107 protein-coding genes and 4 pseudogenes (1 of these 111 running past the window's edge) are annotated in these 111553 nt (G+C 71.3%); 54 read left to right on the top strand and 57 right to left on the bottom strand.

What is annotated here, in order from left to right; genetic code table 11:
* Together K7C20_RS04120 and K7C20_RS04115 are read right to left on the bottom strand one after the other, a co-directional pair.
* Positions 1-1251 carry the 5' portion of a S9 family peptidase gene (locus K7C20_RS04120; RefSeq protein WP_053209118.1) on the bottom strand. Its footprint begins 969 nt before the window's first position, so the window shows 1251 of its 2220 coding nt (coding positions 1-1251); the start codon lies at positions 1249-1251; its stop codon lies off the left edge, out of view.
* Between the two features lie 637 nt (positions 1252-1888).
* A complete protein-coding gene (locus tag K7C20_RS04115) occupies positions 1889-2227 on the bottom strand; it encodes a hypothetical protein (RefSeq protein ID WP_048829855.1) in 339 nt (112 codons plus the stop codon).
* 169 nt (positions 2228-2396) lie between these two features.
* Here K7C20_RS04115 and K7C20_RS04110 point away from each other — a divergent pair, with 169 nt between their 5' ends.
* Positions 2397-3380, top strand: a complete 984-nt coding sequence (locus tag K7C20_RS04110; RefSeq protein ID WP_053209106.1) for a HEAT repeat domain-containing protein — start codon at positions 2397-2399, stop codon at positions 3378-3380.
* A gap of 62 nt (positions 3381-3442) precedes the next feature.
* On the opposite strand, the gene K7C20_RS04105 is transcribed toward K7C20_RS04110, so the two are convergent.
* A complete protein-coding gene (locus K7C20_RS04105) occupies positions 3443-7381 on the bottom strand; it encodes a toxin glutamine deamidase domain-containing protein (RefSeq protein ID WP_150127203.1) in 3939 nt (1312 codons plus the stop codon).
* A gap of 13 nt (positions 7382-7394) precedes the next feature.
* Between K7C20_RS04105 and K7C20_RS04100 the strand changes: the two genes are divergently transcribed.
* Positions 7395-7583, top strand: a complete 189-nt coding sequence (locus K7C20_RS04100; protein WP_150127202.1) for a hypothetical protein — start codon at positions 7395-7397, stop codon at positions 7581-7583.
* Between the two features lie 1643 nt (positions 7584-9226).
* Positions 9227-9601: a hypothetical protein gene (locus K7C20_RS04095; RefSeq protein ID WP_150127201.1), complete on the top strand. Its 375-nt coding sequence runs from the start codon at positions 9227-9229 to the stop codon at positions 9599-9601.
* Here K7C20_RS04095 and K7C20_RS39670 read toward each other — a convergent pair.
* The 5 genes and pseudogenes from K7C20_RS39670 to K7C20_RS04075 all read right to left on the bottom strand — a co-directional run.
* Positions 9560-9856: pseudogene (locus tag K7C20_RS39670) on the bottom strand (WXG100-like domain-containing protein); the annotation flags it as partial. The gene K7C20_RS04095 and the pseudogene K7C20_RS39670 sit on opposite strands and share 42 nt — an antisense overlap.
* 254 nt (positions 9857-10110) lie before the next feature.
* Complete coding sequence (locus K7C20_RS04090) at positions 10111-10491, bottom strand: hypothetical protein (protein WP_030083409.1); 381 nt, start codon at positions 10489-10491, stop codon at positions 10111-10113.
* A 213-nt stretch (positions 10492-10704) separates the two neighbouring features.
* The gene (locus K7C20_RS04085; protein WP_030083406.1) at positions 10705-12252 is read right to left on the bottom strand and encodes an ABC transporter substrate-binding protein; all 1548 of its coding nucleotides are present in this window, start codon (positions 12250-12252) and stop codon (positions 10705-10707) included.
* Positions 12253-12287: 35 nt separating this feature from the next.
* Entirely contained in the window at positions 12288-14285 is a 1998-nt protein-coding gene (locus K7C20_RS04080; RefSeq protein ID WP_246655289.1) for a hypothetical protein, read from the bottom strand.
* A gap of 241 nt (positions 14286-14526) precedes the next feature.
* Positions 14527-15543 carry a DUF5954 family protein gene (locus K7C20_RS04075; protein ID WP_030083400.1) on the bottom strand — a complete coding sequence of 339 codons (1017 nt, stop codon included), beginning with the start codon at positions 15541-15543 and terminating at the stop codon, positions 14527-14529.
* A 228-nt stretch (positions 15544-15771) separates the two neighbouring features.
* Between K7C20_RS04075 and K7C20_RS04070 the strand changes: the two genes are divergently transcribed.
* The 3 genes from K7C20_RS04070 (at position 15772) to K7C20_RS04060 (ending at position 18311) form a co-directional block, all read left to right on the top strand.
* Positions 15772-16146: a DUF2267 domain-containing protein gene (locus tag K7C20_RS04070; protein WP_030083398.1), complete on the top strand. Its 375-nt coding sequence runs from the start codon at positions 15772-15774 to the stop codon at positions 16144-16146.
* 432 nt (positions 16147-16578) lie between these two features.
* Positions 16579-17061, top strand: a complete 483-nt coding sequence (locus tag K7C20_RS04065; RefSeq protein ID WP_030083396.1) for a hypothetical protein — start codon at positions 16579-16581, stop codon at positions 17059-17061.
* Positions 17062-17453: 392 nt separating this feature from the next.
* Positions 17454-18311: an IPT/TIG domain-containing protein gene (locus tag K7C20_RS04060; protein WP_222892562.1), complete on the top strand. Its 858-nt coding sequence runs from the start codon at positions 17454-17456 to the stop codon at positions 18309-18311.
* Between the two features lie 394 nt (positions 18312-18705).
* On the opposite strand, the gene K7C20_RS04055 is transcribed toward K7C20_RS04060, so the two are convergent.
* A complete protein-coding gene (locus K7C20_RS04055; RefSeq protein WP_030083392.1) occupies positions 18706-19689 on the bottom strand; it encodes an NAD-dependent epimerase/dehydratase family protein in 984 nt (327 codons plus the stop codon).
* Positions 19690-19941: 252 nt separating this feature from the next.
* Here K7C20_RS04055 and K7C20_RS04050 point away from each other — a divergent pair, with 252 nt between their 5' ends.
* On the top strand, positions 19942-20169 hold the full coding sequence (locus K7C20_RS04050; protein ID WP_245171080.1) for a VOC family protein: 228 nt from the start codon (positions 19942-19944) through the stop codon (positions 20167-20169).
* Between the two features lie 58 nt (positions 20170-20227).
* On the opposite strand, the pseudogene K7C20_RS39665 reads toward K7C20_RS04050, so the two are convergent.
* Positions 20228-20638: pseudogene (locus tag K7C20_RS39665) on the bottom strand (IS982 family transposase); the annotation flags it as partial.
* 472 nt (positions 20639-21110) lie between these two features.
* Here K7C20_RS39665 and K7C20_RS04035 point away from each other — a divergent pair.
* From K7C20_RS04035 to K7C20_RS04010, 6 genes are all read left to right on the top strand, one after another.
* Positions 21111-21935, top strand: coding sequence for a HipA family kinase (locus tag K7C20_RS04035; protein ID WP_030083388.1), 825 nt, complete (start codon positions 21111-21113; stop codon positions 21933-21935).
* Complete coding sequence (locus K7C20_RS04030; RefSeq protein WP_030083387.1) at positions 21932-22327, top strand: DUF3037 domain-containing protein; 396 nt, start codon at positions 21932-21934, stop codon at positions 22325-22327. Before K7C20_RS04035 ends, K7C20_RS04030 begins: the two co-directional genes overlap by 4 nt.
* 249 nt (positions 22328-22576) lie before the next feature.
* The gene (gene fabG / locus K7C20_RS04025; protein WP_030083386.1) at positions 22577-23338 is read left to right on the top strand and encodes a 3-oxoacyl-ACP reductase FabG; all 762 of its coding nucleotides are present in this window, start codon (positions 22577-22579) and stop codon (positions 23336-23338) included.
* A gap of 28 nt (positions 23339-23366) precedes the next feature.
* Entirely contained in the window at positions 23367-24137 is a 771-nt protein-coding gene (locus tag K7C20_RS04020) for an SDR family oxidoreductase (RefSeq protein ID WP_053209093.1), read from the top strand.
* A 401-nt stretch (positions 24138-24538) separates the two neighbouring features.
* The gene (locus tag K7C20_RS04015; RefSeq protein ID WP_030083385.1) at positions 24539-25207 is read left to right on the top strand and encodes a uracil-DNA glycosylase; all 669 of its coding nucleotides are present in this window, start codon (positions 24539-24541) and stop codon (positions 25205-25207) included.
* 138 nt (positions 25208-25345) lie between these two features.
* Positions 25346-25882, top strand: coding sequence for a hypothetical protein (locus K7C20_RS04010; RefSeq protein WP_030083383.1), 537 nt, complete (start codon positions 25346-25348; stop codon positions 25880-25882).
* Positions 25883-25900: 18 nt separating this feature from the next.
* Here the strand turns inward: K7C20_RS04010 and K7C20_RS04005 are convergent.
* Positions 25901-26146: pseudogene (locus K7C20_RS04005) on the bottom strand (TetR/AcrR family transcriptional regulator); the annotation flags it as partial.
* 246 nt (positions 26147-26392) lie between these two features.
* Here K7C20_RS04005 and K7C20_RS38050 point away from each other — a divergent pair.
* Both K7C20_RS38050 and K7C20_RS03995 read left to right on the top strand, forming a co-directional pair.
* Complete coding sequence (locus K7C20_RS38050) at positions 26393-26800, top strand: FAD-dependent monooxygenase (protein ID WP_280921992.1); 408 nt, start codon at positions 26393-26395, stop codon at positions 26798-26800.
* A 35-nt stretch (positions 26801-26835) separates the two neighbouring features.
* Complete coding sequence (locus tag K7C20_RS03995; protein WP_030083377.1) at positions 26836-27744, top strand: Gfo/Idh/MocA family protein; 909 nt, start codon at positions 26836-26838, stop codon at positions 27742-27744.
* On the opposite strand, the gene lnt is transcribed toward K7C20_RS03995, so the two are convergent.
* The 4 genes from lnt to K7C20_RS03975 form a co-directional block, all read right to left on the bottom strand.
* On the bottom strand, positions 27713-29323 hold the full coding sequence (gene lnt, locus K7C20_RS03990; RefSeq protein ID WP_053209092.1) for an apolipoprotein N-acyltransferase: 1611 nt from the start codon (positions 29321-29323) through the stop codon (positions 27713-27715). The genes K7C20_RS03995 and lnt overlap by 32 nt on opposite strands.
* 118 nt (positions 29324-29441) lie before the next feature.
* The gene (locus K7C20_RS03985) at positions 29442-29924 is read right to left on the bottom strand and encodes a nuclear transport factor 2 family protein (protein WP_053209091.1); all 483 of its coding nucleotides are present in this window, start codon (positions 29922-29924) and stop codon (positions 29442-29444) included.
* Between the two features lie 61 nt (positions 29925-29985).
* Positions 29986-31953, bottom strand: coding sequence for an ABC transporter ATP-binding protein (locus K7C20_RS03980; protein ID WP_053209090.1), 1968 nt, complete (start codon positions 31951-31953; stop codon positions 29986-29988).
* A 355-nt stretch (positions 31954-32308) separates the two neighbouring features.
* Positions 32309-33727, bottom strand: a complete 1419-nt coding sequence (locus K7C20_RS03975; RefSeq protein ID WP_245171078.1) for a GAF domain-containing protein — start codon at positions 33725-33727, stop codon at positions 32309-32311.
* Positions 33728-34019: 292 nt separating this feature from the next.
* Here K7C20_RS03975 and K7C20_RS03970 point away from each other — a divergent pair, with 292 nt between their 5' ends.
* Together K7C20_RS03970 and K7C20_RS03965 are read left to right on the top strand one after the other, a co-directional pair.
* Positions 34020-34160, top strand: a complete 141-nt coding sequence (locus K7C20_RS03970) for a hypothetical protein (RefSeq protein ID WP_160328707.1) — start codon at positions 34020-34022, stop codon at positions 34158-34160.
* A 242-nt stretch (positions 34161-34402) separates the two neighbouring features.
* Positions 34403-34837 carry an STAS domain-containing protein gene (locus K7C20_RS03965; protein WP_245171076.1) on the top strand — a complete coding sequence of 145 codons (435 nt, stop codon included), beginning with the start codon at positions 34403-34405 and terminating at the stop codon, positions 34835-34837.
* Between the two features lie 124 nt (positions 34838-34961).
* Here K7C20_RS03965 and K7C20_RS03960 read toward each other — a convergent pair whose 3' ends face one another.
* Both K7C20_RS03960 and K7C20_RS03955 read right to left on the bottom strand, forming a co-directional pair.
* On the bottom strand, positions 34962-35450 hold the full coding sequence (locus K7C20_RS03960; protein WP_030083363.1) for a glutathione peroxidase: 489 nt from the start codon (positions 35448-35450) through the stop codon (positions 34962-34964).
* A 479-nt stretch (positions 35451-35929) separates the two neighbouring features.
* Positions 35930-37564, bottom strand: a complete 1635-nt coding sequence (locus tag K7C20_RS03955) for an FAD-dependent oxidoreductase (RefSeq protein WP_053209087.1) — start codon at positions 37562-37564, stop codon at positions 35930-35932.
* 252 nt (positions 37565-37816) lie between these two features.
* Between K7C20_RS03955 and K7C20_RS03950 the strand changes: the two genes are divergently transcribed.
* The 7 genes from K7C20_RS03950 (at position 37817) to K7C20_RS03920 (ending at position 43128) form a co-directional block, all read left to right on the top strand.
* A complete protein-coding gene (locus tag K7C20_RS03950) occupies positions 37817-38935 on the top strand; it encodes a SchA/CurD-like domain-containing protein (protein ID WP_030083355.1) in 1119 nt (372 codons plus the stop codon).
* Between the two features lie 70 nt (positions 38936-39005).
* The gene (locus K7C20_RS03945) at positions 39006-39440 is read left to right on the top strand and encodes a cupin domain-containing protein (RefSeq protein ID WP_030083353.1); all 435 of its coding nucleotides are present in this window, start codon (positions 39006-39008) and stop codon (positions 39438-39440) included.
* Positions 39437-40705, top strand: a complete 1269-nt coding sequence (locus K7C20_RS03940; RefSeq protein WP_053209086.1) for a beta-ketoacyl-[acyl-carrier-protein] synthase family protein — start codon at positions 39437-39439, stop codon at positions 40703-40705. The genes K7C20_RS03945 and K7C20_RS03940 overlap by 4 nt, the downstream gene beginning before the upstream one ends.
* On the top strand, positions 40702-41952 hold the full coding sequence (locus K7C20_RS03935) for a ketosynthase chain-length factor (protein ID WP_030083348.1): 1251 nt from the start codon (positions 40702-40704) through the stop codon (positions 41950-41952). The genes K7C20_RS03940 and K7C20_RS03935 overlap by 4 nt, the downstream gene beginning before the upstream one ends.
* A 15-nt stretch (positions 41953-41967) precedes the next feature.
* Positions 41968-42264 (top strand): acyl carrier protein, encoded by a 297-nt coding sequence (locus K7C20_RS03930; protein WP_030083347.1) that lies wholly within the window; start codon positions 41968-41970, stop codon positions 42262-42264.
* Between the two features lies 1 nt (position 42265).
* Entirely contained in the window at positions 42266-42739 is a 474-nt protein-coding gene (locus tag K7C20_RS03925) for an SRPBCC family protein (protein ID WP_030083345.1), read from the top strand.
* Positions 42740-42795: 56 nt separating this feature from the next.
* The gene (locus K7C20_RS03920; protein WP_030083343.1) at positions 42796-43128 is read left to right on the top strand and encodes a TcmI family type II polyketide cyclase; all 333 of its coding nucleotides are present in this window, start codon (positions 42796-42798) and stop codon (positions 43126-43128) included.
* 113 nt (positions 43129-43241) lie between these two features.
* Here K7C20_RS03920 and K7C20_RS03915 read toward each other — a convergent pair whose 3' ends face one another.
* The 3 genes from K7C20_RS03915 to K7C20_RS03905 form a co-directional block, all read right to left on the bottom strand.
* Positions 43242-44270, bottom strand: coding sequence for a methyltransferase (locus K7C20_RS03915; protein ID WP_030083341.1), 1029 nt, complete (start codon positions 44268-44270; stop codon positions 43242-43244).
* A 7-nt stretch (positions 44271-44277) separates the two neighbouring features.
* Positions 44278-45384, bottom strand: coding sequence for a right-handed parallel beta-helix repeat-containing protein (locus K7C20_RS03910; protein ID WP_048829650.1), 1107 nt, complete (start codon positions 45382-45384; stop codon positions 44278-44280).
* Between the two features lie 568 nt (positions 45385-45952).
* Positions 45953-46327, bottom strand: a complete 375-nt coding sequence (locus K7C20_RS03905; protein WP_030083337.1) for a VOC family protein — start codon at positions 46325-46327, stop codon at positions 45953-45955.
* A 480-nt stretch (positions 46328-46807) separates the two neighbouring features.
* Here K7C20_RS03905 and K7C20_RS03900 point away from each other — a divergent pair, with 480 nt between their 5' ends.
* Positions 46808-47188, top strand: a complete 381-nt coding sequence (locus K7C20_RS03900; RefSeq protein ID WP_030083335.1) for an ArsR/SmtB family transcription factor — start codon at positions 46808-46810, stop codon at positions 47186-47188.
* A 77-nt stretch (positions 47189-47265) separates the two neighbouring features.
* Complete coding sequence (locus K7C20_RS03895; RefSeq protein ID WP_030083333.1) at positions 47266-47661, top strand: hypothetical protein; 396 nt, start codon at positions 47266-47268, stop codon at positions 47659-47661.
* On the opposite strand, the gene K7C20_RS03890 is transcribed toward K7C20_RS03895, so the two are convergent.
* Complete coding sequence (locus tag K7C20_RS03890) at positions 47630-48373, bottom strand: CDP-alcohol phosphatidyltransferase family protein (RefSeq protein WP_053209085.1); 744 nt, start codon at positions 48371-48373, stop codon at positions 47630-47632. The genes K7C20_RS03895 and K7C20_RS03890 overlap by 32 nt on opposite strands.
* 166 nt (positions 48374-48539) lie before the next feature.
* Here K7C20_RS03890 and K7C20_RS03885 point away from each other — a divergent pair, with 166 nt between their 5' ends.
* The 5 genes from K7C20_RS03885 (at position 48540) to K7C20_RS03865 (ending at position 52997) form a co-directional block, all read left to right on the top strand.
* Positions 48540-49523 (top strand): zinc-dependent alcohol dehydrogenase, encoded by a 984-nt coding sequence (locus K7C20_RS03885; RefSeq protein ID WP_053209084.1) that lies wholly within the window; start codon positions 48540-48542, stop codon positions 49521-49523.
* A 78-nt stretch (positions 49524-49601) separates the two neighbouring features.
* The gene (locus K7C20_RS03880; RefSeq protein WP_030083327.1) at positions 49602-50000 is read left to right on the top strand and encodes a 6-pyruvoyl trahydropterin synthase family protein; all 399 of its coding nucleotides are present in this window, start codon (positions 49602-49604) and stop codon (positions 49998-50000) included.
* Positions 49997-51118, top strand: coding sequence for a glycosyltransferase family 4 protein (locus tag K7C20_RS03875; RefSeq protein ID WP_078953115.1), 1122 nt, complete (start codon positions 49997-49999; stop codon positions 51116-51118). Before K7C20_RS03880 ends, K7C20_RS03875 begins: the two co-directional genes overlap by 4 nt.
* On the top strand, positions 51115-51993 hold the full coding sequence (locus tag K7C20_RS03870; RefSeq protein WP_053209082.1) for a class I SAM-dependent methyltransferase: 879 nt from the start codon (positions 51115-51117) through the stop codon (positions 51991-51993). Before K7C20_RS03875 ends, K7C20_RS03870 begins: the two co-directional genes overlap by 4 nt.
* On the top strand, positions 51990-52997 hold the full coding sequence (locus tag K7C20_RS03865; protein ID WP_053209081.1) for a lysylphosphatidylglycerol synthase transmembrane domain-containing protein: 1008 nt from the start codon (positions 51990-51992) through the stop codon (positions 52995-52997). Before K7C20_RS03870 ends, K7C20_RS03865 begins: the two co-directional genes overlap by 4 nt.
* Before the next feature lie 108 nt (positions 52998-53105).
* Here the strand turns inward: K7C20_RS03865 and K7C20_RS03860 are convergent.
* Positions 53106-53744, bottom strand: a pseudogene (locus K7C20_RS03860) (RibD family protein); the annotation flags it as partial.
* Complete coding sequence (locus tag K7C20_RS03855; RefSeq protein ID WP_030083321.1) at positions 53737-54492, bottom strand: creatininase family protein; 756 nt, start codon at positions 54490-54492, stop codon at positions 53737-53739. The gene K7C20_RS03855 and the pseudogene K7C20_RS03860, both read right to left, overlap by 8 nt.
* A gap of 115 nt (positions 54493-54607) precedes the next feature.
* Between K7C20_RS03855 and ribA the strand changes: the two genes are divergently transcribed.
* Positions 54608-55288 (top strand): GTP cyclohydrolase II, encoded by a 681-nt coding sequence (ribA, locus tag K7C20_RS03850; RefSeq protein WP_048829663.1) that lies wholly within the window; start codon positions 54608-54610, stop codon positions 55286-55288.
* Between the two features lie 106 nt (positions 55289-55394).
* On the opposite strand, the gene K7C20_RS03845 is transcribed toward ribA, so the two are convergent.
* On the bottom strand, positions 55395-56147 hold the full coding sequence (locus K7C20_RS03845) for a CbtA family protein (RefSeq protein ID WP_030083317.1): 753 nt from the start codon (positions 56145-56147) through the stop codon (positions 55395-55397).
* A gap of 15 nt (positions 56148-56162) precedes the next feature.
* Positions 56163-56381, bottom strand: a complete 219-nt coding sequence (locus tag K7C20_RS03840) for a CbtB domain-containing protein (protein WP_030083316.1) — start codon at positions 56379-56381, stop codon at positions 56163-56165.
* A 310-nt stretch (positions 56382-56691) separates the two neighbouring features.
* Here K7C20_RS03840 and K7C20_RS03835 point away from each other — a divergent pair, with 310 nt between their 5' ends.
* On the top strand, positions 56692-57264 hold the full coding sequence (locus K7C20_RS03835; RefSeq protein ID WP_030083314.1) for a histidine phosphatase family protein: 573 nt from the start codon (positions 56692-56694) through the stop codon (positions 57262-57264).
* Positions 57265-57399: 135 nt separating this feature from the next.
* Positions 57400-57840 (top strand): SPW repeat protein, encoded by a 441-nt coding sequence (locus K7C20_RS03830; protein ID WP_030083309.1) that lies wholly within the window; start codon positions 57400-57402, stop codon positions 57838-57840.
* Positions 57841-57961: 121 nt separating this feature from the next.
* Here K7C20_RS03830 and K7C20_RS38960 read toward each other — a convergent pair whose 3' ends face one another.
* Positions 57962-58093 carry a hypothetical protein gene (locus K7C20_RS38960; RefSeq protein ID WP_280921991.1) on the bottom strand — a complete coding sequence of 44 codons (132 nt, stop codon included), beginning with the start codon at positions 58091-58093 and terminating at the stop codon, positions 57962-57964.
* 338 nt (positions 58094-58431) lie between these two features.
* Here K7C20_RS38960 and K7C20_RS38955 point away from each other — a divergent pair, with 338 nt between their 5' ends.
* From K7C20_RS38955 to K7C20_RS03820, 3 genes are all read left to right on the top strand, one after another.
* Positions 58432-58563: a hypothetical protein gene (locus K7C20_RS38955; RefSeq protein ID WP_280921990.1), complete on the top strand. Its 132-nt coding sequence runs from the start codon at positions 58432-58434 to the stop codon at positions 58561-58563.
* 155 nt (positions 58564-58718) lie between these two features.
* Positions 58719-60545: an alkyl/aryl-sulfatase gene (locus tag K7C20_RS03825; protein ID WP_030083307.1), complete on the top strand. Its 1827-nt coding sequence runs from the start codon at positions 58719-58721 to the stop codon at positions 60543-60545.
* A gap of 95 nt (positions 60546-60640) precedes the next feature.
* Positions 60641-62671, top strand: a complete 2031-nt coding sequence (locus K7C20_RS03820) for an ATP-binding protein (RefSeq protein WP_053209080.1) — start codon at positions 60641-60643, stop codon at positions 62669-62671.
* An 18-nt stretch (positions 62672-62689) separates the two neighbouring features.
* Here the strand turns inward: K7C20_RS03820 and K7C20_RS03815 are convergent, their stop codons facing one another.
* The 5 genes from K7C20_RS03815 to K7C20_RS03795 are packed head-to-tail and all read right to left on the bottom strand — an operon-like array spanning position 62690 to position 66530.
* Complete coding sequence (locus K7C20_RS03815; protein ID WP_030083299.1) at positions 62690-63730, bottom strand: serine hydrolase domain-containing protein; 1041 nt, start codon at positions 63728-63730, stop codon at positions 62690-62692.
* Entirely contained in the window at positions 63727-64650 is a 924-nt protein-coding gene (locus K7C20_RS03810) for a DUF6895 family protein (protein ID WP_030083297.1), read from the bottom strand. Before K7C20_RS03810 ends, K7C20_RS03815 begins: the two co-directional genes overlap by 4 nt.
* Positions 64647-65630 carry a DUF6895 family protein gene (locus tag K7C20_RS03805; RefSeq protein ID WP_030083295.1) on the bottom strand — a complete coding sequence of 328 codons (984 nt, stop codon included), beginning with the start codon at positions 65628-65630 and terminating at the stop codon, positions 64647-64649. The genes K7C20_RS03810 and K7C20_RS03805 overlap by 4 nt, the downstream gene beginning before the upstream one ends.
* Positions 65627-66328 carry a hypothetical protein gene (locus tag K7C20_RS03800; RefSeq protein WP_245171074.1) on the bottom strand — a complete coding sequence of 234 codons (702 nt, stop codon included), beginning with the start codon at positions 66326-66328 and terminating at the stop codon, positions 65627-65629. The genes K7C20_RS03805 and K7C20_RS03800 overlap by 4 nt, the downstream gene beginning before the upstream one ends.
* 16 nt (positions 66329-66344) lie before the next feature.
* Positions 66345-66530 carry a hypothetical protein gene (locus K7C20_RS03795; protein ID WP_030083291.1) on the bottom strand — a complete coding sequence of 62 codons (186 nt, stop codon included), beginning with the start codon at positions 66528-66530 and terminating at the stop codon, positions 66345-66347.
* 426 nt (positions 66531-66956) lie between these two features.
* Here K7C20_RS03795 and K7C20_RS03790 point away from each other — a divergent pair, with 426 nt between their 5' ends.
* Both K7C20_RS03790 and K7C20_RS03785 read left to right on the top strand, forming a co-directional pair.
* Positions 66957-67547 carry a TetR/AcrR family transcriptional regulator gene (locus K7C20_RS03790; RefSeq protein WP_030083289.1) on the top strand — a complete coding sequence of 197 codons (591 nt, stop codon included), beginning with the start codon at positions 66957-66959 and terminating at the stop codon, positions 67545-67547.
* A gap of 72 nt (positions 67548-67619) precedes the next feature.
* On the top strand, positions 67620-68243 hold the full coding sequence (locus tag K7C20_RS03785; RefSeq protein ID WP_030083287.1) for a DUF6461 domain-containing protein: 624 nt from the start codon (positions 67620-67622) through the stop codon (positions 68241-68243).
* A 33-nt stretch (positions 68244-68276) separates the two neighbouring features.
* Here K7C20_RS03785 and K7C20_RS03780 read toward each other — a convergent pair whose 3' ends face one another.
* The 6 genes from K7C20_RS03780 to K7C20_RS03755 all read right to left on the bottom strand — a co-directional run bounded on the left by K7C20_RS03780 (position 68277) and on the right by K7C20_RS03755 (position 73594).
* Positions 68277-68930, bottom strand: a complete 654-nt coding sequence (locus K7C20_RS03780) for a hypothetical protein (protein WP_245171072.1) — start codon at positions 68928-68930, stop codon at positions 68277-68279.
* A gap of 207 nt (positions 68931-69137) precedes the next feature.
* Complete coding sequence (locus K7C20_RS03775) at positions 69138-70346, bottom strand: acyltransferase family protein (protein WP_078953110.1); 1209 nt, start codon at positions 70344-70346, stop codon at positions 69138-69140.
* Between the two features lie 25 nt (positions 70347-70371).
* Positions 70372-71055 (bottom strand): TetR/AcrR family transcriptional regulator, encoded by a 684-nt coding sequence (locus K7C20_RS03770; RefSeq protein ID WP_030083281.1) that lies wholly within the window; start codon positions 71053-71055, stop codon positions 70372-70374.
* A 229-nt stretch (positions 71056-71284) separates the two neighbouring features.
* A complete protein-coding gene (locus tag K7C20_RS03765) occupies positions 71285-72109 on the bottom strand; it encodes an APH(3'') family aminoglycoside O-phosphotransferase (RefSeq protein WP_030083279.1) in 825 nt (274 codons plus the stop codon).
* 92 nt (positions 72110-72201) lie between these two features.
* Positions 72202-72690 (bottom strand): YfbM family protein, encoded by a 489-nt coding sequence (locus K7C20_RS03760; protein ID WP_048829647.1) that lies wholly within the window; start codon positions 72688-72690, stop codon positions 72202-72204.
* A 199-nt stretch (positions 72691-72889) separates the two neighbouring features.
* Complete coding sequence (locus K7C20_RS03755) at positions 72890-73594, bottom strand: DUF2470 domain-containing protein (RefSeq protein ID WP_030083275.1); 705 nt, start codon at positions 73592-73594, stop codon at positions 72890-72892.
* A gap of 245 nt (positions 73595-73839) precedes the next feature.
* Here K7C20_RS03755 and K7C20_RS03750 point away from each other — a divergent pair, with 245 nt between their 5' ends.
* A complete protein-coding gene (locus K7C20_RS03750; RefSeq protein ID WP_030083273.1) occupies positions 73840-74727 on the top strand; it encodes a hypothetical protein in 888 nt (295 codons plus the stop codon).
* Here K7C20_RS03750 and K7C20_RS03745 read toward each other — a convergent pair.
* The 3 genes from K7C20_RS03745 to K7C20_RS03735 are packed head-to-tail and all read right to left on the bottom strand — an operon-like array spanning position 74707 to position 76110.
* Positions 74707-75564, bottom strand: a complete 858-nt coding sequence (locus tag K7C20_RS03745; protein WP_030083271.1) for a class I SAM-dependent methyltransferase — start codon at positions 75562-75564, stop codon at positions 74707-74709. The two genes, K7C20_RS03750 and K7C20_RS03745, sit on opposite strands and share 21 nt — an antisense overlap.
* Before the next feature lie 20 nt (positions 75565-75584).
* A complete protein-coding gene (locus tag K7C20_RS03740; RefSeq protein WP_030083269.1) occupies positions 75585-75929 on the bottom strand; it encodes a VOC family protein in 345 nt (114 codons plus the stop codon).
* Between the two features lies 1 nt (position 75930).
* A complete protein-coding gene (locus tag K7C20_RS03735; protein ID WP_030083267.1) occupies positions 75931-76110 on the bottom strand; it encodes a ribbon-helix-helix protein, CopG family in 180 nt (59 codons plus the stop codon).
* A 253-nt stretch (positions 76111-76363) separates the two neighbouring features.
* On the opposite strand from K7C20_RS03735, the gene K7C20_RS03730 reads away from it, so the two are divergent.
* Positions 76364-76771: a TOBE domain-containing protein gene (locus K7C20_RS03730; protein ID WP_030083265.1), complete on the top strand. Its 408-nt coding sequence runs from the start codon at positions 76364-76366 to the stop codon at positions 76769-76771.
* A 39-nt stretch (positions 76772-76810) separates the two neighbouring features.
* Here K7C20_RS03730 and K7C20_RS03725 read toward each other — a convergent pair whose 3' ends face one another.
* Positions 76811-78328, bottom strand: coding sequence for a PucR family transcriptional regulator (locus K7C20_RS03725; RefSeq protein WP_053209079.1), 1518 nt, complete (start codon positions 78326-78328; stop codon positions 76811-76813).
* Between the two features lie 506 nt (positions 78329-78834).
* On the opposite strand from K7C20_RS03725, the gene K7C20_RS03720 reads away from it, so the two are divergent.
* On the top strand, positions 78835-79389 hold the full coding sequence (locus K7C20_RS03720) for a molybdopterin-dependent oxidoreductase (RefSeq protein WP_078953108.1): 555 nt from the start codon (positions 78835-78837) through the stop codon (positions 79387-79389).
* Positions 79390-79551: 162 nt separating this feature from the next.
* On the opposite strand, the gene K7C20_RS03715 is transcribed toward K7C20_RS03720, so the two are convergent.
* Complete coding sequence (locus tag K7C20_RS03715) at positions 79552-79971, bottom strand: TOBE domain-containing protein (protein ID WP_030083259.1); 420 nt, start codon at positions 79969-79971, stop codon at positions 79552-79554.
* Positions 79972-80277: 306 nt separating this feature from the next.
* Between K7C20_RS03715 and K7C20_RS03710 the strand changes: the two genes are divergently transcribed.
* The 3 genes from K7C20_RS03710 (at position 80278) to K7C20_RS03700 (ending at position 83698) form a co-directional block, all read left to right on the top strand.
* Positions 80278-80673, top strand: coding sequence for a TOBE domain-containing protein (locus tag K7C20_RS03710; protein WP_053209103.1), 396 nt, complete (start codon positions 80278-80280; stop codon positions 80671-80673).
* Between the two features lie 148 nt (positions 80674-80821).
* The gene (gene modA / locus K7C20_RS03705; protein WP_053209078.1) at positions 80822-81625 is read left to right on the top strand and encodes a molybdate ABC transporter substrate-binding protein; all 804 of its coding nucleotides are present in this window, start codon (positions 80822-80824) and stop codon (positions 81623-81625) included.
* Positions 81626-81724: 99 nt separating this feature from the next.
* Complete coding sequence (locus tag K7C20_RS03700) at positions 81725-83698, top strand: ABC transporter permease (protein ID WP_053209077.1); 1974 nt, start codon at positions 81725-81727, stop codon at positions 83696-83698.
* Between the two features lie 40 nt (positions 83699-83738).
* On the opposite strand, the gene K7C20_RS03695 is transcribed toward K7C20_RS03700, so the two are convergent.
* The 8 genes from K7C20_RS03695 to K7C20_RS03660 form a co-directional block, all read right to left on the bottom strand.
* Positions 83739-84185 (bottom strand): nitroreductase family deazaflavin-dependent oxidoreductase, encoded by a 447-nt coding sequence (locus tag K7C20_RS03695; RefSeq protein WP_030083248.1) that lies wholly within the window; start codon positions 84183-84185, stop codon positions 83739-83741.
* A 289-nt stretch (positions 84186-84474) separates the two neighbouring features.
* A complete protein-coding gene (locus K7C20_RS03690; protein WP_053209102.1) occupies positions 84475-85929 on the bottom strand; it encodes a SulP family inorganic anion transporter in 1455 nt (484 codons plus the stop codon).
* Between the two features lie 17 nt (positions 85930-85946).
* The gene (locus K7C20_RS03685; protein ID WP_053209076.1) at positions 85947-86549 is read right to left on the bottom strand and encodes a carbonic anhydrase; all 603 of its coding nucleotides are present in this window, start codon (positions 86547-86549) and stop codon (positions 85947-85949) included.
* Positions 86550-86640: 91 nt separating this feature from the next.
* The gene (locus K7C20_RS03680; protein WP_150127200.1) at positions 86641-87090 is read right to left on the bottom strand and encodes a hypothetical protein; all 450 of its coding nucleotides are present in this window, start codon (positions 87088-87090) and stop codon (positions 86641-86643) included.
* A 121-nt stretch (positions 87091-87211) separates the two neighbouring features.
* Complete coding sequence (locus tag K7C20_RS03675; protein WP_053209075.1) at positions 87212-88519, bottom strand: MFS transporter; 1308 nt, start codon at positions 88517-88519, stop codon at positions 87212-87214.
* A 39-nt stretch (positions 88520-88558) separates the two neighbouring features.
* Positions 88559-89068: a glycine-rich domain-containing protein gene (locus K7C20_RS03670; protein WP_030083234.1), complete on the bottom strand. Its 510-nt coding sequence runs from the start codon at positions 89066-89068 to the stop codon at positions 88559-88561.
* Positions 89069-89143: 75 nt separating this feature from the next.
* Positions 89144-90382, bottom strand: coding sequence for a phenylacetate--CoA ligase family protein (locus K7C20_RS03665; RefSeq protein ID WP_030083232.1), 1239 nt, complete (start codon positions 90380-90382; stop codon positions 89144-89146).
* A 145-nt stretch (positions 90383-90527) separates the two neighbouring features.
* Positions 90528-90683: a hypothetical protein gene (locus K7C20_RS03660; RefSeq protein WP_167352505.1), complete on the bottom strand. Its 156-nt coding sequence runs from the start codon at positions 90681-90683 to the stop codon at positions 90528-90530.
* Between the two features lie 376 nt (positions 90684-91059).
* On the opposite strand from K7C20_RS03660, the gene K7C20_RS03655 reads away from it, so the two are divergent.
* Positions 91060-92772: a hydrogenase maturation protein gene (locus tag K7C20_RS03655; protein ID WP_053209074.1), complete on the top strand. Its 1713-nt coding sequence runs from the start codon at positions 91060-91062 to the stop codon at positions 92770-92772.
* A gap of 166 nt (positions 92773-92938) precedes the next feature.
* Here the strand turns inward: K7C20_RS03655 and K7C20_RS03650 are convergent, their stop codons facing one another.
* The gene (locus K7C20_RS03650; protein ID WP_409351299.1) at positions 92939-93478 is read right to left on the bottom strand and encodes a winged helix-turn-helix domain-containing protein; all 540 of its coding nucleotides are present in this window, start codon (positions 93476-93478) and stop codon (positions 92939-92941) included.
* A gap of 1038 nt (positions 93479-94516) precedes the next feature.
* Between K7C20_RS03650 and K7C20_RS03645 the strand changes: the two genes are divergently transcribed.
* The 3 genes from K7C20_RS03645 (at position 94517) to K7C20_RS03635 (ending at position 98178) form a co-directional block, all read left to right on the top strand.
* Positions 94517-95473: a hypothetical protein gene (locus K7C20_RS03645; protein ID WP_209443890.1), complete on the top strand. Its 957-nt coding sequence runs from the start codon at positions 94517-94519 to the stop codon at positions 95471-95473.
* A 211-nt stretch (positions 95474-95684) separates the two neighbouring features.
* A complete protein-coding gene (locus tag K7C20_RS03640; RefSeq protein ID WP_030083222.1) occupies positions 95685-97136 on the top strand; it encodes an amino acid permease in 1452 nt (483 codons plus the stop codon).
* A 154-nt stretch (positions 97137-97290) separates the two neighbouring features.
* Complete coding sequence (locus K7C20_RS03635) at positions 97291-98178, top strand: GNAT family N-acetyltransferase (RefSeq protein WP_030083220.1); 888 nt, start codon at positions 97291-97293, stop codon at positions 98176-98178.
* A gap of 72 nt (positions 98179-98250) precedes the next feature.
* On the opposite strand, the gene K7C20_RS03630 is transcribed toward K7C20_RS03635, so the two are convergent.
* The 3 genes from K7C20_RS03630 to K7C20_RS03620 form a co-directional block, all read right to left on the bottom strand.
* The gene (locus tag K7C20_RS03630; protein WP_030083218.1) at positions 98251-98757 is read right to left on the bottom strand and encodes a DinB family protein; all 507 of its coding nucleotides are present in this window, start codon (positions 98755-98757) and stop codon (positions 98251-98253) included.
* Between the two features lie 433 nt (positions 98758-99190).
* Positions 99191-99382 (bottom strand): hypothetical protein, encoded by a 192-nt coding sequence (locus K7C20_RS03625; protein WP_030083216.1) that lies wholly within the window; start codon positions 99380-99382, stop codon positions 99191-99193.
* A gap of 121 nt (positions 99383-99503) precedes the next feature.
* Positions 99504-101909, bottom strand: a complete 2406-nt coding sequence (locus K7C20_RS03620) for a SpoIIE family protein phosphatase (RefSeq protein WP_030083214.1) — start codon at positions 101907-101909, stop codon at positions 99504-99506.
* A gap of 151 nt (positions 101910-102060) precedes the next feature.
* On the opposite strand from K7C20_RS03620, the gene K7C20_RS03615 reads away from it, so the two are divergent.
* Positions 102061-102846, top strand: coding sequence for a VOC family protein (locus K7C20_RS03615; RefSeq protein ID WP_030083212.1), 786 nt, complete (start codon positions 102061-102063; stop codon positions 102844-102846).
* Between the two features lie 283 nt (positions 102847-103129).
* Here K7C20_RS03615 and K7C20_RS03610 read toward each other — a convergent pair whose 3' ends face one another.
* Complete coding sequence (locus K7C20_RS03610) at positions 103130-104764, bottom strand: S1 family peptidase (RefSeq protein WP_053209073.1); 1635 nt, start codon at positions 104762-104764, stop codon at positions 103130-103132.
* Between the two features lie 487 nt (positions 104765-105251).
* On the opposite strand from K7C20_RS03610, the gene tdh reads away from it, so the two are divergent.
* The 3 genes from tdh (at position 105252) to K7C20_RS03595 (ending at position 108483) form a co-directional block, all read left to right on the top strand.
* The gene (gene tdh, locus K7C20_RS03605; RefSeq protein WP_030083208.1) at positions 105252-106280 is read left to right on the top strand and encodes an L-threonine 3-dehydrogenase; all 1029 of its coding nucleotides are present in this window, start codon (positions 105252-105254) and stop codon (positions 106278-106280) included.
* A gap of 65 nt (positions 106281-106345) precedes the next feature.
* On the top strand, positions 106346-107539 hold the full coding sequence (locus K7C20_RS03600; RefSeq protein WP_030083206.1) for a glycine C-acetyltransferase: 1194 nt from the start codon (positions 106346-106348) through the stop codon (positions 107537-107539).
* Positions 107540-107574: 35 nt separating this feature from the next.
* Entirely contained in the window at positions 107575-108483 is a 909-nt protein-coding gene (locus tag K7C20_RS03595) for a LysR family transcriptional regulator (RefSeq protein WP_030083204.1), read from the top strand.
* A 10-nt stretch (positions 108484-108493) separates the two neighbouring features.
* Here K7C20_RS03595 and K7C20_RS03590 read toward each other — a convergent pair whose 3' ends face one another.
* Positions 108494-108940, bottom strand: a complete 447-nt coding sequence (locus K7C20_RS03590) for a PaaI family thioesterase (RefSeq protein ID WP_030083202.1) — start codon at positions 108938-108940, stop codon at positions 108494-108496.
* A gap of 174 nt (positions 108941-109114) precedes the next feature.
* Here K7C20_RS03590 and K7C20_RS03585 point away from each other — a divergent pair, with 174 nt between their 5' ends.
* On the top strand, positions 109115-110476 hold the full coding sequence (locus tag K7C20_RS03585) for a chloride channel protein (RefSeq protein ID WP_030083200.1): 1362 nt from the start codon (positions 109115-109117) through the stop codon (positions 110474-110476).
* Between the two features lie 8 nt (positions 110477-110484).
* Here the strand turns inward: K7C20_RS03585 and K7C20_RS03580 are convergent, their stop codons facing one another.
* On the bottom strand, positions 110485-111516 hold the full coding sequence (locus tag K7C20_RS03580; RefSeq protein WP_030083198.1) for a PHP domain-containing protein: 1032 nt from the start codon (positions 111514-111516) through the stop codon (positions 110485-110487).
* Positions 111517-111553 lie beyond the last annotated feature (37 nt).

Here is a 111553-nt window from a genome sequence, read left to right as displayed (position 1 = left end):
CGGCGTCACCCCCGCCAGGACGACCGTGCCGCCCCGCCCCACGCCGGTGTACCTGCCGGGGCCCCGGCTCAGCCGGCGGCCGGCGTGGCCGGGCTCATGGCACCACACGTGGGTCTCCAGCGGGTCCTCGCTCGCGGTGAACAGCACCCGCTCGCCCTCGACCCCGAGGACCGCGCACAGCTGAAGCCCCTCCGGGGTGACCCGTCGGCCGCCCACGGTCAGATACCGGGTGTCGCCGTCGTCCTCGGGGAGCACCAGGGCACCCGACGCCGTACGGGCCGGGGTGCCGTCGATGAGCTCCACCCATGCGGGATCGGCCCGCTCATGCAGCACCTCGGTGGCCCCGGTCGCCGGATCGACCGAGAGCGTACGGACTATGCGCTGGTCACGGCTCTGTACGGCGAGAAACGGGCCGTGCGCATCCCAGCCGGCGTCCACGAGGTACTCGTACGTCGTGCGGTCCCAGTCCACGTCGACCCGTTCCCCCTCCAAGGAGAGGAGTTGCAACGTGACCTCCGCGTTGGGGGTGCCGGCCGCCGGGTACGGGATCGCCTGCGGCGGCTTCGTCGGGTCGGCCGGATCGCTGACGTAGCGCCGCTCCACCGGGCCGGTGTCGACCCTGGCCACCAGGACGTGGCGGCTGTCCGGCGCCCACCAGTAGCCGCGCAGCCGGTGCATGGACTCGGCGGCCACATATTCGGCGAGTCCGTAGGAGACTTCCGGGCCCTCGGCGCGCGCCAGTTGACGGTCGGCGCCGGTCGGATCGACGACGTGGAAAGAGCGGCGGCTCACATAGGCGATGTGCCGGCCGTCGGGGGAGGGGCGGGGGTCGACCACCGGACCGGCCGCGGGGACGGAGAACGGCACGCCGCCGTCGGTACGTACCGCCCACAGGGCTCCGGACAGCGCGAAGGCCACCAGGCGGGCGGCGTCGTCCGTCGCGTAGGACACCACTCCCACGGACCGCTCACGGGCGCGCTCCCGGAGCAGCCGCTCCTCCTCGGGGACCGGCCCCGTGCCGGCTCCCACCAGCAGGGCCGGATCCGCCACCAGCCGTTCCGCGCCGTCCTCGTACTGCCACAGCCGCCCGACGGGGTCGGTGCCCGAGACCGTTCGGACGAAGAGCACCCGGCTGCCGTCGGGGGAGACGGTGAAATGCCTGGGTACGCCGAGGGAGAAGCGACGGCTGCGGGCGAATTGGCCCGGGAAAGCGGCGGAATTCTTGGGATCCGTGGAATCCGTGGAATCCATGGAGCTCAGGGTGTGCGCGGAAGGCACGGTGCTGCGGTGCAAGGTGCTGTCCTCCAAGGTGCTGTCGTCCAGGATGCTGAGGGGTCCGGTCGGCAGTGGTCCGGGGTGTACGGCGATCCCTGGGGAAACATAGGCATATCCGGGATTCACGGAAAAGGCCGTGCCACGGCGAGTTTTTTCGCAGCACTGAGCGCCGGTACCTGACCGGACGCAAGGGGAATTTCGGGATGCTGCCGTAGCTTCGGGGAATGCCGACCGAAGTCATGGCGACGCGCTGGTCACGCCTGTGCGTGCGGGCGGGTCGCCACCGGGGCCGTCGAGTCCGACGGCCCCGGTACATATATCACGTAGCCCCGAGGCCGGCTTCCAACTCGCGATTTTGGGGGCTTTCGAGGGTCCTTCGGGAGATTTGCGAGGATCGTGATGCGCCGGGGTGTACGTCACCGGCTTCCGCGCCCGGCCGCGCCCCTGTGTGGAAAGTGCCTCGTCGAACCCGTGACCGCGGTGGGTGTCGAGCACACACCCGGGCGGCCACTGTGGACGTCCCGAAAGCTCCTAGGGGCGTCCACTCTGTCTTTCGCGTGGGGCGGCAGGTCACCAAGTCTGTGGTGCCGCGAGGCAGGCACTGCCGAGCGGGCTATGCCTCCGGGGTGTCCGCGCGCCGGAGCTGCTTACGGTAGAGCGCGATGGCCTGGTCCGGCGGATAGTTGGGGACGGTCGAGATCGCGCCGCTCTCCTTCGCCACCACAAAACTGCTGCCACCGGGCGGCGCGGGCACCGGCCGGCCGTTCCGGTCGACGGGCTTGGCGTACGTCGCGTACACCAGATATCCCAGGTCGAATTCCTGGACATGCAGGGGCGCAGGGGTGCCGTCGAAGGAGTGGGGCCGGCCGAATTGCCGGCGAACCGCTTCCAGCGCCTCGTCGGGATTCGTGGGCACATTCTGCCGATCTGTCGGAGAGTTGTCCGAAGTCATGGGAACTCCTTCGTCTCACATCAAAGCGTCTGCCGGCAGACGGATGTGCTGAGTCATGGCGCTGCGTCCATCGATTCCATCGTGAGCAGCCGGCTCGGCGATTGTCCCTGACCGTACTCCACAAGCAGCCCCGGCGGAGTCAGGTGCCGGCTCGGTTAGGGTCATTTCCATGAGTGAGGACATCGCCGCACTGGTACGTCAACTGGCAGCCGTGGACCGGGACGAGCGCAGAACGGCGACGGACCGGCTGGTCGCGCTCGGAGCCCCGGTCGTGGAGCACCTTCTGCCGCTGCTCGGCGACGAGGAACGGCCCGGCCGATCGGCCGCGGAGGCGTGTCTGCAAGACCTCGGAGCCATGGCGATCGAGCCCTTGCGAAGGGTCCGTGGTGAGGGCCCCGGCGGCCTGCGGCCTGCCGCCCTGCGTGCGCTCGCGAGCCTCGGCGGCGGCGATGCCCTGGGCCCCGCCGACCGGGCAGCCGTCGAGCGGCTCGTACGGGTCAAACTGCTCGACGAAAGCCCCGGCGACCTTCCGGCGGAGACCTGGATAGCGGTGCCACGGGCGGAAGTGAAGGACATCGTGCGGGCGTTGGAGCTGCACGACGCACGCCCCGTCACGACGGCCCTGGGAGTATCCGCCGCCGTCCACCACGAGAATTCGCTCGACCACCTCTCCGATGACGGCACGTCCTCCACCGCATACCGCGTCTTCATCACCCCGGAATTCGACGGCTGGCGGCTTGTCTACGGCGCCGACTACCTCAACGACTACTGGGCACAGGCCGTGGAAAAACTCAGCACGCAGTGCCGGGAGGCGCACTTCTACGCCGTGGACGAGTACAACGGCGCGCGGGTGTGGTGGGTCGCGGAGAACGGGCAGGACAAGCGCGGCCACCGCACCTACGGCGATCCCGAATGGGTCGGCGAACCCATGGAGTTCGAGCGGGATCTGATGCAGGACGAGGACGACGAACTGTACGACCCCGAAGAGGCCGAGGAGTACGCCGAAGGTGTCCGTGACCCGGAGGAGGTGGCCTCCTGGATCTCCATCCAGCCGACGACCGTCGAGGTGCTCGACAAGGTGGGCCACGGCTGGCTCGCGGTGACCAGCCCGGACGTCGGGCACGGCCGGTTCCGGGGCGCACTGGATATCTGAGGGCCGGGGGTGCCGCCGCCCCGGCGCGGGCGGCGGCACCGGGGAGCGGCGGTCCGACCGGATCACATCAGGCTCGGCTGGATCTTCCGCCAGGTCGTGTCCAGGTGGTCGATATGCCGGTCCATTTCCCGGACCATGGCCTGCTTCTCCTCCGTGGTCGAGCCTTCCTTCCGCTTGCTGTACTCGCGCTCGATGAGCTTCTTGAGTTCCTTGCGCGCGTCCGCCTCGCCGAGCTTCTGGGCCGCCGCGATTTCCTTGGCGGCCCGGTCGGCGGATTTGTCCGTACGGGCGTTGATGCGGTCGGCGATGCTCTGCTGCACGTCGGCCGCGGCCATACTGTCGACCTTCTTCTTCTCCGCGGTCTTCACCGTGTCGAGCTTCTTCTTCGCCGCGACATCGGCCGGGTCGGTGCGATAGGTCGTGCTGTAGTAGACCTTTGCGTCGTCGAGTGCCTTTTCCCGCAGCACGGTTGAACACTTCGCGTGGCCCTGCCCCATTCCGCAGGGCTCACGCTCCGTGTAGACGGCCTGTGGCGTGTATTTCGTGTCGCCCTGATTGACCCGCTTCAGCCAGTCGGCAAGATGCTTCTCCGAATGCCTGCCCGACACATACTTCTCACCCACCGGCACCGAGGAGTCGGTGACGTAATGCGTCTCGCGCCCGGGCGGGGGGCCCTCGACCTCCAACACCGCGTAGTTGCGATCCGTGAGGTCCGGACTGTTGTTCGTCAGGCTGGGCGGAACGGTGCCGAGCTTCAGGCTGTTGAGGAGTTTGTCGCTGCTCTTCCGGTGCCCCCGAACACCGAGCGATTCCTCGGCGTTCTTGGCCGCACTGTCCTTGCTCTCCGGCTTGGGCGCATCCTCGCCCTTCTTGCGGTACGGCTTGTCGACGTTCTCCGGATTCTTGCCCACGCCGTGCTGCTCGTGAAATCCCACGCTGAGCCGGGCCAGGGACGAAACGACCGCGAGCCGCTCACCGCGCTCCAGGTCCTTGAATCCGGGCAGCCGCTGCTCCAGATCGCTCTGGGTGAAGGCGCGCGGCCCCTTTCCGGCATCGCCCGACGTGGGGGCGGCATCACCGGTCGAGGCACGCAGAACCTGCGCCAGGCTCCCGCCCTTCGCCCAACTGTCCAGATGGTCATGGACGTTGTCGAGCGGGACGCGGTGTACGTCCCGGTCCCGCCGGAGTTCGTTCTGTAGCTTGTCCGGCGGAATCCCGTACTCCTTGGACCCCTCCGCCTCCGCGTCGAGGGTGCGATCCCCCTTCTTTTCCTGCTCGGAGGTGTCGCTGTCACCGCGGTCGTGCGGGTCGGAGTAGGGCTCCTTCTCGTCGACGTCCATCGCGTCGTCGTCGGGCTTCGGCGACGTCGAATCGTCCAGCTTCAGCGCGGCGAGGCCCTCGTGGTCCGGCTCGGTCCGCTTCTTCTTGTGGCTGCTTCCGCTCCCTGAGGAGGGCCCGGTGCCCGAGCCGGACGGCTGGTTGTCCGTGGGCGGAGGACCGCCGGCCTTCCGTTTCCCGGCGGGGGCGTCGGGAGTCGGCGGCTTGGGACGGCCGTCGGGGGCCGGTGGGTTCGTACGGCTGTCGGCGGGCGATTGCTGGGGACGGCTGTCGGAGGGTGACTGCTGGGCACGGCCGTCGGGAGGCGATTGCTGGGGACGGCCGTCGGCACGTGTCTGGTCGGGCCGTCCGCCGGGCGTGCCGGGGGTAGTGTCCGGCCGCGCAGGGGCGGGCCGGTTCTGGTCGTGGCTCTGGGGGGCACCGTCGCGCTGCGGCGTGTCACCAGGGTCGCGCTGCGGGGCGTCACCAGGATTCCGGGAGGTGCCGTTCGCATCGGTGGGGGCGTCGTGGCCAACGGGCCGCGGCTGTCCACCGGGCGAACCGTCCGCAGGGGCGTCCGAGGAGAGCGAGGTGGACTGTTCGTGCCCGTCAGGACCGGCGTCCGGCTTGCTGTCCGCAGGCGCGTGGGGCCCGGCGTCACCGGCGTCGACGCTGATCCCGGGCGACGACTGGCCAGGGGCGTCGCCGTCGGCGGCCGGGTGAGTGGCGGGAGCGTTCGCGTCCGGCGTGTTGTGATCGCTCGTGCCGTGGTCGCTTGTGCTGTGGGCACCCTGGGGCGAGTCGGACTGGGGCGAGTCGGACTGGGACGGATCGGACTGGGTCGGATCGGACTGGGTCGGATCGGACTGGGTCGGCTCTGGCCGTGACGGATTGGACTCGGGCGAGTCGGACTGTGGTGAGTCGTTCGGTGTTGAGTTGGACTGTGCCGAGTCCGTCTGTGTCGAGTCGGTCTGTGCCGAGTCGGTCTGTGCCGTGTCCGGTTGTGGCGAGTCCGACTGCGGGGAGGGGGCGGACGGGGTGCTTTCTGTCTGCTCGGACGGGGAGCTGTTGGTCGGCGGGCCGTCGTGTGAGTCGTCCGAGGGGTGGGAATCGGCCGACGGGGCGCCGTCGGACTGATCGGATGGGGAGTGGGCGCCGCCGGAGTCGGAGCCGTCGGGCTGGTCGGATGTGGAGTGGGCGCCTTCGGACTGGGTCGAGGTGGAGGAGGCGTCATCCGACGGGTCGGCATCGGCTGCCGGGTCCTGAGCGGGATGGAGCGGATTCCGGTCGGCGTCCAGCGGGATGTAGAAGACGTCCGTGGCACCGTCGGTGTTGATGGGCTGCTCGCTCACCTCGCCGCTCTGGGTGTCCACCCACACGATGCGACCGTCGTGGTTGACGGCGTTGAACGCATGGCCTCCGCCCCCGTCCCAGTTGACCTGCACGATCGCGGAGGAGCCCGGACCGGCGTTCAGGAGGTCCTGGGCGATCGCGGCGTGACCGTCGGGGCTGGTGCCGGCGTAGGAGTGCGGCGCGCCGGTCCAGTCGATGATGTTCTCGTTGGCATCCGTCTCCGGGGACCAGCGGTCGGGGCTCCCGTCCGCATCGAGGTCCGGGGTGCGAGGCGCTGAGACCTGCGGGTTTCCGTACCAGGTCTCGAGGAACGAACGGCTGCAGTCGGCACAGTTGTTGGAACGGCCGGGCACATTCGTACCGCCGTCGTTCTGCAACTGGGCCCAGTCCCCGAACGGATCGGGAAAGCGCTGGGGAGTGCCGTCGTCGTTCCGCGGGCTGGCGGCCACGAGCGCCTGCTGATCCGCGGTGTCGGGCGGCAGCAGGCCACCGGGGGCCTCCTGGATACCGGCTCGGATGTCCTGGAGACTGGGCCGGTTGTCCTGCGCGTCGGGCGCGGCGTCCGACTCTGATGAGTCCGAGTCGGAGTCTGCATCCGTGTCCGTGTCCGTGTCCGGGTTCGAGTCCGAGTGTGAGTCCGGCTCCGGGCCCGAGTCCGTGTCGGAGTCCGAGTCCGGCGCCGGGCTGGAGTCGGCATCGGAGTCCACGTCTGTGTTGGGGCCCGAGTCCGTGTTGGGGCCCGAGTCCGCGGTGGGGTCCGAGTCCGCGGTGCGGTCCGCGTCGGGCGAGTCCTTGTCGCCGGAGTCGGCATCGTCGGCCTGGTGCTCGGAGTCGGGACCGGGCTTGTCGGCAACGGGTTTGTCGGTGTCGGGAGTGTCGGCGTCGGGCTTGTCGGGCTCCGGTGTCTTTGTGTCGTGGTCCGGCGCGGCCTGCGTGTCGTCGCCCCGCGGGTGCTGCGGATCGGGGGTGCGCGGGTCCGGAGCGCTCTGGCCGGGGCCGTGCTGCTCCGGGCCGTGCTGCTCCGGTCCCTTGTTCGGCGGTGGAGTCTGCGGCTGCTGCGGGGACGACTCGTTGCCGCGCGGCTGCTCGGTACGAGGGGGGTCGGCGCGCGGAGGAGTGGGCCGGGGACGCGACGACTGGGGGTCGGGAGAGCCGGGCCGCTGACGTGGGGGAGTGCTGCGCGGATCACCGTAGGGCGCGGTGCGGGGGTCCCGGGCGGGCGCGCTGCGGGGCGGGGTGCCGTGGCCGGCCGGTGAGGAGCGCGGGGGAGTGGAGGCGGGCGGAGCACCTGCTGAAGCGTGCGCGCCGGCAGGGGCACTCGGGCCGGGCACGGGGCCACCGCCCATGGCCACGCCGGGCGGCGCGGTGGAAGCGGTGGGAGCGGGCGAGGAGTTGGACGGATCGCCGCCGGTCTGCGATGTGGACGGCACACCGGTGGGAGGCGGCGCGAAGGTGGTCGCGCTGTCCGTGTGCGTGGTGACGTCGCTGTCGTCGCTCGGCTGGTGGGCGCTGTGCTGCTGGGGCGAGCCGTAGGAGGGGGCGGGGGAGGCGTTCGCGGCCGCATGAGGCATGGCGCCCGGAGGCACACCGACACGGCCGCCGTTCCCGTTGGCGCTGTTGCCGTTGTCGTGCTGCGACGGCGAGTGGGAGGAGTCCGATCCCGTCGGGGCATTACCCGGGCCGTTATCCGGGGTGGGCGTCGGGCCGTTATCCGGGGCGGGCGTCGGGGAGGGGACGTTCGCCTCCGGCCGGCTCACCGCATCCGGTGACGGCGAGGGGGACGGGGACGAGGAGGGCGACGACACATGCTGCGGCGACTGGCCGGCGTCGGGGCCCGAGTCACCGGCACCGGGGGTGTCGTGATGCACCGGACCGGAGGGCGGCCCGTCGGCGTGGGCGGTCGCGCCGTCAGCAGGAGCGGGCGTCGGTGAAGGCGCGTTGTCCGGCCGGTTGCCCGCGTCGGACGTGGGTGAACTGTCCGTATGTATGGGCTGGGAGGACGGCTGGGAGGGCGACCCGTGGTCCGATCGCGGTGCCGTGTCATCCGGTCGCGGTGCCGCCTCATCGGATCGCGGCGCCCCGCTATCCGGTCGTGGCCCCGCATCCGGGGAGGGTGAACCGTCGCCACGGGAGGACTCCGACGCAGCCGGGGCATTGTTCTGAGGAGAGCCGGTGTCGGGCGTACCGCCCGCATCGGGACGGGCACCCGAGTCCGGGGACGGGCCCGCGCCGGAGTCCGGCACCGAACCCGGCCCGGAATCGGCGGAACGAGCCCCATCCGGCCGGGCTCCAGTTTCGGGCGACGGTGACGCATCCGGCCGGGCTCCGGTTTCGGGCGACGGTGACGCGTCCGGCCGGGCTCCGGTTTCGGGCGACGGTGACGCGTCCGGCCGGGCCCCGGTTTCGGAGGACGGCGAGGCATCAGGCCGGGACGGCCCGGAGTCGGCGGAGGGGCCCGAGTCGGGGGACGCCGAGGACGACGCCACCGGCGGCGCGGACGAGTGCGAGGAGTCGGTGGGGGAGCCCGACGGCGTGTCGCCGCCGCCCTGCGCATCGCGGTATCCCGCGTCGAACGGAGTCAGCTGGCTCGGAGGCGCGGAGCCCGTATGCGAAAGCCCGGACTGGCCGCCGCCGTCCGAGGAGTGACCGCCGTCGGAAACCGGGTTGTTGTGGGCGCCGGCCGGAGAACCCGTGTCGCCAACGGGAGCCGAGTTCGTGGAAGTCCCGGCGCCTGTGCCGGGGCCGCTGCTGCCCGCACCACTGCCGCTGTGCGAAGCGCCACCACTGGACGAACCGTCAGTCCCAGAAGTCCCCGGGGACGACGAGTCACTCGACGGCGAGGACCCACCCGAGGACGAGGACCCACCCGAGGACGACGAACCACCCGAGCCGGTCCCAGCCCCAGCCCCAGGCCCAGCCCCAGCCCCAGCCCCAGCCCCAGCCCCAGCCCCAGCCCCAGGCCCAGCCCCTGAGCCGGCCCCGGACCCACCGGACCCACCGGACGCCCCGGTGCCGGACGCCGAATCCGCCCCCGAACTGCCCTTGCCGGAACCGTTACCGGTCTCCCCTTCACCACCGGAGCCCTTACCGGAATCACCAGCGGAATCACCAGCGGAATCGTGACCGGAATCCCCACCGGAGTGGTGCCCGGCCGCTGACTCCATCCCATTGCGGACATGGTGTCCGGCCTTGGCGCCCGCACCGTCACGCAGCGACTCGGCGAACGTCTGGCCGGAGTTCTTCAGCGCATTGACGCCTTCCTCGGCGCCCTTCTTCACCGTGCGGCCGGCGTCGAATCCGTTCTGTGCATCGAAGCTCATGTTCACGGACTGCGCGATGACATCCGAGATCATGGCCTGAAGCGCCGAGACCGCGGGTTCCTTCGCCGTCTCCAAGGCCGCGTCGAGGAGCTGCTTGGCAACTTCCTTGATGATCTTCCGCACGACCGCACGGGTCGCGGCGGTCGCGGCCACGGCCGCCACTTCGGACAATCCGAAGGTGAACGGTGCCGCTGCCTGAGCCGCGATGATTTCCGCGGCAAGGATCGCTAACTGGGTGATCACCGCGACTTTCATCCCGATGACGAGTCCGGCCGCGGCGTCCAGGGCGACGGCGATGGAGTTCGCGGCACTACGGGCGTCGGCGAAGTAGCCCGAGCCGCCCGCGAACTTCTCCCACGTGGTGTGGAAACCGTCGATGGAGTCGCCGGAGTTCTGCGACAGCACATTGCCCGCCGCCTGGACGCCCTGATGCTGGAGATCCTCCACCCCGGTTGCGAAATCCCGCCACTTCTGGGCGGATTCCATCAACTTGTCCTCGTCCGCCGTGGGCCAGTTGAACCCGAGCATTTCAAGGACCCACTCAAGTGCGTCCGGCAGCATCAACGACACGGGCTGCGTTCTCCAGGCTGGCTGTGGTGCGGGCAGGGACGGATCAAGGACGGGCAATTCGGAACGGCGACATCAAGCGCGAGAGAACTGAGCAGCCGGTACGAGGCCTTGGGTCTGTCGGCGGAGGGGGCGCGAACGGGCCTTCAGGGACGGACAGGCCCGGACAGAGCCTAGACGGCAGGCCGTGTGAACTGGGAGATCAGTCGGCTCTCCGCCTCTTCGTTCGCGACATGCTGTTTCATCATCGACTCATTGAAGTTCTCGTCGGCCTCGTGGTTCTTGGCCATGTTGTTCAGTCCGCCGCCGATTTCCTGCAACTTCGCGGCGAGGTGGCCCATCGACTCGTACATGCCGTCCCGCAGGCCTTCGTAGACGACGCCGAACTTCTCCCCCAGGTCGTCATCTCCCCAGGGCGGGGTGCCCTGGCCCTCCAGGGAGGTCAGCCCGTTCTGCAAGGTGTCGACAAGCCCCTGGTAGTCCTTGCCGATCCGGTCGAAGTCGGTGCCGCCCGTACGCAACGACCCGATGTCGGCCTTGAGCCCGTCTCCCATCGAGTTCCCTTCGCTTCGACGTCGCACCGCCACGTCGGTACTGGAAAGTTTAACCACCCGAGTTGACGCCTCCTCAAGAGGGCGCCCGTAGCGCTCGGTTACGGGCCGACGCGCGCGAGGGCGCCTGACAGGCTTCAGCAGCCCAGGTCAGACGCCTCCGCTCAACGCTGCGGTGCCGTGCTGCGCCCCTAGGGAGAGACACCCCCTAGGGGGTCAAGGCACCAGATAGGGCGGGCCGGGATCCTTGAGGGGATCGGGCAGCCGGATGACGGGCACCGGCTTGTTGTGCGGCCAGCCGTTGGAGGCGTCGTCGAAGCTGAGCTCTCCGCCGGCCGCGGGAACGGTGCTCGCGTCGTGCAGATTGGTGATCTCGTTGTACACGTCCTGGACGTCGGGCGCTTCCTTGCCGGTCTGGCCGGTGACATTGCGGGTGGCCCATATCGCGGTCAGCACGGCGTCGTGATGCATGATCGCGTACCCGTCGTCCAGCACCGAGTCGGGGTAGTTCAGATCCCGCAGGGCCTGATGGAAGGGCTTGAAGCCGGACGGGGCATGGACGCCACTCGTCCACTGGGCGGGGTTGGTCGCGGCGACGTCCAGGATGGAGATCTTGTTGCTCTTGAGCAGCCCCCGTACCTGCTTTCCCTGCGCGAAGGTGCCGGTCGCCCCGGTCATCACCGTGATCGGTGTGTCATGACCGCACTGACTGCGGGTGGAGAGGGCACGGACGAGATCGGCGAGATCGCGGTCGCGCCCCGCATAGAAGATCACTTCCGCCTTGGTCAGACAGATGTTGTTGACGGCGTTGTAGAAGAGCCTGGGAACGCCGGCCGGCTGGTGGCCGGTCGTGCCGACGAACGAGGCGCGCCGCCGGCCGATGTAGTCGCCGAACTCCTCGTCGAACGCCCTGCGCATGGTCTTGACGTAGTTGTCGTCCCTGCTGTCGAAGACGAGGTAGCCGTGGCGCCCCTTCAGCGAGGAGCCGTCCAGATAGCGGCGCAGCGCCTTGGCGTAGTCGACGTTGGACGGGGACACCTTGAACAGACGTGGCGCGTTGAGGTCGGTGGCGGTCAGGACCGCACCGATCGCGGGGATCTTCAGCCGGCTGAGCTCGGTGGCCGCTGCCTGGGTCTCCGGGATGCTGACGCCCATGCCGGTGACCGCGACCAGGGGGTGCGCGTCGTCGACCAGGCCGGCCAGTTGGTCCACCACCGGCTTCCAATGCGTCTCGTTACGGCCCTCGTTCGCCAGGACCAGCTGGATCAGCGGCGTCTTGCCCTGGATGCCGGTGGAGCTGGTCGTGGAGAGTGCGGGGCAGGCATTCGCCCGGCACTGCGCGATGAAGGCGCCCTCCAGGCTGGAGCGGATCTCCCCGATCGGCAGCGCGCTGGTGTCGCTCTCCGTCAGGGGCGACAGGACGGCGACCTTGACGTAGGGCAGGCGGCTCTTCCCGGACGCGGGCTTCTCCCACTGGGCGCGGACCCGCCTGTTCTCCTGCGCGATCCGGTCGGTGATCCCCTTGAGCCGGGGGTCGAAGGAGAACGCCTTCTCGTCCGTGATGCCGACGCACTCCCGCAGCGGCCCCGTACCGGCCCAGTGCAGACCCGGCTGGTCCGCCGCGCAGCTGTCGTCCTCCTCGACCGGCCAGAAGAACCAGAGCCCGCCGGCTATCAGGGCCAGCGCTACTACGAGGGTGGCGATTCCTCGCCACCCCTTCCACCAAGGGGGGAGGTCGTCGGCGGGTTGCGGGGGCAGATGCATGTGCCAGCTCCTAGGGGACGGGTGCTCCAGTGCGCTCACACGTACTTGGCGGCCTCGTGCATGAGCCCGATCCGACGGGGGACGGAGCGCATCGCCAGGTCCTGGAGCATCGCGTTGATCGTGCGGTTGAGCTCGGGATTCGCCCCGGGCAGGCGATTGCGTGGATCGGACGCCAGCCACAGCCCGACCACCAGCAGCGTCAGGGGGGTGTGCTCCGCGAACGAGCGGGGCGCGAGGTCGGCGGCCAGCTGCTCCAGCCGCAGCGTGGCGGACTGTTCCGGCACCACCGGTACACGAAGCGGCGCGGCGGTGATCGTGTAGAGCTCGTACAGCCAGATGTCCGTATCGGAGAGTTCGACCAGACGCCGGGCGAGATGCTCGATGACGTCGTCCGCCCGGTGGAGCGCAAGCGAGTGATACAGCACTTCCAGCGGGTGGCCGTGGTGGGCGTGCCAGGTCCGCAGCTTTCCGTGGACGGCGTCCCAGCGGTCCGGGAGGGCCGCCAGCTCCTGCAACAGCAGCAGGCGCAGCCACGGGTGCAGGACGGAGCTGCCGCGCAGCGGGTGCGGATGGACGCGTTCCAGGTATCCGGAGCCCCGGCCGCCGCGTGCCTCGGCATCCTGGGGGACCGGATCGGTCAGCCATAATCGGGTCGCGACCACCCGGGCCAGCGAATCGCGGGTGTGCAGCTGGAAGCGGTCGAGGAGCCCCGCGTCGCATGCGGCGTCGAACTCGCGGGCCGCACAGCACTCGACGAGCGCACGATGCTGGTCGTCGGTCAGATCACGGAGCAGATACTGCCGCGCCTCTTCCTCCAGCAGCGGCCCTTCGTCAGCGCCTTCCGCGGACGGCGCGGTGCTGGAGAGGACCGCGCGCAGCAACGTCTCCGGCTCCTCACGGCCCACGAGGCGCGCCGAGGCGGTCAGCAGCTGCCGGATGCTCCATGGATGCCCGCCGGTCAGCTGGTGCGCGAGCAGCGGCGCCTCCGGCAGCCGCCCGGCGATGTTCGTGCCGAGTTGGGCGGTCTCCCCGGCGGTCAGACCGCGCAACTGGACGCAGTACCAGCGCCAGGACCGGTTCGGCGGCGGGTCCGGGATGGCCCGTACCCAGTCGGCGTGGCCGGCCTCCTCGGGGGCGCGGACCCGTACGCCCGCCGGTCCGGTCGCGAACATCGCGGGCACCCGGCCGACGTTCGCCGCCGCGGCCACGGCCAGCAGCGGGTCCGGTTCCCCGCTGGAGTCCCGGAGTTCCATCAGCAGGTCCAGGAACTCCCGTCCGCCGGGAGCGTCGATGTTGTCCAGCAGCACCACGCAGTTGCGGTCGCGCTGGCGTCGCGCGTACTCGCCGCGCAGATCGGCCAGGAACGCCTCGCACAGCCGCCGGTCCACCGCGGCCCGGTCCGCCGGCTCCTCGCTCTTGCTGAGCTGGTTGAGTTCGACGAGGGCGTCCAGGGCGGCCAGCGGACCGGCATACCAGGCGAATCCGGTGTGCCGGGTCACCCGCAGCGGCATGCTGGGCGGCTGCCGGATGAGACTGGCCAGCAGACTGACGCCGGGGATCCGGACCAGGTTCAGGTCCTGCAACAGCCCGGCGACCGCGGCGACCCGGTCGCCCGCGGCGTTGGGTTCCTGGGGCCCGCGCAGCGCCTGGCGCAACTGCTTCTTGGCCCGCTCGGGATCCGTGGCGTCCAAGGACAGTTCGGGAGCCACCACGAACAGGCCCAGCGTCAGCCGTGGGAAGACCAGCGGCGTCTGCCGGGGAAAGCGGTGCGACAGCCCGTACGCCAGACGGCCGGCGACCTCATGGGGCCTACGGGGCGTGGCGGACCCGAAGTCGAAGTATGCGTGGGGCCGCCGCGACCCGAGGTAGCCGAGCCAGTTCAGCGTCGTGGTCTTGCCGCTGCCGCGCGGCCCGACGAGGACGATCGCGGGCAGTCCGCGCCCCGTATCGGCGGTCCTGCCGTCTTGTACGCGAGTGCGACACTCCTCGTACAGGGCCTCGATCCCCTGTATCCCCAACGGACGTTCCGCCACGTTGCTCGGCCCCCTGTGAAGACAGCGACTGTGATGACAGCAACTGTGATGTCAGCGACGACAGTCGTCGGCTGATTACAGAAGGTTGGCACGCGTACGCACAACGTGCCACCGGTTCACGCAAGGTGCCGGAGTGTCGCGTGTCGTATGGGGGTGCGGCGGTCCGCGGTTCCTGCGGAGCGGGCCGCCGGACGGACGGTTTCGGCCGGTTTCGCCGGGGCGCCGCCGGGCTCGCCGGTGTTCAGTTGCCGTGGTGGACGGTGCCGTCCTCGTCCATCGTGGGATGGATCTTTGTCGGGCCGTAGTCGTCCTGGTCCGAGGGGCGCGGTGGTTCCGGCCCGTCGGGCCCGGACCGGACCATGCGCTCGATACGGCAGATCCGGAACAGGGCGTCGCCGACGCGTGCTTCGTCGGCCTGGCCGGCTGCTTTGAACTGCTCGGCAGCCTGGGCGTACTGGGCTCGTTGGCGGTCGGTGAACTTGTGGAGCAGGGGCCAGAACTCGGTCATCCCGTCGAAGAGCAGCCGCCGGGCGTCGTGCGGTGTGGGCATCAGGGCGCCTTTCGGCAGCCATCCGCGGCCGTGGCGTTCGACCACTCCGAAGCCGACGGGGAGGAGGGTGACGTCGGGGTGGGAGGCGACGGCCCGCTCGGAGTCGAGCCGTACGTCGGCGGGGAACCGCGGGCCGGAATAGGCGAATCCTTTGAGCGCCAGTTTCATGGCACCGGCCATGAAGCCGTCGTCCCTGTCCGGGGTGAGGGCGAAGTCCAGGTCACGTGAGGGCACTTCGTGACGGCCTTCCCAGGACGGGTCGGTCGATGGTGGGTCGGTGGGACGTGGAGGTTCGAGGCCGCCGGGGCCGCTGCGGGCGAACTCGTCCCCGCGGACGACGCGGTAGCGCACGCCCAGGACGGTCAGTTCGTCGACGGGTTCGTGCTCGAGTACGGAGACGGCGCTGAGGAGTTCGCGTCGCCGGCGGGGATCGTCGGTGTCGTCCTTCGCCTTGAACCACAGCAGTGAGTTGAGGCTGTCCCGGGCTTCCTGGGGTGTGCCGCCGATGGCGGGTCTCAACAGCCGCCAGTCGGCGCCGGGTTCGGGGTGGCGCGCGGCGAGGCCGAAGACCGGGCCGCGGAGTGTGAGGTGGGGGTAGCGGTAGGAGGCATCGACGGCGTCGGCCTCGGCTACCCATTCGGTCGGATCGTCGCGACGTACCAGGCCTTCGTGGAGCCGGTCGATCTGTCGCTTCCAGTCATCACCCATGTGCACATTGTGATGTCTGGGTGGCGTGGTTCCGGGCCGAATGCCGCAAGTGATCAGACTTCCGGCGTCGGCCCGACGCGACCACGCCGAGATCCCGGGTTAGCGCTGACCGCTGACCGCTGACCGCGACCGCCTGCGGTGCGCCTCGCACGTGGGGTGTGTGCGTGGCAAGGTGGTGAGTGAGGTTGCCTCCCTCGCTCATCCCTCGATTCCGATGTGGAGGCTCGCATGGACGACAAGGAGTTCTTCCGGGCGGTGGCGAATCGAACGGGATTCTCGCGGCAGGAAGCGGCCGATCTGACCCGCGCCACTCTCGAGACCCTCGCCCTTCGTCTGAGCAGCGGCGAAGCCCGCGATCTGGCCCTCGAACTGCCCGAGCCCCTGCGCGCCTCGCTCGAGCAGCGGGGTCAGGGTGAGATGGAGGTCTTCGGGCCGGATGAGTCGATCCGCAGGGTGGGCGAACGCACCGGCCTGACCGAGCCGGAAGCCGCCCGTGGTGTCCGTGCGGTCCTCGGCACGCTGCACGAGGCCATCTCGCGGAAGGAGTTCGACCACGCCATGTCGCAGCTCGGCAAGGAGTACGCGCAGTTGGTCGACATCTGAGTGGCCCGTCCCCCTCAGGCCGCGTGAGCACCCCGCACGCGCGCGGCTTCGCTGCGCCCGCGCGAACCCGAGTACCTACCCGCCGGGATGGTGCTCTCATCCCCGTGAACGCCACGCACGGAAGCCCAGTCCGCCGAGTCGGCCGCGGAAGCCCGGAATGTGCCCCGGGCATGGGCCGTGCGATATCGCCCGACGTGCGGTGCACCGTGCGGCGCGCCTTGCAATGCGCCCTCTTCACTCCCCCGAGTCCACAACAAATGCGCTGTTCACCACCCATGTCACCAGCGCGCGCAGCGCCGATATCGTTCGTCGGTACGGGTGTTCATACCTTCTGTTGAAGGCCGCTACGTGCAGGCTTCGTGCAGCAGGAAATCAGCAAATCCTTCTCTGGGATCGGGCGCGCCGTGCGCCCACCGACGGAAGGACACGGCTATGCGACGCACCATCGTCGGCACATGCGCGGCTTTCGCGGCTTTGGGGATCGGACTGGCCGGTCCGGCCGTTGCCGCTCCCGTTCCGGTGACCGCGCTCAACTGCGACGGCGACACCTACAAGTGCACGGCAAACCTCCGCTTCGGCGACAACAACTGGAAGGCCGGCTGGGGTGCGAACATCTTCCACCAGGCTGCCCGGTCCGCCTATCGCGCTCCCGTGCCCGTAACGGGCCTCAGCTGCGACGGCGACACCGGCAAGTGCGTCGCCAACTTGCAGTTCGGCGACGGCTACTGGCGGGCGAGCTGGCCCGCGACCATTTTCCACCAGGCGCTCCGGTCCGCCGACGGCGCACGGCTTGCGGCTCCCGTGCCGGCGAACAGTCTGAACTGTGACGGCGACACCGGCAGGTGCTCCGTCAACCTCCAGTTCGGCGACGGGAACTGGAAGGCCGACTGGCCCGCGACCATCTATCACCAGTAAGCGCCGAGCCCCTCGGCCGAGGGGGCGAACGAGGAGCCGGGCCCGGGGACGAGAGCGGTATGCGTCCCCGGGCCCAGCTCATGAGGGCAGCCTTCCGCGGGGCCGGCGGTCCGCGGCCCGCACCCGGTGCTCGTGCCGACCGGCTCGCGAAAGGAGTGGCGTAACACCGGGCGCACGCCGGTCCGGAATGCAGGAGCGACGCTCATCTACGTATTGTCATTTTGATCGCCGAACGCGTCATTGCCGCCACGTACACGCCTTCTTCCGACCTCTCCGGAACCTTACCGTCGCATGCATCCACCATTCGACGGCAGCAACTTCCGCCCCGAATACCCCCGTTCACAACTGGGTTTGTGAAGGGAGACGGCGCGGCGGCTGCTCAGGGAGAAACCATGTCCGCAGTCATACAGCAGCAAGGAAATCCGCAGTCCCCGGGCTCTTGGCCCGGCGGGGACGGGGGCGGCGGAAACTGGCCCAGATATCCGAGGCTCTACGAGGCCATTCCGGATTCCGGGCCGACCACCGGAGGAAATACCGTCCTGCTCACCGGGGCGGGACTACAGGGCACCAGCCAGGTCACGTTCGGCGGCATTCCCGCCACCATCGTGGCCCAGGACCCGTCGGGCGGCTCGGTCACCGTCATCGCACCCCCGCACACCGCGGGTACCGTCCAGGTCATCGCCACCACACCGAGGGGCAACACCAACTCGGTGAGCTACACCTACCTGATCGCCCCGCCGAGCGGCCCGACGGTCACGGCCCTCGTGCCCAACAGCGGTTCCACCGCGGGCGGCACCGCGTTCGCGATCATCGGCACCAATCTCACCGGCGCGACGGTCACCTTCAACGGCGTACCGGCCACCGGGGTGTCCATCAACGCCATGGGCACGGTGCTCACCGGCACCACGCCGCCCGGCCCCGTCGGCAACGTCCCGGTCGTCGTCACCACACCGGCCGGGAGCACCACGGTCGCCGGCGGATTCACCTACACGTCGCCTCCGCCCGTGGTGACGTTGCTGTCGCCGTCGTCGGGCAGTACGGCGGGTGGTACGGCGTTTGTGATCACGGGGAGCAATCTGAGCGGGGCGGTGGTCACGTTCAACGGGGTTGCGGCGACGGGGGTTTCGGTCAACGCGTCGGGTACGGCGCTGGTCGGCTTCACCCCCGCCGGCGCGCTCGGCAACGTCCCGGTCGTGGTCTCCACGCTGTCCGGCAGCACGACGGTCGTCGGCGGATACACCTACGTGTGAGCGGCCACGCCTCCAACGGCACGCTCGGAGCAGCGGCGGTCCCGGGGAGCCCGCTTCCGCCGTAGCCCGACGAGCGCGCCACCACCCCTGCCCCGGCATGGATCGCCCCTCCCCCCGGGGTGACCACGGCCTCCTTACCGCGTCGCTGCCGGCACCGTCATGTCCCGCGCCATGACGTGACCGGGCCGGGGGGAGACGAGACGGGGCAGGGGCGGGGGAGTACCTGGTGGGCAGGCCAGGCCGGCCTGCCCACCCGGCTGGTGGTTCGGTTCGTGAGGAGCCCGACGGGGGACCGGCCCCCCAGAAGCTCCCCACAGGGGCGCTGGAGTGCGGCCTCTGCCCGGAGCCACTCGTTGTCCCCGTCGCTGCGGCGAAGACTTGCCCCAGCGCACCGCTACCCCAGCACCGCCGCTTCCTTCTCCGGGGCGAGGCCGGGCGCCGGCCGGTCCGGACGCAGGGGCGCCGTGCCGCCCAGGGACCGCAGCCAGGCCCAGGTGTCGGCGACCGTTTCGCCGACCGGGCGGCAGCGCAGCCCGGTGGCCAGGGCCCTGGACACATCGGCGCCGTAGAGCGCGTCCTGGAGCTCGCCGGCTGTCAGCCAGACCGGCAGCTCGGTCCAGGGCTCGATACCGGCGGCGAGGATGTCCTCCGGAGCGGTCCAACGCAGCTCCGCGTCCGCGCCGGTGACCTGCACACAGCTCTCCAGCAACTCGCCCATCGTGGCGTGCCCCGCCTCGCTGAGCAGGTTGTACGCCCCGCCGATCCCGGACTCCAGGGCGTCGAGGGTCCACTCGGCGAGATCACGGGCGTCGATGTACTGCAGCGCCAACTCCCGTGGCCCAGGCGCGAGGACCGGGCCGCCGCGGGCGATCCGGCCCAGCCACCACGGCAGCCGCCCGATGTTCTCGTACGGTCCGAGGATCAGCCCTGCGCGGACCAGCAGCGCCCGGTCCCCGAACGCCTCGGTCGCCGCCAGTTCACCGCCCCGCTTGGCCGCCGCGTAGTCGTCGGATGACGTGTCGTCGGCGGATCCGGCGACCAGCGGCCCGTCCTCGTCGAGCCCGTACGGGGCCGGATACGCGTACACCGAGCGGCTGGAGACGTAGGCATAGCGCCCGGCCCGCCCGGCCAGCAGCCGCGCCGTGTCCCGCACCGCCGAGGGGGCTCCGCTCCAGGTGTCGACGACCGCGTCCCATTCGCCCTTCTCCAGGGCGGCGAGCCCGGTCGCGGCCCCGCGGTCGCCGTGCAGGGCCACCGTGCCCGCCGGCGGCGCGTGTTTGCCGCGGTGGAAGACCGTCACCTGCCAACCCCGCGCCAGCGCCGCCTCGGCGACCGCCCGCCCGACGAACTCCGTACCGCCCAGCATCAGTAGCTTCATGACGGTGACTGTGCCGCACGGCCGTGTCCGGGACCATGGGCGCACGCTCTCGGCGGAATCTCCGTGAGCGAAACAAGCGGAGGACGGGTTACCGGATCATTCCGGCAGGGCCACTCGTCCCGACGGTCGTCCGGGCGGGCGCCGACGTGCGAGTCCGGACGTGGTGCCCTTCTGGCATGCCCTGCTCGGGTACCAGGACCGCGCGAACAGTGGTGAAGACCTGATCGACCCGCATCGCCGCGGGGCACCGTTTTGCTTCCAGCGCATGGACGCACCGAGCCCGCAACGCAACGGGTCCACGTCGATGTCCGGGTGCCGTACGACCAGGCCGAGGCGCGGACGGCGGCGGCCCTCGCGGCCGGCGGCCGCCTGGTGAATGATGCCGACGCGCCGTCGCACTGGGTGCTGGCCGACGCCGAGGGGAACGAGGCGTGTGTCGGCGTGGCCGGCTGGACTGGGCCGGACACCGGCCGCCCGTGAAAGCCCTGCTCGACGAGATCCTGTCGCTGGTTGCACACGAGGCGCGGTGCCATGGCGGTCAGTGATCGAATGCGGTCAGCGCCCGTAGGACAGGGGTGTTGGCCTTGCGGTTGTCCCAGATCGCCTCGGCCATCGCGAGGTTGCGCTGGGCGACCCGGACGGCGACGCCTTCGAAGGTGCGTCCGCCGTGCTGTTCAAGGTCCAACTGCCCCTTCGACGTGTCGTTGACCGACTCGAACAGCTGCCGTATTGGCTACAGCAGCGACTCGTCCTTACGGTGTTTCTCCCGTTTGAGGGGCGGCCGTAGCAGTTCAGCACCTCGTGTCGCGAGGTCGTTCTCGAACTCCTTGGAGGCGCAGCCCTTGTCCACGATGACCAGCGGCCCCGGCCGGTCGGTGGCCAGATACGGCTCGCAGCCCAGCATCGAGGCCGGCGCTTCCCGCTCGTCGATCTTCGGGTTCGCGAGAGCCCGCCGGTGTCGCCCTCTCGGCCCGCCATCACGGCGCATCCACGGCGGGACGGGGCCGGGATAGGGCGGGCATGCGGCGGCGATGGGCGCCTGGCCCACGCTGGTTCCAGCAACACCCGGACGGATCGCGAAACGGGTTACGAGACGAACCCCGGCGGCGTGGTCCGTCACGTCGAGGGCGAGGCCGAAGCGGGCGGTGCCGAGCCGCCCCTCCAGCTCCTTGCGGTCGTACAGCTCGGTGAGGTGACCGGCTCGCCGTCCGGTCACGCTCGGCTCCTATGCTCACTTCATGCCGGAGGCCGGGAGCAAGGGCCGCACTGTCTTTGACGGAATACTCGGGAGGCAGGGTGATCTGCAGGCCGGTCGAAACTCTCCGGATTCTCTCCAAGTCTGAGTGTGGCTGACTCTGTGCGTTTGCATGTCGTGGTGGAGGTGTGGATTGTAAGGTCGGGCAGTCCTATAGCCTGGGAAAATGCTGACCGAAGTCACAGCGACCCGCTATGTCACGCCCCTTCGTGAGGGCGGCTCGCTTCCGGGGATCGTCGAGGGGGACGACCTCGGTACCTACATCATGAAGTTCACCGGTGCGGGGCAGGGGCGGAAGACGCTCGTTGCCGAGGTCATCTGCGGAGAGCTGGGGCGGCGGCTCGGCTTGCGGGTGCCGGATCTGGTGCGGATGCAGCTCGATCCCGTCATCGGGCTGGGCGAGCCGGACCAGGAGGTCCAGGAGCTGCTGAAGGCCAGCGGTGGGCTCAATCTGGGGATGGACTACCTTCCCGGATCGCTGGGCTTCGATCCGCTCGCCTTCGAGGTGAGTGCCCGCGAGGCCGGCCGTGTGGTGTGGTTCGATGCGCTGATCAACAACGTCGACCGGTCCTGGCGCAATCCCAATCTGCTGGTCTGGCACGGCGAGCTGTGGCTGATCGACCATGGCGCGGCGATGATCTGGCACCACAACTGGCCGAGCGCGGAGAAGGCTTCGGTCCGGCCGTACAACGCTTCCGACCATGTGCTGGCCACTTTCGCGCCGGACATCGCGGCGGCGGCCGAGGAGTTCGCGCCGCTGATCACCGAGGAGCTGCTGACCGGGATCGCGGCCGATGTCCCGGACGAATGGCTGGCCGACGAGCCCGGCTTCGACTCCCCGGACGCGCTGCGCCGGGCGTATGTGAGCACGCTGCTGGCGCGCGCCCGGACGATCAGCGACCGGATCACCCTGGGGGAGCCCAGCAAGGACAAGCCCTCGCAGGCACCGGAATGGCTGGCCGGAAGGCTGACACGGAGGGCAGTGAAGTGACCGGTCTGCACAACGGACGCGATGTTTTCGAGTACGCGCTGCTGAAGGTCGTGCCCCGGGTCGAGCGCGGCGAGATGATCAATGCCGGTGTCGTCGTGTACTGCCACGCCCGGCGCTTCGTCGAGGCCAGGACCTATCTGGACGAGGCCCGGCTGCTGGCTTTGGACCCCACGACCGACGTGGCCGGGGTGCGGGCCGCGCTCGGTGCCGTCGAGGGTGTCTGCCAGGGCGGTGAGCGGGCCGGACAGGCGGCCGGGGACGATGCCGGGCGCCGTTTCCGCTGGCTGATGGCGCCGCGCAGCACCATCGTCCAGCCGGGACCGGTGCACACCGGCCTGACCGCCGACCCCGCCGCCGAGGTGGAGCGGCTGTTGGAGTTGTTGGTGCGCTGAGACCGTGGGGGAGTGCTGTTCGGAGCGCCCGGTTCCGCCTTGTGGCGGTCCGGGCGCTCTGTCGTGTGGCGCGATCGCACCAGGTGGCGGTATGCGCCGCAGGTGAGGTGGGCAACGACGCAGTGGTGGAGCGTTGACAGCGCGTTGCCGGGCTTCTAGCGTCAGCCCTGCTCAGGGTACTAAGCGGTTGCTCACCTACGGGATCGGTGCGGACCGCTTGTCGAGGTTTCGAGGGTGAGGAGAACCCGCATGTCCACCACCGAGCAGCGCGTCGCCATTGTGACGGGCGCGGCCCGCGGTATCGGCGCGGCCACCGCCGTCCGCCTGGCCGCCGAGGGCCGCGCCGTCGCCGTACTCGACCTCGACGAGGCGGCCTGCAAGGACACCGTCGAGAAGATCACCAAGGCCGGCGGCAAGGCCATCGCGGTCGGCTGCGACGTCTCGGACGCCGAGCAGGTGGAGGCGGCGGTCACCCGGGTCGCCTCCGAGCTCGGTGCGCCGACCGTCCTCGTCAACAACGCCGGTGTGCTCCGCGACAACCTGCTGTTCAAGATGAGCGAGACCGACTGGGACACGGTCATGAACGTGCATCTGCGCGGTGCGTTCCTGATGTCCCGCGCCTGCCAGAAGCACATGGTCGACGCCAAGTTCGGCCGGATCGTGAACCTCTCGTCCAGCTCGGCGCTCGGCAACCGCGGCCAGGTCAACTACTCGGCGGCCAAGGCCGGTCTCCAGGGGTTCACCAAGACCCTCGCCATCGAGCTCGGCAAGTTCGGCGTCACCGCCAACGCGGTCGCCCCCGGCTTCATCGTCACCGACATGACCGCCTCCACCGCCGAGCGCGTCGGCATGGGCTTCGAGGAGTTCCAGGCCGCGGCCGCCACCCAGATCCCCGTCCAGCGCGTCGGCCGGCCCGAGGACATCGCCAACGCGATCGCCTTCTTCACCGGCGATGCGGCCGGCTTCGTCTCCGGCCAGGTCATGTACGTCGCCGGCGGCCCGCTCAACTGACCGCCCACCGACTTCAGGAGTACGGGACATGACCGAGCAGAACAGCGGGCTCCCGGAGCCCTCCGGCAAGGTGGCGCTGGTCACCGGAGCCAGCCGAGGCATCGGCTACGGCATCGCCGAGGCCCTGGTGGCCCGCGGTGACCGGGTCGTCATCACCGGCCGCAACGAGGACGCCCTCAAGGAGGCCGCCGAGAAGCTGGGCGCCGACCGGGTCATCGGGGTCGCCGGCAAGGCGCACGACGAGGCCCACCAGGCCGTCGCCGTCGAGCGCGCGATGGAGGCCTTCGGCCGGGTCGACTACCTCGTCAACAATGCCGGTACGAACCCGGTGTTCGGCCCCATCGCCGACCTCGACCTGGGTGTCGCGCGCAAGGTGTTCGAGACCAATGTCGTCTCTGCGCTCGGTTTCGCGCAGCGCACCTGGCACGCATGGCAGAAGGACAACGGCGGCGCCATCGTCAACATCACCTCGATCGCCGGCCTCGCGCCCTCGCCCTTCATCGGGGCGTACGGGATGAGCAAGGCCGCGATGGTGAATCTGACGCTGCAGCTCGCCCACGAGTTCGCGCCCGGCGTGCGGGTCAACAACATCGCGCCCGCGGTGGTCAAGACCAAGTTCGCGGCCGCGCTCTACGAGAACCGCGAGGAGGAGGCGGCGGCCGGCTACCCGCTGGCGCGGCTCGGCGTCCCGGAGGACATCGGCGGGGCCGCGGCCTTCCTGCTGTCCGACGCCTCGGGCTGGATCACCGGCCAGACGCTGGTCGTCGACGGCGGCCTGTTCCTCAACGCCGGGGTCTGACGGCCGGGCGGGGCCCTGACGAGGCCTTGCCCCGGTGTGCGCTCCGAGAGACAGAGTCCGTGGTGCCGGTCCTGATCAGGGCCGGCACCACGCGCGTCAGCGCACTGACGAGGAGCTTCCCGGCCACGTGGCGGGGCACCCCGGCCCGACGCCGGGCGGCTGTGGGACGCTGGGGCAGGTGCCTGCCTGCTCCCGTACGGAGGGGCTGTTGCCGGAGTGGCGCGGCCTCCCGGGCTCGGATCCCGTCCTGTGCGTCCGGCTCGCCACATACCTTCTGACGCGGGCAGGGTGCCGGTTCCGGCCGGGGGCAGCGGCCCGCGGACCGCGTTGTCAGTGGTCGCCGGTAGGTTCTGTGAGTGAGAACGCAACGCACACCGGAGGTTGTTGACGTGGTGACCGACATGCTGCCCGAGTCCTGGCGCGGGGTCCTCGGCGAGGAGTTGGAGAAGCCCTATATCAAGGAGCTCACCGACTTCGTCGAGGAGGAGCGGGCCAATGGCCCGGTCTATCCTCCCCGCGAGCAGGTCTTCGCGGCGCTGGACGCGACGCCTTACGACCAGGTGAAGGTGCTCATCCTGGGCCAGGACCCGTACCACGGTGCGGGCCAGGGCCACGGCCTGTGCTTCTCCGTGCAGCCGGGCGTCAAGACACCGCCGTCGCTGCGGAACATCTACAAGGAGATGAAGGAGGAGCTGGGCCACCCGATTCCGGACAACGGCTATCTGATGCCCTGGGCCCAGCAAGGTGTGCTGCTGCTGAATGCCGTTCTCACGGTCCGCGAGGCCGAGGCCAATTCGCACAAGGGCAAGGGATGGGAGAAGGTCACCGACGCGGTGATCCGCGCCGTGGCCGCCCGGCCCGACCCGGCGGTCTTCGTGCTGTGGGGGAATTACGCCAAGAAGAAGCTGCCGCTGATCGACGAGGAGCGGCATGCCGTGGTGCAGGGCGCGCACCCCTCCCCGCTGTCGGCGAAGAAGTTCTTCGGCTCCCGCCCGTTCACCCAGATCAACGAGGCGGTCGCCGCACAGGGCCATGCCCCGATCGACTGGCGCATCCCTGACCTGGGCTGAGCCGCCGGGCCCGGTCGGCCGGGGGCGGGCGGCCCCCACCACCCGGTGCGTCGCGCACACCGCGCGCAGGTCCCGTCCGGCGGTTAGCGTCGAGGGAGCGGCAGTGGCCGTGGTGAGCGAATAACGGAGTGCGCGGTGGTGGAGAAGCGGCGGGAGGCGACGCCCGAGGACGGGGTGCTGACCCGGATCGGCCAGGCGATCATGTTGCATCGCGCCGGCGACCGGGAAGAAGCCCGCAACCGTCTCTCGGAGCTGTGGCATGAGATCGGGCCCCAGGGAGACGCCTTCCACCGCTGCACCCTCGCCCACTACATGGCCGACACCCAGGACGATCCCAGGGATGAACTGGACTGGGACCTCAGGGCCCTGGAGGCGGCCGAGGGCTTTGTCACCGAACGGCCCGGGAATGCCGCCGCCCAGGGAGAGCCGAAAGTCGCCGACGGCCCCGGCCCCCGCCACCCCCTCGTCGCGCTCCGGGCGTTCTTCCCCTCACTGCACCTCAATATCGCGGCCGACTACGCCGCACTGGACCGGCCGGCCGATGCGCGCGCCCAGCTGCGCCGCGCCCGGGTCTCGGTCAACGCCCTCGCCGACGGTGAATACCGCCAGGGGCTCCGGGACGCCATCGACCGGCTTCAGCTGCGCCTCGACGGCCTCGCGGGCCATACCCCGTAGGCCGGTGCGGGGCCGGCGTCATCGCCGCAGCATCCCGTCGAGCAGCTCCGTGCACGACGTGCGCAGCGCGTCACGGGTGGGGACGGCCGCATGGAACTGTCCCGCGGTGCAGGAGAACAGCACCCCGTCGCACCACGCGACCACACTGAGCGTGTGCCGTTCGGGATCGGCGGAGCCGGCCGCCGCCAGCATCGCCACCACCGGTCCCCGGAAGGCCCGGCCCGCCCCGTCGTAGACCGCCCGCAGCTCGGGCCTGCGAGTGGCGCGGGGCGGGGGCCGGCGCCGGGGCGTCGCCGCTGCCCGGCAACCAGCGGCGGCACAGCGCAGCGGAGCGGGCATCGCCCTCGCCCCCAACGCCCAGCGCGCCCTGGACACCCTCGACGCCGGCGATGCCGTGCGCGCCATGGCCGCCTGGCAGACCACCGGCGAGAACGGGCCGAGCTGCTGCGCCGCTTCGGCACCTGGCACCACCCCATCCCCGACCTCCTCGCCGCCGCCGATCCGGCCGCCGTGCTCCGCAATGTCGTCTACACCGCGGCCGCCCGGCCGCCCGCCTTCCACCGTGGCCGGGTCGCCCTGCTCGGCGACGCCGTCCACCCGATGACCCCGAACCTCGGACAGGGCGGCTGCCAGGCCATCGAGGACGCCGTCGTGCTGGCGCACCTCGCCGCACCGGATGCCGGCCTGGCCGCGGCGCTCGCCGCGTACACCCGGCAGCGGCTGCCGCGCACCATGGAGGTCGTACGCCGTGCCGGGCGGATCGGCCGGGTCACCAGCTGGCGCTCCCGGCCGGCCTGCGTGCTGCGCGCCGCGCTGATGGCCACCACCGCCCGCCTCGCGCGGGATCTGGTGCTGCGGCCCCTGGACGGGATCGCCGACTGGCGGCCGCCGGCCGGCACGTATGCTTCCGGCACGTGAGGCACCAGGGCCGCGGCACAACCCAAGGAGCACGAGTGAAGGTCGGCTGCATCGGACTCGGCGATATCGCCCAGAAGGCGTACCTCCCTGTACTGGGCACCCAGCCGGGACTCGAACTGCACCTGCACACCCGCACCCCGGCCACCCTCGAACGCGTCGGCGCCGGCCACCGGCTGCCCGCGGACCAGCTCCACGCGGACCTGGACTCGCTGCTCGCCACCGGCCTGGACGCGGCCTTCGTGCACGCCGCCACCGCCGCCCACCCCGAGATCGTGACCCGGCTGATCGAGGCCGGCGTCCCGACCTATGTCGACAAGCCGATCTCCTACGAACTCGCCGCATCCCAGCGCATCGTCGCGCTCGCCGAGGAGCGGGGCGTGGGCCTCACCGTCGGCTTCAACCGCCGCTTCGCGCCCGCCTATGCCCAGTGCCGTGACCACGCCCGCGATCTGATCGTGATGCAGAAGAACCGCATCGGGCTGCCCGAGGACCCGCGCACACTGGTGCTGGACGACTTCATCCATGTCGTGGACACCCTGCGGTTCCTCGCTCCCGGCGAGATCGACCACATCGATGTGCGCGCCCGGATCCGTGACGGGCTGATGCAGCACGTGGTGTTGCAGCTCTCCGGCGACGGCTTCACCTCCCTCGGCATCATGAACCGCCTCAGCGGCTCCGCGGAGGAGGTCCTCGACGTCTCCGGGCAGGACACCAAGCGCCAGGTCGTCAATCTCGCCGAGGTCATCGACCACAAGGGGCAGCCGAGCATCCGGCGGCGCGGCGACTGGGTCCCGGTCGCCCGGCAGCGCGGTATCGAGCAGATCGTGCTGGCGTTCCTGGACGACGTACGGGCCGGCCGTCAGCCGTCCGCCCAGGACGCGCTGCGCACCCACGAACTGTGCGAACGCGTGGTCACCGACGCGCTCGGGCAGGCCGCCTGCTGAGCGCCCGCAGTCCCGCGTACGCGGCGGCGAGCACCAGCGCACCCATCGCCCCGTACACCGCCCAGTCACCGAACCGGGTGTACGGGCTGGTGCCCTCGGCCAGCGGCAGGTCGTAGACCGCCGCCGCGCTGCGGTCGGTACCGAGCCGCTCGCCGATCTGCTCGCCCCGTGGCCCGTAGACCGCACTGATGCCGGTGAGCGTGGCGTGCACCACCGGCCGCCAGTTCTCCGCCGCGCGCAGCGCACCCAGCGACGCATGCTGCGCGGGCGCCCAGCTCTCCTGGAACGTCGAGGTCGAGGACTGGGCGACCAGCACCCGCGCACCGTCGCGGACCAGATGGCGGCTCATGTCGGGGAACGCGGTCTCGAAGCACACCAGCGGCCCGACGCGCAGTCCGCCCGCGGTGGCGACCGGCATCACCACCTGGCCGGTGCCGCGCAGCCGGTCGCTGGTGGCCGCCTTGCCCACCCGGGTCGCCCAGCCCAGCACGGACCGGAACGGTATGTATTCGCCGAAGGGCACCAGCCGCATCTTGGCGTAGCGGTCCCCGGTCGGTCCGTCCGGACCGATCAGCACCGCGCTCTTGGAGATGCCCGGCCGTTCGGCGTGCGCGGAGTCGGCGTTGATCAGCAACTCGGCGCCGGTCCGCCGGGAGAGGGCGGTGAGGCGGGCGGCGAGCGCCGGGTGGTCGGCCGGATCCTTGTAGAGGCTGCTCTCGCCCCAGACGATCAGGCGCACCTCACGGCCCGCCAGCGACCGGGTGAGGGTCTCGCTCCGGGCCAGCCGCGCCGAGGGGGTGCCGGTCAGGCCCGGCTGCACGACCGCGATCCGCACCGTGCCCGCGGGGCGGGGGACCGGTGCCCAGAACCAGGCCACGGTGCCCGCCAGCGCGCACACCAGCAGCCCGGCGACGGCGGGCAGCCGGGCCGCCGGGCGGGCGATCAGCTCGGCCAGGGCGGTGTTCACCGCCACGATCAGCAGGCTCACCAGCCACACGCCGCCGATCGACGCCAGCCGCAGCGCGGGCGGCACCTGCCACTGGCTGGCGCCGAGCAGCCCCCATGGGCCGCCCAAGTATTCCCAGGAGCGGACCAGTTCGACCATCAGCCAGCCCGACGGCACCAGTACCAGCGCGGCGGCGCACCGCCCGCCCGTCACCCGCCGTCGCCCGTCGCCGGAAGCTCCCGCGGGCCCTGCCGGGGGAGACCCCTCGCGCGTCGGCCGTCGTGAGGCGGGCGCACCGCCCAGCAGCGCACGTACCAGCACGCCCCAGGGCGCCCACAGCGCCCCGAGCAGCAGGGCGAGCACGAGGATGAAGACGTGCAGGTTCGGCAGCAGCCACTGGTGGACGGCCAGTATGAAGCCGGTGCCGCCCAGCCAGCCGTCCAGCGCCGCCCGCCGGTACGTCGGCGCCGACCGCACCAGCAGCAGCCAGGGCACCAGGGCGGCATACGCCAGCCACCACCAGGACGGCGCGGGAAAGGTGAGGGCCGGTACCGCGCCGGCGAGCGCGGCGGCCGCGCCCCGGGCCCAGGGGGAGGCGAGCCACCGTGCCTGTCGGCCGATCGCGCTGTCCATGCGGCCTCCCTGGTGCCGTTTCCGGCCGGTCGGACGGCCAGTGTGCGCGGACGGGCCGATCGAGGAAAGGGGTGTCGCCGCAACGGCCGAGCCGGGCGGCGACGGGCGGCGGGGGCGGTCAGTCACCGCCGGACCGCACCTGACGCCACTTCTCGTGGACGACGACCCCGGTCAGCCGCCAGCCGTCGGCGGTGCGCCGGGCGGTGAACTCGTAGCGGCCGGCGCAGGTGTAGTTGGGGGAGGTGGGGCCGTCCTCGGTATCCATGGCGGGGCCGGCCAGCCGCATCGGGTTGAGGTAGTCGGCCTGGACCGTGGCCGTGTCACCGGGCGCACCGTCCCGGCGGGCGAGGGTGATCCGGCGGTTGACGATCAGATGCTGCCGTATGGCGAACTGCCGCAGCATGTCGGCGAGCCAGGCCGCGATCTCCTCGGTGCCGCCCTCGATGCCGCCCGCCGATCGGTAGTCGGCGCGGCCGTCCGGGGTGAACAGGGCCAGATAGCCGGGCCAGTCACCGTCGTCCACGGCGATGGCGTACCCGGTGATCAGATCGTCGAGGGCGAGGCGGTCCATGACCGTGGAGTGTTCCGCGCGCTGCGTCATCGCATCAGTTTTCGGCATCCGGAAGGCCCCCGCCAAGAGGCAGGGGCCTTCCGGCGCGGCGTCAGGTCACCAGCGCCGACTCCGGCACGGCATCCGGGCCGGGATCCGTGCGCCGGACTTCCTCTGTGGGATCCCCGACGGCCTCCCCGGCGGCCTCCCGCCGGTCCTCCGAGTCGGTGAACTGTGTCCGGTACAGCTCCGCGTAGCGTCCGTCGGCGGCCAGCAGGGTCTCGTGCGTCCCGCGCTCGACGATCCGTCCGCCCTCGACGACCAGGATCAGGTCCGCGGCCCGTACGGTCGACAGCCGGTGGGCGATGACCAGGGCGGTACGGCCGTCCAGTGCCTCGGTGAGCGCCTCCTGCACCGCCGCCTCGGAGGTGTTGTCCAGATGGGCGGTGGCCTCGTCCAGGATCACCACCCGGGGGTGGGCGAGCAGCAGCCGGGCGATCGTCAGCCGCTGTCGTTCGCCGCCCGAGAGGCGGTAGCCCCGCTCGCCGACGACGGTGTCCAGACCGTCGGGGAGCGCGGCGATCAGCTCCTCCAGGCGCGCCCGGCGCAGCGCGTCCCACAGCTGCTCCTCGGTCGCCTCCGGCTTGGCCAGCAGCAGGTTCTCGCGGATCGAGTCATGGAAGAGATGCCCGTCCTGGGTGACCATGCCGAGGACGTCGCGCAGCGAGGCGGCGGTCAGGTCGCGGACATCCACCCCGGACAGCCGGACCGCACCGGCGTCGGTGTCGTACAGCCGCGGCAGCAGCTGGGCCACGGTCGACTTGCCGGCGCCCGACGAGCCGACCAGGGCGACCATCTGGCCGGGTTCGGCGCGGAAGGAGATGCCGTGCAGGACCTCTTCACCGCCCCGGGTGTCGAGGGTGGCGACCTCCTCCAGGGAGGCCAGCGAGACCTTGTCGGCGGACGGGTAGCCGAAGCGGACGGCGTCGAACTCCACGGACACCGGACCCTCCGGGACCTCGCGGGCGTCGGGCTTCTCGGAGATCAGCGGCTTGAGGTCGAGCACCTCGAAGACCCGCTCGAAGCTGACCAGCGCGCTCATCACCTCGATGTGTGCGCCGGACAGCGCGGTCAGCGGGGCGTAGAGCCGGGTGAGCAGCAGGGCCAGCGAGACGATCGCGCCGGGCTCCAGCTGTCCGCGCAGCGCGAGGAACCCGCCCAGGCCGTAGACGACGGCCAGTGCCAGGGCGGAGACCAGGGTGAGGGCGGTGACGAAGTACGTCTGGACCATGGCCGAACGGACCCCGATGTCGCGCACCCGGCGGGCCCGGGTGGCGAATTCGGCGGACTCACGGACCGGGCGGCCCATCAGCTTGACGAGGGTGGCGCCGGGCGCGGAGAAGCGCTCGGTCATCTGCGTGCCCATCGTCGCGTTGTGGTCGGCGCCTTCCCGGCGCAGATCGGCCAGCCGCCGGCCGACCCGGCGGGCGGGCAGCACGAACACCGGCAGCAGCACCAGCGCGATCACGGTGATCTGCCACGACAGGCTGAGCATCACCGCGAGGGTGAGCAGCAGCGTCACGATGTTGCTGACGACCCCGGACAGCGTGTCGCTGAATGCCCGCTGGGCGCCGATCACATCGTTGTTCAGACGGCTGACCAGCGCGCCGGTGCGGGTGCGGGTGAAGAAGGCGACCGGCATCCGCTGGACGTGGTCGTACACGGTCGTCCGCAGGTCCAGGATCAGCCCCTCACCGATGCTCGCCGACAGCCAGCGGGTCACCAGCCCCAGACCCGCCTCCGCGACCGCGATCACGGCGATCAGGCCGGACAGCTTGATGACAAGGGACGACGAGCCACCGCCCACGATCGCGTCCACCACCCGGCCCGCGAGCAGCGGGGTGGCCACCGCGAGCATCGCGGTCACGGTGCTGAGCACGAGGAACCACACCAGATGGCGGCGGTGCGGGCGGGCGAATGAGGTGATGCGGCGCAGGGTGCCGCGGGAGAAGCGTCGCCGGCCCTGTTGAGCGGTCATCGTGCTGTGCAGCGAATGCCAGGCGGTGACTTCCATATCCATGGTGGCCTCCAGTGTGCCGGTTCATCACGGATCGCCGTGCTGACCGGCGACATACAAGGAATCTAGGACCTCAACCAATGTTGAGGTCAAGCAATTCCGGCGCGATCACCCTCCGGGGCGTGCGGGGCACGTCCCGGCCCGGGGACGCCCGCCGCGTACGCGGTCGTATGCGGCGCCGCCGGCCCACCACTGTGGCGCGACGCCGGCGGCCGCGAGCGTCGTCGAGGGCGGACGCAGCGAGGGCGCCGGCGCGGCTGGGAAGCCAACGCGGCCTGCGGGGGCGGATGTTGGACGAGCGGCCAGGGGCGGACGCGGGTCCGGGGGTCGCGCCGTATCACCGCGGCCGCCCGGCGGATCAGGCCCCGGACCCGCCCTGGAGCGGACGCTCCCAGGTCACGGGCCGGTGGGCGCCGGCCGGGCAGGTCACCGTCAGCCGTATCCCCGGTCGGCCGTCGGGGAGCGCGGCGGTGGTGTCCACGGCGATCTCCACACGGGTCGGCTGCGGCCGTGCCGACGCCGAGGCGGTCACCGCCGCCAGCGCGTCGCCGAGCACGGCCACCAGCTCCCGGCCGCTCTGGTCGTCGACCCGCGCGTCGACGGGGCCGGTGAACTGCACCGAGGGGCGGGCGCCGAGCGCCGCGGTGGCCGCGCCGGCCTCCCGCAGCACGCGGGTGCGCAGGCCGGGCGGCGCCCCGGGCGGTCCCTGCTGAAGCGCGATGATCGCCGTCCTGATCTCCTGGATCGTGGCATCCAGCTCATCGACCGCCTGGGCGACCTCCTCCTGCACCTCGGGCACCAGTGCCTTGCGCCGGGCGGTCTCCAGCAGCATCCCCGTGGCGAACAGCCGCTGGATGACCAGGTCGTGCAGATCGCGGGCGATGCGGTCGCGGTCCTCGAAGACGGCCAGCCGCTCGCGGTCACGGTGCCGGTCGGCCAGGACGAGCGCCACCGCGGCCTGGGCGGCGAACTGGTTCGCCAGGGTCCGTTCGGTGTGGCCGAAGCGGCGGTCGCCGGACGTCCGGCACAGCGCGAGGGCGCCCAGCACCCGTCCGTTGCTGCGCAGCGGCAACAGCATGGCCGGGCCGTAGTGGCGCGATATGGGGGAGATCGAGCGGGGGTCGTCGGCGAAGTTGTCGGAGAAGACCGCGAGCCCGGCATGTATCTGGTGGACGACCGGGCTCCGGGGCGGGATCCTGCCGCGGTACGCCTCGGTCCGTACGTCCTCGGACAGCACGGTCGAGATCGCCACGACCTCCATACCGCCCGCGGCGTGCGGCAGCAGGACCGCCCCGGTCGCCGCCTCGGCCAGCTCACGGCCCTTGTCCGCGACGACGGTGAGGGCGTTCGTGGTCGTCGAGCCGGTCTCGGGTCCGGCCAGCAGCGCCGTGGTGACGGATGCCGCGCCATCGATCCAGCGTGTGCGCTGCCGGGCGGCGGAGTGCATCCGGGCGTTGCTCAGGGCGATACCGGCCTCGGTGGCCAGCACCCGCACCAGGTGCAGATCCGCGTCGCCGAACTCCTCGCCGTAGCCCTTCCCCGCGACGGACAGCGTGCCGAACAGCTCGCCCTTCACCTGGACCGGCACCTCCAGGGAGCCTCCGGCGGGCGGCTCGCCCTCGGGGGAGAGGCCGTGGGTGATCGGACCACCGAGCCCGTCGGCGTCCTCGTGGTGCAGGCTGAGGGCGGCGTGGCGCGCGCCGGTGAGGGCGGCGGCGGTCTCGGCGAGACGGCCCAGCGCGCGGTGCAGGTCGTGGTCGGAGCCGACCGCCACCATCGCCTCCAAGAGCTGCGGAAGCCGGGAGATCGGCCCGCCGGCCAGCTCGCGCAGGCTCTGCGTGGTGCGTGCGGGGAGCTCTCCCGCAGGATCCGACGGCTTCAGGGCACACCTCTCACATTCGGGCGGTTCGAACAGTCTAATTCGCCCGAAAGAGTGTTATTAGGGTGCCCTCGGGCCGGTGGTCCGAGGGAGGTGCCCGGGAGGCGGTCAGCGGGCCGATCACCTGGTCAGCGGGGCCGATCACCTCGGTGCCGGGCCCGGACGGAACCCGTCGGGGCCGGGCGGCCGGGTGGCGGTCTCCGTGGTCGTGGCGCGCCGCAGCGGCCCTTTCGCCGACGGCGGCAGCGAGGCCGCCGTCACCCGGGCACTCATCCGCGAGGCCAGGCCCTTGGTCACCTATCTCGGCCACGCCCGCAAGGGGCGACTTTGAGACAACCTCAAGCTCTGGCGTGCGCCGGAACTTTGAGGGCGCGGAGCGCGGGTAAGCCGTAGACGACTACGGGCACAGCAGCAGAAACGCAGGGACACAGACGCCACACCTCCGCACCACCGACGACCCGGAAACGGGCCGACCCGCCCGGATTGCGCCGGGCGCCCCCCACACCTACCGAACGTCTCCGCCGCAGACGCGTGGCCATATCCCGCGCCTCGGCACGAAAGTGGGCCGGGCCGATGGATGAAGGTCAGTACTACCCGAGACTCGTGGGGCCCAGCCACGCCGCGGGCGGCACGACCGTGCTGGAACTCCGCGGTGAGCTGGACATTCTCGCCGTGTCGGTGCTGTCCGACCGGCTCGACGAGATCACCGGTACCCAGGGCGTCGACCTCGTGGTCGACGTACGCGCGGTCACGTTCATCGACTGCGCCGGACTGTCCCTGCTCAGCCGCGCCCGCTACCGGACGCGGCAGCGGGGCGGCCGGCTGCGGCTGACCGGTGTCTCCGGCGGTGGGAGCGTCGCGCGGCTGCTGCGGATGACGGGGCTGACCGGCAGCTTCGACGTCGTCTCCGACGAGGCCGGCGCCGAGGACGAGGCCGGGCCCGCCGGATCAGCCGGGCCCACCGGATCAGCCGGGCTCACGGACGCCGCCGGCACCGCCGTTGCCTGACCGGCGCTCCTCCGCGGCCCGACCGCGCGCCCCGCCCGACCGCGCGCCCGGCCCGACCGCGTGCCCCGTACGCCGCCCGGCGGGCAGCCCCCGCCCACCGCCCGGCGAGCGGCGCGCCCACGGATCAGGCCGGCAGGGCCGCCTCGATAGCGCTGACCAGCTCCTCGGCCTCCGGCTCGGTGCGCGGCCGGAAGCGGCCGGCGACCTGGCCCTGGGCGTCGATCAGGAACTTCTCGAAATTCCACTGGATGTCACCGGCCGCCCCTTCGGCGTCCTCGGTGCCGGTCAGCGCCGCGTACAGCGGATGCCGGTCCTCGCCGTTGACATCGGTCTTCTCGAACAGCGGGAAGCTCACGCCGTACGTCGCCGAGCAGAAGGTGGCGATCTCCTCGGCGGTGCCGGGCTCCTGGCCCGCGAACTGGTTGCTGGGAAAGCCCAGCACACTGAAGCCACGGTCCCCGTAGCGCTGCTGAAGGCGCTCCAGACCCGAATACTGCGGGGTCAGACCGCACTTGGACGCCACATTCACCACCAGCAGGGCCTTGCCCCGGTAGTCGGCGAGTGAAGCGGGCTCACCGGTCAGGGTGCGCAGGGGGATGTCGTACAGGCTCACGGTCATGCTCCTCGTCACGGGTCCGCGGATACGGACGGCCATCATCCGTCCCGACAGCGGCGCCCGTCCTGATCTTCCCCGGATCGTCGACCGGCCAGGACACGACCGGCCGGATCTCCCCCGAGCGCCACTCCTTGAGCAGCTGGTCGAAGATCGGCGTCTCCCCCTCGGCCGGACGGCGCGCCTGCGGGGCGGGGGGAGGCAGCGCAGGGGGCTGGTGGGGCAGGGAGATGCGCTGAAAGGGGTGCGACGCGGGCTTCTTGGCATCCATGCCCGGACTCAACCGGAAATCGGTCCCCGAGTTGCGGGACGCGGCCGGGACGGTCCCCAGATGCCCCTGCGGTGGTGACGGGCAGAAGATACGTTCGCGCGCCGGAGGGGCCGGCGGATGTCCCACCGGCCCCTCCGTCATCAGCAGCCCCGTGTGTCACCGCACCCGGCCCGCCTCCGTTCGAACGGAACGGAGCGGGCCGGGCGGGTCAGCTCCGGCACAGCAGCGCTTCGAGGACCTCCAGGAGCGCCGCCTCGGGGTCGGCCACCCGTCCCTCGGCCCGCCACGCCACGAAACCGTCGGGGCGCACCAGCACCGCGCCCTCGGACGTCGTCCCGTGCTTCTCGGCCCAGTCGACGCCGTCCTCAGGAGCCAGATCGTCGTCCGGCCCGGTGCCGATCAGATAGCAGTCCAGCCCGAGGGAGAACCGCTCGACGGCACCCTTGGCCGCGGTGCGCCACATCTCGCCCTCGGAGCCGGTCAGCAGGACGAAGGACTTCTCGTACAGATCGAGGGTCGAGCGCCGCTCGCCGCCGGCCCGCAGCCACATGTGCGGGGCGCGGGTGCCCGGCTCGCCCGTCAGCCGCATCTGGTCGGGCACCACCGGGAGTTCGGGGTCGGCGCCGACGACCGCGCCCTGCGGATAGCAGTACCCCAGGGCCACGGTGAGCACCCCGCGCTGCCGGCCACCGCCCGCGCCGGGCGCCGGCGCATACCCCGGGTGGCTGTGCTCGGCGGAGCGCGCCGAGGCGCGGGCGCTGGTTTCCCGCGCCACCGGCTGCCGCTCCGCCTCGTACGTCTCCAGCAGCTCGGGACCCGCCGAGCCGTTCAGCACGGCGGCGAGCTTCCAGGCGAGGTTGTGTGCGTCCTGGATACCGGTGTTGGAACCGAACGCCCCGGTGGGGGACATCTCGTGGGCCGAGTCGCCGGCGAGGAAGACCCGGCCGGACGCGTACCGTTCGGCGACCCGCTCCGCGGCGTGCCACGGCGCCTTGCCGGTGATCTCAACCGCCATGTCCGGTACGCCCGTTGCCCGGCGGATGTGGTCGATGCACCGCTCGTCGGTGAAGTCCTCCAGGGTCTCGCCCCGGTCGGGGTGCCAGGGGGCGTGGAAGACCCAGTCCGCCTGGTTGTCCACCGGCAGCAGGGCGCCGTCGGCCTCGGGGTTGGTCAGGTAGCAGGCGATGAAGCGGCGGTCGCCCACGACCTCAGCGAGCTGAGGCGCGCGGAAGGTGATGCTCACGTTGTGGAACAGGTCGCCGGGCCCGGTCTGCCCGAAGCCCAGCCGCTCCCGGACCGGGCTGCGGGGGCCGTCGGCCGCGATGAGGTAGTCCGCGTGCACGATGGTGAGCTCGCCGGTCTCCCGGTTCCTGAGGGTCGCCCGCACCCCCTGCGAGTCCTGCTCGAAAGAGCTCAGCTCGGTGGAGAAGCGCAGGTCACCACCCTGTTCGCGGGCACAGCGCACCAGTACCGGTTCGAGGTCGTTCTGGCTGCACAGACACCAGGCGGACGGGCTGATACGGGCCAGCCCGCCGCCCGGGTCGATCTCCTTGAACAGCCACTCCTGGTCGTCGCCGGTGAGCGAAGGTGTCTGGAGGATCCCGTGGTTGTCGGCCAGGGTCGAGGCGGCCTCGCGGATCGGCTGCTCCGCCCCGGCCACCCGGAACAGCTCCATCGTGCGGACGTTGTTCCCCCGGCCGCGCGGGTGGCGGGAGGTGTCCGAATGCTTCTCGACCAGTAGATGTCTGACACCGAGGCGCCCCAGGAACAGCGACGCGGACAGGCCGACCAGGGACCCGCCCACGACGAGTACCGGCACCCGGTCTTCGGCGGTGGGATTCATTGCGTGCTCCAGCTCCAGGGACGCTTACGGCAGATGGAGCACGAATGCCCGGCTCAGGGCCTGTTCGATCACGGTTCACCTGCATGGCTCACAGATCTCGCGCCACCCGTGGGTCCCGGCCACGATCGAATCCGGGACGCCCCCCGCGACACCGGGCAGGCCGCCCCCACCATCCGGCTCAGTCACCCGGTTCGTACCGGAACTGACGACGCACCACTGGGGCCGTCGGGCCCCGAAGGAGATGCGTAGACGATGACCACGCTGTCGGAACGAATATCCCAGTCAGCCTTCGACGGCTCACGCCTTCGGGTCGTGCTGCTCCTGGATCTCCACGAAGGAGCCCAGCAGCGCTTCCTGGAAGCCTACGAGCACCTGCGCAACCAGGTCGCGTCCGTTCCCGGGCACATCACCGACCAGCTGTGCCAGTCCATCGAGAACCCCTCCCAGTGGCTCATCACCAGTGAATGGGAGAGCGCACCGCCGTTCCTCGCCTGGGTCAACAGCGAGGAACACGTGAAGATGGTCCAGCCGCTGCACAGCTGCGTCCGGGACACCCGGTCGCTGCGCTTCAGCGTCCTGCGCGAGACCTCGAACATCGCCAGCCTCGCGCCCGAGCCCCCGAAGGGCCGCCTCCAGGCCAACCCCCGCGTCGGCGACGGTGTGGTCCGGCATGCGCTCACCTTCACCGTGAAGCCGGGCAGCGAATCGATGGTCGCGGAGATCCTCGCCGGGTACACCTCCCCGGAGGCCCGGGTCGACGACACCACGCGGCTCCGCCGCACCTCCCTGTTCATGCACGGCAACCGCGTCGTGCGCGCGGTCGAGGTGCAGGGCGACCTGGTCGCCGCGCTGCGGCACATCTCCCAGCAGCCCGAGGTCCGGGCCGTCGAGGAGGCCATCAACCCGTACCTGGAGCAGGACCGCGACCTCAGCGATCCGAACTCCGCCCGGGTGTTCTTCACCCGTGCCGCACTGCCCGCGGTGCACCACGTCGCGGCGGGCGGAGCACAGCCCGACGGCATCCGGCGGCATGCGCTGTTCTACCCCGCCAGGGAAGGGTGCGGCATGACGCTGGCCCAGATGCTCGCCCGCCAGGACGAGCTGGCCGCGGACGACCCGGCGTGCCCCATCGCCGGCAGCACCGTCTTCCAGCGCGACGACGTGGTCGTCCGCCTCATCGATCTCCGGATCCCGATCGAGAGCGATCCCGTGCTGGCGCTCGGCGTGCGCGGCCCCCGCAAGACGGCCGTGCTGCGGCGACTGCTCGACACCGAAGTGGCCGGCGGCCTGTCCAACGACCGTGAGCTCGCGCATTTCCTCGAGCGCGCCGACATGGCCCTCATCACCGACCGCCGGGCACCGGGCGCCTGACTGCGCCCGGCCGCAGCAGGTCCCTCCCCTCATTCAACCCGCCGGCACCACGCCCTTGGAGGAAGCAGCCATGACCACGCACCGCCCACGCATCGTGGACCTCAGCGAGACCCAGCCCAACCGCCGGCGCGGAGGTGATCTGCGCGCCATGCTGACGCCCAGCGCGGTGGGTGCCACGAGCGGCTTCATGGGCATGGCACTCGTGCAGCCCGGCGAGCGCATCGGCGAGCACTACCACCCCTACTCCGAGGAGTTCGTGTACGTCGTCCAAGGCGCGCTCGAAGTGGACCTCGACGGGGAACCGCACCCGCTGCGCCCGGACCAGGGACTGCTGATCCCCCCGTACATGCGGCACCGCTTCCGCAATGTCGGGGACGTGGAGGCCCGTATGGTCTTCCACCTCGGTCCGCTGGCCCCGCGTCCGGAGCTCGGTCATGTCGACACCGAGGGCACGGAGGAGAGCACACCGGCCGCACCACCGGAACGTACGGAGCCGGTGTCATGACCCGCCGTGTGGCGGTCACCGGCGTCGGGATCGTCGCTCCGGGCGGAGTGGGTGTGCCCGCCTTCTGGGACCTGCTGTCCGCGGGCCGCACGGCGACGCGTGGCATCACCCTCTTCGACCCGGAGGGGTTCCGCTCGCGCATCGCTGCCGAGTGCGACTTCGATCCCGCGGCCCACGGCCTGAGCGAGGAGCAGGTGGCCCGCTCGGACCGGTACATCCAGTTCGCGATGGTCGCCGCGGACGAGGCGCTGCGCAACGCCGGTCTGGACACGGAGGCCGAGGACCCCTGGCGTATCGGGGTGTCCCTGGGCACCGCGGTCGGCGGCACCACACGCCTGGAACACGACTATGTCGCCGTCAGCAACCGCGGTGCACGGTGGGATGTCGACCACCGGCCGGCCGGCCGCCATCTGGAGCGGGCGTTCTCCCCGAGTTCGCTCGCCTCCGCGGTGGCGGAACAGATCGGCGCCCACGGGCCGGTGCAGACCGTCTCCACGGGCTGCACCTCCGGCCTCGACGCCATCGGCTACGCCTTCCACTCCATCGAGGAGGGGCGGGTCGATGTGTGCATCGCCGGCGCGTCCGACTCGCCGATCTCCCCGATCACCGTGGCGTGTTTCGACGCGATCAAGGCGACGTCCGCGAACAACGACGATCCCGCTCACGCCTCCCGGCCGTTCGACGCCCACCGCGACGGATTCGTGATGGGCGAGGGCGGCGCCGTACTCGTCCTGGAGGAGCTGGAACATGCTCGCTCCCGTGGCGCGACCATTCACTGTGAGATCCGTGGCTACGCCACCTTCGGCAACGCGTACCACATGACCGGTCTCACCCAGGAAGGCCTGGAGATGGCCGAGGCGATCAACAGCGCCCTCGGTCACGCCAGGATCGACGCCACCCAGGTGGACTACGTCAACGCGCACGGCTCGGGCACTCAGCAGAACGACCGGCACGAGACGGCCGCGGTCAAGCGGTCGCTGGGTGCGCATGCCCGCAAGGTGCCGATGAGTTCCATCAAATCCATGGTGGGCCATTCGCTCGGGGCGATCGGCGCGATCGAGATCGTGGCCTGTGTGCTGGCACTCACCCACCAGGTGGTGCCGCCCACGGCGAACTACGAAACTCCGGACCCGGAGTGCGATCTCGACTATGTGCCCAAGACGGCGCGGGAGTTGCCGCTGCGTTCGGTGCTCTCGGTCGGCAGCGGCTTCGGTGGATTCCAGTCAGCGGTGGTACTGACCCGACAGGGTGGGAGGGCATCATGAGCTCCCCGAAGGAACGTCATTCCGTCGTCACCGGCATCGGTGTCATCGCCCCCAACGGGGTGAGCACCGAAACCTTCTGGAAGGCGACGGTGGAGGGCATCAGCGTCCTCGACCGCGTCACCCGTGAGGGGTGCGAGCATCTTCCGCTCAAGGTCGCCGGCGAGGTCCGGGGTTTCGATCCGGCGGATCTGATCGAGGAGCGCTACCTCGTCCAGACCGACCGGTTCACCCACTTCGCCATGGCGGCGGCCAACCTCGCGATGGACGATGCCCGCCTCGGCCGTGCCGACTACAACGACTCGCCGTTCGCGGTGGGGGTCGTCACGGCTGCCGGATCGGGCGGCGGCGAGTTCGGCCAGCGGGAGCTGCAACGGCTCTGGGGCCAGGGCTCCCGCCATGTCGGCCCGTACCAGTCCATCGCCTGGTTCTACGCGGCGAGCACCGGACAGATCTCCATCCGCGGCGGCTTCAAGGGGCCGTGCGGAGTCGTGGCCAGCGACGAGGCGGGCGGTCTGGACGCCCTGGCGCATGCCGGCCGCACGATTCGGCGCGGCACCGATGCCGTCGTCGTGGGCGCCGCCGAGGCGCCCCTGGCCCCCTACTCGGTCGTCTGCCAGCTCGGCTACGACGATCTGAGCACGCTCGACGATCCGGCCCGCGCCTACCGCCCGTTCACCAGCGGTGCGTGCGGATTCGTGCCCGCCGAGGGCGGCGCGATGCTGATCGTCGAGGAAGAGACGGCGGCCGTGAACCGCGGGGCGAGTGTCCGGGCCTTGCTGGCCGGGCACGCCGCGACCTTCACCGGGGCCTCCCTGTGGGAGGAGTCCCGGGACGGGCTCGCGCATGCCATCCGGGGCGCACTGGAGGACGCGCGGTGCGCCCCGGAGGAGATCGATGTGGTGTTCGCGGATGCGCTCGGCGTCCCCGCGGCCGACCGGGCCGAGGCGCTGGCGATCGCGGACGCCCTGGGCCGGCACGCCTCGCAGGTCCCGGTGACCGCACCCAAGACCGGCACCGGGCGGGCGTACTGCGGCGCCCCCGTCCTGGACACCGCTGCCGCGGTGCTCGCGATGGAGCAGGGCGTCGTGCCGCCCACCCCCAACGTCGTCGACGTCTGCCACGACCTTGACGTGGTGACCGGCCGGGCCCGCCCTGCCGAGTTGCGGACGGCGCTGGTGCTGAGCCGGGGACTCATGGGCTCGAACGCAGCAATGGTGCTGCGGAAGGGCTCCGGGTCCCCCTCGTGAGAAGGAGAACCGCACATGAACGCTCAACTGACGCTCAATGAGCTGGCTGCGCTGATGAAGTCCGCCGCCGGCCTCACCGTCGACCCGAAGGAGCTGGCGAACCGGCCCGACGCGACCTTCACCGAGTTCGGCCTGGACTCGCTCGGCCTCCTCGGCATCGTCGGCGAGCTGGAGAACCGGCAGGGCCGGACGATGCCGACGGACGCGGAGCGCTGCAAGACGCCGCGCGACTTCCTCGACCTCGTCAACACCGCGCAAACAGCACAAACCGTCAAAGCCGCCAAAGACAACGTATCTACGACAGGAGCATGACATGCCTGGCCATACCGAGAACGACATCACCATCGCGGCGCCCCTCGACCTCGTCTGGGACCTCACCAACGACATCGAGAACTGGCCGCAGCTGTTCAGCGAGTACGCCTCGGTCGAGGTGCTGTCCAGGGAGGGCGACAAGACCACCTTCCGGCTGACGATGCACCCGGACGACAACGGCACCGTCTGGAGCTGGGTCTCCGAGCGCGTCGTCGACCGGCAGAACCGCACCGTCCGCGCCCGCCGCGTCGAGACCGGCCCGTTCGCGCACATGGATATCCACTGGAAGTACGCCGAGATCCCGGGCGGCACCTCCATGCACTGGACCCAGGACTTCGCGATGAAGCCCGACGCCCCGGTCGACGACAAGGGCATGACCGAGCTCATCAACCGCAACTCCCGGATCCAGATGGAGCTCATCCGGGACCGGATCGAGCAGCGTGACCGCGAGCTGCGGTCCACCGCAGTCAGCTGACGGCCCGCAAGGCCGTGTTCGGACCGCCACCCGGCGGTGACGAAGGGATCTCCCCGATGCATCACGCTCTGATCGTCGCTCGTATGGCGCCCGGTTCGGCTCCGGACATCGCCGAGGTGTTCAAGGCCTCGGACCGTACGGAACTGCCGCATCTGGTCGGCGTCTCGCGACGGACCCTCTTCCAGTTCGGTGACGTGTATCTGCACCTCATCGAATCCGACCGGCCGCCAGGACCGGAGATCGCCAAGGTGACGGAGCACCCCGAGTTCCGCGCCGTCAGCGACAAGCTGTCCGCCTTCGTCAGCGCGTACGACCCGGAGACCTGGCGAAGCCCCAAGGACGCGATGGCCCAGCAGTTCTACAGCTGGCAGCGCGACGGCAGCGGCTGACGCGTACGCGGCGCCGGGGCGATCCCCCGGCTCCCGCGCGGGCCCGGACAAGGGCAAGGTCGCCCGGTGAGGATGCTGTTCCTCACCGGGCGACCTGCCGTGCCGGGCCTTGCTCATTCGGGGACGGTGCACTCGAACGCATGCAGATACGGATTCACGACCAGGATCTCGCCGACCTTCAGGCCGGCCTCCGCCATGCGGCTGACCAGGCTCGCCTTGGTGTGCTTGGCGCCGCCGACGTTGAGGAGCAGCAGCAGGTCCATGGCGGTGGTGAACTTCATCGAGGGGCTGTCGTCGACCAGGTTCTCGATGATCACGACGCGGGCGCCGGGACGTGCGGCCTTGACGACGTTGTGGAGCGTCCTGCGAGTGCTCTCGTCGTCCCACTCCAGGATGTTCTTGATGATGTAGACATCGGCCCGGACCGGGATGTCCTCGCGGCAGTCGCCGGGCACGATCCGTACCCGCGGGGCGAGCGGGCCGCCGTCCGCCAGCCGGGGGTCCGGGTGCGCGACGACCGTGGGCAGGTCGAGGAGGGTGCCTTCGAGGGCGGGGTGCTTCTCCAGCAGGCTGGCGAGCACATGCCCCTGGCCGCCGCCGATGTCCGCCACCGACGACGCCCCGGTCAGATCGAGCAGCTGGGCGATGTCCTGCGCCGACTGCTTGCTGGAGGTGGTCATCGCCCGGTTGAAGACCTCGGCCGAGTCGCTTGCGTCCTCGTGCAGGTACTGGAAGAACCCCTTGCCGTACAGGTCGTCGAAGACGCTGCGGCCGGAGCGCACCGCGTCGTCGAGCTTCGGCCAGGCCTCCCAGGTCCACGGCTCCGTGCACCACAGGGAGATGTAGCGCAGGCTGTTGGGGGAGTCCTCCCGCAGCAGCCGGGACATGTCCGTGTGGACGTACTTCCCGTCGTCGGTCTCCGCGAAGATCCCGTAGCAGGACAGGGCGCGCAGCAGCCGCTCCAGCGGCCGCGGCTCGGTCTTCACCGCGGTGGCCAGTTCCTCCGCGGTGGTGGGCCGGTCGCCGAGCGCGTCGGCGACGCCGAGTTGCGCCGCCGCCCGTACGGCCGCCGCACAGGCGGCTCCGAAGACAAGCTCCCGGAGCCGCATGGCCGGCTGGGGGGTGGGACTTACGGTGGTCATTCCGCCTCTATTCTCCCGTTGAAGAGGGGTGCGCCCGGTGCTCCCCGTGTCGTCGGCACAGACCGGCCGGCTCCGAGGTCCGGCACACGTTGCGGACGAACCGGTTTCCCTTGCCCTTGGGGTCCCGGTCGGCCAGGTCCACCGGCTTGTTGTGCAGCACGAGGTTCTCGCTGATCAGATTGCGTTCGTTGGTCGTCTTCACGAAGCTGCGGAACAACACGATGCCGCCGGAGAGCGGGGACTTGCCGACGTGGCCCCGGATGTCGTTGCGCGTCACCAGGGTGCGCTCGGCGCCGGTGAGGATGATGCCGGAGCCCTGGATGAACGGCAGTCGGCTGTTGCCGGGGCAGTGCTTGTTGTTCTTGAGAATGGTGTTGTTCCGGACCGTCAGAGCTCCGGCTCGCGGGCGGGATTCGTCGCCGACGACGAACACTCCGCCGCAGTTACCGGTGATGCTGTTGTGGGCGACGATCAGGTTTCTGACCCGCCGGACCGTGACGCCGATCCGGTTACGCGAGAGACGGTTGTCGGTGATCGTGGACCCCCGGGTGTCGGTGGCCCCGCCCTCCTCCTTGACCGTGTTCGCCAGGAAGATGCCCGCGTCACCGTTGTCGATGGCGGCGTTGTCCCGGATCACGGTGCGGGTGGACTTCTCCTCGGCGATGCCCCACACGCCGTTCTTCCGCACGGCGACGTCGTGCACGGACAGCCGGTCGGTGCGGGAAGCCCAGATGCCGCTCTTCTTGAAGCCCTGGACGGTCAGCGAGCGGATGCTGACGTTCCGCAGCGGTCTGCCTCCCGTGCCGACGACGCAGATCCCGTTGCCGCTCTGCCCGCAGGCGTTCGCGGCCCGCTTGCCGGCCGGACTGATCACCGTCTTCCGGCCCGCACCGACGAGCCGCAGCCGCGACTTGCGGATCAGTACGCTCTCCCGGTAGTGACCGGGTCGGAGGAAGACGGTGTCGCCCGGCTTCGCTCTGTCCACCGCCCGTTGGATCGACTCACCGGGGTGGACGACGTGTCGTTGCGTTGTGTCGCACGGCGATGCCGCGCCGAGTCCGCCGATCATCATCGCGGCGACACAGCCCATGTATTTCATCTGTCGTAGCGCCATGAGGCGAAGCTATGGGCGATCACCGGCACTCGCCACATGTGGTGACCCGACGATGACGGTGTGTGCAGCGGCCAGCTTTCGACACGCCGTCAAGTCCGCTGCCCCACCCGTCACCGGACTGCCGATCAGGGCCGGTCAGCGGGCTTTTCGGACGCCTCGTCGGCGGTTCCGGACGCACCGGTGCACGGCCGGCAACCGGTGGGCCCGGAATCAGCTGACCGGGTATCGGGCGGGGTGCCGTCCGGCGTGTCGGACCCGGCACCGGGCCGGCCGTCCGACGGGTCGTCAGCCGGCCCGTCCGGCTCCACCTCGGTCAGGAAAGCCGCGAGGCTGGTCGGCAGAAACCACGGTCGGGCGCGGGAAACGGTCACGGAAGACCAACGCGCCAAGCCCGGCCGACGACACCCGCTCGGGGCTGCGGAGGCGTTTGATCACCCCAACGGCCGCGGGGAGGGCGCCGCTGAACGGGTGCGGGGAGGGGCCGGGGCCCAACAGCACGAGGCCCGGCCGGCAGCCGGGCGTGCTCCCCCCTTCCGCGCTCGGCCCCGCAGAGGCGGTGCCGGAAAGGTCAGCCCGCCCGCTCGGCCGCGCTGCGCTCCACACAGAACTCGTTGCCCTCGATATCGGCCAGCGTCACCCACCCGGCCCCGTCGGCCCGCCGGTGGTCGGCCACCAGGGTCGCGCCGAGCGCCAGCAGCCGCTCGACCTCGTCGTCCCGGCCGCGGTCCTGGGGCTGAAGATCCAGATGCACCCGGTTCTTCCCGGCCTTGGCATCGGGCACCGTGACGAACAGCAGCGCGCCGCCCGCGGCCGTGACCGTGGCCTCCGGATCGCCCGGCAGGTCGTCCTCGGCCAGCGTTCCGTCCAGTACCTCCGCCCAGAAGCTCGCCAGACGGTAGGCGTCGGAGCAGTCGATCGTGAGGTGGCGTACCAGTGAAGTCATAGGCGTCACTATGCGGTTGGAGGGCGGGGGGCTGTCCAGCGGATTCATGCGCCACGGGCGGAGAGGCCGCCGCTTCGCCCCGTTCGCGGCTTCGGCGTCCGCATCCGGTGCGGGCCGCCCGGCGGCCGCCGCGGCCGCGGAACCCGGCCGAAGGTACGGTAACTGCCCCCGGGCGCCGGAGAGTTCACGGAGATACGGCAGCACGGTCCGGGGGCGGGCGGGCAGGACCGGCAGGTCGGCGGCAGCGGGGGAGGGGGCACGCCGGGAGATCCGTGCCGCACGGGCCCCGGTTTGTCCGGCACACCCATTCAAGTCGCCCGCCCCGGTCGTCTACAGTTGCAGAATTCCGCAATTCAACAGATGACGCGATGGCCGGTCGGCCTGAACGCGGAGGACATGCGTGGGCGGTTTCGCCGAATCGGTACGGATACGGGTGCGCGCGGCGCGGTCCGCGCCCGGTCCCGGGAGCGGGGCGCGCAGATGAACGGTGCCTGGGTTCCGCTCTGTCAGGCCAAGGCCGACTTCTTCCGGATGCTGGGGCATCCGGTCCGCATCCGGGTGCTGGAGCTTCTCCAGAGCGGGCCGATGCCGGTGCGGAGTCTGCTCTCCGCCCTCGAGGTGGAGCCGTCCGCGCTCTCCCAGCAGCTGGCGGTCCTGCGCCGCTCGGGCCTGGTGACGGCCACCCGCAGTGGCTCCACCGTCGTCTACGAGCTGGCCGGAGGCGAGGTCGCGGAGCTGCTGAGCGCCGCCCGCCGGGTCCTCACCGAGGTGCTCGCCGGGCAGCATGCGCTCCTCACCGAACTGCGGCAGGCCGAGACCGGAGCACTGCCGGCGGCCGGCGGGGTGGGGGCCGTCTCATGACCCGCTCGCTCCGCCGCGCGCACGGTCACCGCACGGGAGTGGTCCGCTCGTTCACCACCGGACAAGGGTGATCGCGGATGGCCGGCGCACCGAGGCGTAAGGGGCCGCCGCCGTGGCGGGCGGTCCGCTCCCGCACCTGCATACCCACGCCCTCCGGGCCGGGGACCGTACGGCCCTGCCGGGGGCGTCCCCCCGGGCGAGGACCGCTCCGCACGGCGCGCGGGCACGGCCGCGCCTGCCCGGAGAGCGTCGCCCGCCGCCGCACCTCGCCGCGCTGCGGCGTCCGCCGGGCCCGTACGGCCGCGGTGCGTCCCGGGGCCCAGCTGGCGCGGCTGCCCGGTGCGGTGCTGCTCGCCCACCGGGCGCCACGACGCAGCCTGTGGCGGCAGGTGTTGCTCTCCATCGTCGTGACCAATCTGCTGCTGGTCTTCCTGGCGCTGGTCATCTATCTGGGCCGGCACGCCGGGACGTGACGGCGAGGGCGGCAGGGGCCTGTTCGGGCACCCCCGTCACAGGCGCTCCGTCCGCCCCCTTCCCGGCCCGCCACAACCACGTGACGTCCCGCCCGAAGGACCACACGAGGAGTCCCAGCGCCACGGCCACGGCGGCGACCGCCGACGCCCGCGGCAGGATCCCGGCACCGGCCACGACCAGCACGACGCCCTGAAGCGCTGCCACGGTCTTCCGGGCCATGCTGTGCGGCAGGTCGCCGCGCAGCCACGGCAGCACCCACGACGCCGCGACAAAGGCGTAGCGCATGAGGCCGATGCTCAGCACCCAGGCGCCCAGCGGGATGGCGACATGGACACAGAGCACCAGGATCAGGAAGGCGTCGACCTCCATGTCGAAGCGCGCCCCCAGCGGGGTCGCCGTTCCGGTGCGCCGGGCCACCTGTCCGTCGACCGCGTCCAGGACCAGCGCCACGGCGGCGAAGGCGATCAGCACCGTGACCGGTACCGACCGGCCGAAGGAGTCCGCGACCAGCGCGGTCACCCCGCCGACCAGGATCGTGCGGGCCAGTGTGACGCGGTTGGCCGGTCCGAACGAGGTGGTCCACGTCCGGCGCAGCGCGACGGTGAGCACGGCCCAGGTGGCGACGGCGAAGACACACCCCGTGAGCCACCCGATGGTGCCCAGACCGGACACTCGGCACAGGACCTCCAGTACCAGCAGTTGCACCCCCATACCGGCCGTAATGTCCGGTCCGAACGGCCTTGTGTCGTAGCGCTCTTGTACGGCCACCCTGCCTCCCGGGATGTGTAGCGGACTCGAAGGGCGCCGCGTAGGGTGACGGCGTCCTCATGATCCCCAGCATTGATGAACCATCGCCGTAGCGTCCAGGAGGATCCCGATGCCGCGCGTCGCTTGTGCCTTTTGGATAAGCGCTCCAGGTCAGGGCGAGATCCGGACGGTAGCCCTGCCGGACCCCGCCGATGACGAGGTTCTGGTGCGCACGGTCTGCTCCGGAGTGAGCCGTGGAACGGAGACCCTGGTCTTCCGTGGCGGCGTCCCCGAGAGCCAGCACACCGTGATGCGGGCGCCGTTCCAGGAAGGCGCCTTCCCCGCACCGGTCAAGTACGGCTACCTCAATGTAGGCGTCGTCGAGGAAGGCCCGCCCGACCTGCTGGGCCGCTCGGTCTTCAGCCTGTATCCCCATCAGACGCACTTCGTCGTCCCGGCGAGCGCCGTCACCCCGGTACCGGACACCGTCCCCGCCGAGCGTGCCGTCCTGGCGGGCACCGTCGAGACCGCGGTGAACGCCCTGTGGGACGCCGCGCCGCTGGTCGGCGACCGGATCGCGGTGGTCGGGGCGGGCATGGTCGGCGCCGGCGTGGCCGCGGTCCTCGCCCGCTTCCCGGGGGTCCGGGTGCAGTTGGTGGACGCCGATCCCGTGCGCGCCGCCACCGCCACGGCACTGGGTGTGGACTTCGCGCTGCCCGCGGACGCGCTGGGCGACTGCGACCTGGTCGTGCACGCCAGCGCCACCGAGGAGGGGCTGGCGCGCTCGCTCGAACTGCTCGCCCCGGAAGGCACCGTCATCGAGCTGAGCTGGTACGGAGACCGGCAGGTCAGCCTGCCGCTGGGGGAGGCCTTCCACTCCCGCCGGCTGGTCGTCCGCAGCAGTCAGGTGGGCACGGTGTCCCCGGCCCGGCCCCGCCGCACCTACGCCGACCGGCTCGCGGTCGCCCTCGACCTGCTCGCCGACCCCGCCTTCGATGCGCTGATCACCGGCGAATCCGCTTTCGAGGACCTGCCGACGGTGCTGCCCCGGCTCGTTTCCGGCGACCTCCCGGCGCTGTGCCACCGCATCCGGTACGGGCCGGCCGGCGGCTGACAACCCCCGGGGACCCGCCCGGAATTCACCCCCACGACCACACCTCGCTGAGACCGACATCACACCGGAGGAACGGCCTTGTTCAGCATCACCGTCCGCGATCACCTCATGGTCGCCCACAGCTTCCGTGGCGCGGTCTTCGGACCCGCGCAGCGCCTGCACGGCGCGACCTTCATCGTGGACGCCACCTTCCGCCGTGCGGAGCTCGACGCCGACAACATCGTCGTCGACATCGGCCTGGCCACCCAGGAACTCGGCGCCGTGGTCGGAGAGCTGAACTACCGCAACCTCGACGACGAGCCCGCCTTCGCCGGCATCAACACCTCGACGGAGGCCCTGGCCAAGGTCATCGCCGACCGGCTCGCCGAACGCATCGAGGCGGGCAACTTTGGGGCGGGCGCCCGCGAGCTGGCCGGGATATCGGTCACCCTGCATGAATCGCATATCGCCTGGGCGACGTACGAGCGCACCCTGTGACCCGTACCGGCGCCACCGCGGCGGCGGAGCGTGTGGTGCACTTCGTCCTCCCCGGTGACGTCGACGACCCGGCGGTACCCAGCGGCGGCAACACCTACGACCGCCGGGTGTGCCGCGACCTCCCGGCGGCGGGCTGGCAGGTGCGCCCGTACGCGGCGCCCGGAAGCTGGCCGCAGCCGGACGCCGCGGCCCGCACGGGGCTGGCGCGGCACCTGGCGGCGCTGCCCGACGACGCCGTGGTCCTGCTCGACGGCCTGGTCGCCTGCGGCGTCCCCGAAGTCCTCGTCCCGGAGGCGGCACGGCTGCGGCTCGCCGTACTGGTCCATCTGCCGCTGGCCGACGAGACCGGGCTCGACCCCGACGTGGCGGCGGAGCTGGACGCCCGCGAACGCCGCACCCTGCACGCCGTGGGGAGCGTCGTGGCGACCAGCGACTGGGCCGCCCGTCGGCTGGTCGCCCATCACGGGCTGGCGCCGGAGCGGGTCCATGTCGCCAGGCCGGGAGCCGACGCCGCGCCCCTCGCACCGGGCACCGACGGCGCCACCGGGCTGCTGTGCGTCGCCGCGGTCACCCCGCGCAAGGGACAGCACCTCCTGGTGGAGGCCCTCGCGACCGTCACCGAGCTGCCGTGGAGCTGCGTATGCGTCGGCGGGCTCGACCGTGATCCCGGTTACACCGCCCAACTGCAAAGCCGCGTCGCCGAGTCCGGCCTCGACGACCGGATCGCCTTCACCGGGCCGCAGGCGGGCGCCGACCTGGAAGCGCGGTACGCCGCGGCCGACTTGTTGGTGCTGACCTCATACGCCGAGACCTATGGCATGGTCATCACCGAAGCGCTGGCACGCGGGATTCCGGTGCTGGCGACGGCGGTGGACGGGGTTCCGGAAGCGGTCGGGCAGGCGCCCGACGGCAGTGTGCCCGGACTCCTCGTACCGTCCGGACGGCCACCGGCCCTTGCCGAGGCGCTGCGTGGCTGGCTGGGTGATCCGCAGTTGCGTGACCGGTTGAAGAATTCGGCACGCGGACGGCGTGCCATGCTGGAGGGGTGGGAGATGACGTCGCACAGTCTGGCCGGAGCGCTGGAACGGCTTCGGGACGAGATCCGGAGCATGCGGTGAACGTAACCGGAAGGCCCCGATTCGCCCCGCGCTGGCTGGAGTTGCGGGAGCGCGCCGATGCCGCGGCCCGCGCACCCGAGCTGCTGCATCCGCTGCTGGAATGGGTGGCCGCGCAGCCGCCGCCCGCCGGCCCGCCCGGGAGCCCGCGCGAGCTGGTGATCCGTGACCTCGGGTGCGGCACCGGCTCGATGGGACGCTGGCTCGCCGTCCGGCTGCCCGGCCCCCAGCACTGGGTCCTTTACGACCACGATCCCGTGCTGCTCGACCACGCCGGTGCGCGGATGCCCGTAACGGCCGCCGACGGTACGCCCGTTGACGCCACGACCGAGCGCGGCGATCTGGCCACCCTCACCGCCGACGACCTCGCGGGCACCTCGCTGGTGACCGCCTCCGCGCTGCTCGATCTGCTCACCCGCGAGGAGGTGGAGGCACTCGCCGACGCCTGTGTGGGCGCGGGCTGCCCGGCGCTGCTGGCGCTCTCGGTCGCCGGACGGGTCGAGTTGACCCCCTCCGATCCGCTCGACGCCGAGATCGCCGACGCCTTCAACGACCATCAGCGCCGCACGGACCAGGGCCGCGGTCTGCTCGGCCCGGACGCGATCGCGGCGGCGGTTGCGGCTTTCGAGCGGCGCGGTGCGACCGTCCTGGTGCGGCCCAGCGCATGGCGGCTGGGCAGTGCGGAGTCCGCGCTGACCGCCGAATGGCTGCGCGGCTGGGTCGGCGCCGCGCACGCCCAGCGGCCGGAGCTGGCACCGGAGGCGGTGGCCTATCTGCGGCGGCGGCTGGAGGAGTGCGCGGCGGGGGAGCTGACCGTCGCGGTGCACCACACCGACCTGCTGGCGCTGCCCGGACCCTCGTCCAGGAGCGCGGGATGAACAGGTCCCGCTGGGCGGCGTGGCTCAGGCTGCTCGCGGGACTGGGCATTCTGGTGGCGCTGGTGTGGCATCTGGGATCCGACGCCTTCCTGGACGGACTGCGCCGGATCGACGCCGCCACACTGCTCGCCGCACTCGCCATCGGCCTGCTGACCACGGTGTTCAGCGCCTGGCGGTGGTGTCTGGTGGCCCGCGGCCTCGGTCTGCGGCTGCCCCTGGGCGGGGCCGTCGCGGACTACTACCGGGCGCTGTTCTTGAACGCGGCGCTGCCCGGCGGCGTCCTGGGCGATGTGCACCGCGCCGTACGCCACGGCCGTGACTCCGGTGACCTCGGCCGGGGCGTACGCGCGGTCGTCCTGGAGCGCACCGCCGGCCAGTTCGTCCTGCTCGTCGCCGGGGCGGTGGTGCTGCTGGCCCGGCCCTCGCCCGTCCTGGCGCCGGTCGCCGGCTTCCTCACCTCGCCCGGTGTCGCACTGGCCGCGGCAACGGTAGGCGTGCTGCTGGTGGCGATCGCCGGCCGGCTGCGCCGTCACCGGGGCGCCTCGCGCGCCGAACGCGCCGTGCGCACGGTACTCACCGAGGCACGCCAGGGCCTGCTCGCCCGCGGAGTCTGGCCCGGCGTCGCGCTCTCCTCCGTGGCGGTCCTGGCGGGCTACCTCGGGATGTTCGTGCTGGCTGCCCGGGTCGCGGGAGCCACCGCGCCGACCGCCGAACTCGTACCGCTGGTGGTGCTGGCGCTGCTCGCGATGGCCCTGCCGCTGAACGTCGGCGGCTGGGGCCCGCGGGAGGGCGTCGCCGCCTGGGCCTTCGGCGCCGCCGGGCTAGGCGCGGCGCAGGGCCTCACCACTGCCGTGATCTACGGGGTGCTCGCCTTCGTCGCCGGCCTCCCGGGCGCCGCCGTGCTGCTCGTCCGCCGGTCCGCCGGATGGCGCACCGAACGCCCGCAGTTCGAGTTCGAAGAGCGTGTCCTCGCCGAGCAGGGCGCGCCGCAACGGCGGGCGTAGCGCCTCCCGCATCACCCGCGTGCCGGGAAACCGCAGGCCGGGGATGCCGTCGCCGAGCAGGACCGGTGCGACGGTGACATACAGCCGGTGCAGCGCCCGCTCCTGGAGGAACCGCGACACGGTGACCCCGCCCCCTTCGATCAGCACCCGCCCCAGACCCCGCCGCGCCAGCGCCGCCAGCAGGCGCCGGGGGGCGAACGCGTCCGCGTCCGGCAGCACCATGACGTCCACGCCGCCGCCGGCGTCCCCGGCCACGGCGCCGGCGTCCGGTCCCACCACCCACAGCGTCGGCGCGGCACCATCGGTGAAGACCCCGCTGTGCAGCGGCACCCGGCCCCGCGGATCGAGCACCACCCGCACCGGATTGTCCCCCGGACAGGCGCGTACGGTCAGCCGCGGATCGTCCGCGACGGCGGTACCGGCCCCGACGAGCACCGCATCGGCCAGCGCGCGCAGCCGGTGCAGATGGCAGCGGTCCTCCGCCCCGGTGACATAGTCGGCATCGCCGGTACGGGTCGCGATGAAGCCGTCCAGGCTCTGCCCGAGCTGCGCGAACGCGACCCGCGGGCCGGCCAGGCACAGCGGCAGATAGCGTTCGGCGAGCTCCACCGCCTCGGGCGTGGCGGGCCCTTGCCGGCGCAGTCCGCCGTCCCCGTCCGCCACCAGCCCGGCGGCCTGCGCCTCGTCCGCCGTACGGATGGTCCGCAGCCGGTCCCAGGCGGCCGCCGCGTCGAGTACCTCAGTCATGGGCTTCCGTTCCTGCGCCCAACAGCGCCGCATATTCGTCGAATGCGTCGACCAGGCCGGCCAGCAATTCCTTGCCCTTCCCGGCGGACGCCAGGGAGGGGCGCCCGATGACCCCGGATTCGGTATAGGCCGACATGCCCAGTGTCAGGAGCTGCTTCCGGTCATCGGCGACGCAATCCGCTGATTCATAGCCTTCCTTGACCAATTCGGGATGGGCATACAGCAGAATGGACGTCTCGGCCTCTCCCGCATGCATATCGGTGTGCCCGGACGTCTGCACCCCGGCCCCGGTGCGCGCCGCGTCCCAGTCGGCCGATCCGGGGAAGAGCGCCATCCGCACGCCGCTCCCTGCGGATTCCTGAACGACATTGCGCAGTACGTAATTTCCGCCGTGCCCGTTGACGAGAATCAGGGTGCCGATACCGGACCTGTGGAGCGAATCGGCGATGTCCGTGACGACCGCATGCAGGGTGCGGGCCGAAATGCTGACGGTCCCCGGCCATGCGGCATGTTCGTGCGAACAGGACACCGTCAGCGGTGGCAGCAGCTGGACGGGCCGGCCGGCGGCCACCTCCCGGGCGATGGTGCAGGCGATGACGGTATCGGTGGTCAACGGCAGGTAAGCACCGTGTTGTTCGAAGCTGCCGATGGGCAGCACGGCCATCGTCGGCCGTCGTGCGCGTACGTCCTCCGTGGTGTCCGCCGGCAAGAGGCCGGGTGCCGAAGTCGGGCGTCCCGAAGCGGTCATCGTGTGCTGCGGCCTTTCGTCGCTGACTCACCGAGTCATGGTTGTCGCAGCATACTTGTTGTGTTCTGAGTGACTACCGACGATCCATTCACCACGCGGGTACGATCGCGCCATGATGGACCCCGACGACGATGCACACACCGACCTCCGTGTCGCAATCGATGATGCCCTCGGCCAGAAACCGGGCGTGGAACAGGTGGTGACGGTCAGGCTCCCCACGACATACGGTGAATTTCTCGCCGTCGGCTATCTGGACCGCCGCAGCGGGATCGAGCAAGTGGCGCTGGTCCACGGCGATGTCGTGGGAGAGCCGGTGCTGACCCGCGTGCATTCGGAATGCCTCACGGGTGATGTCTTCGCATCCACCCACTGCGAATGCGGCGATCAATTGTCCGCCGCGCTGCGCGCCATCGTGGCGGAAGGCCGCGGCATTCTCGTCTATCTCCAGGGCCACGAGGGCCGGGGGATCGGGCTGTTGGCCAAGCTCCGGGCGATGAAGCTACAGGAGGGCGGACTGGACACGGTAGAGGCGAACATCGCGCTCGGACTGCCCGTCGACGCCCGCGACTACGGCGTCGCGGCGGAGATGCTGCAGGACCTCGGCGTCCGGTCCGTGCGGCTGCTGTCGAACAATCCGCGGAAACGCGAGGCGCTGCTGCGGTACGGCATCGCCGTCACCGAACAGGTCCCGCTGCTGATGACGCCCCGTGCGGAGAACATTCGCTATCTCCGCGCCAAACGGGAGCGCCTCGACCACGATCTGCCGCATCTGGACGGCATACCCGGACTGTCCTGACGCGGCGGGGACGAAGAGGGCGGCTACCCATGCCGCGAGGGAGGGCCCGCGACGCAGAGGTCGCGGGAGCCCTCCCTCGGTGGGGTGGCGGCCGATGCAGGCCGGATCAGGAGGTGGCGGGTGCCGCCTCGGCGGTGGTGGCCTCGGACCGCGTCGTGATGACGCGCTCCGCGAGGTGACCGAAGACCAGCCCGAAGGCGGTCCACAGCACCAGTTGGATGGCGATCGTCGTCACCCGGAACTGCCAGAGCAGCGTGCCGGGGAACCCGTGCGGCACATTGTCGTAGGACGGCAGGAAGGCGTACGCGATCCCGACGGCGACCACGAACGCGGCGCCGCCCGCGACCGTGGCGTACCAATTGCCCAGCTTCGGTGCCAGGCGCCGGCCGAGGATCGTCGCCCCGACGGCCAGCAGGATGCCGAGCAGCATCATCAGGAAGTACAGGGCGGTGCGTTGGCCGATGGTGTCGGGATCACCGACGGCCGGCGGGTTCGCCGGGTACTTCAGGAACGGTACGAGGTAGACCAGCAGCGCGGCGCCGGCCAGCAGGGCGGCGGTGGTCCGGGCGCCGAAGCGCCCGATCCGGCCCAGCATGAAGCAGAAGACCAGGGCGGCGATCCCGCCCAGTGCCACGCCGTAGACCAGTACGCCGGTCGCCAGCCCCGCGGTGGACTGCATACCGCGGCTGACGACCTCCACTTCGTGCTCGTGGCCGTGGCTGTGTGCTTCCTCGAACGCGATGGCGGCGTCCACCCGCGGTTCGCCCAGCAGAAAGGCGACGACGAGGGCCACGACACCTGCGGCCAGACCGGCGAGCATCCCGCGCACCAGAAGGGTTCTGATGGTGACGGAGTTCATGGGTGCGAAATCCGATCAGTGGCAGGGGAAGCCGAGGAGGTGGCGCCCGTCGTGGACCCACTCGTGGACCTCCGTGCCGGAGAGCAGCGAGGTGGCGCCCTGCTCCGCGCCGATGAAGTACAGCAGGACGAGCATCAGGACGCCGACGAACAGCGCCCACGGGGCGATGGCCTTGAGGGGGAGCGGGGCCGGGGTGACGGCGCCGGTGGCGGGGGGTGCGATGGTCTGAGCCATGGCGGAACCTCCTGTGCGGGGAACTCGCGTCCCTGATCGGTGGAGTGCGTAACGACATGCCGGGTCTGGCTCGCCCGGTTCCGGCCCTGCTGGGCTGGTAAAAATCCGGACATACAGTGGCGCGACCGCGCCGGTATCCCACCGGCTTCCGTCATGTCGTCGTCAATATCATCGGGAAGGTACCGCGATCCGGCCATCAGGCCAAGGCTGCGCGGGGGGCGGAGAGGCGCAGTACAGGGCGCGCCGGCCGGACAACTCCCGTGCGCCGGACAGGTGTTACGGGGGTCGGTGAAGAGCGAGAGAAGAGGGCATGACAACTCGGGTGATGTTGGTCTCACCGGCCGCGGGCGACGCCCAGCGCGAGGTGCGCTTCGACGACGACGGCGCGCTGAGCGAGGCCGGACTGCGCCGCGTCCGGGCCGCCGCCGGAGCACTGCCGGCCGCCGACCGGATCTTCGTCTCGCCCTCCGCCCGGTGCCGGCGGACCGCCGAGGAGCTCGGGCTCACAGCCCGCTCGACGCAGGAGCTGGCGGGCTGCGCCATGGGCGGCTGGCGCGGCCGGACCCTGGCCGAGGTCGCCGATGCCGAGCCGGTCGCGGTGTCCACGTGGCTCTCGGACCCGGATTTCGTGGGACACGGCGGGGAGTCGCTGCGGCAGCTCTGCGACCGGGTCGCGGGCTGGCTGACGCGGATGGCCCTGGACGCGGGCCGGGTGCTGGCCGTCGTCGAGCCGGACGTCGTCCGCGCGGCGGCGGTGTGCGCCCTCGCGGTCCCCGTGGACGTGTTCTGGCGGCTGGATGTGCCGCCGCTGACCGTGACCGAGCTGAGCGGCCGCGGCGGACGCTGGAATGTGGGCCTGGGGCGGGCGCCGGACCGCAGGTGACGGCGGTGCGGCGACTGCGCGGCCAAACTCCCTTGCCCCTTCATCTATCCATAAAGGCGACATAAGCGCAGAATAAAGGTGCGCGGCTCGATGCCACGCGGAACGGCCAGTTTGCGAACGAAGGAGGCGAGTCGCATGGCCGACGTCTCACACCACAGGGGCGATCTCGCAGGTCACCCCGATGCATCGGAGATGCAAGCTCGGTACGAGCGGGTACTCGGCGGGCGTGACGTGGTACTCGTCGACGGACCGGTTTTCCTGGTCGGCCTGTACTGCGCCGTGTCGCCGTGGGTCCTCCACTTCGCCGCCGCACAGCCGGCGCTCGTCATGCACAACCTCATCCTCGGTATCGCGATCGCCCTGCTGGCGGTCGGGTTCACCGTGACCCCTGACCGGATGTACGGGCTGAGCGGCGCGATGTGCGCGATCGGCGTATGGATGATCATCTCGCCGTGGATCGTCGGCAGCGGCCCGGACGCCGGCGTCATCTGGAACAACATCATCATCGGCGCCCTGACGTTCCTGCTGGGTGCGATGTGTGTCGCCGCGGCGTCGAAGAGCCGCCGCACCACCTGACGCGCGCTCGCCACAAGGGCGTGTGGAAGCCGCCGGCCGCTTGCCTTCCGTGAGAGGCGAGCCGGTCGGCGGCTGTGCGTGGCCCGGCCGTGGTCAGGCTGCCGGGCCGGGCCTGCGGCTGCTAGCGATGCCGGTCGCGGTCGCCGGCGAGCAGATGGCCCAGCAGTCCCGCCAGTACCAGCCCGCTCGCGAGCAGCAGCCCGTGCGAGAGCGCGATGCCGGCGGTCAGGCTGCCGGCCGCGGCGGCCGGCACGAGCCAGGCGAAGCCGCGGTGGTGCGGGCGGGGCCGGACCGGGTGGCCGGCTGCCGGGGTGCGGGGGTGGGTGCCGGGGTCCGCGTCGTGCCGGAACAGTTCGGTGAGTTCGCCGAAAGGGCGGTCGTCGTACGGAGACAGCGTCGTCCCTCCTCCGGGTCGTGCGGCGGCCGTGCCGTAGCGGCAAGGGGAAGGCGGGCGGGGGGCGGGGCATTGCTCCGGTGAGCGCGCGTAGTCAGGTCACCTGACTAGCCGCGGCGGGGGCGGCAACGTCATCGGCATTGTTGTGCCCTGCCGGGCCTTGCCCGTAACGCCGTTGACGAGAGAGGTGCCGCATCATGCTGCGCGACGACCAGCCCTCGTGCGACGACCGGCCCTCGTGTGACGACCAGTCCTCGCACGAGGGCCGGGGCGCGCTGGTCCGGCTCGCCCGCAACCGCTTCAGCGTCATCGAGGCCGAGCCGGTATGAGGCGGACGGCGGGATACGCGGGCGCCCGACGGGGCCGGCCCTGTGTATCCCGCCCGGAGCGGGGCCCGCACGCATGCGATAACCGGGCACATTCGGTTAAATCGGTTGCATGGGTCCGCCGACTGTGGCCCGCCGCCCCGGAGAGGGAGCGCCCCGTGACCGCTGCACCCGTGGATGATCACCAGGACTTCGCCGACGCCGACCGTGGTTTCATCGCCGCGCTCGACCCGCCGCAGGTCACCGGGGACGACGGCCGGGTGATCTGGGACGCCGAGGCCTACGGATTCCTGGCCGGAAACTGCCCCGACACCGCGAACGAGAGCCTGTGGCGGCAGGGCAGGCTGGTGAGCCGGCAGGGCCTGTACGAGGTCACCGACGGTATCTACCAGGCCCGCGGCCTGGACCTGTCCAACATGACGCTGGTCGAAGGCGACCACGGCGTCATCGTCATCGACCCGCTCGTCTGCACGGAGACCGCCGCCGCGGCCCTGGAGCTCTACCGCAAGTACCGCGGCGACCGGCCGGTCACCGGTCTGGTCTATACCCATTCGCACGGAGCGCACTTCGGCGGCGGACGGGGCGTGCTGCCGCACGACCACCACCCCGTTCCGGTGCTGGCGCCGGCCGGCTTCCTCCGGCACGCCGTCCGGGAGAACGTCTACGCCGGCCCCGCCATGACCCGGCGCTCCGTCTACATGTACGGAACCCAGCTCCCCAAGGGACCGGAGGGCCAGATCGGCTGCGGCCTGGGCACCACCCGCTCCACCGGCACCATGACCCTCATCCCGCCGACCGTGGACATCACCCGCACCGGCCAGGAGGAGATCGTCGACGGCGTACGCATCGTCTTCCAGCTCACTCCGGGCACCGAGGCACCCGCCGAGATGAACTTCTGCTTCCCGGCGCACGAGGCCCTCTGCCTGGCCGAGAACGCCACCCACACCCTGCACACCGTCCTGCCGCTGCACGGCGGCGACGTCCGCGACGCCCGGACCTGGTCCCACTACCTGGGCGAGGCGCTCGCCCTCTTCGGCGACGAGGCGGAGGTCGCCTTCGCCTCCCACCACTGGCCGACCTGGGGCAAGGACCGCATCAAGACCCTGCTGGCCCACCAGCGCGACCTCTACGCCTACCTGCACGACCAGACCCTGCGGCTGCTCAACGAGGGGCTCACCGGCACCGAGATCGCCGAGGAGCTGCGGCTGCCGCCGGACCTGGAGCAGGACACCTCCCTCCACGGCTACTACGGCTCGCTCAGCCACAACGTCAAGGCGATCTACCAGCGCTACATGGGCTGGTTCGACGGCAACCCCGCCCATCTGTGGGAGCACCCGCCGGCCGAGCAGGCCAGACGCTATGTGGAGACCATCGGCGGCGTCGAGGCCACGGTGGACGCGGGCAAACGGTACGCCGCCGACGGCGATCTGCGGTTCGCCGCCACCCTGCTCAACCACGCCGTCTTCGCCGAGCCGAAGAACCTCCGCGCCCGGCGTGAACTGGCCCTGGTCTACGAACGGTTGGGCCACGGCAGCGAGAACGGCACCTGGCGCAACTTCTACCTCACCGGCGCCATGGAACTGCGCGGCACCCTCGCCGAGGCATGGGCGGCCACCGCCGACCCCGAAATCGCCGGCGCCCTCACCGTCGACCAGCTCATCGACTCGCTCGCCATCCGCATCGACGGCCCGCGCGCCTGGCCCACCGCGCTCACCCTCGACCTCTACCTTCCGGACGAGGACCGGACCTGGCATCTGACGCTCTCCCACGGAGCTCTCACCCATCTCAGCTCACCCGGCGCTCCCACCCCGTCCGGCGAACACGTCCCCGACCTCACTCTCACCCTCACCAAGCCCCAGTTGCTCGATCTGCTGGCCGGCCGCGTGCCGGGCGACGCCGCACAGCACGGCGAGACCGGTGCGCTGAACCAGCTCCTCGGCCTCGTCCGGACGCCGAACCCCACCTTCCCCGTCGTCACGCCCTGACGGACACCGCCCGCCCGGCCCGCGGACGTCAACCTCGTGCCCCGGCCCGCTTGGCCGGACTCCTGCTGACGCCACGGCTGGGGCAAACTGGGCCGGTGGCGAGCAACATTCCCGAGGAGTCGACCAGTTTCGTGGGCCGACGAGCCGAACTGCGCCGGATCGACGAGGAGTTGACCGAGCACCGGCTGATCACCCTGACCGGCCCCGGTGGGGTGGGCAAGACCCGGATCGCGATGCGGGCCGCGCGCGCGGCGGCGGCGCGGTTTCCCGACGGGGTCTGCTGGACCGACCTGTGGCCCCTCCAGGGCACGGGGCGGCTGGTGGCCAGCGTCTGCGACGCCGTCGGGCTGGCCGACCACACGGCGCGGACGCCGGTGGCGGTGCTGTGCGAATGGCTCGCCGACAAACAGCTGCTGCTGGTGCTGGACTCGTGCGAGCATCTCGTCGACGCCTGCCGCGACCTCCTCGGGGATCTGCTGACCGCCGCCCCCGCCGTGACCGTACTGGTCACCAGCAGACAGCCGCTGGACATCGTCGGCGAGTGGACCACCGAGATCGGCCCGCTGTCCTGTACCGGCGACAACGACGCACTCACCCTGTTCACCGAACGGGCCGGAACCGCCGCCCCCGGCGTGCAGTTCGCCATCCCTCCGCATGCGGAGGCCGCCGCCGTCATCTGCCGACGCCTCGAAGGCATCCCGCTGGCCCTGGAACTCGCCGGGGCCCAGCTCGCGAACAGCTCCGTCGAGCAGATCGCCGAGCGGCTCACCTCCCGTTTCGACACCCTCGACGGCGACCGGCCGGTGCGGCTGCCGCGGCACCGGACGCTGCGCTGCGCCATCGGCTGGAGCCATGAGCTGTGCGCACCGCTGGAACGGCTGTTGTGGGCCCGGCTGTCCGTCTTCCGCGGCACCTTCGACGAGGAGTCCGCGAGCGCCGTGTGCGCCGGGGGACCGCTCACCGAACAGGGGGTCCGCAGCACGCTGGCCGCACTGGCCGCCAAGTCGGTGCTCACCCGCGAGGGCACGCGCTTCCGGATGCTCGACACGCTGCGCGAGTACGGCCGGATGTGGCTGACCGAGCTGGACGAGACGACGGAGCTCGCCGACCGGCACGCCGCGCACTTCGCCGCCTTCGGCCGCCGCGCCGAACTGGGCTGGCTGGGCCCCGAACAGGTCGGCTGGTACGGCAGGGTCGCCGAGGCCCACGTCGACCTGTGCACCGCACTGGACCACCTCCTGGTCACCGACCCGGAGCGCGCCCAGGAACTCAGCGGCTCCATCGGCTTCTTCTGGAGCTGTTGCGGTCATCTGCACGAGGCCCGTGACTACGTCGCCCGCGCCCTCGCCGCCCACCAGGGCCCCGGCCCGGCACGCACCCGGGCGCTGTGGGCGCTCGGTGTCGCCGTACTCCTCCAGGGCGATCTGCCGCTGGCCGACGCCCTGGGGCTGGAGTGCTCCCGGGCGGCGCGGGCGTCCGACGACGCGGAGGCGGTGCTCCAGGCCGGCTACCTCATCGGCCTCACCCACCTGATGGCCGGCCGCCCGATGTCCGCGCACACCGTCGCGGACCAGGTCCTCGGCCCGGCGCCCCGCACCCCCTTCGACTCTCCCGGACGGCTGCGCTGCCATCTCGTACGGCTCTTCGCGCTCACCGGCCTGGGCAGGCTCACCGAGGCCCGCGCCGAGGCGACCGCGCTGCGCCGCGGCTGTGTGCAGCGCGGCGAATACTGGAGCCGCTCCTATATCGACTACCAGCTCTCCCTGATCTCGCTGTTCCAGGGCCGGCCGGAGGAGTCCGCGGACCACGCACGGGCGATGCTCGCGGCCAAAGAGGGCATCGGCGACAAGTTCGGGATCGCCCTCGGCCTGGACCTGTTCGCGGCCGCGGTGGCGGCCCAGGGCGACGGCGCGGCGGCCGCCCGTCTCTACGGAAGCGGCCAGGCCATCTGGCGCACCGTCGGCCATCCGCAGCGCGGCACCCCGGAACTGCGCGCGGTTCGCGAGGAGTGCGAGCAGCGGGCCCGCGCGGCGATCGGCGACGAGGCGTACGCCGACCTCTTCCGCCGGGCCAGCGAGGAACGCCCCGGCACCTCCCTCGCCCGGATCCTGGCGGGCGAGCTCTGACCGGCGGCGATCCCCGGTTCAGACCACGGAATCGCCGGCCAGTTTGTACAGCAGCTCGTAAGCGGTGGTGATCATGTGGCAGCTGCGGCCGCGGCGGGTGGCCAGCGCGACCAGCCCGGTGTGCGACGCCGGGTGGTAGCCGAGGAACGCCTGCTGGCCGAAGGTCGCCCCGACATGGAAGTACAACGGTCCCTGCGGAGCGGGATGCTGATACCACGTCAGGGTATGGGTGTTGCGTTTGCGCCAGCCGCGTCGCAGCAGCGGCACCTGGACGTCGCGCAGCGGCCGCGCCAGTGGCGTGTCGTCGGGGGAGAGGTGCGCCTCGAGGTAGGTGAGCAGATCGCCGGGGGTGGAATGGACCGACCCGGCGGCGACGAAGGCGCCCATGTCGGCGCTGCCCACCGGCGTCACCCCGTTCGTCCGGTGGCCGATGGCGTCGGTGCCGGTGGTGCCGGGGCCCAGCGTCGTGTCGGACAGCCCGAGGGGTCGCAGCACCCGGTCGGTGAGCAGGGCGGGGTAAGGGGCGCCCGTGGCGCGGGACATGGCCGGGCCCAGCAGGGCCAGACCGAGGTTGGAGTACCGCCAGCGGGTGCCCGGCCGGTGCCGCGGCCGGGTGCGGGCGAAGGCGTGCAGCAGCCGCTCGGTGTCGTAACGGGCATAGCCGTTGGCGTAAGGATGCAGCAGCGCGCCGGCGACCAGGTCGGCGGGGATCCGCGGCAGCCCCGAGGTGTGGGTGGCCAGGTGCCACAGGGTGATCCGGCGCGAATTCGGGTGCGGCAGCGGCAGCTCCGGCAGATGGGCGGCCAGCGGATCGTCCAGGGACAGCACGCCGTCCCGGGCCAGGTCGGCGAGCAGCAGCACGGTGAAGGTCTTGGACAGCGACCCCAGCTCGTAGCGCAGCGCATGGCGGGGCGTGGGCGGTGCCAGCGCCGAGCCGCCGGTCATCACGGTACGCCGGCCGTTCCGGGTGACCCCCACCACGACGTCCGGGGCATCGATCAGGGCGACCGCGTCCGCGAGGCGGTCACCGAGCGCCGGTCCGGGGCGGTCGGGGCTCATCCGACGGCGGACAGGGCCCGGGAGGTGGCCATCGCGGAGGCGAACGCGGCGACCAGGGTGGGGTGGTGGACCAGATCGAAGACCCGCGCGGCGTCGCCCTGCGGCATCCGGCGCTGGATGGGCATCGCGCCGGTGGGCGACTGTGCGGCCGCGTACCGCTCCCACAGGCCCGCGTCCAGTGTGGGCCGCGGCAGACAGGCGTCGACGACGAGGAGTTCGCCGAGCAGATCCCAGTGTTCGAGGTCCGCCCAGTCGTCCATCCAGGCGGGCAGATACCGCGTGAGGTAGTCGGCGATGGCCGGCGGGATGCGCTCGGGGGCCTCGCCCCAGTTGGTGAGGTGGAAGACGGTGTGGGTCAGGTCATAGGCGATGTGCAGCTGCACCGTCCACGGTTCGGCCAGCTGCCCCAGCCAGGTGCGGTCCACCGCCCGGTCGAAGTCGCTGCTGGGCGGCAGGCCCAGCTTGCGTTCCGCATTGAGCACACCGAGCCGCCGGTTGGGCATCATCTCCAGTGCCGTCCACGTCGTGGTGCGCCGGCACACCTCCAGCGCGGCCTCCAGCCCCGGGTGGCGGTGGCCCAGTTCGTGGAAGGTCGCATAGACCTCCAGGGGCACGGGGGAGAGCGGCTCGTCGTGCTGGAGCCGGGCCAGCACATTGCCGCCGTCCAGCAGCTCCCGCCAGGCGAAGTCCAGCAGCTTCCCGGCCCGCTCCTTCTGCCGGGATCCGGCGACCCCCTCCCGGAACAGCACCTGCATATTGAGCGCCAGCTCCCCGATGGGCTTGAGCCGTTCGACGACCGCGCCGTTGGTGGCGAAGTCGTCGGGGGTCAGCCGGAAGTGCTCGCGGTGGTCGTCGAGCCAGGTCAGGGCCCGGTCGCCGACACGGTGCAGCAAGGCGGGGGATGCGGCCGTCACGGTCACGGGGCTGTCTCGCTTTCGCAGGGGGTCCGCCCGCCCGCCATCGCCGCATCCCCGGCCGGGGGACCGGTCTCGGCCTCGTCGGAGGCGATACGGGCGAGGGTGGCGGCGAACGCGGTCACCAGGGTGGAGTGGTAGCAGGCCGTGAACGCCTCGGCCGGGTCGTCCGTGGTGGGCGCGGGGCCCAGCTCGGGCACACTGCCGTCGGCCGCTTGCAGGTCGGCCAGCCGCTGCCAGGCCACCGGGTCGTACGGGGCCGCGGGCAGGCAGGCCGTCACGGCCAGAAACTCGCCCACCAGGTCCCACAGCTGTTCCTCCATCCAGTTCTCCAGCCAGGAGGGGAGCCACAGCCGCAGATAGCCGGCGAGTTCGGGGGCCAGCCGCTGCCGGTTGCGTCCCCAGTCGGTGAGGTGGAAGACGTCATGGGTCACGCCGTACGCCGCCTTGCGGTCCAGCGCCCAGGGCTCCGGCAGCCGGCCGAGGCCGGTCAGTGCCAGCACGGCGCCGAAGTCGGCGTGCCGGCGCAGTCCGATCCGTCGCTCCGCGTTGAGCACGCTGAGCGTACGGGTGTGGTCCTCGCGCGCCACCCGCCAGCCACGCAGCCGCGTCGTGGTGTGCACCAGATCGTCGACGTCTGCATGGCGCAGCCCGGCCTGGGCGAAGACTCCGTAGAGCTCCACCGGATAGGTGGCGAACGGCTCACCGCGGATCAGCTCGGCGAACAGCTCACCGTCGCGGGTCTCGTTCCAGGCGAACGCGAAGAGGCCGCGGGCCGTCTGCCGGATGTCGTCCCGCGGGTGCAGTACTCCGATCAGCTGGGTCAGTTCGGCCAGCTCACCGAGTGGTTTGAGGGTCAGATTGGGATCGGCGTCCGTGGTCACGTTCGGGGGCAGGCAGAAGAAGGGGCGCGCCTTGTCCAGCCACCCCAGGCTGTCGCGGACCATCCGGTCCAACAGCCTGGGGTCGCCCCGGCCGCCGGTCACCAACCCCGTCCGTAGAAGCGCTGGGCGGCCACGACATGCAGCGCCACCCGGGGGTCACCGCAGCCCATTTGGCGGACGAACGCCAGACCGCTGTCGAGCCCCAGAGTCTGCGGAGCGTCGGGCAGCCGGGCCAGCCACCGGCCCAGGCCGGCTGCCTGCAACCAGTCCCGGCGGCGTACCGCCCGGACGAAACCGCGGGCCAGATCATCGGCGCGTGTGGTCAGCTGCTCGGTGAGACCGGGTGCCAGCCCGGGCAGGGCGAGCGCGGCAAGCTGTGACACGCGATGAGAAAGTTTCGGCCAGGGGTCGGCCTCGACCCATCCGGCCGCGGCCTCGGGTGGTGGCGGCCATTGCTGTGCGCTTCCGGGCAGAAACGCATGCGAGGCCTCGACCAGGCCCCGGTAGCTCCACACCGATACCTCCGAGGCATCTGCTCCCGGCGCATAGGCCGTGAGCGCCTGCCGGACCACCGCCTCGTCGTCCGCGCCGACGGGCGCCCCGAGGTGGTCCATTGCGTAGGGGGCGAGCGCATCGGCGCCGAGCACCCGGAGGGCGGCCGGGGCCAGTGCATCGCTCTGCCGCAGAATGCTCGACAACGCAAAAGGGTCGCCCTCGCCCCGCAGGGCGAGGGCGACCCCGGTTGCGGCATCGGCAATCACAGCGCTGAGCGGGACTGCTCCCTGCGTCTGTTCAGCCAACGCTTTCCCCTCAGCCTTAGCGGACGTCAGTCTTGGGCCGGGGGGTGGGCGGCGAGATCAGGAGCAGCGCAGCAAACAGCAGCGCCCCTCCGCACTCGCGGGTATCGCGGAAAACACCGTCGGCCTCGGCGGGTTCAAGCAGTCCCTCGACCTCGGCGGCCAGGGCGGCCGTCTCGACCGGCGCTGTGCGATCCGTAACCATGCGATCAACTCCTTCGACGAATGGGATCCCAGATTCACATCGGCATATTTCCGACGCAAGGGGACAAAAGCGTTAAAAAGCAATCTTTCGGGTGTCGGTAAGTGCCGCCCCGCCAGCCCCCCATCCCTCAACTTCCTTGCCGTGCACGGCTGATGGAAATTCCTCCGACGCGTCAGGCGGGCGTACGGGGCGGTTGCGCCAAGGGTGGCGAAGCCGCACTGATGGGGGATGGGGCTGCTCTGTTCGGATGCATCCGCCCGGACGCGCACGCGTACCGCCCGTGCCTCCGCGCGGCATCAGGCGCCATCGATCGTGTTTGGCCGCCGGGCCCCTGCTCTGGCATCATGAAGAAACGGAACATCACTCCGCTTGCGGTACGGAACACTGCTCCGTGTGGGCAATCGCGAGAGTGAAGGGAGTGGCGCGGTGAACGGCAGCGGCGAGGACGCGGAGCAGGTGCCCCGGCCCAAGCGGACGGACGCCCGGCGCAACAAGGAGACTCTGCTCGACGCGGCCGCCGCGGTTTTCGTCATGTCGGGCGTGGAAGCGCCGGTACGCGACATCGCGGCCAAGGCCGGCGTCGGGATGGGCACGATCTACCGCCATTTCCCGACGCGAGCGGATCTCATCATCGCCGTCTACCGGCATCAGGTCGAGGCATGTGCCGAGGCCGGTCCGGCCCTGCTGGCGACCAGCGCGACGCCGTACGCCGCACTGGAGCAATGGATCAATCTCTTCGTCGACTTCCTGGTCACCAAGCACGGCCTCGCTTCCGTGCTCCAGTCCGACAACGCCGGCTTCGAGACGCTGCACTCCTACTTCCTCGACCGCCTCGTGCCCGTGTGCACCCGGCTGCTCGACGCCGCAGCCGCCTCCGGCGAGATCCGGTCCGACCTGGAGGCCTACGCGCTCATGCGTGGCGTCGGGAACCTCTGCATCGGCGCGGACAACGACCCCCGCTACGACGCACGTCCTCTTGTCGGGCTCCTTGTCGCAGGACTGCGCAGGACGCACTGATCCGCCCGGTCCGGGCCGGAGGCTGTGCCGAGGCCCTGAGGAATTGTCAGTGGGCGCTGGCACGATCCGCGTATGAACTCGAACGCGACTGCCGCTGACTATGCCTGGCTCGACGAGGACCTCCCCGGTCTCACCGAGGCGTACTGCCTCACCTTGGTGCGAGGGCTCGCGCCCGAGGAGGTGCTGCGCCGGATCGGGGCGCGGGAGGAGCTGCGGATCACCGGAGTCGAGGAGTTGGCAGAGCCCGCATACGACGCGTGGGACGAATATGACGGGGAGCGGATGTTCGTCGGCGTCACGTCGGTCGGCGACTGGGCCCTGATGGTGGAGTACAACGGGTATCTCGGGGTCACGGACGAGGTGTCCGTGCCGCTCTCGCGCGGTACCCGGCTCGTGTCGCACTTCCGCAATGTCAACGCGCTGGACCATTTTGACTGGATCGAGGACGGCGATATACGCGTCACCTTCGAGCCGCTGTTCGCGAACCAGCGGCACGGCAGTGCCCCGGACAGCCTCGTGGCGGAGATGCGCGGTGTCGGCTTCGACCTCGGCGACAGCGAGGACGGGGGCTGCGAGCTGCCCACCGAGGCCGCGTTCGCGCTGGCGGAGCGCCTGACGGGCGTGCGGCTCACCACCGAGGTCCTGGCCCCCGCCACCTTCCTGTGCGGAATGGCCGCGCTGCCGCCGCGCGGCTGAGGTGACCGGGCCCGTCGCCAACCGAGGCCACCGTCACGCCTGCTCGCCCTGGCGAGGAGGATGCCGGTCGGCCACGGCCGCCTCTTTCCTCACCCTTGCTCGGTCGATGAACCATGCGCCCAGCCCCGCCAGTACGGCCGCCCCGGCCCCGTACACCGGCAGCCACAGAGTCGTAGTGGCTGACAGGCATTCGGCAACAGCCTTATGGCTCTGGACCGCCTGCGCCTGGGCCAGGGCGGCGCTGTCGCGACCTGCCAGGCCCGCGAGCATGGCCTGTACCTGGAGACTCTCGTACCTGCCCACGTCAGGACACGCACCACGAGTGCCCGGCATCGGAAACAGCCACGCCCAGCGCTGGAGCATGGGGGCCAGCACGATCGCCACGCACAGGCCGACGACCAGCGAATACGCAGTCAGATTCCTTATGTACACAGATCCGAGGCCGGGCCTCCAGGCCGGCAGCCGGTAGAAGGAGAAGATCACCGCAAGGAGCGTCACCCCGATGTATGTGGCGAACCACTGCCAGGAACCCTGCGCGAGTGTGGCCGTCAGCACGGCGGCGAGCGCGATGCCGATGACACCGGACTGGCCGGTAGTGTCACGTCCCTCGCCCAGGGATGCCGATGGCCGGGTTGCTTGAAGGCCGGGGTGGTCGCCCATGGTCTCTCCCGCTGCTTCGGAGGCCATCAGCATCCGGGCACATCGCGCCCCGGCATGGCGCCATGCCGGACCGGCGTGGAAGCCCCGCCCGGTTGGCGGGGCTTCCACGCCCGACGCTCCCGTAGGGCCCCGAGCCGCATGCCTCGTGCCCTCAGATGGCCGGCGCGTGGCCGACGGCTGCCGGCCGCCCCCGGTTCGAGGCCGGGGCACGGAGCCCGCTCTCGGCGGCCGGCGTTACAGCACCCGGTCGGCGCGGGGCAGGGAGCGGACGGCGTACGCGACGGCCCAGCACAGCGGGAGGGCCAGGGCGGCGACGAGGGCGAACTTGGCGGCCGCCGGGACGTGCAGCCAGCGGAAGGCGTAGCCGAGCCCGACGAGCACGGCGGCGTGGGTGAGGTAGACGGCGAAGGCGTGGCGGGAGAGGAACCCGGCGGCGGGCCCCTGCCGGTTGAGACGTTCGCGGAACAGGACGGTCAGACCGATGACGAGGCCGACGGCGAACGTCGACTCCCATGCGGCGGCGACCAGCGACTGCCAGGTGCCGTGTCCGCCGAGCGTGCTCTCCTTGGCGGTGAGGACGACGGGAAGGTACGCAAGCGTCGCGGCGGTGGCGACGGCGAAGCCCACGCGGCCCGCGGCGCGGGAGAGGGCCTGCGGCCAGCCGCGGCGGTGGGCGAGCACGCCGAGAACGAAGAAACTCGCGTACTGCGGCAGGAAGCTGGGGGTGGGCAGGCCCAGGACGGGGACGTAGGTGCCGTCGGGTACGACGCAGCGCCACAGGTACGCCGCGAGGGCAAGGGCGAGGGTGAAGGCGACGATGGCGAGGGGCCGCGGGGCCCGTGCCGTCTCGCGGCCGGCCGGTGCGGTGAGGCCGGGCAGGCGGCGTGCGCCGAGGCGGCGGACGAGGAGGTAGAGGACGGCGAACACGAGGAGGACCTCGACGAACCACATCGGGCCCGCGTCCCAGCTACCCACGTAGTAAGCCCAGTAGGGAAGGGATTCGCCGCGTTCGGCGAGAGTGGCCCGCATGTCTGCGTACCCGCCGAAGCCCGTGAGAGGACGTATCAGCAGGAGGAAGGCGAGCAGCGGAATGCCGAGCCGCTTGAGGCGGTCGCGGAAGAACGGGCGTGCGCCCTTGCGGTCGTAGGAGGCCGGTGTGAAGTACCCGGCGATCATGAAGAAGAAGCCCATGAAGAACGCCTGGTTGAACATGACGAAGGCGTCCAGGAGCAGGCCGGAGCCGTCCTTGGCGGGCTCCGTGTAGTACCAGGCGGGGATGTTGCCGTAGGTGACGGCGGTGTGGTGCAGCACCACGAGCGCCGTCAGCGCGATACGCAGATTGTCGATGTAGAGCAGCCGGGCGCGTCCCGGTTTCTCGGGCGCCGGCTCGGGCGTCGGCTCGGGCGCGGCCTTCACCGCCGTGCGTTCCAGGTCGTCCGTCATGAATCTTCTCCCCGTTCGGTGCATGTCAGTGGTGGTCCGTACGTTCCGTGCGATCCGCGCGCGTGGCGTGCTCGAAGATGCCGGCGAGTTCGCGGGCGTAAGCGGCCAGGTCGTCCCCGGGATGAGCGCTCCAGTACGCGAACATGTTGTCGACCCCGGCCTGGAGGCTGACGGCCATGACGCGGACGTCGAACGCGCGGAACTCACCGCTCCGCTGGCCCTCCAGGAACACCTTCTCCAACGCGACATAGAGCGGCTCACTCGACGCGACGCCGTAGCGCGGTGCCCCGTCAGCGGTGCGGAAGTGGCTGAAGATCTCGCCGAGCGCGGTGAGCTGGGTCCGGTGGCCGAGCATGTACTCGGCCACCGACTCGATATAGACGCGCAGCCACGCGGTCGCCCCGGCCCCCTCGTCCAGCCGGGCCCCGACAAAGGCGCCGATCTCCTCATAGACCTGCTCGACGACCCGCTCGATCAACTCGCCCTTGCCTGCGAAGTGGTACGAGATCACGCCCTTGCTGATCCCCGCCCGCTCGGCGATCTGCGCCAGCGAAGCCTTCGCGAACCCCTTTGCCGCGATGGTGTCGACGGCGGCGTCGATGATCTGGGCGCGACGCGCCTTCTCGATGAACGAGCGCTCCGGCTCCTGCGACGCCCGCTCGCCCCTCCCGGCGCCGGACTGGCCGCTCGGCTCATTTTTTGACCGCATGGCCAAAAGATTAGCCATGCGGTCAACTGCTGTCCAGTTTGGTCACCTTGAGCAGCTCGCCACTCACCTGGCCAGCGCCTTCTTGCCGCCGCGGCCCGCGCGACAGCTCCGCCGTGCGGATGTGGGCCGTCGACGGCACCTGGGAACGGGTGGTCACCGCGCTGAGGGCTCAACCCGACGAGGGGCCGTAGCTGTCGTCGTGCGCCCGCCAGGGATTACGGGACAGCCCTTAGCCCCAGGTGAGCGGGTCGAGATGGAGGTAGAAGCGCAGGCGGTCGTGGTCGAGGGCGATGCCGTACCTCTCGGCGAACGCCACGTCCGCGGCCCGCGCCCGCTCCTCGTCCGGCCATGTCTCCCGCGCGTTGGCGAGCAGCAGTGCCAGGTCGGCGTGACGGTCGGCCAGCCCGAGGCGGCCCAGGTCGATGAAGCCCGACACGTTCAGGGTCTGCGGGTCGAGGACGATGTTGGGCAGGCACAGGTCCCCGTGGCAGACGACCGTGTCGGCGGCTTCCTGGTCCCGCCGCCGCGCGACCTGCGGGGTGAGGCGGGCCAGCAGTTCCGTGGCCGGTGTGTGCTGCTGCTCGACGGGGAGGAACTCCGGGTTCACCGCCGCGCGGGTCACGACGTCGCGCGCCACGGCGACCATGGCGTCCAGGTCCCGGCGGAACGGGCACTGCCACACGGGGACTTCGTGTAGCTCGCGGACCGCGTCCGCGATGCGTCCCCAGGAATCTCGCAGGTCCGCGACGGACACCTGGTCAGCGGGTACGCCGGGGACGGCACTGGTCACCAGGCAGGCGCCTGCGTCACCGGAGTGCCAGTCGAGCACCCGGGGCCCCGCTACGCCGCGCTCGCTCAGCCAGGCGACCCGGTCGCGCTCGTCCTTCAGCCCGGCCGAGTCCGTAGCGGGTACGCACTTGGCGTACCGGGCGGCGTCCGCACTGCGAAAGACGGCGGCTCCCGACTCGCCGGCGGTGACGGACAGCCAGCCGCCGCCGTCACCCGCCCCGAGCTGCACCGGCGACACGGTCCGCGGCCCGGGATGATCGCTCATGGCGGCCACTTCAGCGAGCCGGCCCCGCACCCCGGCTCGGGTCCACAGGACCACCGCCCCTCACGCGGTCAGAGCATTTCCGACCCGAACAATCAGAAGCTGAAGCTCATCAGCGCCGGCGACTCCAAGCGGGCCGTGGCGTCGAAGAAGCTCACCAGCGCCTCGTAGTTCCCCTTCAGATACTCGGGCCCGTCTTCGTCCTCGGGCTCCCAGATGTGGGGGTACACCTCTTCCTCGGTCATCCGAACCGGGTCGTAATGGGTGGTCAACCGCTCCCACGGCAGCGCCCCCAGCCTCTTCGCCAGGGCCTGGACGTCCTCGACACTCCAGCCGAACAGCGTGCCCTCGTCGTCGATCGGGTGGCCGTCCATCAGGAACTCAAGGGGCTCACCGGCCTTGCCGAGCAGGAACTCCAGGCCGGCCCAAGCCTTGTCGAGGTAGACGTCGGGATTGTCCGGCCGGAGCTCGTCGACCTCCCAGAGGAACTCCCTGGCCCACTCGGGGTCCTTCTCGGCCTTGTCCAGTTCCTCTGGTGTCACGCGCGTGAACGAGATGACCATGCCCATGAAGGCAGCCCCCATCAGTCAATTCGATTCGATTCGAGTCGAGACGAGTCGGTTTCGATCCATCGTTTCTACGCACGAGTGTTCCATGCGCCACTGACAGTGCGAGCGTAGGCGGGGAGCCGGGGCGTCGAAGGTCGCGCTGTCGCGAGCCCCCGTTCCGGGACGTCACTGCGCTTCGGCGGCGGGTCGCGAAGGGCGCGTCTCGGAGCGCGGATCAGGACAGCAGGTGCCCTGTGTGGGAGAGGCGGCGTGCCGTGGTCAGAAGGGCGTGGATCTGGGGGCCGGCCTGGTCGATGTCGGTCACGGGTGTCTTGAACGGCAGCCGGACGTCGTGGTGGGTGTGCGGGTATTCGAGGCGCAGGGTCACGCCGTAGCGGTCCATCGCCACCGGGAGCGCGCGCAGCATGCCGCTGTCCGGATGGGGGCGGACGAGGCGCAGTAGCAGCGGAACGACTGCGCTGTGGTCGTCGACGAGGTGCGTCAGCATGCCCGCTTCACTGGTCGCGATCGGGTCGAGTTCGGTTGCCTCCAGGGCGTGGAGGGTGACGTAGGTGCGTCCCTGGGCGTCTTCGAGGACCGCCTGGCCGAACTCCATGCAGGTGCTCTTCGCGGCCTCCGCGTCGTACGGGGCCGCCAGCACTCCGGTCACCTTGACGCGGGCGCGTACCCGGTCGCGGACGGGAGTGGGGGCGATGTCGGTGAGCTCCAGCCGGACCGGAACGCGCGTCGCCGTCTGGGCACCGGTGTCCTCGAACGGCGCGTGCAGGTGGAAGTGGCCCATCGCCCCCGCGCCGTCGAGACGGCGCACTTCGGTGTGGATCCCGTCGCTCACCACGGTCATCGAATGGGCGGCGGCCAGGATCGACCGGACGCGTTCGGCGGCAGTCGGTGCGGTGGCGCGGGCGCTGAAAGGACGCATCCAGTTCTCCAGGCACGAGTAGGGGAGAGGCGAAGCAGGACTACTTAGGTAAGCCTAACCTAATCATCGAGGAGGGGGGTGGGGGGCTGCGCCACCTGGTCAGGGCTGTGGGCCGGTGTGCGGGGTGCAGACGCCCCTGGCCTGTCACCCGTCGCGGGTGCGCCGGTTTCCCCGTACTCGCTTCCGTCAGCCTGCGAGCGGGAGAAACTGGCACCACAGTTGATCGACCGCGTCGAGGGAGCATCATGGAGCTGCCGTCGGTTCCCGCCAGTGTCACCGCAGTGATCATTTCCGGGAAGCTGCCGCCGGAATGCGCCGCATTCTTCACCCCTGGTGGAGCGTTGACCGACGAGGCGGACTGGTCCCATGTCGCGTCAGCCGTCGACGCATACCTGGCGTCCGGCGACGTGGACGGGAACCTGCGAGGTGTCCTGGCGCTCGCCGGGGCGTACGGCCGCCTGGACTCCCTGGAAGACTGCCCGGAACCGGACGACATGGACGAGGGCAACGACCGGGTCGTCGGGCTACTACAGGAAGCCGAAGCCCACGGCGTCGACGAGGACGAGACCTCTGAGCTGTGGTGGTATTCCGAACGCATGCGGAGCCGCGCAGCCGAGTTCAGGGACTACCTCGCGGAAATGGACGCCTACGTCGAGAAGCACGGGGCGACGCCGTGGGGGCGGCTGGAGGCGAAGCTGGGGCAGGCGCACGACCTCTACTCCGCCGGCGATCGTGCCGAGGCACTCGCGGCTTTCCGTGAGGTCGCGGAAATCAGTCCCTGGGAAAGCGAGTTCAGCGGCTGTTTTGACCGCGTCGACGTCGGCTGGTGCCGTCTGCTGCACGACGCGGCCCACGTCGACGGACCGGAGGCGGCGCGGAGCATTTGGCAGGAAGCCAGGGCGCATTACCGCGGGGCGAAGTTTCCCCTCACGATGCACTCCTGGCAGTTGGCCGAGATGCTGTTGAACACAGGTGTGCCGGACATCATCGAGGTGATCATTTACGAGTGGCTGGAGGCCGCTGAGAAGGCCGGGACGTCGGATGTGCCGGTGACCGAGGAGGAGCACCGCATCTTTGAGCTCGCCCTGGCCGAAATCGAGGGACTCGGAGCGTCAGGTAGCAGCCACCAGTAGATCCTCTCCGGTTGACGGGCGAAGGCCGTCGGTCCGATCGGCGAAGTAGCGTTCCGCGAGCATGCTTCCCGGCACGTGGTGGGCGTCCTTGAGGCCGGCGTCGCGGGCCAGGGCCAGCATCTCCTGCGGGGCGTAGAAGCTGATGAACGGCGTTCCGGCTGCTTGCGCCTGTGGTTTGGTCGCCTCGAGTGCGGGGCGGTCGGCGTCATCGACGAGTTCGGACGGCAGCATGAACGTCATGGCGAGCGTCGAGCCGGGGGCGAGTCCGGCGAGCCGGCGCAGGGTCGCCGCGGTGGCGTCTTTGGTGAGGTACATGGTGACGCCGGTGCAGACGACGATCGCCGGCCGGCCGGGATCGAAGCCGGCATCGGACAGCTGCTCCCACCAGTCAGCGCCCGCCTCGAAGTCGACCGGCACCAGCCGCAGCCAGTCGGGGATCCCATAGCCGAGGTCGACCAGTCGTCGGCGCTTCCAGGCCTGGGTGCCCGGCTGGTCGATCTCGAACACCCGTAGGCGGGAGGCGATCTCCGGCCTGCGCTGGGCAAAGGTGTCCAGCCCGGCCCCCAGGACGACGTACTGCCAGACGCCGTGGCCGGCCTGCTCGGCAACCAGGTCCTCGATGAATCGTGCACGGGCCACAATGGCCGCCCGGAACCCGCTGGTGCCGCGCGGATCCATGTCCGGGCGGCGCCGCCAGCCCTCATCAGGGGCCGCCAGCTGGAGTCCGATCTCGTCCTCGATCACGTGGGGCGGCGAGTCGACCTGCACGTGCATCGCCCGCCAGAGGGCGACCCGCACTGCGGTACTGTCCGGCACCTCGTTCTGCTCGTCCGCCATGACGTCCCCTCTCCTCACGGTCAGTTCCTGGCCGGAGCCTGGAGGCTCCACAGGCGCCCGTCGGGGTCACGGACCGTCATCTCCGTGGTCCCGTAATGGGTGTCCTCGAACGGCGTGACCACCTCGACAGCAGGATCGGGACGGAACGTCTCCGCATCGGCCACTTTCAGCACGATCTGCGTCCGGGGCTCCCGGTCCTCGGGGACCTCGGCGATGAACACGTAGGGGCCGTCGCCGTTGCGGAGTTGGCCGGAGTTGTGGTCCGTCGAGAACTGCAACTCGAAGCCCAGGGCCTGGAAGAACTTCGCCGACCTGCCCCAGTTGTGGGTCTCCAGGAACACGGCCTCGATACCTTCGGTCGCCATATCAGCTCTCCTTCTCGGACGATTGCTGCCGTTGCCCATGGGTGTCGTCGAGGTAGGCGCGCAGGGCGGCTGCGACCAACGCCGAGAGGGACGAGCCCGACTCGATGGCGTGATATTTGACCTGCTTGATCAGCCCGACCGGCAAGTACACGTTGAACTGCTTGACCTCTTCGTCACTCACAGGGCAATGCTAGCAATCTAGCGAGCTAGCAAGCTAGTCCCTGCCACATCGGGCAACGGCCTTGCACCGGGCTGCGCGTGACAGCCCGTGCCCATGAGTGATGGCCTTGCGGTGTGGGAGGGCGCATGCTCAACGGGCCAGGTGTCCGGCGGGCGGCAGGCGTCGGCCTGTGGCAGTGGTTCCGGGGCTACTGGCGGAGGCGTACATAGGGGTGTCCGGCCGGTGCGGGCCACGCAGGGCCTAGAGTGCCAGGGTGCCGACGTACAGCATTGGTCAGGCAGCTGGGCTGCTGGGTGTGAGTTCGGAGACCGTCCGCCGCTGGGCCGATGGCGGGCAGTTGGGGATGGGCCGGGGCGGCGCGGGAAACCGGGTGATCGACGGGGTGAGCCTGGCGGCGTTCGCCAAGGAGCGTGCCGAGGGCCTGCATCCGGTGCCGGGCGAGGTGCTGACCTCGGTGCGGAACTCGTTCGCGGGAATCGTCACCAAGGTGACCCTCGACGATGTGATCGCCCAGGTCGAGATCCAGTCCGGGCCGCACCGGCTGGTGTCGGTGGTCAGCAGGGAGGCGGTCGAGGAACTCGGGATCGAGGTCGGGGTGACCGCCACCGCCCGGGTGAAGTCCACCAATGTGCACATCGACCGGGCGGGCGACCGGATGTGAGCCCCGGGCGCCGGCCGTGCCCGTGCGGCCCCGGAGCCCTCAGCGGCAGAGCAGCGCCGCCTGCAGATCCAGTTTGTGCTCGAGCCGGGACAGATCGCGGCCGGTGAGCGTTTCGATGCGCTGGATGCGGTAGTGCACCGTGTTCACGTGCAGATGCAGTGTCTCGGCGGTCCGTGCCCATGACCCGTGGTGGGTGAGGAAGACCTCCAGCGTCTCCAGGAGCATCCGGTGCGAGGCGCTGCCGGCGCGCGCCAGCGGGCCCAGCACCCGGTTGCTGAAGGCCGTACGGACGACGGCCGGGACCCCGGCGAGCAGGGCGCCCAGAGTGCTGAGGTCCTCGACGGAGGTCACCCGGGCACCGTCCGGGCGCTCGGCACGGGCCGCCGCCAGTGCGTAACGTGCCTGGTCCAGCGCGGAGTTGAGGCCGTCGGGCGCCGGTACCGGGCCGCTGACCCCGGCGTGCAGCGGCGTCTGCGGGCGGCAGGCGTGCACCAGGGGCCACAGTTCGCCGAGCGGGAGGCCGTCCCCGGCGTCGGGGTGGGCACGGACCACGGCGACCGCCTCGCCGCCCGGGACCCTGCCCACCGCGAACGGCACACCGGGGGAGTGCCGCAGCGCCTCCGCCAGCGCGCTCACCACCTCGTCCCCGTCCGCACCGCCTGACGCGGCCACCACCCGGTACGGTCCGGTGGGCGGCAGCCCGCAGGCGTGCAGCGCGGCCTGGAGCGCCGCAGCGTCGGCCGACCCGGCCCCGGTGAGCGCGATCAGCTCGTCCGCCGCCCGCCGTTCGGCCGCCTGCCGCAGTTCGACACGGTGGCGGTACTGGGCCATGACCTCGGCGATCTCGTGCAGCACCCGCGGCGGGGCGTCGGCCGCGTCCCGCAGATGCAGCTGCCAGCCGTCGTACGGACCGGCCACCCCGCCGATCCGCAGGATGGTGCCGGCCGACGACGTCAGCTCCCGGGCGGCCCGCTGTGCGGGCAGGTGCGGGGCGGCGGGCGTCCGGGCGATCACCCGCCCGGTCGCCGTCAGCAGGTAGCAGGGCGGACCGCCCAGGTGGGCGAAGGCACCGTCCAGCAGGGCATCCGGCGCGGCGTTCCCGGCGATCAGACCGGCGAGTTCGGTGCGGACCTTCTCCGGCAGCGCGTAGTGCTCGCCGGGGCGTCGGCTCGGATCGCCCCACTGGCGCAGGTACACCGCCTCCGTGATGGCACGGAAGGTGGTGTGCGCGGGCACCGCGATCAGCGCGATGCCCAGCTCACGGCAGGACTCGACCAGGACGTCGGGCACCGTGCCGTGGGTCTCCTCGCCGGCCAGCAGCGCGGTGGCCCCGGCGGAGTGCAGCGCCGAGACGAAGCGGTCGGCCTTCGCGCGGCTGTCGCCGGGCGTCCACCACACCAGTCCGCTCAGCACCAGCTCACCCGGCTGGACAAAGCTGGCCGGGTCCTCCAGTTCGGTGCCGGTGACACCGCTGATTTCCCGGGTGAGCAGGGGGCCCTCGGCCCACAGCAGGGTCAGATCGAGCGAGTCGAGCTGGAGGAGATCTTGGACGTGCATGTGCGGGCTCCTTGGGCGGCTGCCGGGCGCGGACCCCGGCATCTCACATTCACGAGGCGAATGCGCATACAGGCATCGTAAATGCCAGCCGATTCAGCCCATAGCCCTCTTGGTTTTTCCTCCAGATCCTGGGCCTGGGAGTGGTGTTCTGAGCCCCTTCGGACCCATGGCCCCGCCCTCGAAGAGCACTGCGCCGCCGGGGCTGTGCCGGGCCGGCCGGGCGGCATCGGTCGCGCGAGGGGGCGGTGCGAGGGGTCGGTGTGAGGGGGCGGTGCGAGGGGGCGGTGTAAGAGATCGAGGCAAGGGATTTGGTGTGAAAAGGACCGGACGGCGGTGCGCGGCGTCCGGCGTGCTTCCGGTTCCTGAGGTACGGCCTTCTCGTCCCCTTTTTCCTCACATCAGCGAGGTAAAAAGGGCGAGTGGGCTGGCATCCATGGTTCGGGTGGGGGCCGTCCGGGCATCACAGGGAGGCAGCCGCCGCGCGGATCGCCTCAAGGGGGTCTCGAATGAGCCGACTCGGCCCGCCGTCCCGCACCACTGCCGTACGCCCGCCGCCCGAGGACGGCATAACTGCCCACCCCCGGCGCTTCGTGATCCGCGGTCAGCTGCGCTGTCCGCTCGCGCTGACCGTCGCGGAGCTGCGCGAACGGTGGCCGCAGCGGCGCGCCGAGGTGGTCTTCGACTGCGCCACGAACGGGCCGCAGCACCACACCTTCGAGGGGCCCCTGCTGCGGGAGGTGATCGCCGAGGCGGGCCCGGCCTTCGACGCCCGGCGGCGCAAGGACCGCTCCCGCTACGTGCTGGCGGTCACCGGCCGGGACGGGCACCACACGGTGCTCTCCTGGGCGGAGCTCGATGCCGACTTCGGCGACGCGCCGGTCCTGCTGGCCACGGCCATGGACGGGCGGGCGCTCGACGCGGCGGGCAGTCAGCTCGTGGTGCCTTCCGACCGCTGCGGGGCGCGCTACATCAGCGCGATCACGGGCATCTGGTTCGGGACCTGCGCCCCGCTCGAAGCGTCTCCGGGACTGTCCGGGGGACCGGTGACGGCCGCTCCCTGACCGCACTTGTGGCCCCCTGGCCGGCACCCGTGTCTCCCTGGCCGACGACGACCACTCCCTGGCGCACGCCGGCCCCTCCCTGACCGGCACAGCCTGCTTCCTGACCGGCGCCCGAACGGCCGAAGTTCCCCTTCATGCAGGGGACTTCGGCGGGCCCGGTGCTCAGTCGGCGGCGAGCGCGATCTCAGTCGACTTGATCAGCGCGGTGACTTCGGCGCCGGCGGCCAGGCCCAGGTCCGTCACCGCGTCCTTGGTGATCGCGGCGGTCAGCTCTCCGCCCGCGACGGCGACCTTGACGCCGGCCATCGCGCCGCCGGTGGTGACGTCGGTGACGGTGCCGGGGATCCGGTTGCGGATGCTGACGCCGTCCACCGCACCGGTGGCGAGCGCGACCTCGGTGGACTTGATCAGCGTGCGCACCGCGGAACCCTCCTCGATGCCCAGCTCCGTCACCGCCTCCAGGGTGATCGCCGCGGTGACCTCCTGGCCGCCGTCCAGACGGACCTTGACGGTCGCCATGACCTCGCCGGGGGCGACGGAGGAAACGGTGCCGGAAAACTGGTTACGGATGCTCAGGCTCATGGAAATGCCTCACCGGGGAAGGGGAAAGCCGGGGTGGAATGTCGCGTTTTCCCTGCTCTGTCAGCTGCACTCTAATCACCCGCCGCCCCGCCGTCCGGGCACGCATGGCAGGCGTCAGGGGGATATCCGAAGGTGCCTGGAAAGGCGCCTGGAAACCGGAGGTGCGGGGGAATTCCCTTGAGGTGTGCCGGAGGGCCGCCGGGTGGACGGCGGCCTTTCGTTCCTTTCTCCAGGGGCCTGGCATCTGCCCAATAACTTCGCCTGAAGGATTGCAACTGCGAGCTGACACTGCATATCTTGTCGCACATGCAGTCCTATACGATCGGCCAGGCGGCGCGGCTGCTGGGCGTCAGCCCGGACACCGCCCGCCGCTGGGCGGACGCCGGCAAGGTCGCGACCCACCGCGACGACGGCGGCCGCCGCCTCATCGACGGCCGTGATCTGGCCGCCTTCTCCATCGAGGTGGCACAGACCGGCACCGCTGAGGACGACGCCTCGTACACCTCCGCGCGCAATGCCTTTCCGGGCATCGTCACCGCTGTCAAGCTCGGCGATGTCGCCGCCCAGGTCGAGATCCAGGCCGGTCCGCACCGCCTGGTGTCCCTGCTGACCCGGGAAGCGGTGGAGGAACTGGGCCTGGAGGTCGGCATGCAGGCCACCGCCCGCGTGAAGTCCACCAGCGTGCACATCGACCGCACCTGACCCACCGCGGCCGTACCCCAGCCGATCCGCAACCACCGTCCCCCACCGGCCGGCTGCCTCACACCAGCGGCGTCGCCCGTCCACGGCGCGGCTTTGCCCATCTGCCCGGACGACGCCCGTCGTCCCGCGTTCCAAGGAGTCCCGCCACATGTCCCAGCCCTTCTCCGGACGCCGTGCCGCCGCCGCGCTCGTGACCGCCGCACTCCTCCTGCCGCTCGCCGCCTGCGGCGGCAACGACGACAGCAAGAAGGACGCGGGCAGCGAGAAGTCCGGCAGCAGCGTCCCCAAGGCGGACCTCACCGTGCTCGCCGCCTCGTCGCTGACCGACGTCTTCAAGAAGGCCGGCGCGGTGTACGAGAAGGAGCACCCGGGCACGAAGGTGAACTTCTCCTTCGCCGGCTCCCAGGAACTGGCCGCCCAGGTCAAGGAGGGCGCGCCCGCCGACGCCGTGGTCACCGCCGACACCAAGACCATGGACGGCATGAAGGTCGACGTCGGCACGCCCACCGTCATCGCCAAGAACCGCCTGGTCATCGCGACCGGCGAGGGCAACCCGAAGAAGATCGCCAACCTCAGGGACCTCACCGCCGGCAAGCTGAAGGTCGTCCTCGCCGCCTCCGAGGTGCCGGTCGGCCGCTACGGCAAGCAGGTCCTGGACGCCCAGAAGCTGAAGGTCAAGCCGGTCTCGCAGGAGCCCAACGTCCGCGCCGTGCTCAGCAAGGTCGAGCTCGGCGAGGCCGATGCCGGCCTGGTCTACAAGACGGACGCCGCCACCGCCCCCAAGAAGGTCGACGCCGTCGACATCCCCGACGCCCAGAACGCCGTGGCCTCCTACCCGGCCGCGACGCTGAAGGCCTCTCAGCACCAGGCCGCCGCGGCCGCATTCGTGAAGTGGCTCAGCACGCCCGAGGCACAGGCGCTCCTTCAGCAGGCCGGCTTCCAGAAGCCGTGATCCGGTGCGGCGCGCACGGACCGTCCGGCCCGGGGGAGCGGCCCGGCCCGTGCGCGCCGCCGTACACCGGCCCGGCCCGCCCCGATCCCAGGGACCCCGATGAGAAGCCCCCGCACGCTCGCCCCGCCCCCGGCCGGCAGGCTCCGCGCGCCCGGTACCCGTACCCCCCTCGCGCTGGCCGTGCCCGCGCTGGTCGCCATCGCGTTCTTGCTGATGCCGCTGGTCGGCATCCTCGCCCGGACCCCCTGGAACGACCTCGGCACCCACCTGACCAGCCCGGACGTCCTCGAAGCGCTCCGGCTGTCGCTGGTGGTCTCGTTCTGTGCGCTGGGGCTGTCGCTGCTGCTGGGGGTGCCGCTTGCCTGGCTGCTGGCACGGGTCAGCTTCCCCGGCAAGGCGCTGGTCCGCTCGCTGGTGCTGCTGCCGATGGTGCTGCCGCCGACCGTCGGCGGTGTCGCGCTGCTCCTCGGCTTCGGCCGCCGCGGACTGCTCGGCGGCTGGCTGGAGAACACCTTCGGCATCGTGCTGCCGTTCCACACCTCCGGCGCGGTGGTCGCCGCCACCTTCGTCGCGATGCCGTTCCTCGTCATCAGCCTGGAGGGCACACTCGCCGGACTGCGCACCAGCTACGAGGAGACCGCGGCCTCCCTCGGCGCCTCTCCCGTACGGGTCTTCTGCACCGTCACCCTCCCCATGGTCGCCCCCGGTCTCGCCGCCGGCGCCGCACTGACCTGGGCCCGCGCGCTCGGTGAATTCGGCGCGACGATCACCTTCGCCGGCAATCTGCCCGGCACCACCCAGACCCTGCCGCTCCAGGTCTACCTGCTGCTCCAGGGCTCCCCGGAAGCGGCCACCTCGGTCGCGCTGCTGCTGCTCGTCATCGCCATGGCCGTGCTGGTCGCTCTGCGCGGCCGCTGGACCGGCGGCACCACCGACCGCGCGGCCCGCCCCGTCCGCGCCACCGACGACACCGCCCCGGCGTCGCCGCCCGCCACCGGCATCGAGGAGCCCGTCACGACGTCCGCGGCCCCGGAAGAACGCTGGCCGCTGCATGCCGAGGTCACCGGCTTCAACGAGCTGACCCTGGACGCCGGTCCGGGCACCACCATCGCCGTCGTCGGCCCCAACGGCGCCGGCAAGACCACCCTGCTGCGCGCCCTGCTCGGCCTCACCCCACGCGCCCGCGCCACGCTGCGCCTCGGCGCCACCGACGTCACCACGCTGCCCCCGCACCGCCGCGGCGTCGCCTGGGTCCCCCAGGACGGCGCCCTCTTCCCGCATCTGTCGGCCCTGAGCAACACCGCCTACGGACTGCGCGCCCAGGGCACCCCGCGCCCCGAGGCCCGCCGCGCGGCACAGCTCTGGCTCGACCGGCTCGGCGTCGGCCCGCTCGGGCACCACAAGCCCGCCCAGCTCTCCGGAGGCCAGGCGCAACGTGTCGCACTGGCAAGGGCGTTGGCCGCCCGCCCGCGTCTGCTGCTGCTCGACGAACCGCTCGCCGCGCTCGACCAGACCACCCGCGCCCATGTCCGCCACACCCTGCGCGGCCATCTCGCGGGCTTCGGCGGCGTCTGTCTGATCGTCACCCACGACCCCGTCGAGGCGGTCTCGCTCGCCGACCGCGTCCTCGTCCTCGACGACGGCCGTGCCCTCCAGGACGCGCCGCCCGCCGAGGTCACCCGGCACCCGCGCTCGCCCTGGGTGGCCCGGATGCTCGGCCGTAACGCCTGGCCGGGCACCGCCACCGGTGACGGCCTTGCGCTCACCGGCGGCGGCCACCTCGTCGCCGCCGACCGGCTCCCCGACGGTGCCCGGGCACTGGCGATCATCGCCCCCGAGGCGGTGTCCGTGCACCTGGACAAGCCCACGGGCAGCCCCCGCAACGTCTGGCCGGGCACCGTCCGGGAGATCACCTCGGCGGGCAGCCGGCTGCGGATCCTCGTCACCTCGGACGAGGCCCCCGACCTGGTGGCCGAAATCACCCCGTCGGCGGCCCTCGAACTCGGCCTGGCCGACGGCGTGTCCGTATGGACCAGCGTCAAGGCCACCGAGGTCTCCCTCGTGACGCTCTGAGCGTCGGGGCGGCCCTGAGCGTCGGGGCCGGGCCGGCCCGTCAGTGCGGCGTGGCCGCCGGCTCCAGCACGAACACCGGGATCCGGCGGTCCGTCTTCTCCTGGTAGTCGTCGTAATCGGGGTACGCCTCGACGGCGCGCCCCCACCACAGGGCCTTCTCCTCGCCGGTGACCTCACGGGCCGTCATGTCCTGGCGCACCGGGCCGTCCTGGAGCTCCACCCGTGGATCGGCCACGACGTTGTGGTACCAGACGGGGTGCCGGGGCGCGCCTCCCATGGAGGCCACCACGGCATACGTCCCGTCATGCGCCACCCGCATCAGCGGGCTCTTGCGGATCTTTCCGCTCTTCGCGCCCCGGGTGGTCAGGACCACGACCGGCAGCCCTCGCATCGTGGTGCCTTCCTCACCACCCGAGCTCTCGTACAGCTCGACCTGATCGCGCACCCACTGCTCCGGGCTGGGCTCGTACTCACCCTGAAGAGGCATAGCGTCCGTCCCCTCGACGACGACAAGCGTGGCGTCGGCCGCCTCGGGGCATGCGTGCCGCCCACGACCGACCTGATCTTCGCTCAACAAACGTAGCGGGGGGAGTCTTCCCGGCAACGCCGTCCGGCCGCGGTGCGGTGACCGTACGGCCGGCGGATGCCGCCGCGCCGGCCACCGGATCCGGCTGTCCCGCCCTCCCCCGCAGAGGAGGGGACGGGACAGCCGCCGGTGGCCGGCGCGCGAGCGGTGCCGGACGGCACACCGGCAGGCCCGGCGGGCGGTCCGGTCGTCAGGACACCGGTTCCGCCGCCCGCCGGCTGCGGCGGTGCTGTTCGGCCCAGTTCGTCAGCGCGGCGCCACATGCGTGGTCGAGATGGCGCAGCCCGCTCAGATCGAGCTCCACATCCCGGTTGGCGGGCAGCCCCTCGAGCTGGTCGAGGATCTTGGGCAGCCGCAGGAACGTGGCGTTGCCGACGGCGCTGACGAGCACCGGCTCGTCCTCGTCGTCCGGGGTGTAGATGTCGAGGTGGACGTGGGAGGTCTCCCATGCCGTCTTCGCGATGGCCATCAGCAGGCCGATGAGCACGCCCTCGAACATATTGACCGTCACGATCGCCAGCGCCGTGACCAGGAGAACGACGGCCTCACCGCGGTGCTCGCGCCACAGCGGCCGCAGCTCCTTGAACGGGATGAGCTTGCAGCCCGCATGGACCAGCACGCCCGCCAGCGCGGCCACCGGCACCACACCCAGCGCGGCCGGGAACGCCGCGGCGAACACCAGCAGCCAGACGCCGTGCAGCACCCGCGAGGCCTTGGTCTTCGCACCCGCCTGGACGTTGGCCGCACTGCGGACGATGACGGCGGTCATCGGCAGGGCACCGAGGATGCCGCAGACGGCGTTGCCCGCGCCCTGGGCCATCAGCTCCTTGTCGTAGTCCGTGCGCGGTCCGTCGTGCAGCCGGTCGACCGCGGCGGCGCTGAAGAGGGACTCGGCGGACGCGATCAGCGCGAAGGCGAGGACCGTGCCGAGCACACCGATCTCGGTGAGCCTGCCGAGGTCGCCGAGGCCGGGCGGCTGGATCGCGTCCAGCAGCCCGCTGACCTTGACGCGTGCGACGGGCATGTCCAGTGCCCATACCGCGGTGGTGGCGAGCGCCACAGCGGCCAGCGGTGCGGGGAGGACCCGCGCGGCGCGCCGCCAGCGCGGCCACAGCACCAGGACGGCGACCGTGCCGGCGCCGATGGCGAGCGCGGCCAGTGCCGTCCCCGACCCCACGGTGGAGGTGACCAGGCCTGGCAGGCCGCCGAGGTTGGCGAGTCCGCTGCCGGGTGCCTTGGCGTCCGCGAGGGCGTAGAGCTGTCCGGCGATCAGGACCAGGCCGATGCCGGCCAGCATGCCCTGGACGACGGCGACCGAAATCGCCCGGAACCAGCGCCCCAACTTCAGGGCACCCATGGCCAGTTGGAGGGCACCGGCGGCCAGTACCAGCGCGCCGAGCGCGCCGATGCCGTACTCCTTGACGGCTTCGAAGACCAGCACCGTCAGACCGGCCGCGGGGCCGCTGACCTGAAGGCTGCTGCCCGGGAGCAGGCCGGTGAGCAGCCCGCCGACCACGCCGGTGACGAGCCCCAGCTCGGCCGGGACCCCGGAGGCGACGGCCACCCCGACACACAGCGGGACGGCCACGAGGAACACCACGAGGGAGGCGGTGAAGTCCGCCCGGAAGGAGGTGAATCGCTTCATGAGGTGCACGCCCGCCTTCACAGCGGGAGGAACAGGTCGGAGGCCGGGTGATGTGCGGCCACCATGCCGGTGTGCACTTCGTAGAACCAGCCGTGCAGATTGACCTCGCCGGCGGCGAGCCGCTCCTGTACGCAGGGGTAGCCGCGCAGCCGGTCGACCTGTTCGCGGACATGTTGCTGGACCGCGGCGGAGACCGTCGGTTCCTCGTCCTTGGGCAGCTGGTCGGACAGCTGCTGCGCCAGCCAGTCCCGTACGGCAGGTGCGCCGGTCAGGTCCTCGCCGCGGGCCTTGGCGCCGACCGCGCCGCAGTGCGAGTGGCCGCACACCACGATGTCGGCCACGCCCAGGACGCGCATCGCGTACTCGATGGTGGCGGCTTCCGCGCAGGCGGCCATGTCCTCGCGGTAGACCGGTACGGCGTTGCCGGCGGTCCGTAGTTCGAACAGCTCGCCGGGCCGCGCCCCGGTGATCAGGGACGGGACGACCCGCGAGTCGGAGCAGGTGATGAACAGAGCGAGCGGGGACTGTCCGTCCGCGAGCCGGCCGTACGTCTCCTGTTCCTCTCGCCGGTCGGCAATACGGGCCGTCAGGCCCCGGGCATGCTGAATGAAGGTCTCCATGAGGAGGTCTCCTGCTGATGAGTGGTGCCACGGTGGGGTGGTGGCGCGAATGTGCAAGGTGCGGTGGGTGGTGCAGGCCACCACGCCGCTCTCAGCAGCGGAAGACGCAGTGCAGGACGGGGATTTCGGCCGGTCTTGAGGCGGCCTTGGTGGTGCTGCCGGCCGACGGGACACCGGATGACATCGCGGCGACGGGCGTCTTGACGCCCTCGCTGAACGGCGGGAGCGGCCGGCCGATGTGCTGGGGAATGCCGACGGAGAGCCGGGCGGTACGCCGCGGCTGGCCCCGTTCGGCGTCGCGCTTGGCCTCCTTCTCGGTGCCGTCATGGTCCGGTTCGGCGGCCGGCGGGGCGCTCGCGGACTTCACGGGCGACGGGGCGGTGAGCGCGCTCTTCGCGGCGCCGGAAGCCGTCGCCACACCGCCCAGCAGGAACCCCAGAACCACCATGAGGGCGGTCAGGGACGTGCGGCACAGGCGCAGCGCCGGTATGCCCGGTATGCAGGTGTCCTTCCGCATCATCGTCCCCCGTGGGTCGTCCACACGATTCCACTCTGCCCTCACAGTGCAGCACCCAGGTTTCGGGCGTGATAACGAGAAATGACGCCAAGTTTCAAGATTTCCTTCAAAGGATGCCGGGAACGTCCGTTGTGCGAACGGACGTTCACGTCTGTTCCGTTTCCGTACGGGCCGCGGTGGCGGTGGTGGTGTGCGCGGGGCGGCGGACCGCCCAGGCGAGGACGGGGAGGACCGCCAGCGCGAGAATCCCGCCGGCCAGCGCCAGCGTCGGGTAGCCGCCCAGGACGACGACGAGACCCGAGGCCATGCCCCCGGTGGCACCCGCGAGGGCGATGCCGACGTCCACCAGGCCCTGCGCCGACGCGCGACGGGCGGGCGGCAGTGCGTCGGTGACCAGGGCGGTGCCGCTGACCAGCCCGAAGTTCCAGCCGATGCCGAGCAGCACCAGTGCCGTGGCGAGCGCGGCAACGGAGTGCGGGGGCGCCAGGGCGGCGACGACCCCGGCGGCCAGCAGGACCGGACCGGACGCGCCGGCGATCCACCGCCTGCCGATCCGGTCGACCAGCAGCCCGGTGAGCGGGGAGGGCAGGAACATCGCTCCGACATGGAGGGCGATGACCAGGCCGGACGCCTGGGTGCCATGGCCGTGTGCCTGCATGTGGACGGGCGTCATCGTCATGATCGCGATCATCACGAGCTGGGTGATGATCATGATCGTGGTGCCGGTGACCACCCCGCGCCGGTCCGGTCGTGCGTCCGGGCGGCCGTCGGCCTCGCCCGCCGTGCTCCCGGCCGCCACCACGGCCTGCGCCGCGGCCAGCTTCTCGGCCAGCCGCAGCGGATCGGGCCGCAGCAGCACGGCCAGTGCCACCGCGGCAGCCCCGAACGCGGCGACGGCCAGCAGAAACGGCCCGGCGAGCCGGGGGATGCCCCAGGAGTGTGCGACCTCTCCCGTAAGGGTCACCAGATTGGGGCCGATCACCGCGCCGAGCGTGGTGGCGAAGAGCACGGTGCTCACCGCCCGCCCGCGTCGCGCGGGCGAGGCCAGATCCGCACCCGCGTAGCGTGCCATCAGATTGGTCGAGGTGCCGGCGCCGTAGACCAGCAGGGACCCGAACAGCAGTACCGCACTGCCGAGGGCGGCCGCCACCACGACCCCGAGGCTGCCGAGCGCCCCGACGGCGTACCCGAGCGCAAGACCGGGGCGCCGGCCGTGGCGCCGGCAGATCTGGCCGATGCCGACGGCCCCGAGCGCGGCACCGGCGGTGAACAGCGCACTGGGCACGCCCGCCAGACCGGTCGAGCCGAGCATGTCCTCGGCGAGCAGCGCGCCGACGGTGATTCCCGCGGCCAGGCCCGCGCCGCTGAGGATCTGGGAGAAGACCAGGACGGCCAGAATCCGCCGCTGTTCCGGCACCTCGTGGATGGCCTGGGCAGCGTTCCGAGCCGTCATGATTCCTTTTCCTCCGAGCCGGTATCGATCGCTGAGCCTTCAGGCCGCCACCGGTTCCAGCGCCGCGATATCCGCGAGCGACAGCCCCATCTGCTCATGGAGGAACCGCACCATGGTCCAGTGCGGCAGCGCACCCTCGTCGAACGGGCCGAATTCCTCGCAGTACAGCGGAATCCAGCGCAGCGCCTCTTCGAGCGCCTGCTCGCGGCCCGGCTCCTGCTGGTAGTCCTCGTAGGCGATGCTGCGGTGTTCGATGAAGAAGCGCCCCGGCAGCCGCTCCTCGCACAACGCCCGGTATTCGCGGGTCTGGAGGATGAGGTAGTGCCAGATCTCGTCGATGTCCTGTTCGACCGGCAGGAACAGGCCGCCGAGCCGGTCGTGGTGCCGGGAGACGAGATGGAGATAACGCAGACACTCGGTGACCTGGCGCTCCACGAAATCGCGTGGCGCGGCGCTCTTGTCGTCGAAGTGCGTCACCACCTCGGTGTACAGCGCGTCACCGAGCAGGTTCTTGAGATCGTCGGGGGATATCCGAGGCGGGGTGGTCATGCCTCTCCTGTCCGGGGGGAGCAGATGTCCGGGTGGGTCGGGGTGCCCGGTGGGTCGGCCGGGTGCCCGGGTGGATCAGGTCTCGCTCGTGAGCCAGGCGTACTTTCCCGACTTCCCGATGGGGATGTGCGCACGGTGTGCGAGCCGGCAGCGTCGCCCGGTCAGTTCGCCGATGCTTTCCTCCAGCGCCGCGGCCTCCGCGGGTTCGACGGGTGCGCCGTGGAACGTCGTGTACACCAGCTGCGCCTCGGAATCGCCGGTCAGCCGCAACTGGTACACAAAGACCTGCGAGGACGTCTCACCGATGCACCGGTCGAGGTCGCCCTGTGCGACGGGCCCGTGCGGAGTGCTGAGCAATTCCTTTACCCGCCCGCAGAATTGGGAGATCTTGCCGGGGTCCGGCGTCCCGTCCAGAGTGCGCACACAGTCACCCGAGCGGTACCGCACCAGCGGCATATAGGGATTGCGCACACTCGTGACGATCAGCTGGTAGATCGTGCTCCCTGCGGTGACCGGGTGGAGTTCGACGCTCATCTTGTCGAGATGCGGCCAGTAGGTGCCGCGGCGGTCGCTGAAGTAGAGATAGCCGAGCTCGGTGCTGCCGAACAGGTCGATGACCGGGCAGGCGAAGTGCTGGTGCAGAAAACGCCGGACGTTCACCGGGGTGTATTCGTAGGCGTGGATGATGCTGGCGGGCGGCGGGAAGCCGTCCCACAGCCCCCATTCGCCGACCTTCCGCAGCAGATGCGCCAGGTGATATCCGGAGCAGTCGAGGTGGTACCAGCCGCGCGGGTGCGTCCGCGCGGCGGCCCGGATCTCCTGGAGCATCCGTGCCACCTCGTCGCGCTCCCACAGCGCCGGGTCCAGCCGCAGATTGAGATAGCAGGTACGCGCATCGAGCTGCCGGTCCTCGGGGGCGGGCACCGGCGCCGGCACGGTACCGCGCCGTGCGGCATTGACCCGGGCCACATGTTCCGTCGCCAGCACCGTGGTCAGCGAGACCCGCCGGCAGCCCGATTCCCAGGTGTCTGCGATATCGGGGTGTTCGCGCCACAGCCGGTAGTAGGAGTGCAGCAGGAAATACGGGGGCCGGATGATCTGCATCCGGGCGTGATGGGTGCCGGTGGAGAGCACGAACTCGGCTTCGCCGTTCTCCAGCGCCGCGGCCAGCCGGGGCGTCATCCAGTTGTCGGGGAAGCCGCGCGCGATCTCCGGCTTGTCGAGCAGGGGGAAGTGGCCCTTCGCCAGCGACTCGCGGTAGATCGGAATGTCGCGGATCTGCTCGATGACCTCGGCGGTCGGCTGACCATCCATGGAATCCTCGTCCTTGCTCGGAATGCGGTGCCCACAAGGGAATTCGGGGAGCGGTGCCCGGGACGGGCCGGTGCCCGGGAGCGGGCGGGCGGCCCGATCGTGGTGTGCGCCGCCCGCCCGCTCGGGGCCCCTGAGGGTGCGAGGGTCAGGAGATACAGCCGGCCTTGGGCGCGGCGCTGATGCAGCCCGCCTTCGGCGCCGCGCTGATGCAGCCGTTCTTCGCCGCCTGCTGGGCGGAGTTGGCCGCGAGCCAGTTCTGCCAGACGTGGTCCTGGGCCATCTTCTTGATGAGCTGCTCCATGGGAACCTCCGATGAGAGTGCGGAAGAAGAACTGGGCATACGGCGCTGACCTGCGCTGATGCCACAGCACTGAAGGTAAAAGTATGACCAAGTGAATGTCAATTAAGGGCAATGTCGCCGTCTCGGGAAGTGTGCCCGGCGCGCCAACTTTGGCGGGATCCCGACGAGATGATCTCCCTCCGGAACCAAATGACGACCCGTCAGGTGGAGCGGTCGGAGGGAGCACGGGCGGGCCGGTCTGCCGGCGCCCCATTGCGCCGCCCGGCGGCCGTCGATCGGGTGACCCGTAGCGCGGCTCCGGAGCCGGGCGGCAGCCCGTGGGGGACGATCGCGACCAGTTACCCGCTGACCGGTCCGAGCTCCTGGGGAGTCCGCTGTGCGCATTCTGCTCATCGCCGGCGCGTTCAACAGCCTGACGCAGCGCGTGTACGCCGAACTCGGTGAACGAGGGCACCACCTGAGCGTGGAGCTGGTGACGCGGGAGACGCCGCTCCCGGAGGTCGTACGCCGTCATTCCCCCGACCTGATCGTGGCGCCGATGCTCAAGACGGCCGTGCCCCGCGAGGTGTGGTCCGCCCGCACCTGCCTGATCGTGCACCCCGGCCCCGTCGGTGACCGTGGCCCGTCCTCGGTCGACTGGGCCGTGCATCTGGGCGCCGAGCGGTGGGGGGTCACGGTCCTCCAGGCCAACGACGAGATGGACGCCGGTGACATCTGGGCCGCGGCCGACTGCCCCGTCCCCGAGGTGGGCAAGTCCGACCTGTACCGCAACGAGATCGCCGATGCCGCGGTCGAGGCCGTTCTGTCGGCCGTCGCGCGCGTGGCGTCCGGCACCCACCGCCCGCAGCCGCAGACCACCCTGCCCGACGCCGCGAGGACCGGCCGGCCCCGGCCGCCCTTCCGCCAGGAACTGCGCCGGATCGACTGGCGGTCCGACCCCACCGACACCGTCGTACGCAAGCTGCGCGCCGCCGACTCGCAGCCCGGCGTACGCGATGAACTCCTCGGTGACATCTGGCATTTGCACGGAGGCCACCCCGAGGACACCCTCACGGGCCGTCCGGGCGAGCTGCTCGCCACCCGGTGTGGCGCGATCTGCCGGGCGACGGCCGACGGCGCGGTATGGATCCCGGAACTGCGGCCGCCCCGCGCACCGGGGGAGCCCGGCACCCTCAAGCTGCCCGCCACGCTGGCGCTGGGCAACCGTCTCCCGCCGCTCCCCGAGCTCCCCGCCCCGCTCGGCCCCGGCGACGACGGCCCCCGTACCTGGAGCGACATCCGCTACCGCGAGGACGGGGCGGCCGGCTTCCTGGAGTTCTCCTTCCCCGGCGGCGCGATGAGCACCGGCCACTGCCGCCGCCTGCTCGCCGCCTACCGCCACGCCTGCGCCCGGCCGACCTCCGTGCTGGTCCTCGGCGGACGCCGGGACTTCTTCTCCAACGGCATCCACCTCCATGTCATCGAGGCCGCAGCCGACCCCGCCGAGGAGTCCTGGGCCAACATCAACGCCATGGACGACCTGGTACATGCCGTCCTGACCACCACCGACCGGCTGGTGGTCGCCGCGCTCGGCGGCAACGCCGCGGCGGGCGGGGCGATGCTGGCCCTCGCCGCCGACGAGGTGTGGTGCCGCTCGGCCGTGGTGCTCAACCCCCACTACCGGCTGATGGGGCTCTACGGTTCGGAGTACTGGACCTATACGCTGCCCGGCCGGGCAGGCCCTGAGGTGGCCGGGCAGCTCACCGCCCGCGCCCTGCCGATGACCGCGGCGGCAGGTGCGCGGCTCGGCCTGGTCGACCGGATCATCGACTGCCCCGCGCAGGACTTCGCCGCGCAGACCGGCCGGCTCGCGGCCCGGCTGGCGTCGGCGCCCGCGACCCAGGCCCGTATCGCCACGAAGAAGGCCGCCCGGGAACGCGACGAGGCGGAGCGGCCGCTCGCCGCTTACCGGGAGCACGAACTGGACCGGATGCACCGCATCTTCTTCGACCCGGACGAGCCCTATCACGCCCTGCGCCGGGCCTTCGTACGCAAGGAACCCGCGGCCGCCACCCCCTCGCACCTGAACTCCCCGCCCGTCGGGGCATGAGGAGCGCTGCCCCGCCCCCCCGGTGAGCGGCGGAACGGCCGGTGGGACGAAGCCTCCCGCCGCCCGGGGCCGGCGGCCGACGTCCGCCGGCCACCGGCCCGCTGTGCGTGCGTCCGCCGCGGCCCGGCGTCAAGCGGGGCTGCGCGTCAACCGCCGGCGCGGGTCTTCACGGGGCCGGCAGGTACTTGTATCCGATGCCGAAGACGGTGCTGATGGAGTCGCGCAGGCCGGGCCCCAGGCGTCGGCGCAGACGCGCGATGTGAACATCGACGGTGCGGGTGCTGGACTGGCAGCTGGGCCAGACCGCGGCCATCAGCTGTTCCCGGGTGAAGGCGCGCTGGGGATGCAGTACGAGGTGGGCCAGCAGATCGAATTCCAGCCGTGGCAGATCGAGTTGGCGGCCTCTGATGAAGACCGTCCGGGCCGCGGTATCGATACGGATCTGCTCCGGCCGGGACTGGCCGGCCGTCGGCTCCGCGGGGCGGGACGATTCCTCGCCGGCCGGCGCCAGGATGATGTGGACCTCGTCGGACGGCAGCCGGTGCACCGATACGGGTTCCAGGTCGTGCAGGGTCAACTGCCACTTGCCGTCGGGTAGCCGGTCGACCGCCAGGGGTGGCCCTTCGCCGGGCCCGGCTATGAGCGGCCGGACGACATCGGCGTCCGGACGCAACGCAAGCGGGGTCGTCGAGGAGTTCATAAACATGATCTGGGCCCATTCCTCTTGCAAAGCAGGCGTGTACGGACAGACATGGCGGTGCTCGACGTTCAAGGGTGCTGAGTGCTGCGCAGCGAGCGCGGCGCAGTGCGGTGGTGGTGAGGCGGGATGGCGCCCAAGCACTTGTGGTGCAGGTGCGTCCATCGGGGGCGATCGCTCCGCTCGTACCGCAAGAACGCTCGCGCCCATGCCCGTACCCAGCCGTGACGTGGTGTGAAGTCACGGCCTCCGGTCCAGACGAACGCTACATGTGATCGCGCGGTTCCGGAAAGTAGCATCCGCTAATTCGGTTGCTCTTGAGCCGATTTCATGTTTTGACGTCGTCGACTCCGGTGGCGGATCGGCCTGTTGGGTCGGGGCGGGTCGTCGTTTCCCGCGGCAAGGGCTTCGAGAATTCATTGAATGTTGTCGGTTCGGGTGCCCGCGGTGCTGGGGCGGGGCGGTGAAGGCCTCGCCGGTGGGGAGGGGGCGGCCGCACGGAGCGCGTCGCGTCCCTCGGGGGGCACGGGTGCGGTCGCCGCGGGTGGCGCGCCCGCTCGTCCGGGCTCTGCGCCGGGACCCGACCGGCATGGCTGGAAAACGTCCGTGAACTGGCCGAGGGCGGTGCGCTGTTGTGGGGTCGGCCCGCTCCGGGCGAGGGTGTCGCGCCGGGGGGTCGCGGGGGTGTGGCGCCCCGGTGGCCGAAGCGCCGGCCTCCATGGAAACGATGGATACGGAGGGGTAATCAGCAGCGATGCCCAGTTGTGGAGGTCCCGTGAGCACGTGAATATGCCAAATAAATGCGCAGTGTTGGGCGGAGTCGCAACCTGGAGGTGTTCGGGAGGTGGGTCAGAAGTTGTTTCCTTTTCAATCTCATGGAGGCTAAAAGGTGCGGAACCAGATATTCCAGGCTACTTGTTTTCGCAATGAGTTGAGGGTGAGTAGGGTGTGGCCCGCTGTCACTTGACCGGTGACAGGGATCCGGCTGAATTCGGCGCAGCTGGAATCCGGTGTGGGGGATGACGCCTTCGTGACCGGGAGGGGACCATGGCGGCCGGCTCTTTCGAGGGGCAGTACGTGTGGAGTCCGGCTGCCGATGACCGGGCGCTGGCGCGCGCGTGTATGGACGTACGGACCGGACGGTACTTGAGCGCGCACGAGGTGCTGAAGGAAGCCCGGGAGGATTTCGAAGTACGCGCCCACCGGTCCCTGGTGCTGGCGTCCGTGGCGGCCGACTCGGACCTGGCGGAGCGCTGGCTGGCCGAGGAGCCGGGCCCCGAGGCCGCGTTGCTCTGGGCCCGGGTGGCGATGCTCCGTGCCCTGCGGATGGCCGATGCCGGTGACCGGCGGCAAGGCGCTCTGGCGCGGATAGCGCAGTCCGCGTGCGAGCGGGCCGCGAAGCTGCTCCCCAAGGACCCCACCCCCTGGGTGGCGCAGCTGGCGCTGACGCGCCTCGACCGCCCGCAGGACCCCGCGCCGAAGGGGCTGCTGACCGCGCCGGCCGGGCCCTGGTACCTCTTCGCCCACATCCTCCGGCTCGACCCCTGGCACCGCGAGGCGCACCACCGCTTCCTGTCGTTCTTCTTCACCCGCTACGGCGGTTCGCCCGGCGCGAGCTGGGACGTTGCCGCGTTCCTGAGCCAGCGGGCCCCGGCCACCTCGCCGTTGCGGCTGCTGCCGCTGGTGGCGCTGGTCGAGGACTACAACCCGTCCGAGCTGCTCGCTGACCGTACCTGGGAGCAGCCCCAGTGGATCGCCACCGCCATGGGTATCTACCGGAACTGGCTTCCGCGGGTGGCCGGTTACCGTTTCACGCCGGTGCTGGATCTGGCGTATCTGGCGCATGCGCTGTTCATGGCGAAACGTGAATTCGAAGCGCGGGAAGTCTTCACGGCCATGGGGCCGTATGCCTCGCGTATGCCCTGGAGTGCATTCGGCGATCCCGAGGAGCAATTGACCAGAGCCAGACGCTCCTGCGGACTTCCCGTTCCCCATGACGGCTGATGCACGATGATTTCTCACCGCGCGGGATGCATCGCTGTGAAAAGGCCCGCGCATTCCGCCTCGCCCGTTGGATCAGTACCACCCGGTCCATTCTCTCTCCGGTTCCCCCAGAAAGGCTTCGGTTGTGTCCGAGCGTACGTCCCCAGCTCGCTCGAAAACCCCCCACGCGGCAGATCCCGTCACACTCGACGATGACGCCACGCTCCACGCCATGGGATATCCGCGGAAACTCACGCGCCGATTCCGCGCGTTCGACAATTTCGCCATTTCCTTCACCATCATCAACATCATCTCCGGGATCTTCTCCTCCTTCGGCTTCGGTCTGAACGCCGGCGGCCCGCGGATCCTGGTCTTCGGCTGGATCGGCGTATCGATCATGGTGCTGTTCGTCGGCGCCGCGATGGGCGAGATCGCCTCCGCCTACCCGACCAGCGGCGCGCTCTACTTCTCGGCAGGCAAGCTGGCCAAGCGGCACAAGGGCGCCTGGTCCTGGTACACGGGCTGGCTGAACTTCGTGGGCCAGGTCGGCGGCACCGCCGCCACCAACTTCGCCGCCGCCACCTTCATCCAGGCATTCATCGCCATGCAGTGGCCGTCCTACGAGCCGACGCCGCAGCAGACGGTCGGCATCACCGCGGCCATCCTTCTCCTCCAGGCGCTGGCCAACACGTATACCGTGCGGCTGGTCGCCCTGGTGAACCGCATTTCCGTGTGGTGGCTGCTGGTCGGCATGGTGGTGATCGTCGGAGCACTGACCGTGATACCCGACCAGCACCAGTCGCCTTCGTTCGCGATGCACTTCGTCAACAACACCGGCTTCACCCATGCGATTTACGGCGGAATGCTGGGTCTGCTCGTCACCAGCTGGACCTTCACCGGGTTCGACGGCAGCTTCCACATGTCTGAAGAAACGGTGAAGGCCACCGTCAATGCGCCCAGGGGCATCATGCGGGCGATCAGTTACTCCGCGATCACCGGACTGATCCTCATGCTCGCCCTGGTGTACGCGATCCGTGACTACGGTCACGCCGCGAGCGCCGAGGCGCCGCCCGTGCAGATTCTCGTCGACGCCCTCGGCCAAAGCACCGCCGGATTGCTGCTGTTGATCGTTATCGGCGCCATGCTGTTCTGCGGTCTTGCCAACATGACCAGCAATACCCGGCAGATCTTCGCCTTCTCCCGTGACGGCGCGATGCCCGGCTCCCGTTGGTGGCATTCGGTGTCCGCGCGCACCCGTACCCCCGTCAAGGCCGTCTGGCTCGCCGCGGCCTGCCCCCTGGTACTGGTGCTGCCCGGCTGGTGGTCGCACACCGCCTTCACCGCGGTGGTGAGCGTCAACGTCGTCGGGCTGTTCCTCGCCTACGCCGTGCCCATCTTCCTGCGCCTGCGGCTCGACGACTTCCAGGCCGGGCCGTGGAACCTCGGGCGCTACGGCAAGCCCGTCGCGGCGGTCGCCGTGGCCTGGATCCTGATCAGCAATGTGCTGTTCATGCTCCCCCAGGCGTCCCCGATCACCCCCGCCTCGTTCAACTATGCACCCATCGCGCTGGCGGTGGTGCTGATCATCGCCACCGTCTGGTGGTTCGCCACCGCCCGGCGGCGCTTCCAGGGTCCGGTCAGCTACGGCCGGCCCGACGAGGTCGCCGCCATGGACCTGATCTAGGGGGAGACGCCCCCGAGGCCGCGTCCTACGGAGCGTGGCGGCGCGCGAGGGAGGCCCGGCCGGCCGCACCGTCCCCGGCCGGCCCACCCGCGCGCCGCCACCGGCTCCGCACCGCTCCCGCCCCTGACCCCACCAGAAGGGACGAACACCCGGCATGTCCACCCTCGGCAACGCCCCGGACCAGCAGCCCGTCACCGGCGAACTCGCCGTCACCACCGCCTCGTTGGAGGACTGGCACCAGGTGACGCAGTGGGCCGCCGACGAAGGCTGGAACCCCGGCCTCGGCGACACCGCCTGCTTCCACCCCACCGACCCCGCGGGCTTCTTCACCGGACGCCGCGCCGGCCGCACCGTCTCCGCGGTCTCGATCGTCAGCTACTCGGACGCCTATGCGTTCCTCGGCTACTACCTCGTCCACCCCGACCACCGCGGGCAGGGCCTCGGACTCGCCACCTGGCGCGCCGCCTTCCCGCACGCCGGTGTCCGGACCGTGGGCCTCGACGCCGTCCCCGCCCAGCAAGCCACCTACCGGCGCGCCGGGTTCACCCCCGCCCACGACACCATCCGCTACGGCGGACGCCCCCTCCGCCCGGGCACACCGGCGCCGGCGGAGGTCGTAACCGTCACCGGTTCCCATCTCGACGCCGTCGCCGACTACGACCGGCGGTGCTTCCCCGCCGACCGCCGCGCCTTCGTCGCCCGCTGGCTGACGGCCCCCGGCCACTCCGCCCGCGTGTATCTGCGCGACGGCGCGGTCGCCGGCTACGGCGTGCTGCGTCCGGCGCGCACCGGCCATCGCATCGGCCCGCTCTTCGCCGACACCACCGAGGCCGCCGAGGCGCTCTTCGACGCCCTCGTCGCGTCCGTCGACCCGGACGGAGAGATCTTCCTCGACGTCCCCGGGCCGCGGCACACCGCCCACACCCTGGTCACGGCCCGCGGGCTGGTTCCGCAGTCGCACACCGTCCGGATGTACACCGGCGCGGTCCCGCCGGCGGAGCAGGAGCGGACCTTCGCCGTCACCAGCCTGGAGCTCGGCTGACGGCGGGCGGTGCCCCGTGGGGACGACGACGGCCGTCCGCACCACGGGGCACCGCCCGGCCGGGGACACCGCTCACGGACCGACCGTGCCGTCGATGGCCTCGCGGAGGAAGTCCGCATGGCCGTTGTGGCGGGCGTATTCGTGGATCAGGTGCAGCATCACCAGGCGCAGGGAGACATGTTCGCCCCAACGGGGCTGGTAGCCCGTGACATCGAGCGAGGCGGCCGCCTGCTCGATCCGGCGGGCGTGTGCCACCTCCGTCTGCCAGGCGTCGAACGCCTCCGCGCGGGTGGCCGTGCTCGCGTCGTACGCCACCTGGTAGTCACCGTCGGCCGACCAGACGAGCGGGAGGTCCTCGCCGTTGATCACCCGGCGGAACCAGGTGCGCTCCACCTCCGCCATGTGCCGCACCAGGCCGAGCAGGGAGAGCGTGGAGGGCGGGCTCGCCTGGCGCCTGAGGTCCTCGTCGGAGAGGCCGTCGGTCTTCATGGCGAGCGTGGCCCGGTGGAAGTCGAGGTAGGAGCGCAGGGTCTCCCGCTCGTCCGCGCGTACGGGCGGGGAGATGCGTTCGGTGGTCACGGTGGTTCCTTTCCGCGGCGAGCCCCGGGCAGGACCCGGCCGGTCCGTGCCGCCGCGCTGAGCGGTGTCACCACGGCGCGAGCCGCCCGCGGGGCTCAAGGGGATGGACAGAGCGATGCGCCCGTGGGGGAGAGGAACTCCCCGGGCGCTCCGGAGCGTGCCGACGAGGCGGCGCGGCGGCGGTCGAGGGGATCTTCCCGAGTACCGCGGGCCGCCGCAAGCGGTTTACGGGCGGCGGCGGGGGCAGATGGCCGCAGCACGGCGCGAACCACCTTCGACTCCGCGCGCCGAAGCGCCTGTTACGGCGAGAACGACGGCGCGGCACACGAGCGCGCGGGGCAGCCCGTCCGCGGGCCGTGCGCCTGCGTGCACACCCCCGGCGGAACGGGCCGTCCCTTCGCGCTCCGCGCCCGCTCGCCTCAGCCGTCGGTCGTCACGGCAGATACCGCTCGATAGCGCCGGGCCCCTCCTCGTCCATCAGGCGCCTGGCCCATGCCAGGCTCTCGGGGGTGGGTTCGCGCCCGGACGCCTTCACCAGGTCCTCCGGGTCGTAGGGCCGCTCGCTACCGGTGTAGAGCTCGACCGGGCGCCGCTCGGCCGACTTATCCCTGCCATTGGTCGTCACAGGTCCTCCTCTGTCCGCGCCCGCCGAGTCGCCGGGACCTCGCTTGGTTCCATCATGGGACCGCGCCCGAACACCCGCACGACGTACGCCGGGCCGCATCGTGCCCGGACGTCCGGCGGCGTCACCCCGCCGGGCGCGGGGCCCCGGGATAGTGCGGCGGATACGCCTGCTCCGTCCAGATCGTCTTGCCGTACGGCGTGTAGCGCGTGCCCCAGCGCTGTACCAGCTGCGCGACGATGAAAAGCCCGCGCCCGCCCTCGTCATCACTGGCGCTGTGCCGCAGGTGGGGGGAGGTGTGGCCGGTGTCCGACACCTCGGTCAGCAGGGTCCGGTCGCGCAGCAGCCGCAGATGCAGCGGCCCCGCCGCATGCCGTACGGCGTTGGTGACCAGCTCGCTGACCACGAGCTCCGTCGCATAGGACAGCTCCTCCAGGCCCCACTCCCGCAGCTGCCCGGTGGCCAGCTCGCGGGCCTTGCCCACCGCGGCCGGCTCCGCGGGCAGCTCCCAGGCCGCCACCTGCCGGGCGTCGAGCTCACGGGTGCGCACCAGCAGCAGGGCCGAGTCATCGACGGCAGGGCCGTCCGGCAGCAGCTCCGCCAGTACGTGGATACACAGCTCGTCCAGCGGCCGGCGGTGATCGCTCAGCACCCGGCCCAGGATCTCCAGCCCCTCGTCGACGTCCCGGTCCCGGCCCTCGACCAGCCCGTTCGTGAACATCGCGATCAGGCTGCCGGCCGGCAGCTCGATCTCCAGGGATTCGAACGGCAGGCCCCCGAGCCCCAGTGGCGGGCCGGCCGGCAGATCCGGGAAGTACAGACCGCCCTCCGCGTCCACGACGGCCGGCGGCAGATGACCGGCCCGCGCCATGGTGCACCGCCGCGACACCGGGTCGTAGACCGCGTAGAGACAGGTCACGCCGGTGGCCACATCGTCCGGTCCGGCGTCCATGCCGACCACGGCAGCCTGCTCCTCCGCGGTCTGTCCCACCAGGTCGTCCAGCCGGCTCAGCAGCTCGTCGGGGGACAGGTCCAGCCGGGCCAGGGCGCGTACGGTCGTGCGCAGCCGTCCCATGGTCGCCGCCGCCTGGAGGCCATGACCGACCACGTCCCCGACGACCAGGCCGACCCGGGTACCCGAGAGACCGATGACATCGAACCAGTCGCCGCCGACCCCGGCCCGGTCGTCGCTCGGCAGATAGCGGTAGGCCTGGTCGACGGCGGACTGGTCCGGCAGATGCTGGGGCAGCAACGTGCGCTGGAGGGTGAGCGCGGCGGTGTGCTCCCGGGCGAAGCGGCGGGCGTTGTCCAGGCACACGGCCGTCCGGATGACCAGCTCGTCGGCGAGCTCGATCTCCTCCTTGTCGAAGCCCGACGGGGCGCCGCGGACAAAGGTGACCAGCCCCAGCAGGGTGCCGCCGGCCCGCAGCGGCACCACCATGGTGCCCTCCTCGCGCACCATGCCGCCGGAGGACAGACTGCGGTACTGGAGCGATCCCGGCGGGTACTCGATGCGGTGCGGGCCGGCCGGCGCGCCGTCCGGGGTGTGCTCGGCGGTGCGGGTGGCGGCCCGCACCAGGGCCGGCAGGGTGCCGTCGGCCGATTCCGGCTCCCCGCCGTGCAGTACGGACCGCAGCAGGTCGACGGTGGCCATGGACGCGAAGTCCGGCACCACCACCTCCGTGATCTCCCGCGCGGTGAGGGTCATGTCGAGGGTGGTGCCGATCCGGGCGCCTGCCTCCACCAGGAGGTTCAGCCGACGCTGTGCCTGGTAGCGGCCGCTGATGTCGAAGGCGTCCTCGCACACCCCGAGCACCCGGCCGTGGGCGTCCTGCAACCGGTAGTAGGAGCAGGACCAGACGTGATCGGGCCCCGGGTCGGAGGGCTGCTGGCCGACGAAGTGCAGATCGAGGATCGGTTCGCCGGTCTCCAGGACGTGGTGCATCACCGCGTCGAGGGTGCGCGGATACCCCTCGGTCACAAACTCACCGTTCGGGTAGAGCTCATCGGCCCGGGCGCCGAGGAACTCCTCCGACGGCAGCCCGATCTCCCGCACATACGCGGTATTCGCCCAGGTCAGTCGCAGCTCCGTGTCGTAGATCCCCAGGCCCACCGGAGACTGGGTGGCCAGGCCGTGCAGCATCGCCTGGCGGGACTCCCACATCCGGTGATCGTCCAGCTCGGCCGCGACCAGGACACGGGCGGGCCGCCCGCCGCCGCCCCCGGAGACCTCGGCCAGCGGACAGAGCGCGACGGCCATCCGCAGGATCCGGCCGTCCCGGTGGCGCACCGCGTGCACCTCGTTGCCGCTCAGCGTGCCCTGCGGTGGCTGTGCGGCCGCGGAACCGGCCGGCAGCAACGACTCCAGGGGATGCCCGACGATCTCCTCCGGGGTGTATCCGAGGAGTCGCTGGGCCGCCGGGCTCCACCCGATGATCCGATCCTGGGCATCCAGAACCGCAGTGGCCGCCCTGGTGACGTCGAGGGGACCACGGAAGTCGGCGCTCTCCGCCGCGTTCCATGCGTTCATGGCATCAACCCAGCCCGGTTCGTATTCCCAGCATCGAGCCTGATCAAGACCGGCACAACTGCGCTGCGGCCGAGGGGACGCGCCCTTGGTGCGGCCCCGCCCAGTCGCTGGCAGAGTGGGAAGGGGCCCAGAGCAACAGGAGGCAGATGTGATGTCGGCCCATGGCCCGGCCACTCCGGTGCGTGGCGCTCCCTGCTGGGTCAGCCTGATGGCCAGCGATCTGCAGTCCGCGCAGAAGTTCTACTCCGCCGTCCTGGGCTGGCGGTTCCGTCCGGCCAGCCTCGGCGACGAGTTCTCCGTCGCGGTCGCCGGCGGACAGCCGGTCGCCGGCATCGGTGCCCTCGCCCAGAGCTTCCAAGTGGCCGTGGCCTGGACCTCGTACTTCGCGGTGGAGAACGCCGACGACACCGCCGACCGGATCCGCGAGCGCGGGGGGACCGTCGCCGTCGGACCGCTCAAGGTCGGCCCCGGACGCGCCGCCCTCGCGGCCGACCCCGACGGCGCCACCTTCGGCTTCTGGGAGGGCCAGACGCTGGCCTGGTCGGTCGGACAGGGGGCCGCGCCCGCTGTTCTCGAACTGCGCACCCGGGATGCCTTCGCCGCCGCCATCTTCTACGCGGAGGTCTTCGGCTGGGCTTCCGAGGAGCCGGGCGGCTGCGAGGTGACCTACGAACACGACCAGGTGATCGTCCGGGACGGTACGCACACCGTCGCCACCCTGCGCGGCGGCGCGGTGGAGTCCGCCCCCGACCCGCGGGTGCGCCCCCGTTGGCACGTCCACTTCCCGGTCCGCGACATCGAGAAGGTGACGGCCGAGGCGGTGGCCGCCGGTGGAACCGTCACGCCGGTGACGCCGACCACGGACGGCAAGGGCTGCCAGGCCGTCATCCGCGACCCCGACGGCGGCCTCTTCACCATCACCTCGCCCTCGGCCTGAGGGCCTGCCCCGGGCCTTGGCCCCCGCCGTCGATGTGCGGCACGGACAGCAGCTTGTGCCACGGGAACTGACGGTCCGCCTCCCCGCCGAAGCCGACGGTGCCGCTCGCCCTGTCGAGCGTCTCCTCCTCCCCGTGGGCGCCGCTGATCGCAGGCGGCAGCGCGGGCAGCGTCCATGGTTGCGCCGCACTCAGGAGCCCGGGCCGCGCAACGGCCCCGCCCTCCTTCGTCGTCGAAGGGGACGGGGCCGATGGCGCAGAGGGATCCGGGGGATTTCCGGGCGGTCAGTTCAGCGAGTCGCCGCTGCCGGCGGCTCCCGGGTCCTGGGCACCCGCACCGGCGTCTCCCGCACCGGCGCTTCCGGCTCCGGCGTCTCCCGCAGCGGCGTCTCCCGCACCGGCGTCACCGGCTCCGGCGCCACCTGCCGCGGCGTCACCTGCGCCACCTGCCGCGGCGTCACCTGCGCCACCTGCCGCGGCGTCACCTGCGCCACCTGCCGCGGCGTCGCCCGCGCCACCTGCCGCGGCGTCGCCCGCGCCACCTGCCGCGGCGTCACCGCCGCCTGCATCGCCGGCGCCGCCCGCGCCGCCGCCTCCGGCGCCGATCTCCGCACCCGTGGCCTTGAGCGCGTCGGTGACCGGCTGGAAGAAGGTCTCGCCGCCCGCGGTGCAGTCGCCGCTGCCACCGGAGGTCAGGCCGACGGCCGAGTCGTCGGAGAACATCGCGCCGCCGCTGTCGCCGGGCTCGGCACAGACATCCGTCTGTATGAGGCCGTTGACGATGTCGCCGTTGCCGTAGTTCACCGTGGCGTCAAGGCCGGTGACGGTGCCGTCGTGGAGGCCGGTGGTGCTGCCCGAGCGCTGCACCTTCATGCCGACGGCGGCCTCCGCGGCCTTGGTGATCTCCTGGGTGCTGCCGTTGCCCAGGTCGACCGCGCTCTGCGGCTTCGCGGCGGTGTCGTCGTAGGTGACCAGCGCGAAGTCGGTCTTCGGGAACTGGGAGTCGGAGACCGTGCCCAGCGGCTGGCTGCCGCCCTGGTCCGCCGTCCAGGTCTTGGAGTCGTTGCCGCAGTGACCGGCCGTCAGGAAGGCCGGTGCGCCCTTGACCGTGACGTTGAAGCCCAGCGAGCAGCGTGCGTTGCCGCCGAAGATGGCACTGCCGCCGACCGGGCCCGCGGCCTGCTGTCCGCCGTCCCCGGCGCCACCGGCTGCGTCTCCGGCACCGCCCGCAGCGTCCCCGGCACCACCGGCTGCGGCGTCACCGGCACCTCCTGCTGCGCCCCCGGCGCCACCGGCGCCCGCCGCGTCTCCGGCGCCACCGGCCCCGGCCGCGTTCCCGGCACCGCCCGCCGCCTGCCCGCCGTTGGCACCGGACGCACCGCCGGCCGCGCTCCCCGCGTTCCCACCGTCGTACCGCTTGAACTCGCCCTGAGACCGCTTGACGGTGACCATGCCCTCACCCATGCCACCCGTGGCCTTGTTGAGCGTGGCCATCTTTGCGCCGGTGACAGTTCTGTCGGCGAGCACCACGATCTTGTTGGTCTTCGGGTCGATCGACCACGCCGTGCCGGGCACCGAGGCGGAGTCGCGCAGGGTCTTCGCACCGGCCTTCAGCGCGGTCATGCTGTTGTGCACGACCTTGGCGACGGCGCCCTTGGCCGTGACGCTCTTGGCGGCCTCCTCCGACAGCACGTTCATGACCAGGTGGCCCTTCGCGCTGTCCAGGTACCAGCCGGCGCCCTTGTCCCCCAGGTCTGCCTTCAGGGACGCCGCCAGCTGCGTGGCCGAGTGGGCGCTGAGCGTCTTCGGGGCCGCCGGCTGGTCCGTGCTCGCGTTGGCGTTGGGGAGCAGGATCGCTGCGGCCGCGACGGCGGCCACACCGGCGGCGGCGATGGCGCCGGTCCGCAGGCGCTTGTTCACATGTCGGTGGCTCAATTCACTGACCTCCAGGGACGCACAGGAACGGGGCACACGGGGGGCCGCGGTGCGTCGCGTCAGCACCCGTGTGTTGCTGCCACTCAGTCCTACGTAGCGAGGTGCACCCCGGTCTCACGCCCACTCACGTCGTGATGAATTCCGACGCTTGCGGTGGCGAACGTTTACACTCCCGGCCCGTCCGGCCGCCCCCGGCACCGCCCGGGGGGCCGCCCGCAGCGCCTCGCGCGGACCGGGGGCACTGCCCTCCCCTCCGCGCCTCCGGCGAGGCTGCCGGGCTGGTCGGAGCGGGTGACCGAGCTCCGGACCGGGGCCGGGAGCCCTGTCTCCTGTGGGGCGTAAAGGGCAGCTGTGGCCGCGCTTAAGAAATCCTCGATGGACCCGGCGGCCGACGTACGGAAGATTTCCTGACGAAGATCGGGCGGCCGGACCGGCCCCCGGCAGGTCACACTCACGTACGGGAGCCGCTGCGATGAAGGCACTGGTCAAGCAGAAGGCGGAGCCGGGACTCTGGCTCATGGACGTGCCGGAGCCGGCCGTCGGTCCGGGCGACGTACTGATCAAGGTGCTGCGCACCGGCATCTGCGGTACGGACCTGCACATCCGGGCCTGGGACGGCTGGGCCCAGCAGGCCGTGGCCACCCCGATGACGATCGGCCATGAATTCGTCGGCGAGGTCGTGGAGACCGGCCGGGACGTCGCCGACATCAAGGCCGGTGACCTGGTCAGCGGCGAGGGGCACCTGGTCTGCGGCAAGTGCCGCAACTGTCAGGCAGGACGCCGCCATCTGTGCCGCGCCACCGTCGGCCTCGGCGTCGGCCGGGACGGCGCGTTCGCCGAGTACGTGGCGCTGCCCGCCGCCAATGTGTGGGTGCACCGCGTCCCCGTCGATCTCGATATCGCCGCCGTCTTCGACCCCTTCGGCAACGCCGTGCACACCGCGCTGTCGTTCCCGCTGGTCGGCGAGGACGTACTGATCACCGGCGCCGGGCCGATCGGCATCATGGCCGCGGCCGTCGCCCGGCACGCCGGTGCCCGCAATGTCGTGATCACGGACGTCAGCGAGCCGCGCCTCGAACTGGCCCGCAAGGTCGGCGTCAGCCTCGCCCTCAACGTCGCCGAGGCGAAGATCGCCGACGGCCAGCGCGAACTGGGGCTGCGCGAGGGCTTCGACATCGGACTGGAGATGTCCGGCCGGCCCGAGGCAATGCGCGACATGATCGCCAACATGACGCACGGGGGCCGTATCGCCGTCCTCGGCCTGCCGTCCGAGCAGTTCCCCGTCGACTGGTCCCGGATCGTCACCTCCATGATCACGATCAAGGGCATCTACGGCCGGGAGATGTTCGAAACCTGGTACGCGATGTCCGTGCTGCTCGAAGGCGGCCTCGACCTCGCGCCCGTGATCACCGGCCGCTACTCGCACCAGGACTTCGACGCCGCCTTCGACGATGCCGCCAGCGGCCGCAGCGGCAAGATCATCCTCGACTGGACCGCCTGAATTCCCGGCTCGGTTCGCAAGAGCCCGTGGCTCACCCGCCCACCGCACTTTCAAGGAGCACCCCCATGTACGAATCCGTACGCGACGAACTGCGCGGCGCCCTCGACGAGATCCGCGCCGCCGGTCTGCACAAGCCCGAGCGCGTCATCGGCACCCCGCAGTCCGCCACCGTCGCGGTTACCGCGGGAGGCAACCCCGGCGAGGTCCTCAACTTCTGCGCCAACAACTACCTCGGTCTCGCCGACCACCCCGAGGTCGTCGCGGCCGCCCACGAAGCGCTCGACCGCTGGGGCTACGGCCTCGCCTCGGTCCGCTTCATCTGCGGCACCCAGGAGGTCCACAAGGAGCTTGAGCAGCGGATCTCCGGCTTCCTCGGCCAGGAGGACACCATCCTCTACTCCTCCTGCTTCGACGCCAACGGCGGCGTCTTCGAGACCCTGCTCGGCCCGGACGACGCGGTCATCTCCGACGCCCTCAACCACGCGTCCATCATCGACGGCATCCGCCTGTGCAAGGCCCGCCGCTTCCGCTATGCCAACCGCGACATGGCCGATCTGGAGCGCCAGTTGAAGGAGGCCGGAAGCGCCGGCCGCAAGCTCGTCGTCACCGACGGCGTCTTCTCCATGGACGGCTATCTGGCGCCGCTGCAAGAGATCTGCGACCTGGCCGACCGCTACGGCGCCATGGTGATGGTCGACGACTCGCACGCGGTCGGCTTCGTCGGCCCCGGCGGCCGCGGCACCCCCGAGCTGCACGGCGTGATGGACCGCGTCGACATCATCACCGGCACCCTCGGCAAGGCCCTCGGCGGCGCCTCCGGCGGCTATGTCGCGGCCCGCGCGGAGATCGTCGCGCTGCTGCGCCAGCGCTCGCGCCCCTACCTCTTCTCCAACTCGCTCGCCCCGGTGATCGCGGCCGCCTCGCTCAAGGTGCTCGATCTGCTGGAGTCGGCCGGTGACCTGCGCGAACGCCTCAACGCCAACACCGCGCTGTTCCGCTCCCGGATGACCGAGGAAGGCTTCGACATCCTCCCGGGGGAGCACGCCATCGCGCCCGTCATGATCGGCGACGCGGCCGAGGCGGCCCGTATGGCGGAGCTGCTCCTGGAACGCGGGGTGTACGTCATCGGCTTCTCCTACCCGGTGGTCCCGCAGGGGCAGGCGCGGATCCGCGTACAGCTGTCCGCCGCCCACTCCACCGAGGACGTCCACCGCGCGGTCGACGCCTTCATCGACGCGCGGTCCGCGCTGGGGGACTGACGCCGCTCACGGGCGTGGCCTGAGAAACTGGAAGCATGATCGAAGCACGACGGCTGCACATCCTCCGTGCGGTGGCCGACCACCGTACGGTCACCGCCGCGGCCGCCGCGCTCTATCTCACGCCCTCGGCGGTCTCCCAGCAGCTGGCCGCGCTGGAACAGGAGACCGGACACCGTCTGGTGGAGCGCAGCGCCCGCGGCGTACGGCTGACCGCCGCGGGCGACATCCTGCTCACCCACGCCAACGCCGTCCTGGCCCAGCTGGAGCGCGCCGAGTCCGAGCTCGCCGCCTACGGCTCGGGCGAGGCCGGCACGGTCACCGTCGCGGCCTTCGCCACCGGCATCGGCCTGGTCGTCGCGCCCGCGCTCACCGGGCTCACCCGCACCGCCCCCGGCATCCGGGTCCGCGTCCAGGACGCCGAGGGCGATGCCAGCCTGCTCATGGTCCTCGACCGGCAGGTCGATGTGGCGGTCGCCGTCGAATACCGGGGCGCGCCCCGCGCCGACGATCCACGGCTGACCCGGGTCCCGCTCTACGCCGAGCCGTTCGACGCGGTGCTGCCGCCCGGCCACCGCCTCGCCGGTGTGGCGCAGGTGGCGCTGGGCGAACTCGCGGAGGACCCGTGGATCGGGCCCTACCCCGGCAACCCCTGCCATGACGTGGTCGTCCTGGCCTGCGAATACGCTGGTTTCCAGCCGCGGCTGGAGCACTCCTCCGACGACTTCCGGGCCGTGGTCGCCCTCGCCTCGGCCGCCGCGGGGGTGGCCCTCGTGCCGCGCTCGGCCCTGCGCGACATGGACCTCACCGGGGTGGTGGTCCGCCCCGTCGACGATGTGGCCCCGACCCGCCGGGTCTTCGCCGCCGTACGCCGCGGAGCCGAGGAGCACCCGCTGCTCCGCCCGGTCCTGGCCGCCCTCCGGGAGGCGGCGGCGCCTCAGGGGTGAGCCGCTCCTGTCACGCCGCGTCCGGTGCCTCGTCCAGGGGGATGACCCGGGCGGTGGCGGTCGCGGTGGCGACGAGCCGCTCGTCGCCGTCGGTCAGCGCGGCCTCCAGGAAGGCGATATCGCCCACGCGGTGCACCACGCGTCCGGTGCCGAAGAGCCGGCCGGGGCGGACGGGCCGCAGGAAAGAGGCCGTCAGCTCCAGGGTGGACTGGAACTGGTCGGGCCGGAGCGTGGCGAGGAGAGCGGGGCCGACCGTGTCGTGGAGCATCGCCGCGAGGAAGGCCCCGAGGACGTTGCCCATCGGGTTGGTGAAGTTCTCGGTCGCGGTGAACGCCGGCCGGATCGTGCCGTCCCCGGCGTCCGCGTCGAGGATCTCCATGCCCAAGGTGCCCGCCGCGGGAGGCAGGGGCGCACGCCCCTCCACCGCGTCCCGGAAGGCCCTCGGCCCCTCGTTCATCAGGCTCCTCAGCCGGCTGTCCACCACGCCCGTGTGTTCTCCTCTCCTACCCCGCGAGGCCCCGGTACGGGCCCGGTCCACCCGAATGGCCATGCCCCGCGAGCCCCGCCCGGCATGACGGGCAGGGCCGGTCATGGCAGGGTCGGCAGGGCGGCGGCAAGGGAGGCGGTGCGCATGTCGGTCGGCCCGGCCGGTCCGGTGGACAAGGCGTCGGCCACGGTGCCCGAGGATCCGTACGCGCTGGTGCGCACCCGTGGGTATCTGAAGCTCCTGCTGGTGGCGGCGCTGGTCGGCTTCCCGGTCTGTGCCGTCGCGTTCGGCTTTCTCGCGCTGGTCCACGAGCTGGAACCGCTGATCTACAAGGACCTGCCGCGGGTGCTGGGCTTTGCCGGCACACCGATCTGGTGGCCGGTCCCGATGCTCGTGGTGGCCGGTCTCCTGGTCGGCCTGACCGTCCGTTACCTGCCGGGCCACGGCGGCCATGAGCCGGCCGACGGGCTGGCGCTCAGGGGCGCGCCCCCGCTCTCCACGCTTCCCGGTGTCGCGCTCGCGGCCCTGGCCTCCCTCAGCTTCGGTGCGGTGCTCGGCCCCGAGGCGCCGCTCATCGCCCTCGGCGGCGGGCTGGCCGCGGGCGCCGCACGGCTGCTGAGCCGGGGCATGACCTCCCAGGCCGTCGCGGCGGTGGGCGCCGCCGGCAGCTTCGCCGCGGTCAGTGCGCTGCTCGGCTCGCCGCTCCTGGGCGCGTTCCTCCTGATGGAGGTGTCGGGGCTGGGCGGCCCGATGCTCGGGATGCTGCTGGTCCCCGGCCTGCTCGCGTCCGGCATCGGTGCCCTGGTCTTCACCGGGCTGGGCGACTGGACCGGTCTCGGTACGTACTCCCTCGCGCTGCACGACATCCCCAAGGCCGCGGAGCCGACGGTTTCGGAATTCGGCTGGGCGTTGGTCATCGGGCTTGCTGCCGCGTTCCTCGCGGCAGGCGTGCGGTGGCTCTCGCGGTTCCTCAAGGGACATGTCGTCCGGCACCGCGTACCGGCCACGATGGTGATGGGCCTGGTGGTGGGGGCACTGGCGGTGGCGTTCGCCACGGCCACCGGCAAGCCCGCCACCGAGATGCTCTACTCGGGCCAGTCGGCGCTGGGGTCGCTGTTCCGGGACAGCGCCGGCTACTCGGTGGCGACGCTGCTGCTGCTCATCCTGTGCAAGGGCCTGGCGTACTGCGCCTCGTTGAGCGCCTTCCGGGGCGGCCCCATCTTCCCCGCGCTGTTCCTCGGTGCGGCGGGTGGCGTGGTGCTGTCCCATCTGCCCGGCCTGTCGCTCACCCCGGCCTTTGCGATGGGCGTCGGCGCCATGTGTGTGGCCATGCTCCGGCTGCCGATGATCTCGGTGCTGCTGGCCACCCTGCTGCTGGGGAGCAGCGGTCTGACCGTGATGCCGTTGGTGATCGTCGCCGTGGTCGTCGCCTATGTCGTGGCGCTGCGGCTCACCCCGGCCACCGCTCCGGCCGCGCCCCCCGCGGCCGCGCCGCAGGCCGCCTGACGGCCCGTTCAGCGGCGCGGAGTCCGGCCCGTCCGGGTCCAGGCGGCCAACTGGCGCTCGGTCCAGGTGTTGATGACCCGGTCGGCGGCGACGCCGCACTCCTCGGCGCGGGCACAGCCGTAGATCTGCCAGTCCAGCTGGCCCGGCGCATGGGCGTCGCTGTCGATGGAGAAGAGGGTCCCGGCCTCCAGCGCCTGGCGGAGCAGCCGGCGCGGGGGGTCCAAGCGGTCGGGGCGGCAGTTGATCTCGACGGCGGTGTGGTGCTCGGCGCAGGCCGCGAACACCTCCGCGGCGTCGAACTGCGACTCCGGGCGCAGCTTGCCGGTGATCTGCCGGCCGGTGCAGTGACCGAGCACGTCCACGAGCGGATTGCGGACCGCGGCCAGCAGCCGCCGGGTCATCGGCGCCTTGTCCATCCGCAGTTTGGAGTGCACCGAGGCGACCACCACGTCCAACTGGTCCAGCAGCTCCGGCTCCTGGTCGAGGGAGCCGTCGTCGAGGATGTCGCACTCGATCCCGGTCAGCAGCCGGAACGGCGCCAGCAGCTGGTTCACCTCCGCCACCAGCGACAGCTGCCGCCGCAGCCGTTCGGCGGTCAGCCCGCGGGCGACGGTGAGCCTGGGGGAGTGGTCGGTCAGCACACACCATGCGTGGCCCAGGTCGCGGGCGGTGCGGGCCATCGTCTCGACCGGGCTGCCCCCGTCCGACCAGTCCGAGTGCAGATGGCAGTCGCCGCGCAGCGCCCGCCGCAGCCGCTGCCCCCGCTCCCCGTCGACCAGCGGGCCGCCCGCCTCCTCCTCCAGAGGTGACAGATAGGCGGGCCGTACGCCCGCGAGCGCCTCCTCCACGACGCGGGTGGTCTTGGGCCCCAGCCCTTTGACCCGCCCCAGCGAGCCGTCCCGGGCGCGCCGGCCCACCTCGTCGGGGGACATGGCCCCGATCACCGTCGCGGCCGTACGGAACGCCCGGACGCGATACGTCGCCGCCCCCTGCCGCTCCAGCAGAAAGGCGATCCGCTCCAGCGCCTCGACGGGGTCCACGGACGGCTCCTTTCCGGGGCGCGGCCCCGCAGCGTCC

The sequence above is a fragment of the Streptomyces decoyicus genome (genome assembly GCF_019880305.1).
GTDB classification, from domain to species: domain Bacteria; phylum Actinomycetota; class Actinomycetes; order Streptomycetales; family Streptomycetaceae; genus Streptomyces; species Streptomyces decoyicus.
Note: the sequence above shows the minus strand (reverse complement) of the source record. Positions and strands in the feature narration are given on the sequence as shown.

Excerpts from the sequence above, each read along its gene's own strand:
- K7C20_RS04115 (WP_048829855.1), bottom strand. The coding sequence starts at position 2,227 with ATGACTTCGGACAACTCTCCGACAGATCGGCAGAATGTGCCCACGAAT.
- K7C20_RS04110 (WP_053209106.1), top strand. The coding sequence starts at position 2,397 with ATGAGTGAGGACATCGCCGCACTGGTACGTCAACTGGCAGCCGTGGAC.
- K7C20_RS04100 (WP_150127202.1), top strand. The coding sequence starts at position 7,395 with ATGGCCACGCCGGGCGGCGCGGTGGAAGCGGTGGGAGCGGGCGAGGAG.
- K7C20_RS04095 (WP_150127201.1), top strand. The coding sequence starts at position 9,227 with ATGGTGTCCGGCCTTGGCGCCCGCACCGTCACGCAGCGACTCGGCGAA.
- K7C20_RS04090 (WP_030083409.1), bottom strand. The coding sequence starts at position 10,491 with ATGGGAGACGGGCTCAAGGCCGACATCGGGTCGTTGCGTACGGGCGGC.
- K7C20_RS04085 (WP_030083406.1), bottom strand. The coding sequence starts at position 12,252 with ATGCATCTGCCCCCGCAACCCGCCGACGACCTCCCCCCTTGGTGGAAG.
- K7C20_RS04075 (WP_030083400.1), bottom strand. The coding sequence starts at position 15,543 with ATGGGTGATGACTGGAAGCGACAGATCGACCGGCTCCACGAAGGCCTG.
- K7C20_RS04070 (WP_030083398.1), top strand. The coding sequence starts at position 15,772 with ATGGACGACAAGGAGTTCTTCCGGGCGGTGGCGAATCGAACGGGATTC.
- K7C20_RS04065 (WP_030083396.1), top strand. The coding sequence starts at position 16,579 with ATGCGACGCACCATCGTCGGCACATGCGCGGCTTTCGCGGCTTTGGGG.
- K7C20_RS04060 (WP_222892562.1), top strand. The coding sequence starts at position 17,454 with ATGTCCGCAGTCATACAGCAGCAAGGAAATCCGCAGTCCCCGGGCTCT.
- K7C20_RS04055 (WP_030083392.1), bottom strand. The coding sequence starts at position 19,689 with ATGAAGCTACTGATGCTGGGCGGTACGGAGTTCGTCGGGCGGGCGGTC.
- K7C20_RS04035 (WP_030083388.1), top strand. The coding sequence starts at position 21,111 with ATGCTGACCGAAGTCACAGCGACCCGCTATGTCACGCCCCTTCGTGAG.
- fabG (WP_030083386.1), top strand. The coding sequence starts at position 22,577 with ATGTCCACCACCGAGCAGCGCGTCGCCATTGTGACGGGCGCGGCCCGC.
- K7C20_RS04020 (WP_053209093.1), top strand. The coding sequence starts at position 23,367 with ATGACCGAGCAGAACAGCGGGCTCCCGGAGCCCTCCGGCAAGGTGGCG.
- K7C20_RS04015 (WP_030083385.1), top strand. The coding sequence starts at position 24,539 with ATGCTGCCCGAGTCCTGGCGCGGGGTCCTCGGCGAGGAGTTGGAGAAG.
- lnt (WP_053209092.1), bottom strand. The coding sequence starts at position 29,323 with ATGGACAGCGCGATCGGCCGACAGGCACGGTGGCTCGCCTCCCCCTGG.
- K7C20_RS03985 (WP_053209091.1), bottom strand. The coding sequence starts at position 29,924 with ATGACGCAGCGCGCGGAACACTCCACGGTCATGGACCGCCTCGCCCTC.
- K7C20_RS03980 (WP_053209090.1), bottom strand. The coding sequence starts at position 31,953 with ATGGATATGGAAGTCACCGCCTGGCATTCGCTGCACAGCACGATGACC.
- K7C20_RS03975 (WP_245171078.1), bottom strand. The coding sequence starts at position 33,727 with ATGGTGGCGGTCGGCTCCGACCACGACCTGCACCGCGCGCTGGGCCGT.
- K7C20_RS03965 (WP_245171076.1), top strand. The coding sequence starts at position 34,403 with ATGGATGAAGGTCAGTACTACCCGAGACTCGTGGGGCCCAGCCACGCC.
- K7C20_RS03955 (WP_053209087.1), bottom strand. The coding sequence starts at position 37,564 with ATGAATCCCACCGCCGAAGACCGGGTGCCGGTACTCGTCGTGGGCGGG.
- K7C20_RS03950 (WP_030083355.1), top strand. The coding sequence starts at position 37,817 with ATGACCACGCTGTCGGAACGAATATCCCAGTCAGCCTTCGACGGCTCA.
- K7C20_RS03945 (WP_030083353.1), top strand. The coding sequence starts at position 39,006 with ATGACCACGCACCGCCCACGCATCGTGGACCTCAGCGAGACCCAGCCC.
- K7C20_RS03940 (WP_053209086.1), top strand. The coding sequence starts at position 39,437 with ATGACCCGCCGTGTGGCGGTCACCGGCGTCGGGATCGTCGCTCCGGGC.
- K7C20_RS03935 (WP_030083348.1), top strand. The coding sequence starts at position 40,702 with ATGAGCTCCCCGAAGGAACGTCATTCCGTCGTCACCGGCATCGGTGTC.
- K7C20_RS03930 (WP_030083347.1), top strand. The coding sequence starts at position 41,968 with ATGAACGCTCAACTGACGCTCAATGAGCTGGCTGCGCTGATGAAGTCC.
- K7C20_RS03925 (WP_030083345.1), top strand. The coding sequence starts at position 42,266 with ATGCCTGGCCATACCGAGAACGACATCACCATCGCGGCGCCCCTCGAC.
- K7C20_RS03920 (WP_030083343.1), top strand. The coding sequence starts at position 42,796 with ATGCATCACGCTCTGATCGTCGCTCGTATGGCGCCCGGTTCGGCTCCG.
- K7C20_RS03915 (WP_030083341.1), bottom strand. The coding sequence starts at position 44,270 with ATGACCACCGTAAGTCCCACCCCCCAGCCGGCCATGCGGCTCCGGGAG.
- K7C20_RS03910 (WP_048829650.1), bottom strand. The coding sequence starts at position 45,384 with ATGGCGCTACGACAGATGAAATACATGGGCTGTGTCGCCGCGATGATG.
- K7C20_RS03905 (WP_030083337.1), bottom strand. The coding sequence starts at position 46,327 with ATGACTTCACTGGTACGCCACCTCACGATCGACTGCTCCGACGCCTAC.
- K7C20_RS03900 (WP_030083335.1), top strand. The coding sequence starts at position 46,808 with ATGAACGGTGCCTGGGTTCCGCTCTGTCAGGCCAAGGCCGACTTCTTC.
- K7C20_RS03895 (WP_030083333.1), top strand. The coding sequence starts at position 47,266 with ATGGCCGGCGCACCGAGGCGTAAGGGGCCGCCGCCGTGGCGGGCGGTC.
- K7C20_RS03890 (WP_053209085.1), bottom strand. The coding sequence starts at position 48,373 with ATGGGGGTGCAACTGCTGGTACTGGAGGTCCTGTGCCGAGTGTCCGGT.
- K7C20_RS03885 (WP_053209084.1), top strand. The coding sequence starts at position 48,540 with ATGCCGCGCGTCGCTTGTGCCTTTTGGATAAGCGCTCCAGGTCAGGGC.
- K7C20_RS03865 (WP_053209081.1), top strand. The coding sequence starts at position 51,990 with ATGAACAGGTCCCGCTGGGCGGCGTGGCTCAGGCTGCTCGCGGGACTG.
- K7C20_RS03855 (WP_030083321.1), bottom strand. The coding sequence starts at position 54,492 with ATGACCGCTTCGGGACGCCCGACTTCGGCACCCGGCCTCTTGCCGGCG.
- ribA (WP_048829663.1), top strand. The coding sequence starts at position 54,608 with ATGGACCCCGACGACGATGCACACACCGACCTCCGTGTCGCAATCGAT.
- K7C20_RS03845 (WP_030083317.1), bottom strand. The coding sequence starts at position 56,147 with ATGAACTCCGTCACCATCAGAACCCTTCTGGTGCGCGGGATGCTCGCC.
- K7C20_RS03840 (WP_030083316.1), bottom strand. The coding sequence starts at position 56,381 with ATGGCTCAGACCATCGCACCCCCCGCCACCGGCGCCGTCACCCCGGCC.
- K7C20_RS03835 (WP_030083314.1), top strand. The coding sequence starts at position 56,692 with ATGACAACTCGGGTGATGTTGGTCTCACCGGCCGCGGGCGACGCCCAG.
- K7C20_RS03830 (WP_030083309.1), top strand. The coding sequence starts at position 57,400 with ATGGCCGACGTCTCACACCACAGGGGCGATCTCGCAGGTCACCCCGAT.
- K7C20_RS38955 (WP_280921990.1), top strand. The coding sequence starts at position 58,432 with ATGCTGCGCGACGACCAGCCCTCGTGCGACGACCGGCCCTCGTGTGAC.
- K7C20_RS03815 (WP_030083299.1), bottom strand. The coding sequence starts at position 63,730 with ATGAGCCCCGACCGCCCCGGACCGGCGCTCGGTGACCGCCTCGCGGAC.
- K7C20_RS03795 (WP_030083291.1), bottom strand. The coding sequence starts at position 66,530 with ATGGTTACGGATCGCACAGCGCCGGTCGAGACGGCCGCCCTGGCCGCC.
- K7C20_RS03785 (WP_030083287.1), top strand. The coding sequence starts at position 67,620 with ATGAACTCGAACGCGACTGCCGCTGACTATGCCTGGCTCGACGAGGAC.
- K7C20_RS03780 (WP_245171072.1), bottom strand. The coding sequence starts at position 68,930 with ATGGCCTCCGAAGCAGCGGGAGAGACCATGGGCGACCACCCCGGCCTT.
- K7C20_RS03775 (WP_078953110.1), bottom strand. The coding sequence starts at position 70,346 with ATGACGGACGACCTGGAACGCACGGCGGTGAAGGCCGCGCCCGAGCCG.
- K7C20_RS03770 (WP_030083281.1), bottom strand. The coding sequence starts at position 71,055 with ATGCGGTCAAAAAATGAGCCGAGCGGCCAGTCCGGCGCCGGGAGGGGC.
- K7C20_RS03765 (WP_030083279.1), bottom strand. The coding sequence starts at position 72,109 with ATGAGCGATCATCCCGGGCCGCGGACCGTGTCGCCGGTGCAGCTCGGG.
- K7C20_RS03760 (WP_048829647.1), bottom strand. The coding sequence starts at position 72,690 with ATGGGGGCTGCCTTCATGGGCATGGTCATCTCGTTCACGCGCGTGACA.
- K7C20_RS03755 (WP_030083275.1), bottom strand. The coding sequence starts at position 73,594 with ATGCGTCCTTTCAGCGCCCGCGCCACCGCACCGACTGCCGCCGAACGC.
- K7C20_RS03750 (WP_030083273.1), top strand. The coding sequence starts at position 73,840 with ATGGAGCTGCCGTCGGTTCCCGCCAGTGTCACCGCAGTGATCATTTCC.
- K7C20_RS03745 (WP_030083271.1), bottom strand. The coding sequence starts at position 75,564 with ATGGCGGACGAGCAGAACGAGGTGCCGGACAGTACCGCAGTGCGGGTC.
- K7C20_RS03740 (WP_030083269.1), bottom strand. The coding sequence starts at position 75,929 with ATGGCGACCGAAGGTATCGAGGCCGTGTTCCTGGAGACCCACAACTGG.
- K7C20_RS03725 (WP_053209079.1), bottom strand. The coding sequence starts at position 78,328 with ATGCACGTCCAAGATCTCCTCCAGCTCGACTCGCTCGATCTGACCCTG.
- K7C20_RS03720 (WP_078953108.1), top strand. The coding sequence starts at position 78,835 with ATGAGCCGACTCGGCCCGCCGTCCCGCACCACTGCCGTACGCCCGCCG.
- K7C20_RS03715 (WP_030083259.1), bottom strand. The coding sequence starts at position 79,971 with ATGAGCCTGAGCATCCGTAACCAGTTTTCCGGCACCGTTTCCTCCGTC.
- K7C20_RS03710 (WP_053209103.1), top strand. The coding sequence starts at position 80,278 with ATGCAGTCCTATACGATCGGCCAGGCGGCGCGGCTGCTGGGCGTCAGC.
- modA (WP_053209078.1), top strand. The coding sequence starts at position 80,822 with ATGTCCCAGCCCTTCTCCGGACGCCGTGCCGCCGCCGCGCTCGTGACC.
- K7C20_RS03700 (WP_053209077.1), top strand. The coding sequence starts at position 81,725 with ATGAGAAGCCCCCGCACGCTCGCCCCGCCCCCGGCCGGCAGGCTCCGC.
- K7C20_RS03695 (WP_030083248.1), bottom strand. The coding sequence starts at position 84,185 with ATGCCTCTTCAGGGTGAGTACGAGCCCAGCCCGGAGCAGTGGGTGCGC.
- K7C20_RS03690 (WP_053209102.1), bottom strand. The coding sequence starts at position 85,929 with ATGAAGCGATTCACCTCCTTCCGGGCGGACTTCACCGCCTCCCTCGTG.
- K7C20_RS03685 (WP_053209076.1), bottom strand. The coding sequence starts at position 86,549 with ATGGAGACCTTCATTCAGCATGCCCGGGGCCTGACGGCCCGTATTGCC.
- K7C20_RS03675 (WP_053209075.1), bottom strand. The coding sequence starts at position 88,519 with ATGACGGCTCGGAACGCTGCCCAGGCCATCCACGAGGTGCCGGAACAG.
- K7C20_RS03670 (WP_030083234.1), bottom strand. The coding sequence starts at position 89,068 with ATGACCACCCCGCCTCGGATATCCCCCGACGATCTCAAGAACCTGCTC.
- K7C20_RS03665 (WP_030083232.1), bottom strand. The coding sequence starts at position 90,382 with ATGGATGGTCAGCCGACCGCCGAGGTCATCGAGCAGATCCGCGACATT.
- K7C20_RS03660 (WP_167352505.1), bottom strand. The coding sequence starts at position 90,683 with ATGGAGCAGCTCATCAAGAAGATGGCCCAGGACCACGTCTGGCAGAAC.
- K7C20_RS03650 (WP_409351299.1), bottom strand. The coding sequence starts at position 93,478 with ATGTTTATGAACTCCTCGACGACCCCGCTTGCGTTGCGTCCGGACGCC.
- K7C20_RS03645 (WP_209443890.1), top strand. The coding sequence starts at position 94,517 with ATGGCGGCCGGCTCTTTCGAGGGGCAGTACGTGTGGAGTCCGGCTGCC.
- K7C20_RS03640 (WP_030083222.1), top strand. The coding sequence starts at position 95,685 with ATGGGATATCCGCGGAAACTCACGCGCCGATTCCGCGCGTTCGACAAT.
- K7C20_RS03635 (WP_030083220.1), top strand. The coding sequence starts at position 97,291 with ATGTCCACCCTCGGCAACGCCCCGGACCAGCAGCCCGTCACCGGCGAA.
- K7C20_RS03620 (WP_030083214.1), bottom strand. The coding sequence starts at position 101,909 with ATGAACGCATGGAACGCGGCGGAGAGCGCCGACTTCCGTGGTCCCCTC.
- K7C20_RS03615 (WP_030083212.1), top strand. The coding sequence starts at position 102,061 with ATGTCGGCCCATGGCCCGGCCACTCCGGTGCGTGGCGCTCCCTGCTGG.
- tdh (WP_030083208.1), top strand. The coding sequence starts at position 105,252 with ATGAAGGCACTGGTCAAGCAGAAGGCGGAGCCGGGACTCTGGCTCATG.
- K7C20_RS03600 (WP_030083206.1), top strand. The coding sequence starts at position 106,346 with ATGTACGAATCCGTACGCGACGAACTGCGCGGCGCCCTCGACGAGATC.
- K7C20_RS03595 (WP_030083204.1), top strand. The coding sequence starts at position 107,575 with ATGATCGAAGCACGACGGCTGCACATCCTCCGTGCGGTGGCCGACCAC.
- K7C20_RS03590 (WP_030083202.1), bottom strand. The coding sequence starts at position 108,940 with ATGAACGAGGGGCCGAGGGCCTTCCGGGACGCGGTGGAGGGGCGTGCG.
- K7C20_RS03585 (WP_030083200.1), top strand. The coding sequence starts at position 109,115 with ATGTCGGTCGGCCCGGCCGGTCCGGTGGACAAGGCGTCGGCCACGGTG.